Here is a 115343-nt window from a genome sequence, read left to right as displayed (position 1 = left end):
CTTGCTTGGTTTGGGTTTTCAAATCCAAGGTAGCTGCCAATGTTTGATTGAGAATGGCCACGATTTGAGAACGTGCTTCAGCTGGAATATCGATGCGAGAAGGATAGAGGCGGGATGTCTGCTTATTGTCGCTCATGGTTCCACGTTTTTTGATCGACACAATGAGTCTACAAAAAGTCGTTTAGTTTACGGAACTTCCTGAAGACAGATGGTTTTTCGCAGTTAATGGATTATTATCTTGATCATTCTTTAGTATTCTCCGTAATTTAACCTTACTCAGCAACACCAGTTACTACAATGCGGTTTACTCGCGCAATGCACTGGCCCCTCAGCACTCAGCACTTTCAACTCAGCACTCTTATTTGTGATGGTTATCAATTGTGTGGAATGTACCACCAAAAAGGCGATCGCGGATCATATCACTTTGCAAGAAGTCATGGGGAAAACCCAGTTCTATTTGGCTGACTTCATGCAGGCGTTGCAGATGTTCTGGTGATAAGGTGATATCTAAACAAGCCAAGTTATCTTGAAATTGGCTGAGTTTGCGTGCGCCAACGATAGGGATAATCACACCACTTTGGGCGCGTAACCAAGCTAATGCAACTTGAGAAGGTGAACGGCCAATTTCGGCAGCAACTTGACTCACTACCTCTGCGATCGCTAAACTCCGTTCTGATACTGTTCCAAACATGGGGTTTGACAGTCTGCCTTGTTCTTCTCCTGGTTGCAGAGGCTTATTATACTTACCTGTGAGTACACCAGCAGCCAGGGGTGACCAGGGGGTAATTGCTAAATCAAAGGCTTTGGCCATTGGGAGCAAATCTCTTTCTGGTGTGCGTTGAATCAAATTATACTCAATTTGTAAAGCGACAAACGGTGTCCAGCCTTGATAATGAGCAATAGTGTTAGCTTGAGATACAACCCAAGCTGGTGCATCAGAAATACCGATGTAAAGGACTTTACCTTGACGCACCACATCATCAAGCGATCGCATCACTTCCTCAATCGGAGTTGTATAGTCCCAGGCGTGTAACCAAAATAAATCTATGTAGTCTGTATTCAGCCGTTTGAGGCTACCTTCCAAAGATTGAATCAAATTCTTGCGATGGTTACCACTGCCATTTGGGTCGCCTTTTGGTTGACTCATTTGCAATGGAAAAGAATATTTAGTTGCAACTACAAAGCGTTCCCGGTCTTTGGCAATTAATTCACCGACGATTTTTTCACTACTACCATCGGTGTAGCCATTGGCGGTGTCGATAAAATTCCCGCCTGCTTCTGTGAAAGTATCAAAGATTTTACGACTTTCGTCAACAGAAGCACCCCAACCCCAGTCTTCACCAAAGGTCATTGTTCCCAAGCACAGTTCAGAAACTCTCAACCCACTTTTGCCTAAGAGTTTGTATCTCATATAACTCGCAGTTGGTAATTTGTAATTACCTTACCAATGAAAAATGATCACTAACAAATGACTAATGACAGATGACAAATAACGCTGGTTTAAAAAGGTGTTTTTGTCTGTAAATGAATAGTTTTATTTAACTGAGGATGGTAAAAAGTTATTTCCCTAGCGTGGAGATGTAAACGACTAGCCTCAGTAGAACACCCATAAAGGCGATCGCCTAAAATCACAACTTTTAATCCTACCGCAGCATGAACCCGCAACTGATGGGTGCGTCCTGTGAGCGGGATAAATTCTACACGGGTATATTCACCTTCTTTGGCAATTACCTGAAACTGCGTCACGCTGGGTTTACCATGTTGCCAATTCACTTGTTGATAAGGACGATTTTGGGGATTTCCCCAGAGTGGCAATTCAATTACACCTTGGTTTTCTGTGACTGTACCTGCAAGAATGGCTTCATAAACTTTATGCACTTGTCGCTGTTGAAATTGTTGACTGAGGTGACGATGAATATTGAGATCGCGTGCTATTAACAAAATACCAGAAGTCTCCTGATCCAATCGATGCACAGCCGCAAGATTCATACCATCAGGGAATAAATTACGCAAACGACTCACCACACTATCTTGGGTATCACGATAACGTCCGGGAACAGATAACAACCACGCAGGTTTATTCACAGCAATCAGCCATTCGTCTTGATAAAGAATGACCTCTCCCCAAACCCCTCCCCTCGTAGGGGAGGGGCTTAAAACTCCCCCTTCCCTCGTAGGGAAGGGGGCTGGGGGGTTAGGTCTAATACCCGACAACAAAAACCCCATCAAAGGCTGACAACGTTCTGCACAAGCTTCATAAAATTTCCCCGCAATTTTATCGCCAGAAGATTTCCCCCACCAAAATTCTGCCATTGCTAATGGTTTGAGGTGATGAGTTGCAGCGTAGTGTAAAAGTTTTGGGGCGCAACAGTCTCCTGTACCTGTGGGTAAACCATCCGGCATCAATTGCTGTAAAGTTAGAGATTTTCCAAAAAAATTCATCACCGAGTAAGCGGCGTGCATCTGTGCTTGGAGTTGGCGAGACAATGTTTTACGTTGTTGTTTTAATTCCCTGATTCTTGCATCTGCTGCTGCAATTAATTGCTGAAGCGGTTGTAAAACTGTATCCCGTTGACGTTTGAGTTGTCGTCGTTCAATTCCATCTCGACGGCTGGCTTCATCAAGTTCTGCAAGTGCTGAGGCGAGAACTTCACCTGTGAGTGTTGCGCATAGTAGTTGGCGTTTTGCTTGACGTTGATATCTGCATTCACGATGGCGATCGCTCATGAGTTGCAATTGCTGCTCAAATTCACCAGATAATATTTCATACTGCTGTCGTTCTGGTAATTGCTGCAAGGTAATAAGTTCTTGTTTAATCGCATCTAATGCGGCTAAAGTCTGGGCTTCTTGTAAAGCGACTGCTTCTCTGCCGGGAATTGGCTCAACCCAGCCCTCCACAACACTTTGACCATTCAGCAATCCTGAGAAAGCTTTGATTACTTGTTGTTCACCAGTAGGGGATTCTACCAACAATACACCATACATTTTCCCCTCGCTGGCATAACGCTCATCCGTTGCGAGATAGTTCATTAAATCACGGGCAATTTCTTCTATGAACGCTGTGCGGGGTAATCTCAGCAGTTCACCCGTTTGCGGACAATACCCTTGATAGTAATAGCTAGGAGATGCTTCTGCCATCAGCAAATCTCAACTCCCTTCGGGAGAGGGAACAGGGAACGGGCAACGGGCAACACTTCGGCAAAGCTCAGTTCCAGCAGTTCGTCCGTTCGTTTTCTCTCCCCACCAATGGGTATGAGTCTCTCACCTATAGGTGGCAAGTCTTGGCGGGGATTCAAATCAAGAGCCATAGACAGTCCCTGTTCCCTATTCCCTGTTCCCTGTTAACAATCAAATAATGATGCGATCGCTTGTTTGGTAGTTGAATGATACCAGCAAGCGATCGCAATTACTGTTTTTTTAACTTACAAATGACAAATGACTTCTTAGAGTTTGGCCCGAACTACCGGATACGGAAACAGCCGCTTAAATCCAGCCTGACGCTCAGCTACAGATTCTGGAGCTACGTCCCACAAACTTTCATAATAGAAAAAGGCTACACCTAAACCCCGTTCTTGGGCAGCCCTAACCTGGGACTTAATTTGTTGCATTGGTACTGGGTTATTGCGTAACCCTGCCATAATTCCGATTCCTGTAGGAATTTTTTGTTGGGCTTCTTGAATTTCGCTGCGGCCAATGTTAGCGATAAAACTTTGGAGATTGGGACGATACACTTGCACAATTAGCTCATCCACAATATTTTGCCGTATCCAAGTCAGCCAATCTTGCAGGTGAAACTTGTAAGCAAAGTCATAATAATTAGGAGAAACCGAGAAAATAGCATTGGTTTTTCTGGCTTTCACCGCTTGGTTGAGTTGTACCATGAAAGCGGTAATTTTATCTGCCCGCCATTTTACCCAGGCTGGATCTTGCGGATCTGAGGGGGGATTGTTTTTTGTTTCTTGGGTATATAAAGCTACCGTGTATTTGTCATAACCAAATTCATGAGGCAAACTCATGTGGTCGTCAAATTGAATCCCATCAGCATCGTATTGGGTGACGACTTCTAGCACGAGGTTGGTAATGAACTGTTGCACTTGAGGATGGAAAGGATTTAGCCAAACAACTTCACCAGCTGCACTGATGGAAGTTTCGCTACCATTGCGCTTTTGTGTCAACCACTCTGGATGATTTAATGCTAACTCAGATGTTGGCGGAGCCATGAAGCCAAACTCAAACCAGGGTATAACTAACAGTCCTTGACGATGGGCTTGATTAATTAAGTCTGCTAAGATATCTTGCCCATCTAAGCCACGAGAAACAAAAGGTTGAATACCAGCGCGTTGGGCGGTTGCACTGGGATACATAGCATAACCGGAGTTCCACACCACCGGATAGATGGTATTGAAATTCAGCTGTTGCAGGTTCTTCACAGCTGCCTGCACTTTGGCGCGATCGCGGAGAACATTAAAATCATTGTTGGTCATCCATACACCGCGAATTTCTTGGCGTGGTAGTTGAGCGATCGCAGGTTTTAGTCCATCCACTAACAAGACTGCCATGAACGAGACTAACACCAGCATCGGCAAAAGGCGCTTGAGCGTGCGCCGCCAACTTGGGAAAGAAATAGACTTCTTGCAGAAGTCGGGAACTCTTAACGGGGAACGAGGAATATCCCCAAGTTCTTCCTGTTCCCTGTTGCCTATTGCCTGTTCCCTACCTCTTGCAAAAGTTGCTTTTGCAAGAGGTCTAATGAGTTTCATCGGGTTGAATGATTTGTCACCTACCCACACACGCCATCGTCTGTTTTTGTGATGGAATTTATTAGCCATATAGCCTTGAAGTATTCATGTTTACTAGAGGAATGGTTAATTGGTAGTTGTTCATTCAATGCTGCACATCGAATTTTTTGCACCGGAGAAACTCAAAGAGAATTCATACCGTCTATCATGGATGACGTAACCAGTATCTATTAGTGTCCAATATACATTCTGCCGCAAAGGTGATTTATCAAGTCTTCAATTTGTATAGCATTACTTGACTGTCTACCATAATTTTGCTGATGTAAGTATGTATTTTTAATAACTTAAAATCCAAAAGCAGTGAAACGTTACTCTGTCTAAATAAAATTAACTACAGCAAAAATACTCAGGTTAGCCTTTCATTAGAAGAGTGCTGTGGCTAATTCTCAGTAACGTATGTTTATCTTCTCTCAACATGTCCAACAAAACAATCGTTTCTAGACCTTGGACTGTTTTTAATCAGCCAATTCTGTGACAATGATTAACAGTAAGCCGAAATACTGAATTTAAGCTACTCATGAGCCAAAGTTCTCAAAATAGCCCTTTGTCACGCAAACCTGTGTCATTTAATTGGTTATACGCTTTTTGGAAGTTCTCGCGTCCGCACACAATTATCGGCACCAGTCTGAGTGTTTTGGGTTTATATTTCATTGCCATTGCCATCAATCATCGTATTGATTCTCTATTGCCTATTCCCAATTCTCTACTGCCAATTTTAGGTGCATGGATTGCTTGTTTATGTGGCAATGTTTACATTGTGGGGCTAAATCAGCTAGAAGATGTAGAGATAGATAAGATTAACAAGCCGCATTTACCATTAGCATCAGGAGAGTTTTCTCGGCGCATAGGGCAATTAATAGTCATAACTACGGGAATTTTGGCACTAGTGATTTCCTGGTTGAACGGCCCGTTTTTGTTTGGGATGGTAGCTTTAAGTTTGGCAATTGGTACAGCTTATTCTTTACCACCAATTCGGTTGAAACAGTTTCCGTTTTGGGCTGCACTGTGCATTTTTTCGGTACGCGGGACGATTGTCAATTTGGGTTTATTTCTGCACTATAATTGGCTGCTGCAAAGCAAAGAATTAATTCCGCCAGCAGTCTGGGTACTGACGATATTTATTTTGGTGTTTACCTTTGCAATCGCAATTTTTAAAGATATCCCCGATATAGAAGGCGATCGCTTGTACAATATCTCTACTTTTACCATTCAACTGGGAGCGCCATCTGTATTTAATTTGGCGCTTTGGGTACTCACCCTCTGCTATTTGGGCATGGTTTTAGCAGGTGTGCTGCGTTTAGAGTCAGTGAACTCAGCGTTTTTGGTGATTACCCATTTAGTATTGCTATGTGGGATGTGGTTTCGCAGTTTAACAGTAGACTTACAAGATAAACGGGCGATCGCTCAATTCTATCAATTCATTTGGAAACTCTTTTTCTTAGAATATTTAATATTCCCGATCGCCTGTTTGTTGGCTTAACACAATGCAAGATACTCTTCCCGTAATTGATATACTGGCAATTTTGGTAGTTATTGCCAGTATTGTCCTACTCGTTTATTTTGCCGTCAAAACCTTAATCACCTCTAACTATTTTCAAAAAGGCATCAATCTTTATCAACAAAAAGACTATGCAGGTGCAGAAGCTGAATTTCGTAAAGTTATTGCAATTAACTCTACCAATGACGTAGTTCGCTTATTTTTGGGTGATGTTTTATATCAACAAGATAAAATTACTGAAGCCACAGAATTATTCCAGGAAGTTATTCACCGCAGCCCGAAAAATCCTGAAGCTTATTTGCGTCTAGCCAATGTTTTAATTCAGCAAAATCAACCAGAAGCTGCTAAAATCAACTTACAAACAGCACAAAAATTATTTCAAAAACGCCAGCCAGAAAAAGCGAAAAAAGTTGCTCAGTTATTAGAAAAAATGAACGCCAAGTCAACCTGAGATTGATTAATCGTTTTCAATTGATGATTTATGGTACAAACACCAAATAAAATATTGACCCTAGCAGAGTTTCTCGCATTACCAGAAACTCAGCCCAGCTTAGAATACATCGATGGTCAAGTAATTCAAAAACCAATGCCTCAAGGAAAACATAGCACTATTCAAGGAGAACTCTGTCCCAGAATTAATGCTGTTGTAAAAGCGCAAAAAATTGGTTGGGCTTTTCCAGAATTACGCTGCACATTTGAAGGAATTTCTATAGTTCCCGATGTTGCTGTCTTCTCTTGGGCAAGGCTTCCTGTTGATGAAAATGGTGATATTGCTAATACATTTACCATTGCACCAGATTGGATAATCGAAATTCTGTCTCCAGAACAAAGCCATACAAAAGTTACAAAAAAAATCTTACACGCTCTCAATCACGGCACACAAATGGGTTGGTTAATCGACCCTGATGAGCGATTTATTGCAGCTTATCCTGCGGGACAACAACCTTTACCTTTTGAAGCACTTGATAGTGTTCTGCCAGTGCCAGATTTCTGCCAAGGGTTACAGTTAACTGTAGGTGAAATTTTTGGCTGGTTAAAGGTGATTTAGCACAGTTATATATGATTCATCATGAATTTTGACTCCTGAATCAGGATGTCAAACTCCTGAACTCTATTTTGATAAATATTGAGTTCTTGTCGCACTTCATCAAGAGATTTTGTAAACAGCGAATGCCAATTTACGGATAATAGATTTTGAGCTAATCTACCTTGTTGATAAGCAAATACTACTAAATTCATCGTACTGGCAATTTCTTTTGGTTGCTTGGCAGCAATGTGAATCAAGATTGCACCTAACATTACTAAAGCCAGTGGAGATTGAACTTGAGCCAAAAGAAATGCTTGCAAAGCAGCCTCACCTTGAAGAGAGGTATCATAGCCACAAACTACATGCCAAATATCATGTGTTTCCCAGAGGATATTTTTGATATAACTCATTAAATTACGTTTTCTGATAGTTGGGTAATAATCAGGCTGCAAATTATGAGTAATTAAGAAGTTTGCATATTGATATCCCAGAGTCTCTTTAGGTAAATTGATAAAATAGTCGAAATCTAAATTACCTAAATTATAATTTTCTTGATAAAGCTTGATTAAGGTATGGTCTGATTCTAAAGGCTCAACCATTGTTTTCAGTAACGTTAGGTAACTAGATTTACAAGAATATTTAATTATTTCAAATAGCAAATGAGTTTGAGATGGATCTTCTATGAAATCTTGAAATGCACTGTAGTTAATTTCACAAGGCATAATTTTGACTACATTTGATGGTAATTGAACAAAAATTTAAAGCGTAGACACGAGAAATTTAGCCACTCAAAGAGTGGTAACCATACAGAAAACTATGTTGAGAACGATGGCTTGTGAGAATTTATTCGGCTTTCTTACAAAGAGTTTGTCAGTAGAATTACTAAAAGTAAAGAATTATTTGCTAAGTTAATCGGGAATTTACTTAAATGTGAATTTTGATAAAGATTAATCGGGTTAGTTTAGCATTAACCTTTGAAATGAAGAGTAACAAAAGGCAACGGTAACTATAGTAAGGTGATTTCTTAGAGGTTGAGGATTGTGCCTTGACTAAAGCAATTGATCTTGATAAAGATTATTCTACGCTCACTAACTCATCGACGATCATATTGCCTTTTGTGATGAAATTTTTCTGCGCGATCGCATTTATCTCAGATCATGACTAAACAACAAGGCAAAGTTTACCTCGTAGGCGCAGGGCCAGGAGATGTAGCATACCTGACGGTCAAGGCGTATCATCTCTTGGCGGTAGCTGAGGTATTGGTCTACGATGCTTTGGTAGATGAACAATTATTACAGTGTGTACCACCTAATTGTCTAAAGTTAGATGTCGGGAAACGTGGTGGTAAACCTAGTACACCGCAAGCGGAAATTAACAAATTATTAGTACAGCACTGCCAAACTGGTAAACAAGTTGTGCGGTTAAAATCAGGCGACCCGTTTATTTTTGGACGCTGTAATTCCGAAATCGAAGCTTTAAAAGCAGCTAATTGTGAATTTGAAGTAGTACCAGGAATTTCCTCGGCTTTAGCTGCGCCGTTGTTCGCTGGAATTCCTTTGACAGACCCAGTGATGAGTCGATGTTTTGCTGTATTTACCGCACACGAACCTGATGCTTTGGACTGGGAGGCGTTGTCACGGTTAGAGACACTAGTAATCTTGATGGGTGGGCAACATCTGCCAGAGATTTTACATCAATTGATGCGACGTGGGCGATCGCGCTTCACTCCCATTGCGATCATCCGCTGGGCGGGAACACCGAATCAACAAATTTGGACTGGTCAACTGGAAAATATTTTAGAAAAAACAACTGGGTTATCTCTCTCGCCAGTGGTAATTGTGATTGGTGAAGTGGTCAGGCTCCGGCAGTACTTGCAATCTGAGACAATATATTCTGAGGATTCGACTACAGCAATCATTCCCAGTTTCGCAACTATGTCCAAACACCTCCCCCTCGCTGGAAAAACTATCTTAGTCACTCGTTCTGTGGTACAGTCGAGCGAATTTAGCGATCGCCTCACCGCAGTTGGTGCTACAGTCATTGAAATGCCAGCTTTAGAAATTGGCCCGCCTTCTAGTTGGGCAGATTTGGATCATGCGATCGCTAGTTTATCTGACTTCGATTGGTTAATTCTCACTTCTACCAACGGTGTCGAATATTTTTTTGCCAGATTAACTGCACAAGGTCAAGATTCTCGTGCTTTAGCTAAGCTGAAAATTGCTGTTGTTGGCGAGAAAACAGCCCAATGTCTCAAACAACAAGGTCTGCAACCAGATTTTATTCCCCCTAATTTTGTGGCAGACTCTTTAGTAGAACATTTTCCCGAAGAATTATTAGGTAAAAAAATTTTATTCCCCAGAGTCGAAACTGGTGGTCGAGAAATTTTAGTTAAAGAATTAACAGCCAAAGGTGCAGAAGTCATCGAAGTTGCAGCGTATCAATCTTGCTGTCCTAGTAGTATCCCAGAACCAGCAAAGTTAGCTTTACAAAATCATCAGGTAGATATTATTACCTTTGCTAGTTCTAAAACTGTACAATTTTTCTGTCAAATTATAGACAACACATTTGCAAATAAATCTGCTGCCAATTTACAAAATGTTTGTATAGCTTCCATTGGCCCCCAAACTTCCAAAACTTGTCATGCTTTATTCGGACGGGTAGATGTCGAGGCTGAAGAATATACCTTAGAAGGACTCACTCAAGCGCTAATTAAAAAGTATGAAGTGTGAAGTCTGAAGTGTGAAGTATGAAGTCTGAAGTATGAAGTGCAGGGAAAGAATATACTACTACTCAGCACTCAGCACTTTTAACTATTGACCAATGACCAAACGCATTATCGGCTTAACAGGAGGAATTGCTACAGGTAAAACCACTGTTGCTAATTATTTAGCCAGTGCTTATAACCTGCTGATTTTTGATGCTGATACTTATGCTAGGGATGCAGTATCTATTGGTTCACCTATTTTAAGAGCGATCACTCAACGTTACGGTGAACAAATATTACTTTCTGATGGTAATCTCAACCGTCAACAACTAGGCGAAATTATCTTTCAAAATCAGCAAGAACGCCAATGGTTAGAAGATTTAATTCACCCTTATGTAAGGGACTGTTTTCTCCGAGTAATTGCTACATCCACCGCTGCAACTTTGGTATTAGTTATACCGCTATTATTTGAAGCACAAATGACACACTTAGTTACAGAAATCTGGGTAGTCACTTGTTCAGAAGCACAACAGTTGCAAAGATTAATACAGCGAAATCATCTTAATCACGAACAAGCACAAGCACGAATTAAAAGTCAATTACCTTTGGCAGAAAAAATAGCTCGTGCAGATGTTGTGTTAGATAACTCTTCTATACCAGAATCTCTGCTAATTCAGGTAGACGTTGCCTTCAAACAAGGTACACCTTGATAGCAACAAATTGTCTAGACAAATTCATATAAAAGACACTCAGATTTCATCCTAAATTTATATACTTCTAAAAAAGTTAAAGTCAGGGAAACAAAACTAATGCTTTAATAATTATCTACTAATATTTTAGTAAATTTACTGTGGACACTGCTGTTTATACTCCTGTAATTTATGTAGTAAATGCGTAATTTAGGAGTTTATCGCAAGAATCTTAATAATTTCAAGATAGTATGGCTGGCATAATCAGCAACACCGATATTATCTTTGGATAAAAATTAAACAATCAAAATTCAGAATTAAGTCTGCAAAAAATTTGTCTCGATTCGAGATACTGCTTATAAAATTATTCTTAGGTATATTCAAAAAATAGTTGGTAATTCTACCAATTTTATTTGGTCATCTACAGCAAGAGTTATTTGTCAGGAGATATTAGATTTTCTTCGGTAGATCAGGTGCAGCTAATTACTGACTAGATTTTTTCTTCTGATTTTTCTGGATTGGTTATTGATCAAGAGGCATATTTACATAGCCAAGTCATCTTTTGATAGACATGATTTTGGTATTTTAAATTTTGTATGAGAATAGTTATGAACTTAAGTTTCAATTTTTTTAATTGGTTGCCCCTAATGTTCATTTCAGCAAATGAGCAGAACCAAAAGCAAAAAACACATGATTATAGCCAATTGATTACAGGTAGAGATTACGTATTTGAATCGCTAAATCACGGTCTAGCAGGACAAATGACGGGGGTAGGCAAAGGCATTAAGCCTTGTGATTATATTATTTTGCGGCGTGGTTCTGAATTATCTCGATATCAAGTTGAAGATATAGATTACTATGCCGATCCGCCAGATATGTGGATGGCTTTACTAACAAAAGTTATAGATAATTAGTAATATCATGTCCGTTTGATTACTTATAAAAACCGAAGAACCCCACCCTGCCAAAACTGCGTTTTGTCTCCCCTCCCCGTGAACCTACGGTGAACGGGGAGGGGTGCAATGATTGCGGGAATCATCACTAATTAACCGGACATGATATAATTATTAGTCTATAATTTGTAATTTATAAATTACAGACTACGAATTACCTAGGTTTCTCCACCTACAACTACATCCCTAATTCGCAGACTGGGGCCGCCGCAACCTACAGGTAAACCATTTTGTCCACCTTTACCACAGCCTCCAGACTCATCCCAGTAGAAGTCATCACCAATTGCTTCAATATCAGCCAGAGTTTGGAAAACGTTCCCCGAAAGTGTCACATCCTTAACGGGTTCAGCAATTTTACCGTTTCTAATCATCCATGCTTCGCCGGCACTAAAGGTGAACATTTCTCCATTAGTCATCCCACCCAGCCAGTTACGGGCATAAACTCCTTCTTTGATATCTGTAAATAAATCTGCCACTTGGGTTTTACCTGGTTCTATCCAGGTATTGGTCATGCGGACAATCGGGCTAAAGTGATAATTGAGACAACGGGCATTACCAGTGGGTGCTTCGTCTAATTTACCTGCGGTTTCCCGTGAATGTAAGCGTCCTACCAAAATCCCATCTTGGATGAGTTGGGTAGTAGTGGCGGGTGTACCTTCATCATCATAAAAATAACTACCGCGATGTCCTTCTGGAGCAGCACCATCAAAAATTTGCAGTTCTTCTGGCCCAAACCGCCGTCCAATGGTCATTACTTCCAGTAAGTCGGGATTTTCGTAAGCCATATCTGCTTCGGAAAGGTGTCCAAAAGCTTCATGAACAAATAAACCCGTCAGGATGGGGTCAATAACTACAGTGTATGTATTACCTTTAACTGATGGTAGCGATAAAGCTGCAATTGCTCTTTGGGCAGCATTTTTAACTTGTTCATCTAAATTAATTAAATCTTCATAGGCTTTGCGCGAACCAGTAGTTTCCCTACCTGTTTGGACTGTTTCGCCATTTCTCGCAGTAGCGGCGAAGCGCATTTCCATGTCTACCCAAGATTGTTCAATCAGTGTACCTTCAGATGTAGCAATAATGATTCTTTGGGCGCTATCACCGTAGCGGACGGAAGTTGTGGTGATTTGCGGGTCAACACTTCTTAATAGTTGAGTGTAGCGATCGCACAATTCTTTTTTCTGCGATAGGCTAATTTTACGCGGATCTGTACCTGTAAGAGGTAATTGACAGACTGCTTGCACTGGAGCAATGGGAGCCAGTAAAGTTTCTTCATCACCCACCATCCGGGCAGCGGCGATCGCTTCTTCAATTCGTTCTTTAATAGTAGAAAGCTGGTTAAAACTGCTTAAACCCCAGCCACCTTTATAACAAGCACGAATATGTCCACCAATAGAAATACCTTCACTGAGGGTTTCTACCTTGTCGCCACGCAACAAGATATCAGTCCCTTCTGCTTCCTCTAAGCGAATCATCAAATAATCTACACGGGATGAGTAGCGGGAGATGAGGTCAGAAACTAAATTTTGTGCGTCAGCAAGTGTAGTTGGCATTTGTTGGTAGTCACCACAACGAACTACATTTATTTTGCAATATCTCGTAGGTGATAGGTAACAGGTTTGAACTTGTGTCAGTATACAGCTTTGTTTTGTAATAGAACTTACACAGTGGTAAGCTAAAACACATCAAAATTACATAACTAACACTAAAGTCTGTCCTTTGTGATTAGTCATTTGTATTTACAAAGGACAAGGGACAAATGACTAATTACAGGGTTGAACCAAAATTATTAACTTTGTAAAATTTTGGTCTTAACTGCCCTAACTGCTATTGCATTCTATTGATAAAGCTGAGAGCATCTATATGCTAAATAATTGCAAATAGTCAGCAAAGGTAAAAAGCATTGTTAAGCGAATATCATAGAAAAAAGTTACTACATCATTTTCAATGTCTAGATGCCGATAATTCAGGCTTCATTGGCAAAGAAGATGCTGAAATTTTTGCTGAGAGGTTCACCAAAATCCGTAGTGCAGAGCTTGGTTCAGAGATTCACAAAGATTTGTTGTCGAAGTGGCTTAATATTTGGGAGGACTTTTGGTCGAAAGCGGATTTGGATGGAGATGGTAAGGTCAGTGCTGAAGAATTTTGTCAGGGCATAGAGCAAGCGGTTTCAAATCCAGATTACAAAGACCCTTTGATAGAGACTGTGTTTGACATTGTTGATTTAGATAGTGATGGTCACATATCACAACCAGAACATCAACTCTTCTTCAGTGTGTTTAACCTTGATGCTGAAAAATCAGCTTTCGTATTCTCCAAACTGGATATCGATCAGGACGGCATTCTCTCTAAAGAAGAGTTTGTTTCTGCTAAGAGACAATTTCTCACTGAAAAGGAACCTGGTGCTGTAGGCAACTGCTTTTGGGGTTCTGTGGAGTAATGCAGGCTATACTTTTGATGGGCTAAGGGACTTCCAACTAAAAAAATATACTATCACTGTGTAGGCAGGGAGCAGGGAGCAGGGAGCAGGGAGCAAGGAGAAAGAAAGTTGTTTTGAAGAGGATAAATTGGATAGTTTATTTTCTGGAAGTCCCTAAAACATTTTGCTGTCGTAACTGATGGTGAAAAGGTTTCTCAAACGGAAGCCCAACCCTCTGCTGAAGCCAAGATTGGGTAGGGTAGTTCACAAGTAGTTTCTGCTAAGAATACGCCATTGTATATTTTCCTCACAAGTTCCTCAAGTTTTTACTCTAATTTCGAGTTAGAAACAACAAAGTCTAGAACAAAGAGAGGCTAGAGAATAGAGATTGTATCATGTCCCGTGAAAGACGGATGATTAAGGCCGCAGTTCTTGACAGGGAGCAGGGGAGAGGGTTTGAAGATTTCTGCATAGATGCACGGAATCACAACTGATCACCCAGACATGATATTAGAGGCTAGTATTTTTACGCAGTACTTTTCAGTTGCCTACTTATGGAAAAAACCTATAACTAAAAATGAAAAATTTCTTCTCTAGTTCCTAGCCTCTCTTTTCAACTCAGGGGAACGGAGGAAAATGAATAAAAGAACCTTTGCAACCATAGATGGTAATGAGGCTGTCGCCCAAGTTGTCTATCGACTGAATGAAGTCATAGCAATTTATCCAATTACTCCTTCTTCACCGATGGCTGAATGGGCGGATGCTTGGGCGAGTGAAAATCAACCTAATATTTGGGGAACTGTGCCAACGGTAGTCGAGATGCAGAGTGAAGGCGGTGTTGCGGGTGCAGTGCATGGTGCTTTGCAAACGGGATCTTTAACAACCACATTCACCGCATCCCAGGGATTATTGTTGATGATCCCAAATATGTACAAAATTGCGGGAGAACTTACACCTACAGTATTTCATATTGCCGCGCGATCGCTCGCTGCTCAAGCCCTCTCCATTTTTGGGGATCATAGTGATGTCATGGCGGCGCGTAGCACTGGTTTTGCGATTTTATGCGCCGCTTCTGTCCAAGAAGCCCATGATTTTGCTTTAATTTCAACCAGAGCAACTTTAGAATCACGCATACCTTTTGTACATTTTTTTGATGGTTTTCGGACTTCTCACGAAGTTAATAAATTAGAACTGTTAAATGAAGATGACTTACGTGCATTCATACCTAATGAATTAGTTTTCGCCCATCGTTCCCGCGCCTTGACTCCCGATAAACCTGTGTTACGGGGTACAGCCCAAAACCCTGATGTCTATTTCCAAGCGCGGGAAACGGTTAATTCTTACTATGATGCTTGTCCAGAAATCACCCAAAAAGTGATGGACGAATTCGCCCAAATGACAGGGCGAAAATACCAATTATTTGAATATTACGGTGACCCAACCGCAGAAAGAATCATTGTTCTTATGGGTTCTGGTTGCGAAGCCGTCCAGGAAACAGTAGATTATCTTAATGCTCGTGGTGAAAAAGTCGGCGTAGTCAAAGTGCGGCTTTATCGTCCTTTTGATAGCCAGAGATTTGTCGCCGCTTTACCCCCAACCACGCGCAGTATAGCCGTTTTAGACAGAACCAAAGAACCAGGCGCATCGGGTGAACCCTTGTATTTAGATGTCGTCACCGCCTTAACTGAAAACCCACTCAGCACTCTCAAAGTTGTTGGCGGAAGATATGGTTTATCTTCCAAAGAATTCACACCAGCGATGATTAAAGCTGTGTTTGATAATTTGGCAGCCGCTACACCTAAAAATCATTTCACCATTGGCATTAACGATGATGTCACCCACACCAGCTTAAATTATGACCCCGAATTCAATATCGAACCAGATAATGTAGTCCGCGCAATTTTTTACGGCTTGGGTTCCGATGGGACTGTCGGCGCAAATAAAAACTCAATCAAAATTATCGGGGAAGAAACCGACAATTACGCCCAAGGTTATTTCGTCTACGACTCGAAAAAATCTGGTTCCGTCACGGTTTCCCATCTCCGTTTCGGCCCTCAACCTATCTACTCAAGTTATTTAATTAGCAAAGCCAACTTTGTCGCCTGTCATCAATGGGGATTTTTAGACCAGTTCGATATGCTGACTCATATTATCCCTGGTGGTACTTTCTTGTTAAACAGTCCTTACAGCTTAGAGGATGTTTGGCAGAAATTACCGAGATTGGTACAAACACAAATTATTGATAAACAACTCAAATTTTATGTAATTAACGCTTATAAAGTTGCCCGTGAAGCTGGGATGGGTGGCAGAATTAATACGGTAATGCAAGTATGCTTTTTTGCTTTGTCGGGAGTACTACCACGAGCAGAAGCGATCGCGCAAATCAAGCAATCCATCACTAAATCTTACGGTAAAAAGGGCAATGAAATCGTTCAAATGAACCTGAACGCCGTAGACCACACTTTAGATAACCTCCACGTAGTTCAATTCAATGTAAGTATAGATAGTAACATTGAACTGCGCCCACCTGTACCTGATACTGCACCCACCTTTGTCAGGGAAGTGCTAGGTAAAATGATTGCCAAGTGTGGTGACGAATTGCCTGTGAGTGCTTTACCTAATGACGGCACTTATCCCACTGGCACAGCAAAGTGGGAAAAACGCAACATCGCCCAAGAAATCCCCGTGTGGGATACAGATGTCTGCGTTCAGTGTGGCAAGTGTGTGATGGTTTGTCCGCACAGCGTGATTCGCAGCAAGGTTTACGAACCCCAAGAACTAGAAAACGCACCCCCAACTTTTAAGAGTGCCAATGCTAAAGACCACGATTGGCATGGGTTAAAATACACCATCCAAGTAGTAGCAGAAGATTGTACAGGTTGTGGTATTTGTGTTGATGTCTGTCCGGCGAAGAACAAAGCCGAACCGCGCAAAAAAGCCATAAATATGGAACCGCAACGCCCATTGCGGGAAGCAGAACGCCAAAATTGGGATTTCTTCTTGAATATTCCCAACCCTGATAGACGCAACCTGAAGCTGAATCACATTAACCAGCAGCAGATGCAAGAACCGCTATTTGAATTTTCTGGCGCTTGCGGCGGTTGTGGCGAAACACCATATATTAAATTAGCAACACAACTGTTTGGCGATCGCATGGTAGTTGCTAACGCCACTGGTTGTTCTTCGATTTACGGCGGTAACTTACCTACGACACCTTGGACGCATAACGCCGAAGGCCGCGGCCCGGCTTGGTCTAATAGTTTATTTGAAGATAACGCCGAATTTGGTTTAGGTTTTCGCATCTCCATTGATAAGCAAGCCCAATTCGCCGCCGAATTGCTTACTCAATTAGCACCAGCTGTCGGTGAAGAACTGGCAGATAGTATTCTCAACGCCGTGCAGAAAGATGAAGCTGATATTTGGGAACAACGCGATCGCATCGCCATTCTCAAGCAGCGGTTAGCAGCGATTGATCATCCAGAACTGACCAGCACTGCCAAGCAACTGCTGAGTATTGCCGACTACCTTGTGAAAAAGAGTGTCTGGATTATTGGTGGTGATGGTTGGGGTTATGATATCGGCTTTGGGGGCTTAGATCACGTTTTAGCAAGTGGTCACAACGTCAATATTTTGCTTCTCGATACAGAAGTGTATTCCAACACTGGCGGGCAAATGTCTAAATCAACACCAAAGGGAGCAGTTGCTAAATTCGCTGCTGGCGGTAAAGCTGCACCTAAAAAAGACTTAGGCTTAATGGCCATGACTTACGGTAACGTCTACGTTGCGAGTGTGGCGATGGGTGCAAAAGATGAACATACACTCAAAGCATTCTTAGAAGCCGAGGCTTATCCTGGGCCATCGCTGATTATCGCCTACAGTCATTGCATTGCCCACGGCATCGACTTGAGTAAAGCCATGCAAAATCAAAAAGCCGCAGTTGACTCAGGCAGATGGATACTTTATCGCTATAACCCCGAACTCCGCAACTTGGGCGAAAATCCCCTACAACTCGACTCGCGTACACCAAAACTACCTTTAGAACAATCAATGTATTTAGAAAACCGCTTCAAAATGTTGACCAAAATTAACCCAGCAGCGGCGAAGCAATTACTCCAAGAAGCACAAGCCGATGTTAATACCAGATGGCAAATGTATCAATATCTAGCAAAAAAGTCTGAAGTGTGAAGTATGAAGTATGAAGTATGAAAGTTCGTTCATCTTTTAACCTTTTGCCTTTTGCCTTTTGCCTTCTGCCTCCTGCCCCCTGCCTTCTGTTGATAGACCACTAAGAGAGATATGTATGCTAAATCAACTCGACCTCAACACTATCACTGGGCTTTCAGAACAGGAAGCAACTTATAGGTTGAAGCGAGAAGGATTTAATGAACTACCTTCTAGTAAACAGCGTAATATTTTAGCGATCGCGGCGGAGGTATTACAAGAACCAATCTTTTTGTTACTCGTTGGTTGTGGTGCGATTTATATCTTTTTGGGCGAGTTGCAAGATGCGCTAATTTTGCTTGGTTTTGTCTTTTTTATCATGGGCATCACTCTCTATCAAGAGCAGAAAACAGAACACACCTTAGAAGCATTGCGAGATTTATCTAGTCCGCGTGCTTCGGTCATTCGAGACGGTCAACAAAAACGCATTGCAGGGCGAGAAGTCGTGCGCGGAGACATGATCATTTTAGCTGAAGGCGATCGCGTCCCGGCTGATGCCACCCTGTTATCTTCCACCCACTTAACAGTTGATGAATCTCTCCTTACAGGTGAATCAGTCCCAGTCTGCAAAGTTGTCCAACATGGCAATACTTTTATACAACGTCCTGGTGGTGATGATTTGCCTTTTGTCTACTCTGGAACCTTAATAGTTGCAGGACAAGGTGTAGCTGAAGTCACCGCCACTGGTATTCATACAGAAATCGGCAAAATTGGTAAAGCTTTGCAAACAGTCACACCAGAAGAAACCTTATTACAACAAGAAACGGGACAACTGGTAAAAAAATTGGCAATCGTGGCGATCGCAATTTGTGTGGCAATTGTCGTTATCTACGGTCTTACCAGAGGCAATTGGCTGAACGGGTTTTTGGCTGGTTTAGCTTTAGCAATGGCGATTCTACCCAATGAATTTCCCGTTGTTGTGACCATTTTTCTAGCATTAGGGGCGTGGCGGATTTCCCAAAAACGAGTTTTAGCAAGACGAATGCCTGCTGTAGAAACCCTCGGTTCGGCAACAGTATTGTGTGTTGATAAAACAGGGACACTCACCTTTAATCAAATGTCTGTCAATCAGATGTTTGCCCAAGGTGAAGTTTATCACCTGAACCAACATGAACGAGAACCATTACCAGAAACATTCCATCAACTGGTAGAGTTCAGCATCCTTGCCAGTCAAAAAGACCCTTTTGACCCAATGGAAAAAGCTTTCAAAAACTTGGGAAATGATTATTTAGCTAATACCGAACATCTGCACAACGACTGGAACTTAATCCGCGAATATCCCCTATCGCCGCATTTGCTGGCCATGTCCCATGTTTGGCAATCACCAACAGGTGCAGATTACATTATTGCTGCCAAAGGCGCACCAGAAGCGATCGCAGATTTATGCCATTTCGATTCTGTCCAGATGCAGCAACTAGCTCAACAAATCAGCCAAATGGCGAATGCAGGCTTACGTATCTTAGGTGTAGCTAAAGCTTACTTTCAGCACACTGCCTTGCCTGGTGAACAACACGACTTTAATTTTGAGTTCCTGGGATTGGTCGGATTAGCTGACCCAGTTCGCCCTACTGTCAAAGCTGCCATCCAGGAATGTTACACCGCAGGTATCCAAGTAGTCATGATTACTGGTGACTATCCTGGTACTGCCCAAAATATTGCCCGCCAAATCGGTTTAGAACCATCTGATCAAGTCATTACGGGGTCAGAATTAGAACAGATGGATGATGCTGAATTATCGCGCCGCATCAAAACTGTGAATATTTTTGCGCGGGTTGTACCCGAACAAAAACTACGTCTAGTCAACGCCCTGAAAAATAATGGTGAAATTGTCGCCATGACCGGAGATGGTGTCAATGATGCCCCCGCCTTAAAATCAGCCCACATCGGCATTGCAATGGGTGGACGAGGAACTGATGTCGCCCGTGAAGCTGCCGACTTGGTATTACTGGATGATGATTTTTCCTCCATTGTTGAGGCTGTTAAATTAGGTCGCCGCATCTTCGACAACCTCAAAAAAGCAATGGCTTATACCTTAGCCGTTCACGTACCTATTGCGGGAATGTCGTTGATTCCAGTGTTATTCAAGTGGCCGCTAGTATTATTACCGATTCACATCGCCTTTTTACACTTAATCATTGACCCGGCTTGTTCAGTAGTTTTTGAGGCAGAACCACCCGAAATTAATATCATGCGCCGTCCACCCCGCAATCCAAAAGAGCCATTATTCAGTCAGAGAACATTGGGTTTGGCTGTGCTGCAAGGTGTAGGAATTTTACTGGTGTTGTTAATAGTTTTTGCAACTGCATTGTATCGGGGTCAAGGAGAACTCGATGCACGCGCCCTCACCTTTACAACTCTAATTATTGCTAACCTCAGCCTGATATTAACTAATCGTTCATGGTCACGCACGATTTGGGAAATGTTGCGTTCCCGTTCTCGCTCCATTTCTCCAGAACAGTCAAACAACGTAGCTTTATGGTGGGTGTTAGGAGGGGCGCTAGTTTTCCTCGCTTTTGTACTTTACTTACCTTTGTTACGTCAACTTTTTCGCTTTTCTATATTGCATCCGATTGATTTAGCAATCTGTTTCACAGCAGGTATTCTGAGTATTTTGTGGTTTGAGCTAATGAAGATTTTATACAGAAATAAACGAGCTTCTATTTAATAACTTTTAAGGAGAAAAATTATGGATTTAACTACAAATTATCTGGGGATGAAATTGCGATCGCCTCTTGTCCCCTCATCGTCTCCTTTGACAGAAGATATTGATAATATTCAACGTATGGAAGATGCTGGTGCAGGTGCAGTAGTCATGCATTCACTGTTTGAAGAACAGTTAAGCATGGAAAACTACGAACTGCACCATCACTTAACTTATGGCACAGAAAGTTTTGCAGAAGCACTAACTTATTTTCCTGAACCAGGCAGATTTCGCGTCGGTTCAGAAGAATATTTAGAACTGATTCGTAGAGCTAAGGAAAGGGTAAATATCCCAATTATTGCCAGCTTAAATGGTTCTTCTTTGGGTGGATGGACTGACTATGCCAGACTGTTAGAACAAGCAGGTGTATCAGCAATCGAATTAAATACTTATTACGTCCAGACTGACACGGAACTGACAGGAGAAGAAATAGAGCAGAGTTACGTAAACATGGTACGTACCGTCAAAGCCTCCGTCAAAATTCCCATTGCAGTCAAGCTGAGTCCATATTTCACCAATATGGCAAATATGGCCAAGCGGTTAGATCATGCTGGGGCTGATGCTTTGGTTTTGTTCAACCGATTTTATCAACCAGATATCAACCTCGAAACCTTAGAAGTGCAACCAAATGTCCTATTAAGCACTCCTCAAGATATCCGCTTACCTATGCGCTGGATTGCTATTCTCTACGATCGCATCCATGCCGACTTAGCTGCAACTAGTGGCATTCACAACGCCCACGATGTCTTAAAAATGCTGATGGTTGGAGCAAATATTACCATGTTGTGTTCTGTACTGCTGCGTCATGGCATTGATCACATCCGCTGTATCGAAGAGGAAATGCGCCAATGGATGGAAAAACACGAATACCAATCTGTGCAACAGTTGCAAGGAAGCATGAGCCAGAAAAATTGTCCTGATCCTAGCGCCTTTGAACGCGCTCAATATATGCGGGCTTTGCGCACTTACAAACCCGAATGGGGACGAATTTATGAGCCATCTTATTATCACGGATGAAGTATGAAATTGTTCATAGCTTCTGCCTCCTACCTTTTAACCATTAACCATTGAATATATGAAAAAACGTATTGGCATTCTTACTAGTGGCGGTGACTGTCCGGGACTGAACTGTGTCATTCGAGCAGTTGTGAGCCATGCTACGCTTACCTATGATTGGGAAGTTGTGGGTATTCCTTATGCCACTCAAGGTTTGCTGGAGCGAAGTGCGATCGCACTTAGCGTTCACGGCTGGGATTTGCGCGGTATCGACCCCCTGCTGAATATGGGTGGCACTATTTTAGGCACAATCAATAAAGGAGATACCTTAGCCCGTGCTAGTGAGATGATTGCTAGTTATGCAGCTTTACAGTTAGATGCGTTAATTGCCATTGGTGGGGATGGCAGCATGAATATTATTCATCAGTTGGCTAGTCTTGGCAATTGGAATTTAGTAGCCATCCCGAAAACTATAGATAATGATGTCGCCCTCACAGAACGAGCGATCGGATTTGATACTGCTGTAAATACGATTGTGGATGCTCTCAATCGTCTTACATTTACCGCCGCTAGTCACGATCGCGTCATGATTGTAGAAGTGATGGGACGCACGTCTGGACATTTAGCATTACACGCAGGGATTGCCGGCGGTGCAGATGTAATTTTGATACCCGAATTAGCATACACAATTCCCGGTTTATGTCAACATCTCGGTGAACTGCGAAATACTTGGGGGCGGAAATTTGCCATTGTTGTGGTTGCTGAAGGCATTTCCACCTGTGCCACAGATTTTGGTAATAGTTGCAGTTTAGAAACAACAACTAAATCCCCATCATTAAAATGTGGCATGGGACAATATATTGCCGAGCAAATTGCTCAATGTACTAGCCATCAAGTTGATACCAGAGTTTCTGTTTTAGGACACATTCAGCGTGGTGGAATTCCTTCCGCTTTAGACCGCTTAACAGCTACAGTCTTTGGCAAAGCGGCTGTCGATTTAATCGCTCAAGAAAAATATGGACAGATGGTAGCTTGGCAAAATGGCCAAGTTGTGGCTGTTCCCATTGCAGATGTGGTAGCTAAAAGTCCATCACCTGTAGACCCTGGTGGTTATTTGGTACAAAGCGCTCGTTGTTTAGGCACTTATATTGGGGAATGAAACCATAGCAGGGAACAGGGAACAGGCTTTAAAGTCGCTCAGTGTCCATGTTCGATAATTCGTCTTTGTCATTATTTCTGCTTTGACTGCTACATATCAATTTTTCGTGTTGACTGTTAACATTCAACGGTCAATAGTTAACGCTCAACATCTGCTTTATAGAAACTAAATGTCTGAGTTGGCAAATTCCAACTACCAAACACACCAGTACCTAAAGGTAAGCCATGAGGATTGAACCTGAGAGCGTGTCCTGGCGCATTGGGATTTTCCACCACAGCCAAAGAAGTTTTGCCCTGTCCTGTCCAGTAGATTTTCCCGTCAGGAGCTAACCTTGGCCCAGAATAGCCAGTCACATCACCAATTGCCAATGTATCAATTATGGTCTCCTTCTCTGTCACTAAGTCCATTTGGTGCGGAATGGCATTCCAACCTTCTAAAGTATGTTTGCTCCATTGTCCAAACTCCCAATCACCTTTAGCGTAATACAACTTTGTCGCGTCAGGAGAAAAGGCGCAGGAGTATCCTGCCGAACCGCGAATTAAAAAATCGCTGTGGCTGACTTTTCCGGTAGTGCGGTCAAATTTGGCGATCGCAATTCCCAATCCTGCTACACCCAAGGCAACTTTGTTCCAATTGGGACTGAAAATAATTGAACCTTTATGAACTCGTTTACCAACTAAGGAGTTCAGGCGATTTTCGGGGAAATCAATTGCTGAGGAAACATATTTGCTATTGATGCCGCTTTTGTCTACTGAGTAAGCACGCACCTCGGTTCTGCCGTTAAAAATCAGTATCCAAAATGACTTACCATCGCTATGAGGCGCAACACCCAAAGCTTCCCCAGGATTATCCATTTTTCCTGTGAGTTTTCGGTTTAAAACAATTACTGCACCGTTCATACCTCGCGATAAATCGGCAATTGAGTAAAATATCGCCTGGTTGTTGTTTGTCAAGATGTAGAATCGCTCTGGATTACCAGGAGCAGGTACAATTGCTACTGCCTGTGTTGCCGACCAACTTTTTGCACCCCAAACTCCATCTTCTAATATTTGATGAGTTTGTCCATTGAAGATTAGCTGTCCATCACTATATAACCGGAGTTTACCTGTCTGAGGATCTGTGTAGCTGGCAGTTGCCTCAAAACCTGAACTCTGTCCTGCTTTGGTAATAATTTGTGGGCGATAGTCACCAAAGTCTATCAGGACTTTTTTGTCAACTCCTGTATACCAAAATCGATCTGGAACAGCAAGCTTCGTAATAGATAGTGTATTCATAGTGAGTTTTCTCGATCAGCCAATTTGGTAATTTAATTGTCAAAACTTTTTAGAAGTAGGACTTGCTAACATCTGTAGTTTGCAGTTTTCTCAAATTAGAACGTTCTAATTACGTAGTAATTGTTGTGATTTTTGTACGGAATACTTTATGCTTACACGAGTATGCATAAAAATTAATTTTTGGCAATCATCTTAAGATGTATATAATTGTACTTAATTGAACTTTTACTTATTAAAACATAATATAATATGTGGTTATAAACCATGTTTTTGCTTGATTATGCTTAAACTTAACATACAGAATCGTGAATTTTTGTAATTTTATACACAAACCTTTTGATTCCCTAGTGTTATCTTTTAATGTCTTTGTAATTGACAATTTATATTTATCAATCGACTTCAAGCTATAAGCTAAAATGTTACTTTATTGCAGATTACTATCAAAATACATCTATCAATGTATTAATTGCAGCTAATACTTTAGATACATGACATAAGCTGGATAAAGAAGTCATAGATAAAACGAATACAGCGATCGCAACTATTGAAGCGTTGGGAGATGTTGCTAATAGTTGATTTGTGTGGCGATTTAGCAGATTTAAATCAGGAAAATCTCTTGCTAAATTTTAAGAGTTAACGGAGATGTTCAATGAAACTTTACTACATCACATTGAATAATACAGATGAAGCTCGGCAGATTGGTCGAGCATTACTCGAACAAAAGTTAGTAGTATGTGTTAACTGGTTTCCTATTACTTGTGCTTATAGTTGGGAAGGAGAAATAACAGAAGAACCAGAAGTAGTGCTAATAGTAAAAACTCAAGATGGTTACGGTGCAGAGATTGAAAAGTTAATCCGCCAGCATATCAGCTACACTAACTTTATTGCAGAGATTTCGCCTACAGCGATCAATTCAGGATTTCTCAGTTGGTTGAATGCCGAAGTTCCCATGAGAAATTTTCAAACTAACCCATAGGAGAATTGTGACTCAATGCAATTACTCAAAACTAGTGAGTCTAGTGACTACATTGCTTTGGCTAAATCTTTAGCACAAGAATTTGCTCAGACTGCTGTAGAACGAGATGTTCAAGGAGGAACACCAAAACAAGAACGCGATCGCCTCCGCCAAAGTTATCTACTGCACCTGATTATTCCCAAAGAATACGGTGGCTTGGGTGAAAGTTGGATTACAACATTTAAAGTTACCCGCGAGTTTGCTAAAGTCGATAGTTCTCTAGCCCATGTTTTTTCATATCATCATCTCGGCGTGGTGATTCCCCACATCTTTGGTAACGCCGAGCAGAAAGAACGATATTACACTGAAACTGTCCGTAATAACTGGTTTTGGTGTAATGCACTCAATCCTTTAGATAAACGAACCATTCTCACACCAGAGGAGAATGATTTCCGACTCAATGGCATAAAAAGTTTCTGTTCTGGTTCTTTTGATTCAGATATACTACCGATTACAGCCACTAATCAACAAACTGGTGAATTAATGATTCTGGCAATTCCCACACAGCAAGCAGGTGTTACCATTCATGCTGATTGGGATAACATGGGGCAACGCCAAACAGATAGCGGTAGTATTACTTTTGACAATGTATTAGTTCACCCACAGGAAATTCTTGGCATTAGAAATAAGCCCAGCGCTCCTTTCGGTACAATCCGCGCTTGTTTGACGCAATTGAATCTGGCAAATATCTACTTAGGAATTGCTGAAGGTGCATTTACTGCTGCTAAAGAATATACCAGCACAACCACTAGACCTTGGCTAACATCAGGTGTGGAAAGTGCAACTCAAGATCCATATATTTTGCAACACTATGGCAATATGTGGGTAGACTTGCAAGCAGTAAAAGTATTAGTAGAACAAGCCGGAGAATTACTGCAAACAACCTGGGATCAGCAATGGGATTTGACCGCCCAACAACGGGGAGAATGTGCAGTTGCGATCGCCACAGCCAAAGTCGCTGCTACTAAAGTTGGTTTAGAAGTTACTAACCGCATCTTTGAAGTGATGGGCGCACGTGCTACTAACAGTAAATATGGCTTTGATCGTTATTGGCGCAACCTCCGCACCTTTACCCTACACGACCCAGTAGATTACAAAGTGCGAGATATTGGTAACTGGGCGCTGAATGATCAGTTACCACAGCCAAACTTTTATTCATAGACTCGAATAAATACACTAAGTCCATAGAGTTAACGTAAAATTATATTTGAGCAAAAACCAGCAATGCACACTAACAATAGATTAGTGTTTATCTAAGCGGCGTTTTTTGGGAGGGAAGCTATGGCAATTTTAAAACTAGAAGATGGCAAAATTATCACAGATATAAATCAGATTGCCCAAGAACTCGCACCCTTGAACATTCAACTTAATCGCTGGCCTGTAAGAGAGGATGCAGAGTTAAATTGTTTGCTGAAGCAAGATAGCCTCAACGAAGACCAAAAAGCCCAAGTCCTTCAGTCTTTAGAACATTATTTTGCGCAACTACAACAAACAGCAGGCTATCAATCTCGTGATTTGATTGTGTTGCATCCAGAAATTCCTAACCTGGATGGATTCTTGGCAAAATTTACCCAAATTCATACTCACGCAGATGATGAGGTACGCTACATCATCGATGGGGAAGCAATTTTTGGCTTTGTGCGTCCTGACGATAGCCAAGTAGAATTAACAGTGCAGCCAGAAGAATATATCAACGTTCCAGCCGGAACCGAACACTGGTTTTATCTCACCCCAGCACGGCGAGTCAAAGCAGTCCGCTATTTCATAGATACAGCAGGTTGGGTTCCGCAGTATACAGGTAAAGAGATTCGCACCCGTCAAACTGTAGCGTCACAAGTGTAAGTTTGCTGCAAAAATCAGGATATCAACTTACTCTAACAGGATGAACTGTGAAGCGGATTGTATTTTGCGATTTTGATGGGACAATCACAGTTGAAGAAACCTTTGTCGCGGTGCTAAAAAAGTTTGCGCCGGAAGTTGCTGCACAATTTCTCCCAGAAATGTATGCACAGCGGGTAACACTGCGGGAGGGAGTCAAGAAAATTTTAGAATCAATTCCATCTTCACAGTATCAAGAAATTTTAGAATTTACGCGATCGCAACTTATACGTCCAGGATTTACCGAACTGCTAGATTTTCTTGATTCCCAAGGTATCCCCTTGGTTGTGGTATCTGGTGGACTGCGGGGAATGGTAGAAGTTGTGTTAGGTGAGATAGCCCAAAGAGTAGCAGCTATTCACGCCGTTGATATAGATACTAGTGGTGCTTACTTTCAGGTTAATTCTAATTATGAAGGTGGTACAGAATTAGTCGCCAAAGTGCAAGTGATGGCAGAGTATCCCGCTGATGAGACAATTGCCATTGGTGACTCCCTCACAGATTTAAATATGGGATTGCAAGCTTCTATTGTATTTGCCCGCGATCGCCTAGCGCACTATTTAGACCAACATCAAAAACCCTACATTCCCTGGAATAATTTCTGGGATGTTCAGGAGTATCTACAGCAATTGTAAAAATGACGAATCAAACTGTGATTGACCTTCGTGAACAACTGATTGCAACAGCCCGTCACGATATTATTAGGCGATCGCAGTTTTTGGATTACCGTTGGGGGAAGGTGAAAGGGTGTAGGTGTTCAAAACCCTTACACCACCTATCAGCCATCTCTCCCCTGCTATCCGAACCGAATAAATAGGTGTATAACAGTTTATCTACGCACATTCACACCAGCAACTGAATTAGCCCTCTGTTCTAATTTTTCTGGGTTTGTAGCTTCCAGATACTTAGCCGCCATTTCTGGGGTGAGGAGTTCTAACATCAAACGATTTTCAATCCAAAATTCTACAACATCGAAAGCACCATCACGGCTGCAAGGAAGCACCCGCCATCCTTCCCGTGCGCCAATTTGTTCAATTTCCTCTACACTCAGAGGGACAGAAATTGCTGCATGAACCGATGTGTAGTTTGCAGGATGCTCATTCATCTGAAATCCTGCTTGTCCTTGCCATGCGTCTGGGATAAGCTCACTACCTAATGGATAAAACTCAATTCCTGTGCCAAATTCATCTCCCACCATCATCATATAACCACCAGGATTAGGTGAAAACGGTACTACTCTACCGTGCATAATCTCTGCCATAACATTAGCTACGTGCTGAGGATTTTTTACAGAAATAGAAATGTGATGGAGCATAATAACCTCTTAAAACATTATGAAAACATCAAGCTATGAAAACGTTCTAACCTGATCTATAGCTTTTTTAAAAATTATGAAATCTATCTTGAGATGTTCAGTAACTTTTCACTGTATATAAAAAGTCATTGGACAGGGAAAATAAATATTAACAAAAAAAACTATAGTCTGTCCTTTTGACTTCAAGCTGTGTTATTGACTTTCTGTAGAATTTCAAGATAATTCAAAGATTCAGAAACAAATCTTTACTTAGCAAAAATTATTTGAATTTTTATAAATTAGTAAAGGTGCGATCGCCACAGCAAAACGCACCCTACAGTAGTAACAAGTTAGTATTGAATTAAACGCAAATAAATCGGTAACTAAGCGAAGTTATTAAATGATGCTGACTTACCAAGAGTGTCTGATCCACTCGTAAATCTTTAAATACTCTGCTCCAGGAATATTCCAAGAGTAGTCATATTTCATCCCCTGAATCGCTAGTTGACGGAACTCATCAGGAGACTGATACCACAAATCTATTGCCCGATTCATGGCAGACTCAAGAGCATAATTATCTGTCTCATAAAATACGTAGCCATTGCGCTTTTCTGGTGGCAAATTCTGGTCGTAATCTCTATCAAATACTGTATTTACCAATCCACCGACACCGCGAACAATAGGAACTGTGCCGTATTTTAAACCAATCATCTGAGTTAACCCACAGGGTTCATAATTGCTGGGAACAACAATCATATCTGCCCCTGCATAAATGAGGTGGGATAATTCTTCATTAAATCCCAATTCTAAATGTACATCTGGGTTATTATTTAAAAATGCTTTTTCATGCTGAAAATGAGCATTTATTGCGGCTTCTGTAGCTGAACCAAGTAATACAAACTGTGCGCCTTTGTTGAGTGCATGATAAATCGCATGATGTACTAAATGCACACCTTTTTGATTATCTAACCGACCGATGTAAGCAACAATTGGTTTATCAGCAGCACGCAGCATCAGCTGCTCTCGCAAAGCTTTTTTATTATATAGTTTTTGTTCAAAATCCTCGTGGGTGAAATTATAGGGAATGTAGCGGTCAACTTCAGGATTCCAAAAATCGTAATCGATACCGTTGAGAACCCCGGTGAATTTATCTTGATGCAAATGCAATGTATGGCCTAAACCACACCCAACTTCTGTATAACGCGCTTCCCAAGCGTGGTTTGGTGAAACTGTTGTGACTGCATTGGCGTAAACAATACCCCCTTTCATGTAGTTCAAGGCAAAGGGGTTAAAGTTATCGCGCAGCTTATCGTATTGGAAGTAATAAGCTTCTCGATTTAATCCTGTCGCCCAGAGAGTCTGCGCACCGCCTATTCCTTGATGCTTGAAGTTGTGGATGGTGTAGCAAACTCGCTGATATTCCATGCCATTGTATTTGTAAATCTCAGCCAGCAAGACGGGAATTAACCCGGTTTGCCAGTCGTGACAATGGATAATATCGGGGCGCTTGTTGCTTTGATTGAGAAATTCTAAAGCAGCTTTGCTGAAGAAGGCAAAGCGCATATTGTCGTCATCGCAACCATAATAGCAGCCGCGATTAAAGAAATTATCTTGCGAGTGGGGTTGAATAAAGAAGCACAGCCTGCCATGTACCCAGCCACAGTACACAGAACAGTGAATTGCTGCACCGTACCAAGGTACCCACAAATCCCTATAGGCATCATGCAGTCCCCAAATATGGTCGTAGCGCATACAATCATACATGGGCAAAATAATCTCGACGCAATGCCCTCTACCTTCTAATTCTCTACTCAGTCCGTAAACAACATCCCCTAAACCGCCTGCTTTAATTACAGGAGCGCATTCCGAGGCAATCTGTACTATGTACATTCCTAGTCCTCGCTATACAAAACTTTATATTTACTATACTGATCAATATATGAAATATGTACTTATTGACAAGTAAGTATTTGAATGTTAATCAGGAAAGCTTAATACAAACGGTAGAGAGGGAGGTTGTTTCATCCGCTGCAAGACTTATACTGAGGAGATTTGAGGAGTATTTAATATAGTCACATATCTTACACCAAGCGATTGAAGTCGGGGCTAGGTGCAAGATGTGAATAGTGGAGTCCATATTGCAAACTATCAATAAGTTTGCTAATGTATATACTATGTATATACATTAGCAATTCTCGTATTTGTTAAAGTTGTTTTACTCAATTTAGTAGTGTCTTATGATTGCAACTATTACAAAGTGGGGAAACAGCCTTGCTATTCGTATTCCCCATAATTTAGCTAAAGAAATTCAAATAGCTGAAGGCTCCGAAGTGGAAATTGGTGTGGTCGATGGAAATTTAGTAGTGAAGCCGAAAACTCGCAAGAGCTACTCACTGGAAGAACTGCTACAAGGAATCACCCCAGATAATCTTCATACTGAAATTGATACTGGAATTAATGTAGGGAATGAAATCTGGTAACACAAGTGAACTCTTACATTCCTAATCGGGGAGATATTGTTTATTTAGACTTTGAACCCACAAGAGGGCATGAGCAAAAAGAGCTAAGACCTGCTTTTGTAATATCACCCTATACATATAATGAGAAAACCTCCTTAGCTTTGTTTATGCCAATCACGAAGCAGCAGAAAGGTTATCCTTTTGAGGTTGTTATCCCATCTGGTTTCAAGACTTACGGAGTTATTCTTACAGATCAAATTAAGTGTTTAGACTGGAAAGCTCGGAATGTTCAGTTTGTTGAGTCTTTAGCAGAGACAGTGATTGAAGAAGTACAGGCAAAGATAACAGCATTGTTATTGTAAATATCTAGTGGATTATTCATTAAGACTTATTGACGTTTTTGGGCCAGTCTTAATAATCAACAAAAATGCTCTAGCTTAATAATTATCCGATCGCACCAAATAAAAACCTGAGGGGTGACGCTGCTAAAATACCAAATGACTACCAGCGACTCACCAGCACATCTCACAAGCCATGACTACAACGATTGACTTTCTCAGTCACCTTAACCCCAGCCAACGTCAAGCCGTAGAACACTATTGTGGCCCGTTGTTAGTTGTGGCTGGCGCTGGTTCGGGTAAAACACGCGCACTAACTTATCGCATCGCGAACTTAATTCTCAAACACCGTGTCAACCCTGAAAATATTCTGGCGGTGACTTTCACCAACAAAGCCGCGCGGGAGATGAAAGAACGGATACAAAAGCTATTCGCCGAACAATTGGCGATGACGCAACACGGTACAAGATTTGAGTTGTTACCAGAACACGAACAAACAAAGTTGCGATCGCAAGTTTACCGCACAACTATCAAAGATTTGTGGTGTGGCACATTCCACAGTTTATTTTCGCGGATTCTGCGCTTTGATATCGAAAAATATCAAGATGAAAAAGGCCGCAAATGGAATCGTAATTTTTCTATTTTCGATGAATCTGATGCCCAAGCTTTAGTGAAAGAAATCGTCACCAAACAATTAAACCTCGACGATAAAAAGTTTGAACCGCGTTCTGTGCGCTACGCTATCAGTAACGCCAAAAACCAAGGCTTATCACCGCAAGACTTTGAAAGAGAGCAACCAAATTATCGCGGACGAGTCATTGCTCAAGTTTACAGTTCCTATCAAGATAAATTAGCAGAAAATAATGCCCTCGACTTTGATGATTTAATTCTTGTCCCGACAAAATTATTTCAACAAAACGAGCAAGTTTTAGGTTACTGGCATCGCAAGTTTTGTCATATTTTGGTAGATGAATATCAAGATACAAACCGCACTCAATATGATTTGATTCGGTTGTTAGTGACAAACGGCGAAGACAGAAAGAGTGAATGGGATTGGCACAATCGCTCAGTATTTGTGGTAGGTGATGCTGACCAATCAATTTATAGCTTTCGCATGGCAGACTTTACCATTCTGCTGGAATTTCAGAACGATTTCGGTGATGGTTTGCCTGACGAAGATACGCGCACAATGGTGAAGTTAGAAGAAAACTATCGCTCTTGTGAAAATATTTTACAAGCTGCAAATGAATTAATTGAAAAGAACACGCAACGAATTGATAAAGTTCTTAAGCCAACGCGGGGAAGCGGCGAACAAATTTATTGCCACAAAGCTGATGATGAACTTGCTGAAGCAGATTTTGTGATTCGGCAAATTCGGAATTTAGAACATCAACATCCCGAATTAAATTGGGGTAGTTTTGCAATTTTGTACCGCACTAACGCCCAATCTCGCCCTTTTGAAGAATTGTTGGTGAGAAATCAAATCCCTTACACAGTTGTGGGTGGGATGAAATTTTATGACCGCAAAGAAATTAAAGATGTTATAGCTTATTTAAGAGCGATCGCTAACCCGGCTGATACAGTTAGTTTATTGCGTGTAATCAATACACCTAGACGAGGAATTGGCAAAGCCACCATTGATAACTTAATTAACGCCTCTCAACAATTAGGTGTTAATTTATGGGAAATTCTCAGCGATGAAACATCTGTAAATACGTTAGCTGGACGTTCGGCAAAATCGGTGAATAATTTTGCCCAAATGATTAGCCGCTATCAAGAACAAGTCGCAACGGTTCCTGTTTCCGAGATTGTTATGGGTTTGTTAGATGAATCTGGTTACGTGCAAGACTTGCAAAGTCAAGGTACAGATGAAGCAGAAGACAGAATTCAAAACGTCCAGGAACTTTATAACGCCGTCCTGCAATTTCAAGAAGAAAATGAGGATGTTTCCTTAACAGCCTTTTTGCAAAGTACAGCCCTGAGTTCTGATTTAGATAATTTAAAAGAAGGACAAACAGCAGTTTCTTTGATGACTTTGCACGCTTCTAAAGGATTGGAATTTCCTGTAGTCTTCTTGGTGGGTTTAGAACAAGGATTATTCCCGAATTACCGTTCAATGAATGACCCCGCAGCCTTAGAAGAAGAACGGCGCTTGTGTTATGTGGGAATTACCCGCGCCCAAGAACGCTTGCATTTATCCTTCGCCCGCGAACGCCGTTTGTATGGTTCAAGAGAACCTGCGTTGCGATCGCAATTTCTCGACGAATTACCCCCAGAATTATTAACTAGCCACAGTAAAATGCACCAAACTTATACCAAAATTGCTGCAACAAATCGCGGACAGCAAGAGGTATCTCACAATTGGCAAGTCGGTGATAAAGTGCTACACAAAACCTTTGGGATTGGTGAAATAACTCACGTTTTTGGTGCAGGAAATAAAATCTCAGTAGCGATTAAATTTGCTAGTTTAGGACAAAAAATTATTGACCCTAGAGTAGCCCAGTTGCAAAAAGTAGATTGAACAAAAAACAAGCGAACGAGGACTCAATGAAAAATTCAGTCCACTTGATGGGATTTTTGGTATCAGCCCAGAATTAAAGTTCTGGGCGGGACTTCGTTAACATACCCTACACAGATGCGTTAGTATTGGTAAGTGTCTTCAAAAAGTAAGAAAATTCAAGTATTTTTACTTACTTTAATTTAAAGCCACAAAAAAATCCCCGGAAAAATGCTATTCATCAGTTTGATACCCATCGAACCGATGTGCTATACAAGTAAATTTTTAACAATTAACAATGGTAGAACGCCCAATTAAGAAATCGGAACGTCAGGCTCAAGCAAATACTGACAATAACTCAGGAAATTCTGATTCTGCGCCTTCTATTGAATCTAATCCTAAACGCTCTCATTCTGGCTCTAATCGCTCGTCTGGTAAAAGAAAAAAAGAGTCTTCTAAGGGTGAAGTTAAACAGCAGATTAATCCTGCACTAGCGCGTGGGCCGAAACCTGTTAAAACTCCAGTCATTGTCAAATCGGAACCAGAAGCTGAGTCAGAACAAGTCTCTGAAAATTCTTCAGAGGAATCATCAAACGCTGATTCTTAATTTATACCAAAGTGCTGAGTGCTGAGTAATCTTTTTGTTACTCAGCACTCAGCACTTTCAACTCAGCACTCTTCATAGTTTGTCCGTTGGTGGTTTCTCGCTGTCGCTAAGTTTAACCAAACTCTCCAAGCCATACCAAAGCAGAAGATACAAAGTGGTTGTCTTCCATTTTGCTAACGGGGGAAGTAGTCTTTTCAGAACGATCGCAAATACAGTAAAAGGTATAATTACTCGCAAATCTACACTTTCTTTGGTTATTTGTTGAACTTGCTGGTTCAGGTTAGATAAAGTTTGAGTGAAATTTTTTGGCTGGGATTTTGCTTCTGGGGTCTCAATGATGATTATGCCTTGAGCCTGTAATTTATCTAGGATTTCTGTAAAATTACTTTTTTCAGCAGCAGAGTATATTGTAATACTGCCTGTTTGAGAATTCACCTTCACCTGATCAACTTGCGGAAAAAAAACTTTGAAGGAATTAGCGATTAGCTGAATTTCTTGTTGTTCCTGGTGCTGAGGGGAAATTCTTAGCCGTAGCCTTCCCGGAGTCTGACTGACAATTTGGAGATATATTGGTGTGGATAAATTCTCTAAAGGTAATTCTGGCATACAACCTCACGGGAATATGTATGTACTTGCCTGTGAGCAGTCATACAATTAGCTGATGAATTTACCATCTATACTAGATGAATCCGATTTGATTACTGAAAATCCTTGTGTAGGTAGGGAACTCTTAACAGGGAACAGATAAGAGGAAAGTCAGATGTGTACTGATTTTTTTCACTAATCAAATATGAGTCATAATATTACCCCAGAGCGATCGCAAAATTTTTGAGTTTACCGAACATCAATAATTGATTCTTGGGAACTTAATTTTAGAACATTATCTACTGTTGATGTACGTTTGGCGATCGCATCCATAAATAGTCCTTCATACCGGGCAATTGCCTGTTCACAAGCATAATGCTCGACGGCAAACTGTCTACCTTTTTTACCTAAATGCTCTCTTTGCTGGGGATTATGGTACAACTCTAAGACGGCCTTTGCTAGGGCATCGGCTGATTCTGGTTCGACAATTACACCTCCGCCACTGTCTCGAATTGCTTTAGCCGCCGTACCTGTTGCTGGTACTGAACCAATAATGGGACGGCCACTAGCTAACAACAAGGGAATTTTAGAAGGCATATTAAAGGAGATTACATTTCGCTTCTGTACAATCAACCCGACATCAGCCGCAGCTAACATTTGCGGAAGTTGTTCGCGCGGCTGTAACGGTAAGAGTAAAACATTATCTGCCCCACAGGATAAACAATATTGTTGTAATCTTCGCAAAGCGATCGCTTCTCCTGCAATCACAAAGGTAATATCTGGAATATGACGCAAATTAGCAGCAGCAGCGACTACTGTCTCTAATCCTTGGGTCAAGGCAATGTTACCAGAATACATCACCACAAATTTTCCATCTAATTGATGGGTAATTTTCCAAGGATTATTCTCTTTTGGTAAAGGATGAATGAAATTAATATTGACCCAGTTAGGAATACAAATAATTTTTTTGGCAGATACACCTTTACTCACTAAATTTTCTAAAAAACCATCAGCAATCACGCTAATGGTTTGGGCATTTCGATAAGCAAATTTCTCTAATAATTCACAGAAGCGGATCATCCATTTATTTGTCATTAACCCGACACGCACTGCTGCTTCTGGTAGAATATCTTGCACATTCAACACCACTGGACAATTATATAGTTTCCCTAACAAAGCCGCTGGTAATGTTACTAATAACGGTGGTACCGTCAGCAAAATTACATCTGGTCGTTTGCCTCTAATAGCTTGTGGCAAACTAGTAATAATAAAACTTAACTCTAGTAGCAATCTGTCGAGCAGATTGGGTTTTGACTTGATGCGCAAGTAACTGCGTTGAATAGTTACACCATTAATTTTTTCTGTAATGTACCACTTACCCTGATAGCCTTGATAAATTTCTCGTTGTGGATAGTTGGGCATTCCTGTTATTACCCGCACTTCATGACCTTGTTCTACTAGTCCTTCTGCTAGTTCGGTCATTAAAGGTGCAATTCCAATCGGTTCTGGATGATAGTTATAGGAATAAATCAAAATACGCATGAGTTATTTATAAAATTTGTGCAATTATCATTAATTCAGTTAAATTAATCTTTTCTAAAAAAGTTACATTTTTCTCCCATACTTTTGTTAAAAAAAGATAAAAATATATGTATATTAAGTCCACATTATGGCTTTATTTGACATTAAAAATTATACCAACTCACATGAAATTAAAATATACTGCTCTACACATTAAACCCAAAAAACTTGAATTTTAATTATTGTTTTACGTAATCAAGATGTAAAAAAGTTTATTCGTGCAGGAATATTACACAGAAGCAAACCAAGTTTACCACTGAGTTAGTCGTATATAGCAATCCGTATAGGAGTTGCAAACAAATTTGTTACCTGTTCCCTGCCTTAACGAGTAGTTTCTAAATTAAAGAGAATTACTATATGAAAAATTATGTAAACAAGTAAGTATTGCTGCTCATATATTTTTCCATTACAAATAGCGGTATCTTACTTTAGCAGCAACAGTATATATGCGGAAACTTTTTTTTAGCTATCTAATAGCTTGATTAATATTAGGTAAAAAATATCGATACAGGCAATTAAACGTTCAGGTAATTTCTGATTTGCTGAACGATCGCACCTAAATCTTGCGAGATATCAATATAAATTGCTTCAGCTGGGGTAGGCACTTCTAAGGTATCGAACTGGCTTTGTAAAAGATTAACTTTCATGAAATGACCAAGGCGATCGCGCAATCTTTGCTCAATCAACTCATAATTGCCTTGGAGATACACTAGCTTTACTCGTGGATCATCAACGCAGAGAATCTGACGATAACTGGCTTTTAGTGCTGAACAAGCCAAGATGACATTTTTGTCTGCTTGCAACCATTGTGCGATCGCTGTTTGCAGCGTTTGTAACCAAGGTAGGCGATCGGCATCAGTTAGTGGTTCCCCTCTGCTCATTTTTTCTGTAGCGGCGGTTGAGTGAAACCAGTCTGCATCGCTAAATTCCCATCCCGTCGCGGCTGCAAGTGCTTGACCAATGGTGGTTTTACCAGAACCAGCGACTCCCATGACCAAAATAATCATTTGTAGTTAGAAATACTACAGGCTGAAGAAGTTTAGGGGTGTAAGGGTGTAAGTGTTCAAAATTCTTACCCCTTTACACCCAGTCTCAACAAACTATCTTTGTGCGTAAGTACTCCTTTACGCCAATCCAACTAGCTTTTCGCTTAAATCCCACAGGCGTTCAGCTTTGGCGTCATCCCGCGCTTGGGGAGAAACTCTTTGCACAAAAGACTTACCCTCTTTCTTCTGGCGATTTCCCCAACTCCAATAAGCACCAGATTGCTTGTACTCAGGCTCGATGACCACTGCTGCAACCCTTTCTCCGGCCAAGTCCTGAGATACATATCCCCCAGTAATGTACTTCTGGAACAAGGGGAAGAGTTTCTGGAACAAAGGATAGTGGTTGCGGAATAAGGGTGTTTCTGCCACACATCCGGGATAAAGAGAAGTGAAAGTAATACCAGTTGATTCGTGATAGCGCCGATCCAGTTCGCGCATGGTCAGCACGTTGCAAACTTTACTGTCTTTGTAAGCTTTGACTGGTTCAAATTTCTTACCGTCAATCATCGAAATTGGTGCTTTAAAGCCTGCAACAAAGCCTTCCAATTCACCCAAGTCAGGACGCGGCGGAATCTTACCACCCAATTCGTCTGGGTTGTGGGTGACGGTTCCCAAAATTACCAACCGCTTATCCGCAGCCGGGGAACTTTTCAAATCATCAAGCATGAGGTTGCACAGCAGAAAATGACCAAGGTGATTGGTGGTCATGGTTAACTCGTAGCCTTCGGGACTGCGTAACGGCTCTTTGATTAATGGCATATAAATAGCCGCGTTACACACCAAAGCTTCTAAGGACTTGCCACTGGCTCTAAAGTTATTGACAAACTGGCGCACGCTATCTAAAGAACCCAGGTCAATATGCATGATGGTATAGCTGTCCTTGGGTATTCCCACTTCTTGGGCAGCTTTTTCAGCCTTCGCCAAATCTCGGCAGGCCATAACAACGTGCCATCCTCTGCGAGCAAATGCTTTTGCAGCGTACAAACCCACCCCAGAGGATGCGCCTGTGATTACAACCGTTGACTTCCGATCCTGTGCCATTGCTATTTCAGACTCTGTTATCGCCTTTTACTATCTCCTGGATCTTACATCACTGCGTTATACAGATAATCTATCAATTTGTGCTTAATACTTGTTAACAAACGTTCAGATTACATCTCGGTTTACAGTTATTAATTATTGCGAAATATGAAGGTGATATCTATATTGAATGCTGAGTATAGATAATCTTCAGGCGATCGCTTTCCAGGTCGTCTCAGATGCGATCGCCTTTTCATTGCTGAGAATAGTTAATTTTAACCTGTGGCTCTACAAACAACTTTGTAAAATCAATAGACCTCTTGCAAAAGCAACTTTTGCAAGATATCAGTTTACAGTCACTCTTGTAACAGGGAACAGGAAGAACTTGGGGCTATTCCCCGTTCCCCGTTCCCTGTTCCCGACTTCTGCAAGAAGTCTAATGTCTGTTTTTTTACTTTAAATTAAAACAATAATGGTGGGCGTGACCCACCAAAAAAGTCTATAGCAGTCCTAAATGAGTGACAAATAAATCTGTTCCCTGTTAAGCGTTCCCCGTTCCCTCTCTTGACGAATAAGTTTGTAAATCAAATAGTATTGCTATATTTGTTTTTTTATTATAGTAAATATTCTCTAGTTTGCTGATGATTGATGAACATTTCCATGTCGTATTCAATATTGTCTAAAATAATTGAAAAATTAGTTCTGTCATATTCCCCCTCACAGAAAGTTTCCATATATAGGTTGCTGCCTGAATTATCAATATATGCCTTCGTAAACATAAACAATAAATTCAATTCATTCACATACTCTAAGAGATGACTTCTACTTATATTGAGGTTACACGAGTAAAGAATTCTAATTAATACTCCTCGGTTTGGTACATGTTTAACAATCAAACCATGCTTTCTGGGATGACGACATAAAAGCAAATCATTTTCTTCATCAACGTGATATCCGTTGAATTCTAAATGGTTACGATATCTTACTAAAGGGTGAGCTAAATAATCACCTATATTAATTTCGGACATTGATATAAACCTCACAAATGCTTTAACCAACCTAATTGGTTAAAATTAGTATTCCCACTTAGATAGCATTGATCAACTGAATCGTGAGACAACCATAGCATTTCTTATTTTCTCAAACCAAAATCTCAACATCATCTCGCCTCTACGAGCCGCTATGAGAGAGCGTATAGCCTCAAATAAGCAGTATGCTCTGGGTTAGAGCATACTGCCATGACAGAAAGTTTAATGAAATTGTACAAACAACTTACTTGCCTTCTGCCGTATTCTGAATTCTAAATTCAAAATGCTGCTGTGAGTCTCAGCCTGTATACCAAGCAGCACCAAGTCTGTCTTTAGTAGCTACAGCAGATTCTGTTGCTTTTGTGCCATTCATTGTCCAAATCTTGTCTACACCTGTTGCTTGATCGCGCCAGTATACATCGGTTTTGCCATCACCATTATAATCGCCAAAGGATGGTGTCAAGGATGCGCTATTGCTGGGGAGGAACGCTTCGGATTTAACTGCTGTACCATTCATTAACCAAGCGGTGTTCTCACCAGTCTTCTGATTGTGCCAGAAGATATCTGTTTTGCCATCACCGTCGAAATCACCAATGTTTGCTTGCCAATTGGAATCGAGGGTTTTAGCAGCGCCTTCTGTGACGATGATACCGTTCATAGTCCAAATTTTGTTTTGACCGGTGGAAGTATTTCTCCACAGAATATCAGTCTTCAAGTCGCCGTTGAAATCACCAAGGATAGGAGTTAAAGCAGAAGATTGAGATTGGAGATTAAACTTACTGACTTGTGTACCATTCATAAACCAAGCACTGTTAGCACCAGTGTTGGGATTGCGCCAGAAGATATCACTCTTACCATTACCGTCAAAATCAACAACAGTTGGAGTCAAGCCTACTGCTGTTGTTTCTAGAACATTTGCACTCGAAACTTTTGTGCCATCCATCAACCAAAGGGCATTTTGGCCAGTTTGAGCATTATTCCAGAAGATATCTGTTTTGCGATCGCCATTGAAATCACCAATTAAAGGATTCCAGTTGGCATCTACTTTCTCTAAAGCTGCTGTACTGGCAACTTTAGTGCCATCCATCAAAGCAACTCTATTTTCGCCTGTTTGTTTATTCCGCAATAAAAAGTCGGTTTTGCCATCATTATTAAAATCGGCAATTTTGTAAGTCCAAGTGTTGATGTCAAACTTACCCACAGAACCTTGTGAGAGAACTTGTCCACCATCCATGAGGCGCAGGACAATCTCACCAGTTTGAGCATTAACCCACATTTTGTCTACTTTGCCATCACCGTTAAAATCGGGAGCAATGGCTGCACTTCTTAAGTAAGGGTTGGGATTCGCGCTTGCTGTTACTTTGGATGCTGAAATTTGCTGTGTTTCTAAAGAATTTGTTCCTAATGTTGAAGATGTACTACGTCCTAGAAATGTACCTAACCCTTGCTGATCATTCAGGTCTGAGACTAATTCATTTGATATATCCAAAGATTGATAAAACGAGCTTTTATTGTTTGCAAATGGTGAGGAATTTTGAATTAGAGACATAGTGCGTTCTTATCACTGGTTGTCATTAAAGTTTTAACTTGGAAATTACATCAATTTCTGTAATTTAATAACAGTTATTGTTTTTTGTATTTTTTTTAATAAACATTTTTTAAATCTAAATATCAAGGTTTATATACACAAATTATTTGCCATAAATCATTTTCATGACTTTTGCAAGTGCTGCATAATCAATTAGCTATTTTGTCAGTGTATTTTATTAATGTCAGGCTTTAAATATATAAAATAAGTTTGTTATCTACTTATCAGCAATAAAAAATTAAAATGCCCAACAAATACAAAACTTCCTTACCAAAAAAAAGTGCTGATTTGAAAGTGCTTCCTCTCTGAGTTAAAAGACCGCCTACAAAGGGCGGGGCATTTACCAAAGTGCCGAGTACTTTTTTCTTACTCAGCACTCAGCACTCAGCACTCAGCACTGAGAATGGTAAATTTAGTTAAAATAACTGAAACAAGCAACTACAAAGAGGCTCTATGTGTATAGCCACTGGTTGCCAAATGTGTAAACTAACACAATAATTTTACAAATTGAACAGCTATGCAATTAGAATATCGGCAGCGTCGGGAGCAGTTAATGGCAAAAATTGGTAATGGTACTGCGATTTTTCGGAGTGCGCCAATGGCAGTAATGCACAACGATGTCGAATACGCTTATCGTCAAGATAGTGATTTTTATTACTTGACAGGCTTTAATGAAGCGCAAGCAGTAGCAGTGTTAGCACCACATCATCCAGAACATCGCTTTGTGTTGTTTGTCGAACCCAAAGATCGAGAAAAAGAAGTGTGGTCTGGTTATCGCTGTGGCGTAGATGCAGCCAAAGAAATTTATGGTGCTGATGCAGCTTACCCCATCAATGAATTAGATGAAAAGTTGCCTCAATATTTGGAAAAAGCCGATCGCATTTATTATCATTTGGGACGCGATCGCTCTTTTAACGAAAAAATCTTACAATATTACCAAAGTCTACTGCGGACTTATCCCAAGCGGGGTACAGGGCCAATTGCGATTGAAGATACCTGTACAGTGCTGCACAGTATGCGGCTGATTAAAACAGCAGCCGAATTAGAAATGATGCGCCAAGCAGCTGCGATCGCTATTGAAGCACACAATCAAGCAATGGCGATCGCTAAACCTGGACGTTATGAATATGAAATTCAAGCCGAAATAGAACGAATTTTTCGCTTGCGCGGGGCGATGGGGCCTGCTTATCCTTCAATTGTGGCTTCGGGTGTGAATGCTTGCGTTCTCCACTACATAGAAAATAACCGCCAGATGCAAGATGGGGAATTACTGTTAATAGATGCGGGTTGTGCATACAGTTATTACAACTCAGATATTACCCGGACATTTCCCGTCGGTGGTAAGTTTACGCCAGAACAAAAGGCATTGTATGAAATTGTACTAGAAGCACAAAAGCAAGCGATCGCCCAAGTACAACCAGGTAACACCTTTAAATCAGTTCACGATACCGCCGTGCGCGTCCTCACCGAAGGTTTAGTTGACCTTGGCATTCTCAAAGGCGAAATTGACAAAATCATCGAAGAAGAAAAATATAAACCATATTATATGCACCGCACCAGCCATTGGTTAGGCTTGGATGTGCATGATGTTGGCGTGTATCAACACGGAGATGACAAACCCCAGATTTTACAACCTGGTCAAGTGCTAACAGTGGAGCCTGGACTCTACATCGTACCGGATACAAAACTAGCCGAAGACCAACCAGAAACAGATTCACGTTGGATAGGTATTGGCATTCGCATTGAAGATGATGTATTAGTCACACCCACAGGCCATGAAGTATTAACCACTGGAGTTCCCAAAGAAGTAGATGAAGTAGAACGAGTAATTTAAAAAAGGCAGAGGTATAAGGGTGCAGGGGTGTAGGGGTGTAGGGGGAGAGTATTTTACTCAAAACTCAGCACTCAGCACTCAGCACTTTCCAGGGAACTTCAGCAGTTACACGGAAGCTATAAAAAGCCAGATCAGTTATTCAGTGGAGGAGAGTCAGTACATCTAGCTAGAAAACAATGGTTAGTAATAGTTCGGTGCAGGCAGAAAAAACCCAGCGCTTGGTAATGCGCCTGCCACGCACCTTGAGTTATCTAGAAACCTGGGGTTTTGGGCTGACGGGTCATGTAGGATGGATTGGCACTGCACCGGTTATCCATGCAGCACTGGGATCTAAAGCTATTTTAGTTTGGTTGTTTGGGGCGATCGTCTCCTGCATTTTGAACTTACAAATTCAAAGTTTAGGTAAACATTGGTTAGATGTAACAGGAGGAACACCTAATTATACGGCTCGGCTACTCCAGAAATTTCCTGGTTTGGGTCTTTACGTCGCCTTGGGATATTATTTTAGCTGGGCAGCAGCACCAGCATTATATGCAATTATCCTCACAGACCTAGTTAAGGTTAATTTCCAACCTTTAGGCATTTCTTGTCCAGAAACTTTATTAAAAATTGTCTTTACGGCGATTCCGTTTATTGTTGCATTCAGTGGTACTCGTGCTGTAGCACTGCTGCACTTATTTTTTGTGATCCCAGCAATTTCATTAGTACTGTTGTTTTGTACTCAAGGCGTAGCCTGGTTAGCTTTCTCAAATGGTACTAATCTTTTTCCACCTAGCACACATAGCCTCAGCTTTGCAGAATGGGCAAAGTGGTTTTTTTTGGGCAGTTATTCAGTTTATGCTTGTGAAACCACATCTGCTTTTGTAGCTGATAGCCGTTCTCCCCATAAAACGTTAAAGTTTTTAACTATAGCAGCTTGGCTAATTCCGCCAGTATTTATCGGTGGTTCTTGGGTATTAATGTGTGGTGCTACCAGCCCAGAAATCGGTGAAGATACATTCTTGAATTTACTAGCAGCATCGCAGCCTTTTTGGGGGAAATTTGCCCCTTTTTTAGTGACATTGCTGATAGCTTTCTCATGTCTTCTCAGTTGTGCTACGGCAGTTACCAACTCTCCACGCATTCTCTATCAACTTGCCTTAGATAATCAGTTGTCTCCCGTATTCACAGTAGTTTCCCGCCAAGGTGTCTTGGGGCCTGCTATATTTATTACTTTTTTACTCAGTCTGCTTTGTTTGAATTTCAGCAATGTATCTCAAATCGTCACAGTAGCAGGCACATGTTATTTAGTATCGATTATGGGACTGCATTTAGGATTGTGGCTATGTCGGGGTAAGCCAGAGGTGTTATGGCCTTGGTGGTCATTGGGTTTTTTTTTAGTAGAAGCAATAGTTTTAGTAGTTGGAGGTTTAGCTTGGAGTTGGCAAGAGTTATTGATTGGGATAGTTTTACCCCTAGTGCTGATGATAGGAGATGCAGCGCTACGTCGCTGTAGATTTGCACCATTTCAATCTCAATGGTGGACACAGCGTTACGCAGCGAAGTCTAGTAGTCACAACCCAGATTTTGTTGTACTTCAAGTAATTGTTCTCGTTTCACTCATCTGTAGTTCTGCTATCGGCAGTTGGTTTCTGCGTGACTTATTAGATGGAGTTCATGATACCTCGCGCAATTCTTTACTAGCTGTGGCACTAGTAATGCTGTCGTTTATTGGAGTAGCGATCGCTTGCTGGACTACCCTACCACAAATTGCGGCTATTGATGAAGCACGCCAACAAGCGAAAAATCTATTTATCACCACCCTTAATACAGTTCCAGATACAGTTTTAATTGTTGATGAACAAGGTACAATTCTTCAGACAAATGTCGCGGCTGAAGAACTATTTCAAATTAGTACCCAGCAGTTAGTTGGACAGAACTTGAATCAATTCCTCGTTAACCATGATGGCAAACCAGAGCAATGGTCTATGCGGAGTGAACAAACCCTCAACACTAATCAAGGTTTATACATTGTTGAATCTACTGTGTCGCAGCCATCTAATCTGCAAATGCGACAATATGTTGTAATCCTCCGAGATATCACTCAGCGGAAACTGGCAGAAGAAGAATTACAACAATACCGTTGTCAACTTGAGCAGTTGGTAGAAGAACGTACCATTGAACTTATGAAAGTTAATCAACAACTGCAACAAGATATTTTTGAACGACAACGCGCCCAAGATTTATTACTGCACAACAGTCTGCATGATGCGCTGACTGGACTACCCAACCAATCTTTATTCATGGAGCGGGTAAAGCAAGCTCTAGAACGCACTAAACAACAAAAAAATTATGTATTTGCTGTTATCTTCTTAGATTTAGACCGCTTTAAGGTAGTGAATGACAGCCTAGGACATTTACTCGGTAATCAACTTTTAATTGCCATTGCTCATCGAATTCAATCAGTTCTACGCGCTGGAGATATGGTGGCTCGTTTTGGCGGCGATGAGTTCACCATTTTACTTGACGAAATTGATGGTATCAATGGTGCTACACAAGTAGCTGGTCGAATTCAAAAGTTACTTGCTTTACCTTTTCAATTAAATGAACATAAGGTGTTTACCAACGCAAGTATGGGTATTGCCTTGAGTACAAAGAATTATGAGCAAGCTGCACATATCCTCCGAGATGCTGATGTGGCAATGTATTCTGCTAAATCTCTTGGTAAGGCTCGCTATGAAGTATTTCATCCCAAAATGCATGAAAGTGCATCTCTGCTATTGCAATTAGAAACTGCTATGCGCCATGCACTCATCCAGCAAGAAGAATTTCGCCTTCACTACCAGCCTATTGTGTCACTGATGACGGGCAAACTTACCGGATTTGAAGCATTAATCAGGTGGCATCATCCAGAAAGAGGAATTATTTCTCCAGAAGATTTTATTCCCCTAGCGGAAGAAACTGGCATGATTGCTTCTATTGGCAAATGGGTGCTTTATGAAGCCTGTCGTCAATTGCAAGCATGGCATCAACAATTTCCCACTTGCTCACCCCTAACAATTAGCGTCAATTTTTCTGGCAAACAAATTATGCAACCTGATATCGTCAAACAGGTTCAACAAGTTTTGCAAGATACTGGCTTGGAAGCAGGTAGTTTGAAGTTAGAAATTACTGAAAGCTTGCTTATGGATAATTTTGAATTAGCAACTGCTATGCTTTCACAGCTAACAACCTTAAATGTCGATTTGCATATGGATGATTTTGGTACAGGTTATTCCTCCTTAAGTTATTTGCACCGCTTACCACTCAAAACTATTAAGATTGATCGGTCGTTTATTAGTAATATCGGTAGTCGAGGAGAAAATTTAGAAATTGTCCGAGCAATTGTCACATTGGCTCACAACTTAAATATGTCAGTAACCGCCGAAGGGATAGAAACAGTAGAACAGTTAGCCCAACTCAAAGCCTTACAATGCGATCAAGGACAAGGATATCTCTTTTTCCCCGCATTGGAAGGTGCTGCGGTAGAAGTACTACTTGCTAGTAATGTGTCTGACGCGAACTTTTTAGAGGTGTAAAAATACCTTTATTCTGTTTTTATACACTCTCTAAAAAGTTCGGACAATAAGTTAAATTCTTCTCTAGATTAAGATAGTGCTGGTTGTAGCAGTAGATAGTCTGCTTCCGGCAATAGTCCCTCTTGTAAGACAAGCTCATTCACAAAAGTATCAATTTTCTGCCGATCTATATTTTGCATAACTATAAGGTGTGCAAAATTATCGAGTGTGGCTAATTGCCATTTTTTGATCAGCATTTGTCCCGGCTTTTGAAACACAACTGTATTAGAGAATTTATTGAGCATACAAGGATATTCTCTTAATTTAAGTTGCTGGAATAAATATTGAGCATTCTGAATACATGTCTTTGCCTCTTTAGCAAAACCTTCATACCCTCTGGTTTTCAGAGCATACCAAATAATTAAGGGAGTATGACCGTTTCGTGACCCTAGAATTGTGGTATCTTTTGAACCGATATATTCAATCATTGTTGAAACTTTTTCTACCCATTTCTTCTTTGTCAAAACTACACCACAAGGTAGCGGTGAACCAATAAACTTACCAGAAATAGCCACACTATCTATGGGTTTTTGAAAGTTTACTTGAGGCGCATCATCTAGAAATGGTAAAATCATCCCTGAAAGTGCAGCATCACAGTGAATGTAGTAATCTTTGATTTGATGACGTTGTAAAATTTCTAAAACTTTGTCTAGGTCATCAATTGCACCTTTGACTGTAGTGCCAATATTCAGGTTGATAATAACTGGCTGCTGAGAATTTTGCTGAATTACTTGAGACAAATGTTCATAATTTATCTCGCCATTACTTTGGGAATTAATTACCTGATGTTGAATGCTAAATAGTCTAGCTGCTTTGGCAATTGAGTAATGAGAGTCTTGAGATGAGTAGAGAATTCCATGAGGATAAATTTCTCTGGCTAATAATATGCCATATAAATTACCCTCAGTTCCGCCAGCAGTAACATAGCCCCAAAACTCATTTTCTGTAATTTTATATAGTTGCGCAAAAAAAGATAAAACTTCTTGTTCAAACTTGCGAGAATGGAGACCAAAATCTGGCTCAACATAAGGGTCGCCAGCATTATTTAATAAAAAATTAAAGAACTTGGTTATATGAGTGAAGTCACAACTTAAATTATATGGATAACCTGCGTGGTACTGCGATCGCTCTTCTATGTGCTGCCAAAACAGTGACAACTCCTCACTCACATTGTTGAACATGTTTTGCTATCTCTGATGTTTTCATTTCAGGGAAGTTTTACACTATATCTTGCGTATCAATTCAATATTTCAGTATTTCTTAATCCCCATAATATTACAATTAAAGTTTTAATAAAGCAGTAAAAATACTGATGATTTTTAGTGAAAGTTTCTCGCTTAAACAAGCTTGTCTTAATTTCTATAGTTGAATTGTGTGGTAAAAGCAAAAATTCTAGTATCGCTAATAAATACTAAAAATATATGACAATATCAACCTAGTAGATTTCACTGAATTACTAATCTTTACACTCTGGAAATTCAGTGTAATTACAGAAAATTATTAATCAATACTTAAAAGAAATTACTATGTTGTTAAATATACTTTAAACACGGGCTTAGGCAGATTACTTAAAGTTCTCATAAAGTTGTTTGAGTTTAGCGATCGCGCCTAGTTAAATATATTGAATGTGAGTTCGACAGATTATAAATAATACCAATTTGAACAATAATTGCGACAGATGGAGTGCTGAAAAGCTTACCCACAAACCCTTTCACAGCCCAAAACCTAAAATCCAAAATGGTATAACCTCTCCCCGCTTCGGGGAGAGACTTATACCGGATAGAGAAAGGAAGATTATTCCCGACTGTTCAAGAGACAAGACACGCAGCTAAATCTTGTTCTGGAGTAGTAATCAGTTTGAGATTGTATGTTTCTGAGAGTAACTTCACAATATTTGGTGTGAAGAAAGCCGGAAGTGTCGGGCCAATACGGATATTTTGGATACCGAGGTGAAGCAGTGTCAGGAGAACGGCGATCGCTTTTTGTTCATACCAGGACAATACTAGAGATAATGGCAATTGGTTAACACTCACACCAAAAGCATCTGCTAAAGCTACCGCAATCTTAATTGCTGAGTAAGCATCATTACATTGTCCTAAATCTAGCAGTCGGGGAATACCAGCGATTTCACCCAAATTTTTGTCAAAGAAGCGGAATTTACCACAACCTAAAGTTAAAACAATACAATCGCTGGGCATTTTTTCTACTAACTCGCTGTAGTAATTGCGTCCCGGTTTTGCACCGTCACAACCACCAACCAAGAAGAAGTGCCGAATTTGACCTTGTTTTACACTTTCAATTACAGTATCAGCCACACTTAACACCGCATTCCGAGCAAAACCTGTAGTTACCGTACCGCCATCTTTCTCATCAGCAAATCCCGGTAGTTCTAACGCTTTCTGAATAATCGGTGATACGTCACGAATACTGATATTTGGCAATCCAGGATAACCAACTGGCCCCAGTGTGAATACTTTATCTTTGTAAGCTTCATGGGGAGGCATGAGGCAGTTTGTTGTCATGGCGATCGCACCAGGAAAATGTTCAAACTCATGTGTTTGGTTTTGCCATGCTGTACCGTAATGACCGTAGAGGTGCGGATAAGTCTGTTTTAGTTTGGGATAGCCATGTGCAGGCAGAAGTTCACCGTGAGTATAAACTTGAATACCAGTGTTAACGGTTTGCTCTAGGATAGCTTTCAAGGCTAGTAAATCGTGTCCTGATACTAGAATTGCCTTACCTGCGGTATGTCCGAGGGGAACCACTGTAGGTATAGGATGTCCGAAAGTTTCTGTATTACCAGCATCCAGTAATTCCATTGCTTTCAGGTTCATTTGCCCAACTTTCAAGGCTAAATCTAACCAATCTTGTAAACTTTTATCTTGGTCATCAAGATGTGCCAAAACTTCATGGAAAAATCTGTACAAATCTTCGTCGTGCTGATTTAGTTCTAAAGCATGGAAGGCATAGGCCGCTACACCCTTGATTCCATATAAAACTGTAAGCTTAAGAGAAAAAATATCTACATTCTTCGCAGATTGACTGATAAACTCAAATTCTAGGTCTTTTCCTTGCTGAACTTGTTGTTTTGGGTCACTTGCAGGTTGAAAATTCGCGATTGCCGATTCTACAACAGTGTTACCTGTGGCTTGAATTTTCAACTTGAGACTTTCACGTAAAGCGATCGCCCGATTGACGAAAGCCACAAAGTCATCCGGCGCAAAGTTCACGTTTGTTAGTGTAGAAAATAGCATCTCGCAGGTGAATTCATCAGTATCACGGCTGGTGATTCCGAGAGACTTTGCTTGTAGCGCTACCTGAGATAATCCCCGCAAACAATGCACCAACAAATCTTGCAAAGCATCAACTTCTGGACTTTTACCACACGCGCCCCACTGATGACAGACATCGCCACGAGTCGTTTGTTCACACTGGTTGCAGAACATAGTTTTTTTCTCCAATCTTCATGCTTCCAGCGTATTGTTTACGCTTGAGTAAAACCTTGATCTAAGTCAAGAGTCTGTGCAAAGTTTGGTTAATTATGGTTTACATCGTGAGTGGGTGGTTGATTAGGAATAACTTATGAGTTTTACAGAACGTGTCTTAGAAGTGAAACAGTTTTTGCACAAGACACCGATTTTTCAAAATCTCTTAGATGAACAGTTGCAAGCATTAGCTAATATTGCTATCCCCCAAACTTATAAAAAAGGCGAAACTTTATTTTGGGAGGGAGATGAAGGTACAGGGTTTTTTATCATCAAATCCGGCAGAATTAAGGTGTTTAAACTAGCAAATGCTGGTAAAGAACAAATTTTGCACATCTTTGGCGCAGAAGAACATTTTGCCGAAGTACCCGCCTTTGATGGAGGAAATTTTCCCGCGTCAGCAGCTGCGATTGAAAATTCCGAGGTTGTGTTTATTCCCAGAACAGCATTTTTGATGGTTTTGCAACAACATCCCACACTAGCGATCGCTATGCTATCAACTTTTGCCCGACATTTACGCCGGTTAACCTTTTTAGTTGATAGCCTGTCGTTTCAGGAAGTCCCTGAACGCTTGAAAAATTATTTATTCAAGTTAAGCGATCGCAATGGCAATGCTGATATAGTTGAACTCGATTTACCGAAAGCCCAACTAGCTGCACTTTTAGGCACAATTCCCGAAACACTCTCCCGCGCCTTTTATAAACTGTCTCAAGAAGGGATCATTGAGATGAACGGGACAAACATTCGTTTAAATAGGGGTTAGCTGGGATCTTCCTCATCCATTTCTGTCAGCTTCTCTACTTTTTGTTGATCTGCGATCGCACCTTGAGTATTTCCTACACTCCGGCGGATTTCACTACGCAACATATAAGCGCCCAAATTGCTGCAAATGATTGTAGAGGCGTATGTTTTAAACTCTTGGTTATACAACAGCAGTTCCCAGTTAGTTTGTTGATGGACTTTTATAACTGGTTGATATTGTATGTAGCTACATGGTTTGAAACCAATTGCTTCTAGTTCTTTAATTGGTGTTTGAAATAATTTTTTTAGGTAGATAGGAACTGTATCAGATTTTGTAATTTGGTATTTAGGATATTGGAACTTAATCTTAGAAACCTGTAAAAAAGTCAGGACATATTGAATAACAATAAACAAAAGGTAGATAGCAGCTGGGTAAAGTATGTATTGCATAGCAGTGGCGAAACTTCACTATGCTTAGTATTCCCTAACACTCAGCAAAAATATGCTTATTTGCTAAACCTCAAAATAAAAATGGGCGTAGCAGTTAATCTACACCCATTTTAAGAATTAATGATTAGCAATTACAGTTGCGGTACGTACTGAGCTTTTTCAGGAACATCAGTATATTCAGCAACGATTTGGCGGAATTCTTCGCCATCAATGGTTTCTTTTTCAATCAGCAAATCAACGATGCGATCGGTTACGGTGCGATGTTCACGCATGATTTTCTTAGCGTGTTCATAGCATTCTTCCACAATCGTCCGCACTTGAGAGTCAATTCGAGATGCGATCGCTTCAGAATAATCAGATCTGGTCATCCAGTCACGACCGAGGAATACTTCTCCTTGTTGGCTTTCTAAGGAAAGTGGGCCTAAATCAGACATCCCGAACCGAGTTACCATTTGTCGCGCCATTCCGGTTACTTGCTGCAAATCACCGCCTGCACCAGTGGTAACTTCGGCAGAACCAAAAATTACATCTTCGGCTGCACGTCCACCCAAAGCACCAGTAATTCTGGCTTTCAATTGAGAACGGGAAATTAAACCTTGTTCTTCGTTAGGAGTAAACCAAGTTAAACCTTGTGCTTGTCCGCGAGGAATCAAAGTTACTTTTTGTACTGGGTCATGGTCTTTGAGCAAAGTACCTACCAAAGCGTGTCCAACTTCGTGGTAAGCAATTAAGCGTTTGCTCTTGCTGTCTACTAAGGGAGTACCTTCCATCCCTGCGACTACGCGGTCAACTGCATCGTCGATTTCGCGGAGGGTGATGGCTTCCTTACGTCTTCTGGCGGTGAGAATTGCAGCTTCGTTAAGTAAGTTGGCTAAATCTGCACCAGTAAACCCAGGAGTACGACGCGCGATCGCTTCTAATGATACGCTGGGGTCTAATTTCTTGTTGCGTGCATGAACGTGCAGAATTTCCAAACGTCCTTTGATGTCTGGTGCATCGACAGTTACTTGTCTGTCAAAACGACCAGGACGTAACAAAGCTGCGTCTAATACGTCGGGACGGTTGGTAGCAGCGATGATAATGATGCCTGTGTTGCCTTCAAAACCATCCATTTCGGTAAGCAACTGGTTGAGGGTTTGTTCCCGTTCATCGTTACCGCCACCGATACCCGCACCCCGTTGTCTACCTACAGCGTCGATTTCATCGATGAAGATGATACAGGGAGCGTTATCTTTTGCTTTCTTAAACAAGTCGCGGACGCGAGAAGCACCCACACCGACGAACATTTCCACGAATTCGGAACCGGAAATGGAGAAGAAAGGAACGCCTGCTTCCCCTGCGATCGCTTTTGCTAGTAAAGTTTTACCTGTTCCTGGAGGGCCTACTAACAGAACACCTTTGGGAATGCGTGCGCCGACAGCGGTAAATCTTTCTGGCTGCTTCAGGAAGGTGACAACTTCTTGTAATTCTTCTTTAGCTTCTTCAATACCAGCCACGTCGTCAAATTTCACACCAGTTTTGGCTTCCATTTGAAACCGCGCTCTGGATTTACCAAAGCTCATAGCTTGTCCGGGGCCACCAGGGAGATTGCTGGAACGACGGAACAAAAAGAACAATCCAGTTATCAATAAAATTGGGAAAACAAGATTGCCTAATAAACCCCAAATTGCGCCATCATTACGCATTGGGTGAGCATCAAAACTAATTTGTTTTTCTTTAAGCTTGCTAATTAACTCAGGAGCGCTAATTGGCAGATCTACCCGCCACCGCTGAATGCGATTTTCGATATCTGGATCGATAGCTTCGACAATTGCTGTTCTGCCACCTTCATACAAATCTACGCTAGTAACGCGATCGGCATCCAAGTATTCTAGAAAACGGCCGTATGTCATGCGGGTATTGGCGGCATTCTTACCCATATCCGCAGGAGCGTTAGCAAATGCTCCTTGCCAGAAGAAAAAGCCAATTACCAAAGCAGGCAACGTCCAGAGTACTAGGACTCTCCAGGAGAATTTCATCTTAATTTGCCTCTGCCAATACAATTAATCATTGCTAGTAACTCCTAGCTTGGCATTCACCTCAAAAAGAGATGTTGCCTCACTTTGTTACTAGATTTAGTTTGCAACGGATGTTTATTAATCCATTTTGTTTAATCTGATGTCCAATCACCCATCACCATCCAGCTTTTGTGGCTTGATGGTAATTGTATGACGCTGACAAGAATCTTAACTAAATTTAACTTAATTTTAATACAACATCGCAAGATTAAAGAAAGTAAAACAGGATAAAAATACCCAGAGAACTTTAAAATCAAAGCTTTCTGGCTCAAAAAGTACTGAGTTATTAATTTCTCATCAACGGCAACTTGGTCATTATCCAGAGTAAACTTTCTGAAACAGACACTTTTTCATCAGACTTGGTAGATACAGCCTGTGAGGATTATTTGACTTCGGTAATTTTCAGTGTGTAGGGGTAATACTGGCCTTTATCGTATGAACCTACCCAAATTTGATAATTTCCTGGTAGCCATTCCCCACTTATGCCAGGATTTTTGCCATCGAAATCGTCGTTGCACCATGTGCCACCAGGGCCTTTGACAATCATAGTTACATCCTGGGGACTTTGCACTTGCAGCTTGAGATAATCGAATCTGGTTGTGAGTTCTAAGGTATGGTCTGGTGCTTCATCCACAAATCCATCACATGGCCCAGTGACTGTTTCTCTTCTCCCAGCAACCTTGCTTCCAGAGATGGAACCACCACTCATTCCCCGAACATTCAGAGGATCTGGGGAAAATGGATGATTGAGAGTCACATCTCCAAATATCGGTGGTGCTTCTTCAGCATTAGTGATTGTGTTGGTTGTTGATGTGACGCAGAAAGCCAATATCGTCAATGATAATCTTATCCCTCTATTTAAAGATGTTTTCGACATTGTAATTATATAAGTTTCTCAGTGCTTTGGAAGACATGATTTTTACACACTAAGTTCCCAATATGAGAGGAATTGACTATTTGATTTGGAGGCAGAAGAATTTTAGATTTTAGATTTTGGATTTTGGATTGGTTGATTAAAAATCTAAATTTTCCTGAAATTCAGGCTATGAAAATTTCCTACTTCACATACCTTGGCTATATTTTAGTTTTGGCATTCAAAGTCAGTCATGAGTATGGAGCGAGAATTTCTTGGTGACTTGTGCTGCTTGAACTCAGGACAAATATCAATTCGTAATTCGTAATTGAATCTTTACGAATTACGAATTACCCTTCGGGTTCGGATGTTCAGACTCGACGGAAACCGCCAAGACTCTGACTTCCTCACGAATTACGCATTACGAATTAATTGCTTGATTCAACCTTGCCTTGTCTAAACCAAGATGATTCAACAGCAACCAAGATTGAATCAAGTCGGGGCCATGTACATCTCCGGTTAAAGCGGCTCGGAGCGATCGCATCACTAAGCCTTTCTTCACGTTCTGTTCTTTGACCACTTGTTTAATAATGTCTTGAGCAGCAGTTTCCGTCAGTTGGGGTTGATTTTCTAAGGCTGCAAGTATGGCACTCAACACAGCACTAGAACCTTCCTGTTGCAGTTGTTTACTGCCCTCGTCGCTCAATTCTACGGTTTCGCTGAAAAAGATTTTGCTCATTTCTACAGCATCTACCAAACGAGTCATGCTAGGGCCAATTAACGCTACTAACTGCTCTAACCAAGCACGTTCTCGCCCACCTTCTAGTTGATAGCCAGCTTCCTGCCAATAAGGGATAATTAAATCCGTCAGTTTATCCACTGGCATATTGTGGATGTATTGACTGTTTAACCAATCTAGTTTCGCCCAGTCAAACTTAGCACCTGCCTTATTCACCCGCTCAAAGCTAAATTCCTTGGCGGCTGCTTCTAAGGTGAAAATTTCTTGAGTGGAATCTGGCGGCGACCAACCCAATAAAGTCATGTAGTTGACTAAGGCTTCCGCTGTAAAGCCCATTTTCTGAAAGTCAGAAATAGAAGTCACGCCATCACGCTTAGATAGCTTGCGCCCATCCATGTTCAAAATCAGCGGTGCATGAGCAAATTCTGGGATTTTTGCACCTAAGGCTTCATATAACAGAATTTGTTTGGCGGTGTTGGCTATGTGGTCTTCTCCCCGGATGATATGGGTGATTTGCATATCAATGTCATCAACCACAACAACAAAGTTGTACAGTGGTTGACCAACGCCGTCTTCGGAAGCACGGGCGATTACCATATCACCGCCAAGGTCACTACCTCGCCAAACCATTTTGTCGCGTACTAAGTCATTCCAGACAATTTCGCGGTCATCGTCGATTTTGAATCGGATGACAAAGCTACGTCCTTCGGCTTTGAAAGCGGCTTCTTGTTCTGGCGTGAGGTGACGATGACGGTTGTCGTAACGGGGGGCTTCGCCTCTAGCTTTTTGGGCTTCTCGCAACGCTTCTAATTCTTCAGGAGTAGTGTAGCAGCGATAAGCTAAACCTTGATCTAAGAGTTTTTGTACCGCTGTTTTGTACAGGTCTAGGCGTTGGGATTGAAAAAACGGGCCTTCGTCCCAGTTGAGTCCCAGCCAGCGCAAACCAGTCAGGATATTGTCTGTGTATTCGGGGCGCGATCGCTCTAAATCTGTGTCTTCGATGCGCAGGATAAATTTACCACCGTGGTGGTGGGCAAATAGCCAGTTAAATACAGCAGTTCTGGCTGTACCAATATGTAAATTTCCGGTTGGACTTGGAGCAATACGGACTCTAACAGTCACAGTTAATTCTCTCTTTCACAAAGCATGATTAATATAGCAAGTGCTGAGTCACCGAGGTTCAAATGCCTGTAGCCAGCCACACCCTAGAAGTGTATGGCGGCAACTCTGGCTTTGACTTCTCTCTCAGCGCTGAGTTTTAAGCCTTGGCTTAAAAAACAAAAGCGAGTTCTGATTACGGAAAACTCTTTCATCAGGACTCAGCTTTAATTACTTTCGTTTTTTACGGGACTGACGGGGCTCGAACCCGCAACTTCCGCCGTGACAGGGCGGTGCTCTAACCAATTGAACTACAGTCCCTTAATTCGCAACTTTATTATTATTGCTTTTTTTTTTGGGTTTGTCAAGTATTTTTTTGTTTGCTTTGGCTTTTGTAGCTGCGGCTTTCACTTGACGATTAATAATCATAACACTTAAACGAATTTTTGCAAGTGGCCTTCAATGTAATTTTCTAGATTGACCTGGTAGCCACAACCTGCGCTTTGGTGGACAAATGTTCTAGTATCTGAGATTGGATTTGTTTATACTGCTGCTTTAACAAATTCTTACTCATCAAAGCTTGATCAGAGTTTGGCAGGCTTTTACTTTGCTCTACCCAGAGTTTTAACCTTTGTCGCAGGGTATTAGCGATGTGACTGCTAAGAACATGGATACAGCTATGAGGTGCTTCCAAAGTAAAGCAAATCAAGGGATAGCGGCCATGTTCTGTTAAGGAATAAACCAGTTTTTGGTTGTGAGGGTTCTGCATATCTAAGTAGCAGGGTAGCCATTTCGGGCCGAGTTCTGGGTCATAGAGGAGGGTTATCCACAGCAGCATCGGGTGTGGTGCTGTGATGAAAACAAAATGATTGTAACGTTGGCACAGAACTCGTTTTTTGATTTCTTGTTTCGGCAACATTAGCCACAAAGCTGCTAAATTGCCTTGGGGTGTATCTAAAAGTTGGGGGAAAACGATTTCTTGAATGGGTTTATTTTGTGGCCATGACAGTTTGGCAAAGTTTGCTTTGGGTAGGGGAGTTATTTCAGCATTGATATTAAATTTAGGATTATATTTTGATGCTAAAGGTGTAGGTAAACTCTGGCAACTAGACTTTTCTAGACTGTCTAGCACTCGCAGAATTTCAGCCATATTTTGGGGGCGATCGCTTGGTTTTTTTGCCAAGCAAGCCATAATTAAATTATTAAGTTGTTGGGGTATTTTCAGTTGCGGACTGACGGTGGTGATCGCTCGTGGTGATTCAAAGTGATGTGCTTTATACCAAGCACCAAATAAATCAGTTTCTGGCTGCCAAGGTTTAGCACCTGTCAGCATTTCAAACATCATTACACCCAAGCTATAAATATCGGAGCGGCTATCAATTTCTGAACCTTCTAGTTGTTCAGGAGAACAATATGGCAACGTGCCGTTAAAGCCTCTGTTAGTACTAACTGTATTGGCATAATTAATAAATTTAGCAATCCCAAAATCAAGGATTTTAATTAACTTGCCTAAAATCGGATCTGGCAAAACTAATATGTTAGCTGGTTTAATATCTCTATGAACTAAGGGATATATTTTTCCATCAATATTAATGCCTTGGTGGGCGCATTGTAAGCCTAAACAAATCTGACGTGTTAAAGTCAAAAACTTGGGCAATGGCATAGGTATTAAATCTTTGAGACTTTGACCATTCAGATATTCCATCACATAAAATGGCTTGCCTTCTGCACTTACACCATAATCGTAGGCTCGCACAATATGTAGACTTTTTTGACTTAAAGCAGCACTCAACATTGCTTCACGCGCAAAGTCTTGTTGCATTTTTTCGTTAATAAAAGTTTGAGTTAAAAATTTGACGGCAACTGGTGTTCCACCTAATAAAATATCATCGGCTAAAAAAACTTCACCCATGCCACCACTACCAATCAACTGTTTAAGTTGATAGCGATTGGCCAGCAATCCTGTAATGTGTGGAGAGATGAATGCACTTTGATTCACTTTTACAACCTCTGCTATTGCCGCAATTAAATAATTAAAAATTTATTGCATCTCAAACTCATTTTTCAGAACGTGATAAAATTTGGAGTAACTTATCAAATAAATGAGACAACCAAGCTTTAAAACCAACTTTGGCAATTTGTTGTTTTTCTACTAATTTTTGCAAAATTTCTGCTTTTAATTTTTGGTATTCTGCTCTCAAAATAGATTTCGCTTGTTCAGAGGCGATCGCTTCATTTGATTTTTGCTCTAGTTCCAACCAATCTGTCAGTTGTTGTCTTTGTTTAGCTGTGAGTGTCAACGTCATAACATTGGCACATTGAGTCGGTTCTTCCAAAGCAAAAAATAGCAGATGATAGTAACCTCTATCTGCTAACAGTTTGGCAATTCTTTGACCCCTATTATCTTTTAAATCTAAAAAATAAGATAGCCATTTAGTCAGAGAAAATTGAGCATTATATAGAACTGTAACCCACAATAACATTGGGTATATATTCATTTTATCAATAAATTCAGTACTGTGATATTTATCAGAAAAATTAGTGATTTCCTGCTTAGGTAACATAGCCCAAAAAGTTGGGATAACTCCTTGAGTAGTATGTAATAAATGAGGAAAACCAATAGATGCGATCGGTTTATTTTTTGGCCATGTTTTTTGTAAGCACTCTTTTTCTGAAATCGAAGTGACTGGTACTAATGTAGCCGGAGATGAAAATTTTTCGCTATCAATTTCAATTGCTGTATCTCTGCTAATTTGCCGTTTAATTTTTTCTAGAACTACTAAAACTTGACTAACAGTTTGCGGGCGTTCTGTGACTTCTTTAGCTAGACAAGTTAGTAATAATTTTTTTAATGCTTGAGGGATTTTTACTTCAGGATTTACCTGCTCTGGCGTTGGTGGAGTTTGAAAACGATGAGCTTGATACCAACTACCAAAAGAGTTACTTTCTGTTTGAAATGGATGTTTTCCTGTCAGCATTTCAAACATTAATACACCCAAACTATATATATCAGAGCGTACATCTAAAAGTTTACGTCCTTCCATGTGTTCTGGAGAACAGTAAGGTAAACTCCCGATAAAAGAATCAGTCAGGGTCATTCCGCTACGCTCTGTTAAAAATTTAGCAATGCCAAAATCAAGAATTTTGACGACCTCACCTTGTTGACCATCATCAATAATAAAAATATTTTCTGGCTTAATATCTCGATGAACAATCGGATATATTTCTCCTTTGAGGCTGATACCTTGATGAGCGCACTGTAAACCTAAACAAATTTGCTGACAAATATCGATAAATTTTATAAGTGTTAATGGTTGTACTTTCAGAATCTGCTTCAAGTTTTTACCTTGAAGATATTCCATAACATAAAATGGTGTTTTATCATCAGTCATGCCATAGCTTAATACCCGAACGATATTTTTACTTTTACGACCTAATTGAGCGCCAATAAAAATTTCTCTGGCAAAACGCTGTGATATTTGCTGGTTTCCTAGACTGAGCATTAAAATTTTGACAGCTACTAAAATTCCACCTTTAGCTGCATCTTCTGCTAGGTAAACCCTACCCATACCGCCTTTGCCAATTAAATCTTTTATCAAATAGCGATTATTTAAAAACTTTCCAATATAAATATCTATTTCGGTTTTGGGCATTACCATATTTGGAAATGTTACGCTATAAAATTATTTGATAAATATTGATGCAAGCTTTAATTGTAACCATGAATAATTTCACTTATTTTAGAGAATTAATTATAAAAGATAAAACTCACTCTAAGAGCAAATAAAGCTTTAATAAAATAATGAAGGATTTTTCTGCAAAATTGCTTAAACATTATGTAACATATTGATTAAGCAAAATGAATGAGAAAATCCACTGAAACCAGGGATAATCTGAAGGTGACTGCTCCCTAATAACAGTAAATGTACGGGAAAATAGTTCTAAGCGCGATCGCCTGAAATTAAATTAAAATCTACAGATAATCTAGCTATTAGAAAAAATTCAGCAGCCGACGAAACCACCTGATAACGGGTGGTTCAATTTTGAGTTGAAAAGCTAAAAACTGATTACGCTGTAGAGAATTAAAATTATTATCACTGACAAGAATTAATGAGCGCTGTCCATTAGGTAGCCAAGGGCCAAGTGTTAACCCTTCAATATTATCTAGCGCCACGTCTAGAGTACGTAAATCTAACAAGAGTTTTTTCGTAACTGGTCGAATATTTTTGGAGTTTGTCAAAAGGCTGTCGATATTGTGAATATCATCAGTATCAGCTAAGGAAACTTGAAATAGAAAAATCGCAAATCCCAACCCAGTAAAAGACCTTTCTAGACTTAGGAAATGTCCTTGATTATCTAAAGCGAGTAAATCTGGTAATCCACTAGCAAATTTGCCAGTTATATCTAATAACGGTGCAACTGGTTCAGTTTGGTACAAAAATTCGCTTCCAGGCTGCTGGGTGAGCAAATTATATTGCAAAATTCGACAAGGAGTCCTGACATTGGGTTTTGCCACTGAACCGTCTTGGATAAGGGCATTTTCTGTTGCTGTGAATAAATATTGGTGATTGGGTGTAATAGTCAGGCTTTCAAAGGCTAAATTGTTGCGGATACCACGTTTATTACTTTTGTCTGGCAAAAACTTTTTCGGTATAGGTAGTGTTGTAATTTCTCTCCCAGAAGATAAGGAAAACTCTTTAATAAAAGGATTAATTAATTTGTCAACATCACCTTCCGACGAGATGAAGACAGTATCTTTACTAGTTAAAGCAATTCCTTCTGTATCGGTTGTTCTAGGAGGAAAGTTTTGACTATCTTTATTTAACAGCATGGTAACGCCAACAGGCACAACACCACTGCTTTCTAGCAAACCCTTACTCAAGTCTATTTTTAAAGTGTAGAATCGTGCCGGAGCTTTTTGTCCTCGGTCATCGGATATAGCATAGTAAAGGTCATTTTTAGCATCATAAGTAATGCCTGATAATCCCCCAACCTCTGTTTTTTGGAAAGATAATCCTTTGGATAATGTTGCTTCTCCGATGAAGTCTATACTGCTGATTTCAACAGAATTAGTGGGAAAATTGATAATTAAAATTATGACAATTAAAATAGCAATTCCTAAATAAATAATTTTGGGGAATTTTCCAGGTTTTTTAACTATTTTCATGTGAATGACTTTACAATATCAGGCGATCGCACTACAGCAGCACAAGCTTGATCACCCGTTTCACTAAGGTTTTGGGTATTTTCATCTCCAAGATTTTATGAAACTGGAGCTGTTTCTTGTACAGATTGAAGGAAATGAATTATTTCTTGAATCACCTGAGTTTTGCGTAAAGTTTCAATATCCTCATGAGTTAATTGTTGTAAAAGTGGAGATTGCCTATAGTCTCTCTGAGACTGAGAAAGCAGTTCTCGTAAAGCCTTGTGGGGTTGAGAAGTTGCCAAACTTAGCATTTCTTGAGATGGTTCATAACCTAGCAAACGAGAAAGTAGGCTGCTATCTTGAAAAAAGATAATTTCTATTGAGGGAACAGCCAGAATAACTTTAACTGGTGTATCAATAGCTACGCTTTTAACTAGTTCTTCAATACTGTTGAGACGTTCTTGAACCAAATCTGGAGCTACTGAGTCTGCATCAGCAATAATGGCAATCGGTACTTGTCTGCGAACAAGTAAAGAACGAGAAAGTGATTTAATGGCAGATAATCCACCAGCAGCAACAATTTCAACGTCGTTCAGTAGTTCTTTTGGAAGAACAGTTTGAAGTAATTCAACGTCGGAAACTCCTTCGCAAACAATGTAAGCGATCATGGAATATCTCTCTCCCTAACGTCATAATCAGGCAATCCATCTTCTACACATACACGATATTTGAGGGTTAATAATTCACAGATTGCTTCTTTCTCTAATGCATATTTTACTTCTTCTCCATTCCACAAGAGTATTGTCTGTGGCAAGGAGAAATAAGAAAGATGGCGAGCGGGATCAGTAAAGCCTGTTCGACTGAATACTAATCCAAGCGTACCTGCGGGACGACGTAACAGTTGATTGCGGAGTTTAGCTATAGGAGCAATATCAACGTTTACTTTGTCTGCGAAGTCCTTACTTTCAACTAAACAACATAAGCCAGAAGAATAAACAACACCATCAACTTGCTCAACTTCTTCACCAAATAGTTTTACTCTATATGGCCACTTTACTTCGGCTCCGTCAAGCTCAAATGTTCTCAAAACAAGATATTCAAAGGCTCTTCCTGCATCCCATTCTGGTGTATTTCTAGCCTCAATGTTATTCCACAGATATCGCAACCCATCCCATTGCAGCGATTTAATTAAATTTTCATATTTTGCTGCCGTAGTCAATCCTAATCCTCCAAGTATTTATTTTAAGCTGCTTGCCGAAGCTTACCAAGTTCAAAATTAGCTTTTTATTTATGGAGAATATCAATAAATTTTCTGGATTTTGTCAATGTTCAACTTTTATACAGAATTTTTCCATATAGCTATCTGATCTGGGTCAAATATCTAGAATTTTTCTGTTTATTACCCAAATAAGCATAATAGACCGAATTTTTTCGTAGATAAATCTAATGTTTTACAAAGTCGTGTGACATACCAGAAAGTATTGTTAAAGAATTAAAAATTCATTTTCAAAATGTAACCTGCTACATCAATAAGATTTACAAACAGGATTCTGACTCCTGAATTATGCTGCATTCATTTTGAAAAAAATTGGCCAGCCATTCTTTGACGCTGCGAGTTGCATAGCAGTCATCTTCGTTGTAGCGTTGGATGATATCTAAGAAAGAGCGATCGCCTGTTCCTAACCATTGATCATACCAGTAAATACACTTGGCACCGCTGGCTTCTTTATCACGCCATTCAAAGCCTAACCATCGTGCAATTGCTTTGAGTGCATAACTTTCTACAGGTAAAGCAACACTTTGAATTAATTGTTCGTATACATCCACAAATCTATTTAAAACAGGATTTACTAAGGATTTAGGAGTGCGATATAACTTGGCTAGTCGTTTGACTGTATCAAATTCGTAAACACAAAAATGATAAATTGGCGCATCGGGATATTGCCAAACTAAATCGAGAAATTGTCCCCAAACTAATTCTTCATCTGCTGGTGTTTCAGCTAAAAAAGAATAAAACTTTTCTGTATTATTTTGCCTATCAACAACTAAAACACCTAAAAGATAATCTAAATCTAAGTCTGGCTGGGCTTCAATATCAAAATACAGTTCTACAGGCGCAGTAAATGTGAGTTCTGTTTGTGGTAAAGAAGTTGGTAAAATTAACGGACGTTTTTCGATCACAGCTTGGGCTTGGATGACTAACTTGGTTGCTACTACACTGTCAAAACCAGGTAAATCTTCTAAAGTCGTAGGATTTGTATTCGCTAGAGATTCGAGTGTTGTTAAAGAAAGTTCTTGGAGTTGGGCATAGCGAACTGGTGTAACTCCTGGTAATAATGAGAGATGGTTTTGTGATTGCGCGATCGCGTAACATTGACTATGCCAGTGACAAAGATTGCACTTTTGCCGAGAAATAAACATCTCTGGTGCATCTGATAACTGTAGCGTTTGTACGAACTCCTCCAGAATTTGTAGCATCTGAGGTGTCCATTTCGCTAAATCTACTGGATAACCACTGTCTTTGGTACGCAAAATTAACCAAGCTTTGTCGGGGCTGATTCCCTGCACTTTTGCTAAGGCTTGGGCGTGAAATGCAGCAACAACTTGATATTCCTGTTTGGGACGCTTACCTAGTTCCATATTCCCTGGAACATACATCCAATCCCCAAAACATGAGTATCCTGGCTGTTTAATGAGTAAATCTGGACGGCTGAGGAGTGTGTACTTTTCGTTGGCTGTTTCTACCCAATCTTGATAATTGCTTAACAGCACTCCCTGATAAATATACTCAACTCCACGTTGCATTAATTCTAAAGTCGCTGCTTGTGCTGCTTCCCTATTTCCTGGTGAATATTTGGGTTGTTCATAGTCAAACCCTGCCAAAATACCTCGATGATAAGCAATTTTGTCTTGTTGCAGTTTGGCTAACAAGTCATTAGGCGCATCTCGCTGGCTTTTGTCAGCATTAATATCTAAAATAGGTCGGCGTTTGCAGCGTTGGTATTGCAGTAAGTGTTCAGCATTAATCAACATTCATTTAAACTAACAATAATTATGGCTTTTTGGGACTGGGAACAAGGGAACAGGTTACAGGTTACAGGTTATAGGTTACAGAAATTATTCTATTCACTTGTCACTGTTCCCTGCCCCAAGGATTTAGATTAAAAATATTGAGATTCGGCACATGACTAGTGTTTCTGCTATACAAACTCAGTTGCATCGCCATCGAGAGCAATTTCCAGCTTTAGCTAATAAAATTTATTTTAACTATGGCGGACAAGGGCCGTTACCTAAAAAATCAATCGATGCCATCATCCAAACTGAAACTCATATTCAGCAGCTAGGCCCCTTTGGAAATGAGGTTGGACGTTGGATAGGTTCACATACTCAAACTATTAAACAAGCGATCGCCACAGAATTAAACACAACGCCAGAAACTATTACTCTCACTGAGAATGTGACTGTGGGTTGTAATATTCCTTTATGGGGGATTGATTGGCAACCTGGCGACCATCTGCTGCTGTCTGACTGCGAACACCAAGGGGTAATTGCCGCAGCTAAAGAAATTGGGCGGCGATTTCATGTGGAAGTTACCACTTGTCCTTTGATGGCAACTTTAAATGCAGGCGACCCTGTGGTGGTTGTTGCGCAAAATTTACGCCCCAATACTCGCTTAGTTATTCTCAGTCACGTCCTTTGGAATACTGGTCAAGTTTTGCCGCTTGACAAGATTATAGAAGTATGCAGAGATAATAATTCTTTAATCTTGGTAGATGCTGCCCAATCTGTGGGTTTATTGCCTTTAAACTTAACTGAATTAGGGGCAGATTTTTATGCTTTTACCGGACACAAATGGTGGTGTGGCCCGGCTGGTGTCGGTGGTTTATATGTACGACCAGAAGCATTAGAAAAACTTGCACCAACATTTGTTGGTTGGCGCGGCGTGATTAAAGATAGTCAAGGTCAACCGATAGATTTGTTCCGCGATGGCCGCAGATATGAAGTGGGGACATCCGCTTATTCATTTTATGCGGGATTGGTGGAGGCGATCGCACTTCATCAAAAATGGGGTACAGCTGAGGAACGTTATCAGCAAATTTGCCGTAACAGTGAATATCTCTGGCGCAAACTATCAGCCTTACCCCAAATCAAATGTTTACGAATTTCCCCACCCGAAAGCGGTTTAATCTCATTTCAATTTGTCGAACATCATCCTCAAGCGAGTGCTAGATTAGTGCAATTTTTAGAGACAAATAAGATATTCACCCGCACAATTGCAAATCCTGACTGCATCCGCGCTACTGTTCACTACTTTAGTGTAGAGTCAGAAATTGACCAGTTAGTAGAACAAATAGAGAAGTTTGAAAATTAGGGATATCTAAAGAATAAATTAGGGAGCATCCCAGTTTTTATTTTGCATCAAAAAAATAATATTGTCATTGCGAGGAGGAACGACGAAGCAATCCCACAATCTTCAATATTAACGATTTGATGGGATTGCCACGCTCCACTTTGTTACATTCGCAATGACAAGCAAAAAAGTGGGATACTCCCAATAAATTATTCTCAGAAAATAAACTACACTAATTTGTCAATAATGATTATCATTCTTGTTTAAGAAATTTATTTTCTGTCCAGGTTATCTCAATTTTCTGAAGTTTGACCTTTTTGCTACGACTCATTTCGTTTAGCAGTGATTGGTCTTGGTAAGTAGAAATACAGCTAATATATTAATTATTCTATTAACTTTGAAAAGTATTTTATTATTCTTTAGTCAGATATTTAAAATTTAATACTAAGTTTACTGAAAATTATAAATATTTCATGAATAAGCTCAGTAAATTTGCTTACCTCTATCAAAAGTATGATAAATAATTTTTAGTAAAAGTACTGTTATTTAGCAATTTCCAGAATCAAATCATACAGCAAATACAGTAACTCATTAATAAATGTCAAGGTTAAGTTAAAAACTTTCCGAAGGATGCTTGAAGAAAAATTCTTGCTATCAGTTGGATGGTAAACCAGTGTGTTTTTGAGATTGATAAGTAATGAAAGAACCTTATATCCGAAGGCAATAAAAGCATGAGCTATAGCCTCCTCGGCAAATTTTCCCTCGACAATCCTCACCCATTAATCTGAAAAAGACTTATAGACATGAGTAAAACTCGCATCCTCAACAACAGCCTACTTTTAGAATCAACTTTAACCCTCAAACCAGAAATTTTTGGGACTATAGAACAAGCATTCCTCCTATTGCAAGATCAGTTGCGAGTCTTTGCCAATGATACGAAATTTACCCAGAACATGGCACTGGCGTTTGGAGAAGGTATAGCAAAAGAACCTTTGCAGAGAGCTTGGCTAGGTGTAGATATGTGCTTACAAAATATATGCCTCAAAAAAATGCACTTTTAAGGGGTATTACAAGCTTATTGTTTCTTCTAATATTCTTGTCGTGCCAAATGTCATCTCATTCAAGTCAATATGATAACTGTAACAAACGAGATAGGGATGCCTTTTCTTCTTGCATAAAGAAGAACTTTCCAGTTGGTTCTAGTTATTCGGATTTAAAGCTTTATCTGGCAGAGCAGGGTTTCACGCAATCAAAACACCCTGACCATCTTAAAGGCAATAGATTCTATTTTTTTTGGCAGGCTAATGATTTAAGCAACTATAAAGTTGTTGTAACGGGGCGTTATAACAATGAAATAAAAATCTTAGAGATTGATATTCCATAAACTTTAGTTCTCTGTATGAAGTTATATGGATCAAACTTCTTGTCCAATATACATTTTTAAAACCCTTCATTTAAAGGATGTTTTAAAAGTGGGGAGCTATCACAGAAGCTACACAGAATTTTTGGAGAAATCATAAATGGGCAGAATCTTAATTGAGGGAACACCAGTCGCTTTATTTAGTGGTTCTGGATCGGGCGATTCTGGAACAGGTGGAATTTCCATAAGCGGACATTTACTACTTATTTTTCAGGATGATGCTGGAAATGAGTTTGTGGTTCGCGGCGGGCCTACACGCGGGGGAGATCCAGATTATGGCCCATTAACTATTGAGCAAAACGTCCCGATTATAGACTCGATTGATGCCAGAATTGATAATGAGGGCAATCCTGTTACTGCTGCTTCGCGTGGTAGTAGAGAGATACCTTTGGGTGGACGTGATGCAGAGGATGTTTGGAATCTTATTGTTCAACATGCCAGGAATATAAACAACGAGTTTTTTCCTTATAGTCCAACGGGTAATAATAGTAATGGTACAGTTGGTAATCTTCTCGATTTAATCGGGGTTGATGTTAACGAGGTGCTACCAGATCCAGATGGGATAATGTTAATTCCTTTCTCAGGTAGAAATGAAAGATTTGAATTTGACTACACGATTATAGGCACAGATAGCAATGACATAATTGTTGGTCGTGGAGGAAATCAAACTTTCACAGGAGGTCAGGGAGATGACACTTTCACAGGAGGTCAGGGAGATGACACTCTTGATGGAGGAGAAGGCGAGGATGTATCGATTTATTCCGACGCGGTGGAAAACTACGACTTTTCCATTTCAGATGATGGTGAAACAGTTACCATCAGTCATGTTAGAGGAACTCAGGCAGATGGAACAGACACTTTAACTAATGTTGAATTCGGACAGTTCTCCGATCAACGAGTACAACTTTTAGGCAATACACTCAGTTTTGTTAATGATTTTGTTGTTGGGACAACGCAAGATACTCAAGTAGTTTTTGAACTAACCAGAGAAGGTGATACCTCTTTTCCTGTAAGAGTATTTGTAGATGGTCGAGTAACAACAGGAAATGCAGTTTTTAATGATTTTCCCGTTACGTTGGCAGAAGGTTCAAATCCTAATTTAATTATTACGGCAAGTGTATCAGAAGTCTTTGGTGATGTAGCGTTTTCTCTCGAAATCTCGGTTCAAGACGACAATCCTCTATCTGGACTTATTCTCATAGAAGATAATGATGCTTCAGGACTTTTAATTGGCGATCAAGTAGATGACCGAGGTGGGCGAACCTTTGGTGATCCACACTTAATCACATTTGATAATCTTGCTTATGATTTTCAAGCTTCAGGAGATTTTATCCTCGCACGAGCAACAGATGGTGCAGAGTATGAGGTTCAAGCGCGATTTGTACAACTCTCATCTGCTGTTTCCGTCACACAAGCTATGGCAACTTCTGTTGATGGAATTGTTATATCTTTAGAAGCTAATGGTAGTGAAGGAAGACTTCTTATTAATGGAGAAGTAATAACCATTGCAGATGGCGATTCCGTCAGAGTAGGCACAGGGTCTATTTTACGCACAGGTCGGCGTTACGATATTGATCATGGCAACGGGGATTCAACTTCTGTTGATGTATTTGGTAGCTTTATAAATGTCAGCCCTTCACCTTCAATCGCTAGAACTAGGGGAGAGATTGAAGGTTTGCTTGGCAATGCTAATGGAAATCCCATTGATGATTTTCAACTTGCCGATGGAACTATCCTCTCAACTCCTTTATCTTCTGAAACCTTATATGGTGACTATGCAGCAAGTTGGCTGGTTGATGAAAATACATCAATCCTTCCAGGTCTCCCCGAACAGTATATTGCACCTACACGCATCCTGACGGTTGATAGTCTTCCAGAAACTTTAAGACTTATTGCAGAAGCAGCAGTTGATGCAGTTGGGATTACTAATCCAGTATTACGTGAGGCAGCAATTTTAGACTTTGCGCTTACGGGCAATCAGGAGTTTATTGAGGCTGCAAAACTGACAGATAACACCTTCAATCCTATTGTGGGTACAGTTGCCGTAGATCCTGTGATTAATCCTGCTGTTGTTCTCATAAGTAACCGTTTAGAACTTAATGAAGAGGATTCGTCGGCCCGTTCTGCAACACTCACTGTAGCGCGAGGCTCATTTGAAGGCGATTTAACTGTAAGGTACAGCATTCAGGGAATAGGAACAGCGCCAACAGAAGCAAATGACTTTGTAGATGGTATTCTTGCTGGAGAGGTTGTTATTAGAGATGGTACTGATTCAGCAACATTTGATATTGAAATAGTAGACGATTTACTTGTAGAGGGGACAGAAACTTTTGATGTGAGTATTGCATTAGAAGATGGGCAAGCATCTTCTTTTGAACTCCTAGTTTCTTCATTACGTTTCAGCATTATTAACAATGATGAGGATATACCACCAGTTTCTATTTCGGGTACGTCTGGTAGAGATAACTTAGTTGGATCTGCTGTTAATGAAATAATTACTGGTTTTCAAGGCGCAGATTCGCTCACTGGCGGAGGTGGTAATGACCAATTTGTCTATACCAGTATCCGCGATCGCGGTGACACAATTACTGATTTTGAGATTGGCAAAGATAGTATTGTCCTGACTCAACTGCTCGATAGCTTAGTTACAGGAGGCTACAACGGTACTAACGCTATCGCTGATGGCTATGTGAAAGTTGTTCAGGGTTCTAGAGCCAGCAATTTCAGCGTACAAATTGATAGTGATGGACTTGCTACTGGCGATATCTTCAGACCTTTTATCACAGTGAACTTAGCAAATTCAGGCACTTTCAATAGCCCTAGCAACTTCGTATTTTAAGACCTTGCTTTACTCTCCAAACTAAAACTTGGAGGGTAATAGAAAGGCTTGTACCTACACATAGATTTACATACAACCTGTTTTAATTTAACTTTAGGAGCTTAATATGTTGGCAACAAATTTAATCAAACAAAAAATTCAAAAGGCTATAGTTTATAGCTTTTTCAGCTTGAGCAGTTTCACCCTTATCTCTCCATCTTTCGCTGCCAACATTGATTTGAGTAGTTGGGAAAGATCAGGTGATGTTTTTGCAGTTCCAGACCAAGCGACGCTAACAAATGCTTTCTCAGATGGCAGTGATGATGTTGACAACTACAACGTCTCAGGTAATGACCCGACCTATATTAACTCTCTAGAAACTTTTTTAGGTCTCAATCCAGGAGACTTGGGTATTGATGCTACAGAAGGTTCTGCCATTAAGAGAACTTTTAATGTTTTGGCTGGTGATGTTATCAGTTTTGATTATTCCTTTTTAACTTATGATACTGTCTCCAGCGATCGCGCCTTTGTGACTATTAGCAACTCAGTTATTCCTCTAACTGGAAGCTCTGCTTTTAGCTATACCTTTACAACATCTGGTAGCTATAATGTTGGCATTGGTGTTTTCGATGTAGATGATACTTTTGGCTCATCAATATTATCAGTAAGTAGAGCTAATTATCAATCTAATGCGGTTCCCGAACCTTCTATTATCCTTGGTTCTCTTTTGGCTGGTAGCTTTGGAGTTATTTTAAAAAGAAAAGGTATAAAAAAAGCTTAACCAAATTAGCAAATACAAGACACTTGTTGCTAATTTAACAGTTGCACTTATTTTAGAATATTTGTAGTGCATACTGCTCAGGGTTATATCTGTTTAGTTATCTCCTTTTCAAGAATCCCGTCGTCTTTAAGCGGCGGGATTGTGAATCATAAATTCTAGTTCAAACCCTGTACTTGCAAAATCTCATTCGCCCATATTTCATCATCTGGGGCTAAGGGTGGGATAGGTGGTTGCTGATAATCTATTGCCAAGTCATAACGCGCTTGGTTGTAAATTTGCCATAGCAAGTTTTGCAAATCAACCATTAGTTCTGTTTCTCCCGGTTTTAAAGGAACTGGGAAAGTAGGAATTGCTTGTTGCAGATTAAAGGCGTAAAGTTGCGCTTTGGGACGTTGCTGGGCGCGACTAATCAAAATTCGGTAATGGGAAGTAGGGATGTTGCCTAACATTGTCATTGGCATTCCCTCCCGCAACAAGTCGATTTCTACTAAATGGGTAGCGCTTTCTAGAACCTGATTCCGTTTGTCAAGATAAGCATCTCGCCCTTTACCCAGACGCTTATTTGTCGGTGATAGTACTTCAATTGCCGTAATTACTAATCCTGTTGTCATATCCCGAATTTCTAGATAACCTTCCCGAATTTCCTGGGGTACTGGTAACGTGACAGTAATAGATGAGTCAGGTGCTAAGGTTGTCTGCGTGGTAGAAGGTTGATAATTGCTGCTTCGAGAAACTACTGAGGCATCAGGAACACCCACCAATATAGAATCCTCTGGCACAGTAGTATAAACTCGCTTTTCAATGGCTACTCGGTAGTTTTGGTGAAGATTTGATTCAATTGCATTAGCGATCGCTGTAATTAACCGATGATGTACTTCCGGCCATAGCTGGGGATTTTCAAGGTAAGGGTTCATTCCCGGAAATGGAGACGGCATACAACAGCTTTAGTGCTAAGAATTTTTTCTACTTTCATCATACAAAAAAAGCTCTGATTAATGTCTCATCAACTAAATCTAAAAAATCTATACTTATCAGAGAATAACCCTACTTACTACTCCCCACTCCCCTATTTATATGAAACGCCCCATCTTATATGTAGCTATAACTAATCACGGTTTTGGTCATGCTACTCGCACCGCATCTGTGGCTGCAACTATTCAAAAGTTGTGTCCAGACATATTGTTGATTATGGTGACAACTGCGCCGCGCTGGTTGCTAGAGTCATATATCGAAGGTGATTTTATCCATCGTCCCCGCGCTTTTGATTTGGGGGTGGTGCAGGCTGATAGTTTGACAATGGATAAAGCCGCAACTTTAGAAAAATTGTTAGCTATTAAAAAGCAGCAAAATTCTTTAATTGCTTCCGAAGTAAATTTTATTCGCCAAAATAGTGTTGATTTAATATTAGCTGATATTCCTTTTATTGCACCTTTATTTGCTAAAGCCGTAGACATTCCTTGCTGGATGATGAGTAACTTTGGTTGGGATTTTATCTATAGAGATTGGGGCGGGGAATTTATGGCGATCGCAGATTGGATTAGTGAGTGTTATTCTAAGTGTGATCGCTTGTTTCGTCTCCCATTTCACGAACCAATGCCAGCTTTTCAAAATATTACAGATGTTGGTTTAACTGGTGGTTCACCGCGTTATTCTGCTGATGAATTACGTGCTAATTGGGGTATAAATACACCGCAAGATAAAACTATTTTACTTACTTTTGGTGGTTTAGGTTTACAGCAAATTCCTTACGAAAACTTGCAACATTTTTCAGATTGGCAATTTATTACCTTTGATAAATCTGCGCCTGATTTAGCTAATTTAGTCAAAATTCAAGATAACAAATACCGTCCTGTAGATTTTATGCCAATTTGTGGACGCGTAGTGTCCAAACCTGGTTACGGCACTTTTTCAGAAGCGACGCGCTTGGAAATCCCTATGGTGACAATTCCCCGCGATGATTTTGCAGAAGCAGCTTTTCTCTTAGAAGGAATTGCAAATTACAACCATCATCAAATTGTCACACCCGCTGAATTTTTTGCAGGTGATTGGAATTTCCTCCATGAACTACCCCAACCACCAAAGCAACCCCAAAAAATTGCTAAGGATGGAAATGAGGCGATCGCTCAAGCTATTATCAATGAAATAGGGAGTAGGGGAGAATAACTATTAACGATAAGGATAGACATGGCGCGTCTCAAAACGACAATGTTCCCACAGAGGTAACAAAGCTTGTTTCGCAGCATTTAATTGCCCTTGAGAATAGTTAATTTTACCATTTTCAATTATCCAAATAAATATGCGTGTAATTAAATCTGCTTTCAAGCTAGTTTCGGATTTATAATTATTTATATCTATAAATTGTCTATCTAAGTAATAGATAACATCTTTAAAAGTCAAAATTTCCTCTTTAAATATCTCTGCTGAAGGATTTTCCCACACTATTCTCTGCAAATTCATTGTGATATAGTCTAAGCCTGCGATCGCAGCATCAGTATTTCGCAATAAATCTGTGAACACTTGGTAATATTGTTTCAATCTTGAAGCTGCAATATTGTCAATATATATTTGTAGCCATGCTTGTATATCTCGCAGATAAGGCAATAACTCTTTAATTTCATTAATTCCTTTAAGTGCTGTATGTTGACTTTGATAATTTAAGATATTTTTATCTAAATCAAATTCTAGTAATTGAGATTGCTGAGAATAATAATTAATAGCTTTGGGAATATATTTTTCTATTAGCCAAGTTTTAGTATACTTTGCTGTCCATGTTCCTCGTATACCAATATCTTCTTGCCAGGAATTGAGGTGACTTCTTTCTAAAGTTGCAATGTGTATATCATTTATTTCGTATAATATATCAACTTGATTATTAGATAATGCAGAGTAAGAATTACTGAGTCGTGGCACAATAAAGGCATGATCACGAATTCCCCGACTCACGCGAATAGAGATATTTCCTTGGTCAAATAAATGCCATTCTGACTTACCTTGAACATAATTAAATTTTTTAATAAAATTATGCATGATTTTCCATAGTTTTACATCTACAGAAAATAGATGAAACCCTCTGACATCAGGAAATTCTATAAATTTAAAATCCCAAGTTTCTAGATAATTTTCAAATTCGATAATTTTATTTTTATATTCTTGGCAAATAGCATCTACACATAAACATAAGTCGGCAGCTTCTAACTCAGATAAAATTACTGTTGTTTGTCCTAAAGAAGCCTCAAAAGTATCTGCATCTATTTGTTTGAGAAAACGACGACAACCCCATTCAGGCTTAGTATGTAGCCCTGTCATTAGTTGACCTAAAATTTGTTGATGGTTTAGGGCAATTTTCAAACCTCTTAAAATAACACTGCTAAATTGAATGGTACAGTCGCCTTTGCCAAAGGCTTGCGGTAAATTACACTCAATTAATACCTTTGGTTTAACAACAATTAAGCGATGACATTCTTTAAGTAAACAAGGCTCGAACTCAGCATTTTCTAAAATCTTGCCAAATTCTGTATGTCGCCTTAAATATTTTTCTATACTACTAAATTTAGTATGTTTAAAGTTATTTAGTATAAGTTTGTTTATTTTTTTAATTAAATTGAAATTAAGCTGATTATAAATATTTTCAGCTATTTGACTATTTTTTAATGTATCAATTATCGAATCAAATATTAATTCTTCTCGATGGTAAAGAAAACATTTGAATATTTTTGTACTATATCCATTGGTAACTATAAAAAATAAAGGTTTTAAATAATTAATATAAAATTTTGCTTGTGCAATAGCTTCTTGAAAATAATGTGTATCTGGTGATAAATAAATAACAAGTATCAATGACGTGTCTGAATTTTGTCGAATAACATCATCGGTTGCAAAATAAATTTGAACATTTTTTAGTTGCTTTGCGGAATTATCTAAATCATTACTTTTTAAAGCGTACTTACTCTGCCGACATGAATCTGGATATCCCAAATACTGAAACATCGGCAAAATAAAATGTTTTTCTACATCTTCTTCTGTTTGTAAAATCCGAATATCAAAAGCTTGTATCCACTTAATAAATAATTGCAGCGAGTCAGGATTATACATTAGAGAATCCACTGCTTATATAAATTTGCTTTAGTTGAGTTTGTGCATTAAATAGCAATTTATCAAGTCAGTGTTTAAAAGATAGTAATGGCGAATACTCTGCTAATTAACAAGAATTTGATGAACCTCTCCCCAACCCCTCTGTCTTGAAAAGTTCTGATGCCTGCGGCAAGCCGCAAAGCGTCTACGGAGGAAGCCTCCGCTCAGACTTTTCGCTCCGACGCGGAGAGGGGCTTAAAATCATTAGTTATTTATGCAAAATTAAGCTTTCAAAGCCTCTCTCCTTTCAGGGGAGAGGTTTGGAGAGGGGTTTTTAAAATTCATTGAAATCACGTTAATTACAGCAGAGATTTTAAATTTTGGCAGAAATATTTAATAAATTCTATGCGCGTTGATACAAAAAACTAGGACATAAAAAATAAGGGAACATAAATGCTCCCCTGCTGTTACTTGCTAAAATTATTGGAAAATTCAACTCTAAACTACAGCAGCGACTTTCTCTAACAATCCTTGAAATAGACTTAACCCATCACTATTACCTAGCATTGCATCTGATGCCCTTTCTGGGTGGGGCATCATCCCCAAGACATTGCCTTGGCGATTGCAAATCCCCGCGATTTGGTTGAGTGAACCGTTGGGGTTCTCGCCTGCATAGCGGAAAACTACTTGGCCGTTGTCTTCTATTGCTGAGAGAGTGGCTTTATCAGCATAAAAGCGACCTTCTCCGTGGGCAATAGGTAAAGTGATGACTTCACCAGTGTTGTAAGCTTTTGTCCAAGGAATATTTGCATTTTCGACTTTTAGGGGGACGCGATCGCAAATAAAATGCAAGTTGCGATTTCTTGTTAATGCCCCAGGCAAAAGCCTTGCTTCAGTTAATACCTGAAACCCGTTGCAAATACCGAGAACAAACTTACCTTTTTGGGCGTGTTCAATCACCTGCTGCATCACAGGCGAAAATCGGGCGATCGCACCACAACGCAGGTAATCCCCATAACTAAAGCCACCAGGGATGATAATTACATCCAAATCATCAATGTCAGTGTCTTGATGCCAAACCATGCGTGTTGGTTGACCCAACAAGTCTCTGGTGACATAGGCAACATCGCGATCGCAATTAGAACCCGGAAAAACAATAACGCCGAATTTTGTCATTTGTTATTGGTCATTTGGATATGAACAAGTAAAAATTAAAAAGGCAAAAGTAAAAAGACAGAAGATTTAGTTCTTTTTACTTTTACCTTTTACCTTTTAACTTCTAAAACACTCCCGTCTGTGTTTCGACCTCAATTAAATCAAAACGATAGTTCTCAATTACGGGATTTGCTAACATCTGGTCACAAATGTTGTTCAAGTCTCGACGCGCTTTAGTGTCATCAGTAGAGATGATGGTGAGTTCTATGTACTTACCAATCCGCACTTGGTCAACAGTTTCGTATCCCATTTGCTTGAGACCAGATTGTACAGCCACACCAGCAGGGTCTAGGACTGAAGGACGAAGCGTTACATGAATTTTGGCTAGATACTTCCGTTGCACAGTTATTTTGCTGAATGCTGCGATCGCTATACTATAACTTTCTGTTCCAACTGAGTGAAAATAAGATTGTGGAAAAGTTAAAGTTAATTTATTAGATAGCCAGTATAACAGCTTCCACTACAGTGGTGAATATCCACAATTGCTTATGAGAGCCACACGCACCCGCAGTCAAGAGCGGATTTTGAACCTACTGAAAAGCATAAAACAAGGCATTTCCGCCCAAGATATTTACATTGAATTGCGTAATCGCAATCAAAATCTGGGTTTAGCCACAGTTTACCGCTCCTTGGAAGCTTTAAAACTCGAAGGCTTGGTGCAAGTGCGGACTTTAGCTAACGGTGAAGCCCTCTACAGCCTGGCGCAACAGGACAAACACCATCTAACTTGTCTGCAATGTGGTACTTCAATTCCCATTAATCAATGTCCAGTTCATGACCTGGAAGACCAGCTACAAAGCAGTCATAAATTTAAAATTTTTTACCACACTCTGGAGTTTTTTGGTTTATGCGGTGAATGTCAGGTTAATGAATAGTCCAGAGTCAAGAGTCCAAAGTCAAACCATTGACCCTTGACACTTGACCATTGACCATTGACTACTGCCCATTCACATCGCTCATTTGCCTTGCAAACAGCGAGTTAGAGTCTGTTTGAGTATCAGCAACTATTGAGCGAATGCCCTCGAAGGTAGCTGGAATAGTGCGAGGATCCATGAACATAACTTTGCTGCTATCGCTTTTACCAATAGTCGCGCCCATATCCAGATAACCCAAAGCAAACAGAACTTCTAAGGCTTTACTAGCATTAGCGTTAGTGTTGATTTTTTCGGCGATAATTTCTGCTGACTCAGCAATAGCTTGGGCTTTGAGAACTTGTTGCTGACGTTCAGCTTGGGCTTTGAGGACGATCGCTTTTTGTTCAGCTTCAGCCTGTAAAATTACTGATTTTTGCCGGGCTTCTGCATCGAGGATTTGCGCTTCTGCTTTACCTCTAGCACTATTAACTGCTGCTTCTCGTTCACCCTCAGAATTTAAAATTGCTGCCCGTCTGCGCCGTTCTGCGGACATTTGCATTTCCATCGATTCTCTTACAGCTTGGGAGGGGATAATATCTCGCAGTTCTACCCGCGTTACCTTGACACCCCAAGGATCGGTGGCGATGTCTAAATCTCGTAACAAAAGCTCATTGATTTGGGAACGGGCGGTAAATGTTTCATCTAACTCCAGTTGTCCCATTTCAGAACGAATTTGAGTTAGTACTAAGTTTGTCATTGCCGACTGGAGATTTTCTACTTTGTACCAGGCTTTCTCCATATCGACAATCCGCCAGTACACGACTGCATCCACTTCAATCCCAACATTGTCACGGGTGATGCATTTTTGTGGTGGAATGTCTAAGACTTTTTCGCGGATGGTTTGTTGATAGACGATTTTGTCTAAAAAAGGAATAACAAAATTCAGTCCTGGTTCTAACTTTTTGTTATAGCTACCTAATCTTTCCACCAAAGCTTCATTGCCTTGATTGACAACTTTCACAGAACCTGCAACCGCAGAACCACCAAGGGCTAAAAAGATTAGTAAGAAAATCTGTTCCACTTTCAATCTCCTGATTATTAAATATTTTTAGATGTCAACTTTCATTCTTCATACTTCACAGTTCACACTTCATACTTCCTATGAATGCAATATATTTTCTGGCATCACAATTAACGTAGTTCCTTCTCTTCTAACTACATAAACTCGTTGGTACGGAGCAACATCAAGTTTTTCATCATCACATTTCGCACGCCAAGAATTGCCTTCGTAAAGCACTCGCCCCGTTTTCCCGGCGGGAATTTCTGTTAAAGTTTCCGCTATAACTGCATCCTGAATTTTTGACTTACTTCGTCGTGGTTGTAAATACCGCCGGGATAGTAACACCAACATTGTGGAAAGCAATAGCCAAATCGCTACTTGCAGCCATAAACTCAACCCAACCTGAGAAAGTAGCGCCACCACAAAAGCACTAATTCCCATCATGAAGGCTACAAAAGCTGACGGTAAGAACAGTTCCGATAAACACAAAACCGATCCAGCTAGGAGCCAAAGTAAAGTAGAACTTGGCATAGCGCCATCCTAGACACTACATTTACGAAAAGAATTTCTGAGATTAGATTCACTCAGAAATAGATGTTTTACAGAAAGCCCACCTTTGTCTTTTGTGAATTAATTTTGATTAATTTCAGTGACAAGATGTAGCCAGAGGTACTCGAAACCAGTCTATTCTAGCCAGCAAGTCTTTGACATCTGAATGTAATCGAAATTCACGAGTTAATTTTTTTGAGAATATATACCTTATATGATTTCTACTGAACGCATAATTTATTGTATAAATCCTAGCTGCGATCGCCCGGCTAACTCTATAGGCGATGTCTCACGACAAGCCGCTTCGCGTCTACGCATCTGTAATAATTGTCAAACTCCGTTGGTTCACCGTTATCTCTGGGCTACTGGTACTTTAGCCGCTAACATCTCTCCCGGAACGCAAGTCGCTGAGCGATATGAAGTTATTAACCAGCAGATATGGCTGGATACTCAACCAGGACTACCACCAGAAGCTTCACAAGATTTACTAAAAACAGTTATTCCTTACTTAAAACTATATCAACAGCATTTACATCTTCCCCAAGCCTATGGGTTTGCTCTCTCTTTAGATGCAGATGGAGACAATATTCTCTTATTAGAAAATGTACCAATAGATGAAACAGGCAACCTTTACCCCTCCATAGCCAATGCTTGGGAACAAGCTACAGCAGTCAGACAAGTTTACTGGCTATGGCAAATTCTTCAACTTTGGCAACCGTTAGCAGAACTGGGAGTTGAGCAAAGTTTACTCATTCCAGATAACTTACGAGTTCAAGGTTGGTGTGTGCGTCTTGTAGAACTTCATCCAACGCCAACCGATAACAAACTCAGCCTACGTGATTTAGGGCAATCTTGGCAGCCTTTAATAGCATTAGCACAACCACAGATAGCTCAATCATTACAGAACATAGTTGAGCAAATGTGCGGCACAGTAGATTTAGAAAATATTACCACTCAACTTAATACTCTGTTACTCTCAGCCGCAGCAGAATTACCCCTCACGCTTCAGGTTGCAGGCGCAACAGACATCGGCACAGAACTCAGCCAAAACGAAGATACTTGCTACCCAGATAAAGATGAACCCTACGACCCACTCATGCCACGCTTATCGATGGTTTGTGATGGCATTGGTGGACACCAAGGCGGTGAAGTTGCCAGCCAAATGGCAGTACAATCATTAAAATTGCAAATCCGTGCCTTATTAGCAGAAGTTGCCGAACAAACTGAGCCTGTAGCACCAAAATTGTTACAAGAACAGCTAGAAGCCAGTTTGCGGGTAGTCAATAATTTAATTTCCTCACGCAATGACGAACAAAAACGCCAAGGTAGAGAACGTATGGCGACAACTTTGGTGATGGCGTTGCAATTACCTCAACAAATTGCAACAATCTCTGGATGGCGATCGAATAATGCCCATGAACTTTATTTAGCCAACATTGGAGATAGCCGCGCTTACTGGATAACTCGTAATTACTACCAGTTACTTACAGTGGATGATGATGTAGCTTGGCGAGAAGTTCGTTATGGCAAAAGTTTGTATCGACAAGCACTCCAGCGAGTAGATGCAACGGCTTTAACTCAAGCATTAGGCACAAAAGATGCAGAATCTCTACGAGTGACAATTCAAAGATTGATCATCGATGAAGAAGGATTATTACTGCTGTGTTCTGATGGTTTAAGTGATAACGATTGGGTAGAACATTCTTGGCAAGATTTTGCCATACCTGTGTTATCTGGCGAACTGCCAATTGAAGAAGCTGTTCAAAATTTGATTAATCTTGCCAACCAAAAAAATGGTCATGACAATACATCGGTCGTTTTAACTCTTTGTCGGCTTTCTAAAGAATACTTAGTGCCAGTCACTTCATCATCTCCACCAGTAGAGATTGTCGAAACAGAAACACCAGAAGTAGAAGAACCTGCTTTGACAGAAAGCGCTCAAGCTTTATTAGATTTGGATTTAAATTTGGATGTGACAGAGGAACCGATTATTCCTCCGCAGCCTATGCCAAAGCCAATTAAAAAACTGAATCAACGTAAGCAGCCTTTAGTATTGGTTGCACGACTATTAGCTTTACTAGTTGGCGGTACAACTCTGGGATTATTAGCTTGGTGGCAACTAAATCCTCAAACTTTCCAACAAATGTGTCGAAAATTACCTCAAACAGTACAGTCAGTCTGTCCACAGGGTAAATAATCACAACCCTTACACCCAAGCGTAAGTTCTATTGCTGTCATACCATTTCACGAAAATCCTGATAAAAATTCATTGGTTGTTTACTCTTTCCCCCTGCGCCCTGCTCCCCTGCGGTCTATTTGTATCAAACTTAAAGTGAAATAGTATCAGGCACAGCATATAGGAACGGAAGATCCATTTGATGTAGAATTAAATCTGTCGTTAAAGCGCACAGCAAAAGTAAAACAGGTCTTTATTAGCCTGTTAGCTGACAAATCCTCAAAAAAGCGCTTCTGAGACACCCGTAAGCGTGGACAAGTGCAATGAGGAGAAAAAAGCGGTGAGACATTTGTCGCTGATGAACTATGAACAAAGCCTGCACGGTCAGGCTTTGTTTGTATAAAAGTTACAAACGCATACAAGAAGGCGTTTGTCTAGATTAGATGTGAAAAATAACTGCCTTAAACAGTCTGTTTTTCAACCAGCAAGTTCGATGAGGGATGGCTGTGGAGATTCTTGTGGAAACGCAAAAGCTAGGTGTAAATGTTCTTATGAAAGTTGGCGATCGCATCCGTGTTAATAAATCGGTAGTAGTCTACCATCATCCTGAACATCGCGGTAAAGCTTTTGACCTCAAAGGCTCAGAAGGCGAAGTTGTGGATATTGTTACTCAATGGCAAGGTAGACCTGTAAGCGCTAATTTGCCGATACTAGTCCAGTTTAATAAAAAATTTAAAGCTCACTTGCGCGAAAATGAATTAGAAATCATCTAAATCCCTCAAAAGCGGCGAAGAAACCACTGAAAAATGTTGAGTTCGCCGCGCATTTTTTTGAGTTCTTGACGATGATGTTCTGCTGTTGTGTAATACCATTCACAATAACGCTGAAACTCTAAGCGCTGCTGGACTTCGTAATAAAATTCATGGGTAGTTTGATAACCACTAAAAGTTTCTGCAACTTCAGGTTGAGGAGATGGAAGAATATGAGGTAATTCTTGACGCATAACTGAGAAAAAATTAACTTTCGTTGATAATTACGGTATGAAAGTATACTGATGCCAATTTAATATATGAGTCGGGATGCTTGATTAATTGGAATTAACACTTATTATGACGCACAAATGAATTTGACAGCACCCGCCCAAGATGCAGAGTCGCTTGCACAAGTTATCGATAGAATGATGAAGCTTGGCTGCAAAGTTTGATGCTTCTATGAATGAGTCACATCAACACTTTCATTCAATCGGCGAATTAGCCGTGATAATTCTCGGATGATATTTACCGCTATTTCTGGAGTTTCTTCAATCGCGTCATAAAGTTGTTCTTGTGTTAGTTCCAAGCATTCACAAGGTTCGAGAGTAGTGGCGGTAGCAGAACGGGGTTGTGTATCAAATACTGCCATTTCACCAAAGTATTTCCCCTGTTCTACTTCTGCGAGGAATTTATTACCTATGTGGACTTTAACTCTACCAGATACCACAATATAAAGCGATCGCCCTTCTTCACCTTGCCGAAAAATGGTGTAATTCGCCGGAAATGACAACTCGTGCATCACTGAAGTCAGGCGCACAATAAAATCATCCCGCAATTCCTTAAAAATCGGGACTCTTCGCACAAATAACAATCGGTCAACACTGCTGAGCATAATTAAGAGTTAAGACTCACACCTTAAAAATATCAGGTAATTTCGGGATTCTTGAGTATGCGATCGCAATATTAACCGATAAAAATCACAACTAAGGGCTAATTCACCAAGTAAATCTTCAGCAGCCCATCTCCTGACCAACGGAATTTAGCCGAAAATCCACTCAAGCAAACCCCCAAGACCGTTGACTGTCAACAGTCAACGGTCAACGACTCCATAAAGTGATTATGCAATGAATATATGCTTTAGCTTATTTGTTTTTATCCAAGAGACTTTCAAATTCAGCTTGCAAAGCCGTAATATCTGCCAGTCTGGCGACAATTAAATTATTCTGTCCAGCATCCCTCAAACGTGCTTTCCAATATTGAATACTCTCTGAATGACTCACCCAAAACTGAATTACTGTGTCTACTACTTGATCTAAATCCCATCCCCATTTTGCTGGTACAGGTTCCACAGTTTTGATAAATGCATCTAGTGTACATGTGTGTGTGCCAAGATATTCCACCCCTAGATACTGTGGTTTTTGCACATTCTGCTGTTGATGATTAAAAAACTGCAAAACTGGAGATACCCCGACAATATCAAAAGTGTATTTCATTTAGTTCCTCTCAATACGTTACTACTTGCAAGGAGATTTTTCTTGTGATGATTATGGCTTGAGAATCTCTAAATAATCTCTGTAAAAAAGTGTATTTATTGCTTATATCTTAGGAAATAAACTTCCTTATTTATTAGCACTCATTAGTTGAGAGTGCTAATTTTAATCATATTTAATTGCTTTGTTATTAAAGAGTTTCTGGTATTTTTTTGAAAAAGTATATTACTTTTAATATTTTTTTAATTTTCTATTTTTGAGTTTAGGTGGTAAAGTAGCAGATTAATTAGCTGTTTGTAACATCCCACAAAGCTGATTCACCGCAAAACAGCTATTTAGAGGAAGCGACTGCGTTAACGGTAAAGTAAGCTGTTCAACATTTAATTTGCACATTTAGACCGCAGGAGGGCAGCGAGCAGGGAGCAAGGGAGAGGGTTTGCAGCTTTTATTACCATGAAAATAGTGCTATTTAAATGACGATTAGCTTAGTCTTACCCGAAGGACAAAAGTTAGAAAATCTTGATATTTGATGTTAAATTTGATATTTTGTACCTCACTTGCTGGGCAAGTGCTGATATCTCAAATCAGACGTAAATAAATGCTATGAGAAATCGCGGTCAAATAATTTATCAGCCGCGATATGCTAATTATCTATGGATAATATGTTTCAGGCTCTGTTTAAATAACTACATCTTTGACTTTACGCTTTTTTAAGAAACTAGACATAAATGGCCGCTCAAAGAACAAGTAAAACCAATAAGCAATGATGAGTGACATTGCTGTGCCTAGTAAATAGGATGCAGCAGCAAACATATCTGGTGAGATTGGTAGATAAAACAAAAAGTAACGCACAAAGACTAATACTGGCCCATGAGTGAGATATAGGCTATAGGAAAATGTCCCAAGTGCGATCGCCAAAGGATGTTCTAATATCCTTAGTGCTAATGGTGGGTGTTTTCCATCAATTATTGACTTGGTTAAGCCAATAAATAGACAAGCAAATGCAAGACCAGCAAAACTCTGGTTAATCCATATATGCAATCCTAGCCGTCGCCACTCAGTGATAAAAGCAATACAGGTAAAGATAATAGCCAGTCTTCCCCAAGGTAGAGAATTTCTCATAGCTACTAGCCGAGGTTTTTGAGAAAATCCAATATCTGCGGCTACCATTCCTAAGCAGAATATACCTAATAGCCAAGGATTCGCTTGTTCAAGAAATCCATTGAACAAGTATATAGGTGTTAGTCCAATGACAAAAGCGATAATGACAAGCATCAACCATCCAAAACGCCGCCATATAGGCAACAATAACAGCGGAAACAAAAAGTACATTTGCCATTCTGTGGCAATACTCCACATGGGAGAGTTAATGGTTATGTATGTATGCTCACTAAAATTGTGGACTAATAACAGATGAGATACGACATCAATCCAGTTAAATTTAGGAGAAAATGAGCCGAGACCTGCTATTTCATTCCATTGAAAACTAGTGAATTGCTCGAAAATGAAGACAACTGCTCCTATGAGAATGCAGATAAATAAACATATATAGTAAGGTGGTAAAATTCGCTGCGATCGCCTCTTAATATAATTGATTAAAGTGCCTGGCAATTTACCATCTTCAGAACGAGCTATAGGCAGCATCAAAACATAGCCAGAAAGTACAATAAAACTAATGACACTAAAAGCCCCATATTTCATAACTCTTACAAACACGAACCAGTGAAAAGGCAATTGCTCTGTGATTCCTGGTTCAACATGAACAAGTACAACATATAGAGATGCTAATCCACGTAAGCCATCTAAGTAAGGAAGATGAAGTCTCTTCTGGGTAGATTTTTCTGTGATTTTACTCATGCAGTTAATCTCCTACAAAGTTCTAGATGGTAGATACCCAGATTTCTGATTAGTCGTGAAAATTCTATTTAATGAAACAGCCTCTTTTCATGTATGTTCTTTGACCAGTTGCAACGGGTGTGGTAAGAGGCAACAGCTTTGAGAAACTGCCCTCATATTGGGTTTACTGCCCCCAACTGTGTTATGAAAAGAGGTAAGAACATTTTTTTCGAGACAAGTAGTGCAAGAAAAAATACGCCTGTTATTAACAAATCCCCTAATTTTAATTATGGGTATTTTCCTGTTCCCTTTTAAAAATTAATTGCATTTAGGAATTAGCTAACAGACATTTTTATGTAGATAGAACGACCTGTAGTTAATTACCTAAAAACTTAATTTGAAGATGACAGGGGTAATTCTTTGGACATGAAAATTTCTTTACCATCACGGCTTTTAATGACTCGTGCAGGTATACCCACAGCTACTGAAAATGGCGGAATATCTTTAGTAACAACAGCGCCAGCACCAATTACACTACCTCTACCAATGGTTACGCCATCTAATACTTTCACCCCATGACCTAGCCAACAGTCATCTTCAATAACAATTCCCTTACAAGTAATACCTTGGTATTTGATTGGCTTTTTCGGATCTGTAAAGTTGTGATTATTGGCATAGATTCCAGTATGAGCTGCAATAAGACAGTTTTTGCCAATTTTGATGTCTCCAGGGCCAGCAATACAAACACTAGGGCCAATAAAAGTATCTTGACCGATGTGAATATAAGTGTTATTCAATGCTCCTATCACAACATTACGCTCAAGAATAACTCCATTTTCTAGGTGAATTCTATTATTTTCATGTCCTTTTCCATCTATACGAACACCTTTGAAAATATATGCTCCATTCCCAATTTCAATAGCATCAGTACTGATAAATTCAACCCCATCTTGAATATAAACTGAACGACCTATCCGGCTAAATATAACGCGATATAGCAAATTACGTAATTTTACACCACCAAAAATTGTAGGAATATCGCCTAAAATAGTAGTAACTAATAGTTCTTGAAATCGCTTCAATTTTGAAAAAATGTGCAAGTTAGACATAGCTCTAGTGTTAGCAAGTTTTTATCTTTAATATTAGTGAAATCATGAGATAGCTAAGTAAAAATATCTTGTATTTCAGTCTTGCTAAGTACCATCTATATTTTTATATCTGCATTTTAGGATTGCAGATGAATAAAAAAATGCGATGGTTAATCTCAAGTTTTTCAAGTATTGAAAAACTTAAGTTTAGCTATACGATTAGAAGCTGTTAAACACAAGGATAATTTAATTGTTAGACATAGCTATACAAGAAATGCTGTATATATTTATTTACCAGCAAATTATATAATTACTATTTATTAGCTGTACTGCTGAAAAATCCAAAAAACACTTTTTTATATTTGAGATAGTCGAATACTGAACCCTAATGCTTTACCACATCAAATACCTAACTTTTAATATAAATTAATTAGTTACTTGACAAACTATTAGAATTCAGTTGTCAGATATCAATCAAAGAAAAAAGTATTGATTACCATTACATCTGTTTATTCTGTGCCAAAATGGGAAGACAATTTCTTCACCATCTTCAAGATGTAATTGTTGAATTATTGATCAAATTTCCCAGCAAGTACAAGCACATTATTAAGGGGGAGTGTCTCCAACTTCAGCCATTACATTGAAGTTAACCATTGGAGCGAACAAATAAATACTTCCCCGATTACTATAACGGCTTACTTGCAGCCAGTTTTTTATGTCTGCTGCTATTATCATCATTACGTACACAGAGAATTTACATATTCACTAAAGCGCCTTTATAGTGACACAAGTAGTGTGCTTACACCATCCTAAAAGAGACTGACAAAAGTATTGTCAAGCAAAAGTAAAGTTTTCACAAAAAATATAAAGTTTTTAAAAACCAAGTAAGTTTATAATCAGTAGTTTTTTAATTTAAGAATTTAATTATACTACACCAACACTTTTAATCATTAATATATATAATCGCTAGAAAACAGCGTAAATACGATTATGAAAATTTATCATTACTTATTTTTTCTGCTTCATTAGACAATAAATTTTACTTTTGATTGCAGAATTGGCATAAGTATTCTCAGAGGATGTTTGGAAAGTCGTGAAAGATACTAAAAATCCCTCTCCAAACCTCTCCGCCAGTTGCTACAACGGGGAGGCAGTCCGTCTGACAGGTGTAGGTTTTTAAGATTTTGATGTTAATAATAATACTTTTAAAACATCATCTCAGTAAAATGCCATGTTCATCTTGAATCTTTTTTTGTCAGCCTTAATACCAAATTTGCTAACTTTTTAGAACTTTTCTGTAGTGCCTAACATCTGCAAAATTTTCTCAGCGTTGTCTAAATCGCCAACAATGCGCCGAATTGGTTGCGGCCAAACTTTTACGAGAGTGGGAGTTGCAGATACTTGATCAATTTCTGCTTGTTCTGGATGAGTTAAAACATCAATAACTTTTAAAGTGTAGGGATATTTTAGCGATCGCTCTAATAGTTCGTGTAGATTTTGCAGAATACGTTCTGTATTCGCACTATGTCCAGCAATAAATAAACGCAAAACGTAACATTGGTTTTGTTGCTGTGCCGGTTGTGTGGCTTTAGTAGATGGATGGTATTTGGGAGCTTTTTCTGACAAGTCTAAGTTAACAATTAAGTCGTGGTCTTCCCAAAGTTGCGGAAATGTAGAACGATAAGTTGCCAACACCATGCGATCGCACAAACCATCTTGCCAAGGTGCGGCTTGCCATACTAAATCACCCGTGTCAAAAATTGCATTTAGTAAAGCTTGATGTTGCAGAACTGCTGGATAAGCTTCGGCAAAAGTCCGAATTTGGTGAGTATGCGGATCTAACCAATGATCAACGGTTGCTGTGTAACAAGGAACTAAAAAGTGAGGCGGTTCTGGTAAATCGAGGATTTCTTGTAAAGCCGCACACAAATGCAAATGCCATCGACCCTGCTTATTAGGGTCGATGCAATAAATTAAATCGCCTCCAGGTGTAAATAAGGCAATACCTTTGAAAACTTTAGGTAAAAAGAGTTTTGGTGTAGTCAAGCTAGTTACAGGGGTTGGGAAAATTTGAGGTAAAAAGTAGAGACTGATTACTTTTTACCTTGACTGTAATTAAACTCGTCCTCTGAGAAACTGAGCCATTTCGTTAGGAGTTGGTGACATTTCTAAAGCTGTCTCTTCAGTAATGCGACCTTCTTGATAAAGATTGAGCAGCGACTGATTCATTGTAATCATACCGTCGAAACTGGCTTGCTTCATCAATTCCGTAATTTCATCATACTTACCGTCTTTGACCCATTCTTTAACTGCCTCAGTGTTAATTAAGATATCGTGGAACGCAGCTCGTTTACCATCGGTCGTCCGACATAATCCTTGGGCGATGACCGCTACCAAAGATTCCGCCAGGGCTACCCGCATCGCATCCTGTTCTTCACCAGAGTATAAATTGAGAATCCGTTCGATAGTTTTTACGGCACTGTTGGTGTGCAATGTTCCCATTACCAAGTGACCTGTTTGAGCAGCTTTTAGGGCGGTGTTGACTGTTTCTTTATCCCGCATTTCCCCCACCAGAATTAAATCTGGATCTTCCCGCAAAGCTGCTTTTAAAGCGTTATCAAATTTGCGGGTGTGCATTCCTACTTCCCGTTGTTTCACCAAAGACTTGCGGCTTTGATGGACAAATTCCACAGGATCTTCAATGGTGATGATGTGCTTTGCCATCTCTCGATTAATATAGTCAATCATCGCTGCCATTGTTGTTGATTTACCAGAACCAGTTGGCCCAGTGACTAATATTAAGCCTTTGTGGTAGTGGCAAATGTCGCGGAACACTGGCGGTAATCTCAACTGTTCCATCGAGAGAATTTTCAGTGGGATTAACCGTAGCACCATTGCATGGCCTTTCATTGAGCCAAAAACATTGATCCGTACACGAGCGAATTCATACTGAGTTGCACCATCAAATTCTAAGTGTTCCTCAAATCGCTGAATCTCCGCTTCCGTCATCACTTCTCGCAACCAACTCATGAAAGTTTCATGATCTGTTTCTGGATGTTCTGTTGGTTGAATTTCACCCCGGTTACGAAAGCGCGGAATTTCACCTACGCCCAAGTGAATATCTGAATAACCGTTATCAAAAGCTTCTTTGATGATTTTCGCCAAGGTTAATCCTGAAGGATTGCTGTTTGCTGTTGCTGGGGGAGTTCCAGGACGATGGGTAGCCGCAGGTGGTGGTGCAGGTTGAGTTGTATTCCGATGAATGGACATATCCAACGTTTGCGTGTGCTGCCGCTGCGTCATTAATGATGGTGGAGGCGGCGGCATTGGTGGCACATTCCGAGAAGCAACAGGATTGGAATTGGCAGGATGCGGTGTTTCTGTCATATATCTTCAAAATTGGCCAGTTATCAACTTGAATCTGCAAAAAATCTGTTTTGGTGGTTCTAAGGACGGCAGGCAGCAGGTTTGTTGCTGTTCCTTAGCGAAGAACTTTCAAGCAATATTTCGTTACATTTGGCAGGTTTGCTAGTATATTTTTTTATAAAGCTTGCAAATTTTGCCATTGTTTTAGAAAAATCTAAAGTCCATATACACTTGTTTAGCACACTATATCCTGAGATAAGCTTCAGTAATAACTTGCATAAATTTATGTGCTAAAAAATACTTTTGCTAAAGCTTAAAAATTTTCTGCTGTTAGATGAGAAGTTTTTACCCAAAAATCAAGACAATTTATTAGCAAACAACAGCCAAATCATCAGCAGGTATTTTTTTCAGACACATTTGTGAATTATGAGAGACATGGCTGGTTTTTATAAGAAATGTTAAGGGGATCAATTTAAGAAGTTGAAAATAGCCTGGGCAAGCTCATCTTATATGGCTTCTACTCCTTGAGATAGATGGCAGAAAGAGGTTATATAGCAAGAAATACACTGAACTTTACATTCATAATTAGAAAAACTTAACTGTAAAGTTAAGTTACTAAATGCTCATTTTTCATATTCCCTTTTATATACTGGAATTCACTGAAACAATCAGTTGATTCGCCAACAGCGGTATCTAACTGAAATTAATTTTATTGCTGTGTACCTTTAGGAGGAAAAGTCATGGTTTCGGCTCAAAGCTCTAATCTCGGAAAGACCTACTCCTTGATGATGATTAAAAGCTTTTTGATATGGACTTTCACGTTGGCAGTATGTTTGTTGGTTGTCGGTTTTCCATTAGTTGTGTTGATGGCTACGGTCGGATGTCTGTTGTCGATTGTTTTACAATCTGTCATGCCTGTTAGTGCGGTTTTACTAGTAGGAGGCGGGTTAATTTTGTTCAACATTTTGGCAGTTGCGATCGCTGCTGCTGTCCTCACTCTCAAAGGTGTACATCCAAGTCAAATCAAGTGGTTAAGTTGGCTGCATGGAGAATCTGAAGAAGTGCAGCAGACTTCTGTATATGCCGCTTGTCCTTTAACCTGTGAAATCAAACTATAACTATTTTGTTAAACACGACAAACAGTACATCTGCCCGGTTCAGCCGGGTTTTTTCATGTTTATTTGTCAATTGTCAATGGTCAATAGTCGATTTTCCGAGAAGTTATGCTTTGTTATTTTTGAGGATTCAGCAATTACTATTAACTAATGGTCAATAGTCTTTTAAATTTTGACTTTTGACTTTTGACTCTTGACTCTTGACTCTTGACTCATGACTAATCAAAAACGAGTTGCCATTATCCTAGGTACGCGTCCAGAAGCGATTAAACTAGCGCCAGTAATTCAAGTTTTCCAAAAATCCCCCAGCTTTGAGTTACAAGTGATTTTAACTGGACAGCATCGTGAGATGGTTGAACAGGTAATGCAACTGTTTAATCTCAAAGCAGATGATGACTTAGAGATTATGCAGCCTAAACAATCTTTAAGTGATATTACCTGCCGCAGTTTGCGCGGACTAGAAGAGTTATTTCAAATAAATAAGCCAGATTTAGTAATAGTCCAAGGTGATACGACCACAGCTTTTGCCGCAGCTTTGGCAGCTTTTTATCAAAAAATCCCTGTAGGTCATGTGGAAGCGGGGTTAAGAACTGATAATATTTACAATCCTTATCCAGAAGAAGCGAATCGAAGGTTAATTTCGCAACTTACTCAATTGCATTTTGCGCCAACAACTTTGGCGGTGGAAAATTTACAACGTTCTGGGGTGTTGGGTGAAATTCACTTGACGGGGAATACAGTGATTGATGCACTGTTGAATGTGGCGGCGACTGAACCAGCGTGTAATGTTCCTGGTTTGAATTGGAATGAATATCGCGTGTTGTTGTCTACAGTTCACCGCCGCGAAAATTGGGGAGAACCATTACAAGCGATCGCTCATGGTTTTCTGCAAATATTAGATAAGTTTCCTGATACTGCTTTAGTGTTACCACTGCATCGCAACCCGACAGTTAGGGAACCATTGCAAGCATTATTAAGGCAACATCCGCGAGTATTTTTGACCGAACCTTTAGATTATTCCGAATTAGTGGCTGCAATTGGGCGATCGCATTTTTTATTAACTGATTCTGGTGGTTTGCAAGAAGAAGCACCAAGTTTAGGTAAACCAGTGTTAGTTTTGCGAGAAACCACAGAACGTCCTGAAGCCGTAACGGCGGGTACAGCTAAATTAGTGGGAACTGAAAGTGAGAGTATTTTGGCGGCGGCGGCTGAGTTATTAAGTAATCCTGCGGCGTATGATGCAATGGCTAATGCTATCAATCCTTTCGGTGATGGTCATGCAGCGGAACGAATTTTGCAGATTGCAGAGAATTATTTGGGAGTTAGGTAAATATTTTTAGGTTTTGCATTATCCAGGGAGAGGTATTTTACCTTTCCCAAAAAATTAATTTTGCCTGTAAAAATTATGGGTACTGATATCAGAATATTGGCAGAACACCTACAAGATGGACAATGGATACCAGCGTTCAAACCAAAACTTCGAGGTTTAAGAAAGTCCACGGTAGAGTTATCGCCTGTAGAAACAATAGACCTCCTGCACGAATCAAGAAGTATGTGCCAGTTCGTAGTTAAGCAACCCAGCAATTAGATTTATGCGTAAACCAAACCGCTTTCTACGGTTGCGATAACGCCCTGAGAAAATGCGAAATATTTTGAAGCGACGAATTGTATGTTCCACGCGCACCCGCAGTCGGGCTAAAGCTTGATTATGCTGCTTTTCCTCCTTTGGCAAGGGCTGCACTCGTGGCTTTTTGGTGGGAGTACAAGCGGCAGTATGATATTTAGCAAATCCTTGATAGCCTCGGTCAGCCAAACACAATTGCGAAGAGACGAACGGCAAGCGACTGCGTTTGAGTAGCTTAAAATCATGGGTTTTGCCCGTGTCCATAGCAGTACAGATAATTTGTCCGGTTTCAAACTCGACTAACAGTTGTGCTTTTAGCGTGTGACGCTTTTGCTTGCCACTATAGTAGCGTTTCTGTTTTTTTTAGGGCGCTCAATGGCTATCTCCCCCACATCGACCATCATAACTTTCCACTCCCACCCAGGTTGATACAATTGCCTCTGGCTAGGTAGTCGGAACTTACCGCACTTAACCAGCAGGTCTTCCACTTTTCGTACAATCCGTCCCACTGTTGTCTCATGCAACCCCCATCTCACGCCAATGTGAAACTGAGTGCGATACTCTCGCCAATACTCCAATGCCACCAACAACTGATCTTCCACGCTCAGTTTAGCCTGTCCACCCCGTTGTCCCTGACGGTTCAAATGTGGGTTTAATACCTCCACCATTTCCGCAAAGGTACTCCGACTAACCCCACACAAGCGTTTGAACTTACCATCCGAAAGCGGTTGTAGCTCGCTATAAGCCATCTTTTCTCCTCCACGCAGATGCTCCCACTATCTTCATTGTCCTATCTGCGATCGCCAACTGGCACACCGTCTCACTATTCATGCAGGAGGTCTAATAGATATAGGCAGACATTATGAGTTTTTTGCTGTTCTAGCAGGTGTCCGCCGAGAAAGATTTTTGCAGTATGGTGCAGATATCAGACCTATATCTCGACCACGAGGTCTTCCACAAGACCTTTCACCTTTTTTGAAAACTTATATTGAAGATGATGATTGTTGGAATGCGTCTTGGCTTTTGGTTCAAGAACTGATCAATTTTAATTGGGAACAACCTATTACATTCTACGGATTGGTTGAACCACAGTACACGAATTTGTTTTCTAGTAATCAACCATTTCCTTACGAACAATGGCCAGAAAACGCGCACTGCTATTCTCTAAACTCGAATTATCTTCCTGACTCGGATATTGTACAAGTCAGTTGGGTAGAAAGTTATAGAGAATTTGTTGGTTCTGAGTTTCTTGATTATCTTTTTGGAGAATTATTACTTTTAGGTTCGCCAAAAGAAGTGAGGATTATTTTTTACTTTTATTAGTTACAAAACTTAAACTATACTGTTTGATTTGCTTGTAACCAGTGGAGTAAATCAGCGATCGCACTAAAATCTAGTAAAGCCTCACCCAGTGCTTCCAACTGTTCTAGCGAAAGACTTTGAATCCGTTGGCGAACTTCTTGGGGTAAATCTCCCAACCGTTTTTGCAGTTGTCTTAAAACAAGTGCTTGTGCTTGTTCCAGTTGTCCCTCCAGTTTCCCTTCCAATTTTCCTTCTTCCTTACCGCGCTCGTAGCCAATGCGCTCTCCCGTGGTAATGTAACTCATGCTACGCTCCTGCTCGAATTGTTTAAACTCTTGCCAAAACTCTGCTTCTAAGGCTTTTGGTAAAATCATAACCCAATCGATAAAACGATAGAGGTTACGAATATCCCTTTCTTGTAGTCCTTGCTCATATAAACGTCGAATTAAGCTGAATTTCCAATTTTTACGTTCTCCTGGCTGTTTGCTAGTTTGCTGTGTCTTTAAATGTGCCATTACCACCGTCGCAAAAGGATTATCGCTGGTTTCTAATTCTGACCAGCGATTTTGATAATCCAGCAGTTTGACAGTGCCAAATCGAAAATGCAGTCCACAATCAGGATAGTTGTAACTGTATTGATTTGGTCGCCAAGAGAAGTCAGCATCGCACAAAATTGCTAGGCTAATGGCTGGTTTAGCAAATTTATCAAAAATTCGCAGGTTATAAGTAAACATTCTTTCGGCAAAAGTATCTTCTGCTTTGGCTTGGATTTCGACGTGAATCAACAGCCAAATTTCCTCACCCTCAAGAAGCCAGACTTTAACTAACTTATCTGCGTATCTTCTCCCAACTTCGGCTTCGCGGGTAATTTGCTGAAATTCCTTATCAAGAAACTCGTGGGGACGTTGCCAATTAATCAGTGCTGCTGTTTGTGGGAAGAAAAACTGCATCGCTTGGGGAAAGTATGCTTCTAAAATTTCCTTCCAAGGCGAATCATTATCGGCTCTTTCTCGTTCCTCGGTCATTTCATGTCTAAAAATCTAGAGAATAATTAACCGCTGATGAAGATAGATGAACGCAGATGAACAACAAAAACTCTCTGCGTTCCTCTGCGTTTAACTCTGCGCCACTTTGCGTTTAAAAATCTTACTGATTCAAAACCAATTCTGCTTGTGATGCTTGTTCTTCCTCTGGGTCTGGTAAGCCATACATTGAGCGATACAGCTTATCGTACTGCTTAGCAGAGCGATACCAGCTAAAGTCTTGATTCATGCCGCGTTTTTGCAGTTCCTTCCACTGGGGTTTGTAACGAAAACCTTCCCAAGCGCGGATCATGCAGGTAAACAAGTCCAATGGTTCGTAGCGGTCGAAGCAATAACCTGTCCCAGCTTCGTTGATTGGGTCGTGGTGCGATACAGTGTCAACTAATCCTCCGGTACGGCGGACGATGGGAACTGAACCGTAACGCATAGCCATCATTTGGCTGATACCGCAAGGTTCAAAACGGCTGGGCATTAAGAAAGCATCAGAACCCGCATAGATACGGCGAGATAAAGCATCGTTATACAACAGATAAGTTGCCATACGTCCGGGATAGCGCGATGCTAATTGCCACATTTGACTTTCATAATAGCGATCGCCTGTCCCTAACAACACAAATTGAGCATCTGTATATGCCATGAAGCGGTCTAAAATTTGAATGACCAAATCTAAGCCTTTTTGCTCGACTAATCGAGTTACCATCCCAATCAAAAAGGCGCTGGAGTTGACTTCTAACCCCATTTCTTCTTGTAAAGAAACTTTGTTCTTCCTACGTTGTTCTAGGGTGTCAGTAGTGAAGGGTTGAGTAATATATTTATCGTCGGCTGGATTGTAAACGTCTGTATCTATACCATTAACAATCCCTGATAACTTACCACTGATGAATGACAGCAAACCTTCGATTTTTTCACCGTAAGCAGGTGTCTTAATTTGTTCGGCATAAGTTGGGGAAACGGTATTCACCCTGTCTGCAAATTGCACCGCAGCTGCCATTGTGTTGTGTCCTTGCATATACCAAGGACACCAAGTAATTTTCTCCAGATACCAACGCCACGGCCCTTGATAAGCCAGGTTATGAATAGTGAACACAGTGGTGATATCTGGAGATTGATGCATCCATACGGGAATCATCCCTGTATGCCAATCATGACAGTGGATGATATCTGGCTTCCAGTAATTCCAGCAGAACTCAGCCGCACCATTCGCAAAAAAGGTGAATCGCCAATCTTCGTCTTCTCCCCCATAGATGCGGCGGGGGTCGAAAGCAGGATGTCCAAATAAATACAAGGGAACATCAGTACCAGGCAGTACACTTTCGTAAACTGCAAAGTCCTGAAACATGGCATATCCCCACCAAATCGGGTCTTTAGGGATTTCCATTTTGTCTGCTAAAAACCCGTAGTAAGGCAGGAATATCCGGACATCATGCCCCATTTCTCTTAAGACTTTAGGTAATGCTCCCACAACATCACCCATTCCTCCTACTTTCGCAACGGGAGCTGCTTCTGCTGCAACGAATAGAATCCGCATGGTCTTTGTTGTTTCCCCGGTTCTGCCTATATTTTCACAAGTCTGAAGTATGAAGTCTGAAGTATAAAGGTACTCTTAATCAAAGAATGGTAGAAATCTCGGAAAAAATTTGCCGATTTTTTTATCCTTTACACTTCATCCTTTGGACTCACCGAATTTTAGATTTTAAATTTTGGATTAGAAGGAATTTTAAATTAATGCTCCATTTTCTTGTAGGTGGAACAAATCTAAAATCGTTTTTTCTCCAATTTTCAAGCTGCTTCCCAAAGGTGGGCTGAGTCAATCTAAAATCTAAAATCCAAAATCTAAAATTGATTGACTCACTTCTTATCTAACCACATCTGTTTGCCAGTATTTCTAAGAACCCCGTTGGATTTCGGCGAAGATTTCCTCCAGAATTTCTTGTGCGCCTTGTTGCCGCAGGCGGTTGGCTAATTCTGTACCTAATGCTTCGGCGTTGCTGGCTGCGCCTGTTACGGTATCTTTGACCAATTTTTGACCATCTACACTGGCGACTATACCTGTGAGGGTTAAATTGCCATCATTAATTTCTGTATTTACACCGATAGGTACTTGACAACCACCTTCGAGGTCACGTAAAAATGCTCTTTCTGCTAAACAGCGATCGCGTGTTTCAGGATGTTCAATGGCTTTGAGTAAGGATATCAAATCTGTATCATCAGCGCGACATTCTATCCCTAATGCACCTTGTCCCACAGCATGGAGTGAAACTTCTTTGGGGAGAATTTGATGCACGCGATCGCCCATGCCTAAGCGTTGCAAACCTGCTGCTGCTAAAATTAGGGCATCGTATTCACCAGCATCTAATTTTGCCAAGCGGGTATTCAAGTTGCCGCGCACATCTTTAAAGGTAAAGTGGGGAAAACGATTGCGTAACTGTGCTAGTCTTCGCAGTGAAGATGTCCCAATTACTGCACCTTCAGGCAGTGTTTCAATTTGCTTGTCCTTGTAATTTTCATGTACAACTAAGGCATCGGCGGGATTTTCCCGTTCGGTGATTGCCGCTAGTGTTAAGCCTTCTGGTAAATTAGTCGGCAGGTCTTTGAGAGAATGAACCGCAAAGTCAATTTCCTGGTTGATCATTCCCAGTTCCAGTTCTTTTGTAAATAGCCCTTTATCACCAATTTTCGCCAATGCTACATCCAGGATTTTGTCGCCTTGGGTAGACATGGTGTGGACTTCAAAATTGATATCTGGGAAGCTTTTTTGTAATTGCTCTCTTACCCAGTATGTCTGAACTAGAGCAAGTTGACTTTTACGAGAACCAATACGAATAGTGCGGGTTGCACTGGAAACAACTGAAGTCATAATAACGTTATGTCAAACCAGGCGATATATTCACTCTCATCTAGACTACCGCAGTGAGTGACTTCGCGGATTGCGATCGCTTCATTAAAAGCAATTTTATTTTTAATTCACTTTACATTTTTTTACAAAAAACAAGTAATTTAGGTAGAGTGTCAGCCCAAAAAAACTGCTTCAGAAAATACTTTTCCCTTCTACATCCTGTCTTCTAGTTATTAATTATCATGTTGAAGATATTTGCGTAATTGTTGAGTGCGCTGTTTTGTTATTTCTTCCAAGCAGGCAGAATAAATAGCGGGAGCAATACTTCCTCCTTCGTATGCACTTCTCTCAAACTCGCAACTAGTATCACGAAACTTAATCCATGCTGACTGTGCAGCAATTAATTTTTGTTGCCTAGACTTTGATAACTTTGGTAGCAGTTGTTTATAAACTTGGTTCAATTTTTTATCAGCATTTTGATATGCCAACTGAGAGCAGATATTAATTTCTAATTGAGTTTGAGGATCATTGCAGTTGAATTTTTGCGCTAGATGTGTTTTTGCAAGCTGGGTTGGTGTATTAGCCAGCGTTACAGTACTGGCGTTCAAACTGCTTACGGTTAATATACTGACAAAATAAAGTGATAAATGACGCATAGTATTTTTTTTCTTAAGTATTACTAACCGTAGATAGAATAAACAACCTCTGATTATAGATATTTTATGGTATACCCGAAGTAGGCTTCAATAATAAGATTTGTAAAATATAATACTAATTGCTATATACTCAAACAGAGCAATTAATGTTTGGATTACAAGAACACAAATTCAATCTACAAGCCTCAAATAAAACATCAAAAATTTGTCAGATTTCTCTGAGTGAAAAATCCTAACTTCTAGTCTCTAGCCTCTAGCCCCTAGTCTCTATTCAATTCAATAAACAGCGTTCAATTGTGGCTAAGACAGACTGAGAAAGCGTAGAAAAATCATAACCGCCTTCTAAGCCAAAGAGAATTTTACGAGTTACACCTAAACAATACTCTGTAAATAAACCATAATCTTCTGGGAGTAAATTCATGCTTGCCAAAGGATCTGCGGCATTAGCATCGTAACCAGCGCTAACAATTAATAAATCAGCTTGAAAGTTTTGTAAGAATGGGAGTATCTTGTTTTCCCAAATTGGGCGATAGACGGCGATATCACTACCGGGTGGCAGTGGCACATTTAGGACGTTATGATGATGACCACGTTCAGAAGCTTTACCAGTGCCGGGATAGCAAGGATACTGATGTAGAGAACAGTAGGCAATTTGTGGGTGAGATTCTACGATCGCCTGAGTTCCGTTACCATGATGTACATCCCAATCAAGAATAGCAACACGGTTAATTTCTGCTTGTTCTAAAGCATAAAAAGCTGCGATCGCTGCATTAGAAAATAAACAAAAACCCATCCCTGCATTACTTTCAGCATGATGCCCTGGTGGACGCGCCAGCACAAACGCCGGATTTTCTGTAGTTAGTACAATATCAACACCATCTAACCAAGCACTCACCGCCAACAACGCCACATCATAGCTATGGGGTGAAACTGGTGTATCACCATCGAGATAGCCTCCGCCAGTAGCAGAAATTTCTCCAAGCTTTTTTACGTAAGCTGGACTGTGGGCTTGTAATAACAAAGACATCAGTGATGGTTTGTCGGAGACTGGAGTAGGCGATCGCCAAGCAATCTTTTCGGCAAACTCAGCTTCTTTTAAAGCTTGAACAATCGCCGTCAGACGTTCTGGTTTTTCTGGATGATAATTTCCCGTCTTGTGATTCAAAAACTCATCAGAATAGATGACTGGTAGCATAGGTGGCAATCATCAAGTTACTGAATGCCATTGTAGCTTCCAGTAGCATTGCTACTCTTGTGTAAAGCCAATAATTTCATCAGTTGGTTCATCCAACATTTCAGGAACTAAAGCCGGGTTGCTTCTGCGTTCTTCTGCTGATTGTTCTCGAATGACATCATCCATTTTCGCTGGATGTTTGATTTTGTCTAGTGTTTCTGGACTTAATTGCGATTCGTCGCCTTCAGGATTCATTTTTTGGGCTTGGCTGGGAACTGTTCGCTTATCCATGAATTTTGTCTCCACATTTCTAAACTCAGCTTAAGTAATGCAGTTGCCAAGCACACACTGTCTTGAGGCTTAAATTGCCATTTGACTGAGATTGAATCCCACCAATCAGAAATAATAAGGTATTCAATATTTACCCATTTCGGTAAGTAACCGCCGAATCACAGCTGCATCTTCAGCATCAGGAACCTTAGAAAGGTAATTTTGCAAGTCTTCAGCAGCCTGGGGGTGATGCCCAAGTTGATAGTAAAGCAGACCGCGATCGCGAATTTCTAACATCGCAGTCGGAAATAGCAATAAAATTCGTTCTACCGCAGCCAGAGTTTTTCCCAAATCTTGCTGTTTAAGATATATGTATTTTAAATTCGTCAGCATCCGGGCTAAAAATTGCCGATTGCTAACAGTTGCTAAATATTCGGGTTTAAGACTGACAGGTTGCTGAAACATTTGAGTCAGTTTTTCCTGGCAGTCTTCTGCAAACATCACCTCACCACGATTAAAAGCATCAACAAAAATTTCCATATCTGGAATATCTGGACGGATCAAAAAATGTCCTGGCAAACCTATACCCACCATTGGGAAGTCAATCCTCTGGGCAATCTCTAGGTAAACCAATGCTAAAGTAATTGGAATTCCCGTTCGACGGTCAATCACATCATTTAAAAAGCTGTTGCGGGGGTCATAATAGTTGGTCTGATTGCCAGTAAATCCCAAGTCATCATAAAGATACTGATTCAAGCTTTGAATCAACCGCAGCGGATAACGTGAAGCAGGTAAACGTTCTTGAACCTCTTGTGCCATTGTATCGAGGGCATTGAGATATTCTTCCGGGTCAAGATTGGGATATTCTTCTTGGGCAATGTACAACCCTGCCTTGGCCAAGTTAATATACTCGTCAGGTTGCTGAATCTCTTGGTAAAAATATTGTCTTGCTGACGAGAAATTCATAAGCAAATTCTGCTGTAAATATTATGAAGCTAGAGCAAATAGGGACTAAGCGATTTTTGCACTTACTTCTATCTTAAGTGAAGAGCATTCAAGTAAAGACGCAGAATTAAGTAGGTAGATTTCAATATTTAACATCAGGATAAGGCTTTTCTGTAAAAATACGGAGCAGGGCGCAGGGGGAAAGAGTAAACAACCCATGAATTTGTATCAGGATTTTCGTGAAATTGTGTAAACGTCAGAAACTGAAAACTAAAGCATAAATAAATTTTCCCTCGAATTTGTAGCTACCGTGTCAGAATACAGGTGAAGCGGTGTTTTTTGTTTCTAGCTTCATATCCAAAACAAAACACTGGTCTTAAGGAATTACTAACGGAGTTATGTCCCCTTCCGGTGCTACAGTGAAAGATGACATTGCTTAATCTTTTGTCATCAACGACCTCATCTGAAATATAGCTTCAATCATTAGGCTCAGCATGGTCACCACCGCAGAAAAAACAAACATAGGCTACATTACCCAAATCATTGGTCCAGTTGTAGACGTTAAATTCCCTAGCGGCAAATTACCGCAAATCTACAACGCTTTGACCATCAAAGGCACTAACGAAGCTGGACAAGAAATCAACCTCACCATCGAAGTACAGCAACTGCTGGGCGACAACCAAGTTCGCGCCGTTGCGATGAGTTCCACCGATGGTCTGGTACGCGGCTTGGAAGTTGTCGATACAGGCGCTCCCATCAGCGTACCAGTGGGTAAAGCTACCCTGGGTCGGATTTTTAACGTCCTTGGCGAACCTGTGGATAACAGAGGGCCAGTCAACACGGAGGAAACCTTACCTATCCACCGTGACGCTCCTAAACTAACTGACCTGGAAACCAAACCTTCCGTTTTCGAGACTGGAATTAAGGTTGTTGACCTGCTAACTCCCTATCGACGTGGCGGTAAGATTGGTCTGTTCGGCGGTGCAGGTGTCGGCAAGACCGTGATCATGATGGAGTTGATTAACAACATCGCTACCCAGCACGGCGGTGTATCCGTATTTGCTGGTGTAGGTGAGCGTACCCGTGAAGGGAACGACCTCTACAACGAAATGATTGAATCTGGGGTTATCAACAAAGACAACCTCAACGAATCAAAAATCGCGCTGGTTTACGGTCAAATGAACGAACCACCCGGAGCGAGAATGCGGGTTGGTTTGTCTGGTTTGACAATGGCTGAGTACTTCCGTGATGTGAACAAGCAAGACGTACTACTGTTTGTTGACAACATCTTCCGCTTTGTACAAGCTGGTTCGGAGGTATCCGCGCTGTTAGGTCGGATGCCCTCTGCGGTAGGATATCAACCTACACTGGGTACTGACGTAGGTGCGCTGCAAGAACGGATTACTTCAACAACAGAAGGTTCTATCACCTCTATTCAAGCGGTGTATGTACCTGCGGACGACTTGACAGACCCCGCACCTGCAACCACTTTCGCTCACTTGGATGGTACAACAGTACTGTCTCGTGGTTTGGCTGCTAAAGGTATTTATCCTGCGGTTGATCCACTGGGTTCTACTTCTACAATGTTGCAGCCCAACATTGTAGGTGACGAACACTACAACACTGCTCGCGCTGTGCAAGCAACCTTACAACGCTACAAAGAATTACAAGACATCATCGCAATTCTCGGTCTAGATGAATTGTCTGAAGATGACCGTCTGACTGTAGCACGCGCTCGGAAGATTGAGCGTTTCTTGTCTCAGCCCTTCTTCGTAGCAGAAGTATTCACCGGTTCTCCTGGTAAATACGTGAAATTGGAAGACACCATCAAAGGCTTCCAGAAGATTCTGTCTGGTGAATTAGATGATCTGCCAGAACAAGCCTTCTACTTGGTAGGCGATATCAACGAAGCGATCGCCAAAGCCCAAAAGCTCAAAGGCTAGAAATTAGTCAAAAGTCCAAAGTCAATAGTCCAAAGCAATTTGACTATTGACTCCTAACTATTGACCCTTGACTATTGACTATTGACAAGCTTATGACATTAACCGTTCGTGTAATTTCCCCAGACAAAACAATCTGGGATGCTGAAGCTGAAGAAGTAGTTTTACCCAGTACAACTGGTCAGCTAGGTATCCTTAGTGGACACGCACCACTGTTAACCGCCCTGGATACAGGGGTAATGCGTGTTCGTGCCGGCAAAAATACCAACTGGCAAGCGATCGCACTTTTGGGTGGTTTCGCAGAAGTAGAAGCAAATGAAGTGACAATTCTAGTAAATGGCGCGGAACGTGGCGACGCTATTGACCTAGAAAGCGCACGCACAGCTTACAACGAAGCTCAAACCCGCCTGGCTCAAGTTCCAGCAGGCGATCGGCAAGCTCAAATCCAAGCAAACCAAGCCTTCAAACGCGCCCGCGCTCGTTTTCAAGCTGCTGGCGGTTTGATATAAACATTGCTCGTAATTTTCAATTTTGTAGAGTAGGCTATCTGCTTGCTCTACAAATTTTTTTTAGGAAGTATGGTTATGAATATTCCATTATTAGAGCAGCCGACAGCAGAAAAATTAGTATTGGATTTTGAAAAAAAAATTACACCAAGTTTAAGAAAATTAGACCTCGCCAAGTGAAGTGCTAACTTAGATGATTAGTTGCCCAAAAGGGCGCATAATATGAAAAGTTTTTCATCTTCCCTTGGTAAGAGTAAACAAAATAAATTAGTTCGTTTGGGATTGTCGGCATTAGCAGCCTTAGCTGTCACGGGCGGTATAAATTCAGTCAATGCGGCTTCCATAAAAACACAAAATTCAGTAGAAATCGCTTCAGGATCAGTCAACCTCAGCCAAAAACAAACCGTTACTACCAACACAGCAACAACTCAGCCTTCCTATCAAGCAATGCAGATAGCACCATTGATTCCCATAGTGGTGCTTGGTGGCATTGTTGTATTTGTGCCGTTGTTTTTTGGCGGATTAGTAGTGATTGGCGAACGAGAAGTTGGCATTGTCGTGAAAAAATTTGCCCTTTCTGGACGGGGACTACCAGCCGGACGATTGATAGCTCTTAACGGTGAGGCTGGTTTGCAAGCTGATACCCTTGCACCTGGTTGGCACTGGGGTTACTGGCCTTGGCAATATTCAGTTCGTAAAGAATCAGTAGTGGTTGTTCCCCAAGGTGAAATCGCTCTGATTGTAGCCGCAGATGGCGCATCCAACCCACCAGAACGGATTTTGGGGAAAATTGTTGATTGTGACAATTTTCAAGATGCGCGAAAATTCCTAACTCACGGCGGAGAAAAAGGCCGTCAAATGGGTTTTCTCACCGCTGGTACTTACCGAATTAACACCGCGCTGTTTCGAGTAATCATGGCAGCTAATGCCAAAAACAATGATATGCACGCCGAACAGTTGCGGGTGTATAGCGTCGCATCAGATAAAGTTGGCATTGTCACCACTTTAGATGGTTTACCAATTCCGGCTGGTGAAATTGCTGGGCCAATGATTCCCGGACACGACAATTTCCAGAATGGTCAAAAATTTCTCGATGCTGGCGGACGCAGAGGTTTACAAGAGCAAATACTTTTATCTGGTTCTTGGAACCTTAACCCCTGGTTTGTTCAGGTTGAGCAAGTACCAATGTCCGAAATTCCTATTGGCTATGTAGGCGTGGTCATTTCTTTCGTCGGTCAATCTCAAGAAGATGTGAGTGGCGCAACCTTCACTCACGGTAACTTAGTTAATCCTGGACACAAAGGTGTGTGGATAGAACCGTTATATCCGGGCAAACATCCAATCAACTCTCGAATTATGAAAATTGAGTTGGTTCCTACGACTAACATCGTGTTGAACTGGTCAAGCCGTACTGAACGCCACAGCTATGATGCTCATTTAGCTTCCTTGACAGTGCGATCGCGTGATGGTTTTGCTTTCGATTTGGAAGTAGCCCAAATTATTCATGTGGGTGCTTTGGATGCACCAAAGGTAATTTCTCGTGTAGGTTCTATGCAAAATCTAGTAGACCATGTATTAGAACCGACAATTGGTAACTATTTCCGCAACTCAGCCCAAGACTATACTGTACTCGACTTTCTCACCGCCCGGAGCGATCGCCAAGCGGAAGCGGCTGAATATATTAGAGCTGCATTACGCGCTTATGATGTGCAAGCGATCGACACCTTAATTGGTGATATTCAACCACCAGCATCCTTAATGCAAACCCAAACTGACCGCAAAATTGCCGAAGAACAACGCAAAACCTACGAAGTGCAGCAAGTAGCCCAAACCCAACGCCAACAACTTGTGCGGGAAACAGCACTGGCTGATATCCAACAAGAAATGGTGAAATCGGAAAAAAGCGTACAAATTGCAGAACTCAAAGCCCAAGCCCAAATTCAACAAGCAACTGGGGAAGCAGAAGGTATAAAATTACGTGCCATAGCCGAAGCCGAAGGGATTCGCGCCACAGGTAACGCCAAAGCCGAAACCTACCGCGCAGGTGTAGAAGCCTTGGGGCCACAGGGTTATACAGCAATGCAACTGATGCAAATTATAGGCGATCGCAACGTCCGTTTAATTCCCGAAGTTTTGGTCAGTGGTAACGGTAGTAACAATGGCTTAGTCGATGGTTTATTATCGATGATTTTATGGAATCAAACCGCCAAGCAGGGTGAAGTGACACCAACACCTCTGCATCCACAGCCAATTGTTGTGAATAATCCACCAGTTTCTAACAATAATCACTCGCCCATAGTTGCGGAGTTACCGACAGATAAGTAATCCCAATTCGGAATTCATGAGCGATAATATCCCCGACTTCTTTGAGAAGTCGGGGATCTGGAAACCCAGGTAGATATAAAATTTAATCATTTGTCCCTCCTCCAGTGTAAATACAAATGACTAACAAAAAATGACAAAGAACAACATTTACGAATGGTTATGTAATTTAAATGTTTTTTAGCTTATTAAGCATTCTTTTTCATGATTTGCCAAGATTGTTGTGCGATCGCCCAATCTTCTTGTGTATGTATAACTAACACTCGCACTGTAGAATCAGGGGTGGCGATATCTTGATCAACTGGCTTATTTTGATTTTTTTCTGGGTCAATTTTCAAGCCCAAAAACCCAAAGCCTTCGCAGACTGCTTGACGAATCCCGGCTGATTTTTCTCCTACGCCTGCGGTAAATAACAATACATCCAATCCGCCCAGACTAGCCAGCATCGCCCCAATTTCAGACCGCAAACGATGAACGTAGATATCCCAAGCGAGTTTGGCGCGGTAGTTCCCTTGGGCGATCGCATCAATAACTTGAGGTAAATCGCTAGAAATTCCCGAAATTCCTCTTAAGCCGGATGCTTTATTTAACACATAATCTAAACTTTCCGCTGAGTAATTAGATTGACGCATTAGGTAAATTAAAATTCCTGGGTCGATGGAACCGCAACGACTCCCCATCATCAATCCATCCAGGGGTGTGAAACCCATTGTTGTATCAACACTGCGACCATCTTTAATTGCTGCTAACGAACAGCCATTACCCAAGTGACAACTAATAATGCGCAACGATGCTAAATCCTTACCGAGAATTTGCGCCGCCCGCCCAGCACAATATTGATGGCTGATACCGTGAAACCCATAGCGGCGGATACCTTGTTCTACCCATTCATAAGGGACGGGATAGATCGCAGCTGCATCTGGCAAAGTGGAATGAAACCCAGTATCAAATACTGCTACTTGAGTAACATCGCCTAAACTTTTCTTGATGGCTTCGATACCTTCTAAAGCTGCTGGGTTGTGTGCTGGGGCAAGATTAGAAAGACGTGCGATCGCACCTTTAACTTCCTCAGTAATCACCACACTATGGCGGTAATCTTGTCCACCATGAACTACACGATGTCCCACCACATCAATTTCTGAGAGTTGGCTGACTACTTTAGTCGCACCACGACTGAGGGTATAAAGCATATAAGCAACATGTGCTTGCCGTGAATCCCCATAAATAGACTCATGAAAAGTAGCACCAGAAGCTGTTTTCACCTCAATTTCTGCCACACCCCGGTCTTGAGTCCAGTTGACTTTGCCTTCCCACAGCGGTTGGGGTGCTGACTGCGGCAAAGTATCATCTGCGATTTCATACAGACAGCTTTTTTGACTGCTAGAACCAGCATTTAGTACTAGGATTTTCATAACTTTTACCCTTTGTTACTTACACAGAGTGTTTATGTATGTTTTCTAGATTTAGTAACCATTGGTTAAAATGCAGGCATTGCTGGCGGATTGTATCTAGTCCAATCTCAATAGCCAGCAACGAACCATGCAGTACTTTGTCGTATTCTTGGCAACACCTAAGAATTCGTTTTGAGGGAGCGGTTAACGGATTATCATTAATATGTTCTGGTGAAAGAAATTTATTGCGATCGCCTTGTAAAATACTAACTACACTGGCATCAAACCACTCAGCAAATACTTGTGGCTGACTATATAGCAGCGCTTCAAATTCGTGAACCAACAAATTGGGGATGAAATTTGTGTGACCGATATCCTTACCCATCTCCTGTTCTAGATATTCAACTTTTTGGAACGGGTCACTAGTTTTTGGCAGGGAATCCCTTCCGGGAAAGTCATTGGGCAAGCCGTAAAAATCAAACATTGTGGTAACGAATGCTGTTTTATCTTCACGGCACTTGCGGTCTAATTGTGGCTTGATTTTGGCGTAACTTACCACACCTCCCTTGCCTATAGAACTTGTTTTGACCAAAATCGGGTTGAGGTAGATGTCTTTTTCTTGAAAATACTCGTAGAGTAGTTCCCTGACGAATGTTTCCTCAGTTTGACCTTCAACGAAAACATGGACTCGTATCATCGTGAAGGTCTCCCACCCAGGAGGTTTTTCTTCCACAACTCGCCTAAACTATATTCTTCTAGCCATTCCTCTAACTCCTCCTCATCCAACCTGCGTAGTAATGATTTCCCCTGCAAGCGGTCAACAACAATTACATCTGCAACATCAAATTCGTTGAGTAATTCTACAGACTGGGTAGAAACAATCACTTGTTTAGAAATAGTCTTTATCAAAGATGCCAAAATTTTGATTGCATAAGGATGAAGACCAAGTTCCGGCTCATCAACTAAAATTGTTTCTGGCTGAAGTTCTTCCGGTTGTAAAAAAACCGTTGCTAAACAGATAAAACGCAACGTTCCATCAGAAAGTAAATGTGCTTTGAAGGGAATATCCTGTTCTTTCTCGAACCATTCCAGTTCAATCAATTCTTTGTTTTGTGGAGAAGGACGCAGGAGAAAGTCACCAAAGAAAGGCGCAACCAGCCGAATAGTTTTAACGATTTGCTGATAAGATTTCTGATAATTCTCACGCAACAGATACAAAAAAGCTGCCAGGTTACGAGCATCAGGACGCAAGTAAACATTGTCATTGATACCGTGCGCTTGTTTTATGTAGGCACTGTCGCTGGTGTCATGAAAATGATAAACTCGCCACTGCTGCATCACGGGCAAAACGTACTGATCAATTCTAGTTCTTGTGCCGATAAAGGCTTGTGTCTCGAAATGACCTTTCCCTATTTGACGTTCACCACTAAGATCCCACCAGAAAGACTCAGAAGTGAACATTAGGCGATTATCCTGAGTTGGTTCTAAAGTAGCAAAGTAGCCGTTATTGCCAAAATATAATTGAAATTCTAGTTGTTCTGTGGTTTTACGACCAAAGTACAATAAAGCATCAGGGCCACCTTGACGGCTGACGAAAACTTGTAGGTTCTGTTCTAGTATCTGCTGAACCATGCGGAAAAAGCCGATAAAATTAGATTTACCCGCCCCATTAGCCCCAATTAAAATATTCACCCTGGAGAGTTCAACGTCACACTCAGCAATAGACTTAAAGCCTTTTAAAACTATTCTCGACAGTTGTTTGTCACTGTGCGCCTCCGTCATGAACAGTCTCCTGAACCACAGGCTTAGTCTATACAGGTTTTATTTTACAGCAGGAGCCAGAAGGCAGAAGGTGAAAAGGTAAACAGTAAATGCAATTGATTAAAAAAAAGACGTTGGTGAGTGAAAGTATTAATGTGTCTCACGCTCCAGACGCAGAGACTCAGAGACTAAGACTTTGAGAGATAAAATTTTTAACATTCATATCTCAATTTTGCAACGCCAAAAAAAGAATTCTGAATTGAATATCCAGAATTCTTGTTGTTAAGTTATTCCTTCTTATCGGAAAAAAATGAGTCTAATGGCTAGACGGCTACTTCTAAACTAGATAGTCTTTCTGCCAATAGTTTTTCTAGGTCTTCCAAAGCTTTGGTAAATCCTTTGATACCTTCGTCTAATTTGTCGTAAGCCATTTGGTCTTCGGCGTGCATTTTGTCGAAGGTGGCTTTGTCGATGGAGATTTTGGCAATGTCCATGCTGGCTGCTTTGGAAGGGTCGAGTTTGCGAGGTAGTTCGCCGATGGTGGCTTGCAATTCTCCTAACAAAGAGGGAGAGATGGTGAGTAAGTCGCAACCTGCCAACTCTGTGATTTCGCCAACATTGCGGAAGCTTGCGCCCATGACTTCGGTTTTATAACCGAACTTTTTATAGTAGTTATAGATTGTTGTTACAGATACTACACCGGGATCTTCAGCGGAGGGATAGCTGTCGCGTCCGGTTGACTTTTTATACCAATCAAGAATGCGGCCTACGAAGGGGGAAATTAAGGTAACACCTGCTTCTGCACAAGCGATCGCTTGATGCAAACCAAACAATAGAGTTAAGTTACAGTGAATACCTTCTTTTTCTAGAATTTCTGCTGCTTTAATTCCTTCCCAGGTGCTGGCAATTTTAATTAGGACGCGTTCGGGGCCAATGCCAGCTGCTTTATACTGAGCAATTATTTCTCGACCTTTGGTAACTGTCGCTTCTGTGTCGTAAGACAAGCGGGCATCAACTTCTGTAGAAACGCGACCAGGGATGATTTGCAAAATCTTCAAACCAAAGGAAACTGCCAAACGTTCAAAGGCTAAGGAAACAATTTGGGCTTGAGTGGCACCTGCGTCGGCATCTTTTTTAGCTTGCAGCAAAGTTTGATCAACAATCTCCTGATACTCTGGCATTTGTGCCGCAGCAGTAATCAGTGAAGGGTTTGTGGTCGCGTCTTGGGGTTTAAATTTTTCAATGGCTTTAATATCGCCAGTATCAGCAACTACTACGGTTAACTCACGCAATTGTTCTAGTAAATTTTTAGACATAATCAACTCCGCGATGGTGATTTGTGTAGGATTTACCTAATTCCCCTATGTATTTACACTCTCTACGGTCGCTAAAATTCTGATTTTGGCAATCTTTCTTAACGCTTGCTTGTTTCACTGAGCGAAGCCTCAGCCTTATTCTAGGTGCATCATGCCAGAATTGGCTGTCCAATAGAATGCACTTTGATTAAACTAGTTGTGCCTGATTTACCAATTGGAACGCCGGAAGTAATCACCACTTTATCGCCTTCATTCACCAAACCCGTGTCTGCCACTGTGTTGACGACATTGACAAACATTTCCTCGGCGTTGTGAACTGGGGGAATGAGTATAGGTTCTACTCCCCAAGAAAGTGCTAGTTGGCGATAGGCATTTTCATCAGGGGTGAGGGCAATAATCGGCGCGGAAGGACGGTATTTTGACACTAATTTGGCTGTACTGCCAGATGTAGTATTACAAAGAATTGCCTTTGCGCCTGTTTCATAAGCGATGCGACATACTGCTTCTGCCACCGATTCGGTAACGCTGAGACTACCTGCTTCGTGACACCAGGAATGCTTACCACCTTCTTGCAAAGCTTGTTCTGTCCGTACAGCGATGTTGTGCATGGTTTGCACTGCCGCAATCGGATATTGCCCGACAGCCGTTTCTCCAGACAGCATGACAGCATCAGTACCATCCAAAATGGAGTTAGCAACGTCGGTGGCTTCGGCGCGGGTGGGGTCTGGTGAACTAATCATTGACTCCAGCATTTGGGTAGCCGTAATCACTGGTTTGCCAGCCTGATTACAACGGTGAATAATATCTTTTTGAATCAGGGGGACTTCGTGAATTGGAACTTCTACCCCCAAATCGCCACGAGCAATCATAATGCCGTCAGCGACTTGTAAGATGGAGTCAAAACGCTCAACTGCCTCTGGTCTTTCGATTTTGGCAATTAAGCGGATGGCAGCCCCAGCGGCTTCGATCATGCGTTGGGCCGGTTCTAAATCTTGGGGCGATCGCACAAAGGAAACCGCCGCAAAATCCACACCCAACTGAATGCCAAAGCGTAAATCCATCAAGTCTTTTTCGGTGATCGAACTTACGGGTAGTGGTGTTTCTGGCAGATTTACTCCCTTGTGGGTGGAAATTAAACCGCCAATTTTCACCAACGCCCGAATTTTATCGGCATCGCGATCGGTGACTATTAATTTGACGCGTCCATCATTAATTAAAATCGGTTCCCCAGGTCTAACCATTGCGAACAAAGTGGGCAAGGGTAAAGGCAGTTCGTCGATACTATTGCCTTTTTCCTGCAAGACAAAGGTGACTTCTTCACCAGCTTCGACATTGAGTCCTTCTGGTGGTAAAACTCCTAAACGAATTTTCGGGCCACAAAGGTCTTGCATAATTGCCACTGGCTTTTGGCGATCGGCACTAATTTGCCGTAAATACTTAGCCGTTTGTCCGTGAAATTCATGAGCGCCGTGTGAAAAATTTAACCTAGCTACATTCATTCCAGCTTCGACAAGGGCTTGTAGTTTTTCTGGTGCAGAACTAGCAGGGCCAACAGTGCAAATAATTTTGGTTCGACGCATAGGGATTAGGATTCAGGTATATATTGCGATATAAATGCTTTGAGCAAGCGCTGGCTGCATCCATATCACTTGTGCTTCATATCTCTCCTTATGTATGTAAAAACGCTTTTTTATGAAGTCTGAAGTATGAAGTATGAAGTATGAAATTTATACTTCAGCTTTCACACTTCAGACTTTTTAAGCTGCTACAGCCAACAGTTGTTCTTTCTGTGCCATAGACAATAACAGGTCTACCACTCGATTCGAGTAGCCCCATTCGTTGTCATACCAAGAAACAACTTTGAAGAAGTTGGAGTTTAACTCAATTCCTGCACCTGCATCGAAAATACTGGAATGAGTATCACCCTGAAAATCTGTAGATACGACTTCTTCGTCTGTATAGCCCAAAATACCTGCTAATTCACCTTCTGCCGCCTGCTTCATTGCCGCACAGATTTCTTTGTAACTGGTAGCTTTCGCAGTCTTGAAGGTGAGGTCAACTACCGAAACATCAGGGGTAGGAACGCGGAATGCCATCCCTGTTAATTTACCCTTTAACTCTGGCAATACCAAAGCCACAGCTTTAGCTGCACCAGTGGATGAGGGAATAATATTTTGGGCTGCGCCTCGACCACCCCGCCAGTCTTTTTTGCTGGGGCCGTCTACGGTGGGTTGAGTAGCAGTCATAGCATGAACTGTAGTCATCAACCCTTCGGTTAAACCGAAGTTATCATTGATGACTTTAGCAATGGGAGCGAGACAATTTGTAGTGCAACTAGCATTGGAAACGACTAAATCTTTGCTGGGGTTGAATAGGTCATGATTTACACCCATCAGCAAAGTCGGAACTCTCTCTGGGTCTTTTGTCGGGGCAGAGATGATAACTCGCTTTGCACCTGCTTTTAAGTGTTTGCTTGCACCTTCATAATCAGTGAAGAGTCCGGTAGATTCCACTACATAGTCTGCGCCTAGTTTACCCCAAGGCAATTCTTCCGGATTTCTGACAGATACGCAAGGAACAAAATGTCCGTCAATGACAATGCCGTCTTCCTTGGCTTCCACCTTGCCTTTAAACTTACCGTGAGTGGAATCATATTTCAACAGGTAAGCTAGGTTATCTGGTGGTACTAAGTCGTTAATCCCGACAAACTCAATGTTGGGATTATAAATGCCAGCACGCAACACCAGCCGACCAATACGACCAAATCCATTAATACCAACTTTTAACTTCGTCAAAATTCAACCTCCTAGTTGAGAACAACCCAGGTCTGTTCTCCGTTTCAGCGCGGCATTTAGCTGGGTTAATTTTACGTGAATTCGACAGACCTCTCCCTCCCAACCTCCCTCGCCTTTTAGGAGAGGGAGGAGTCAAGAAAAATCAGGGTTTTACTCCCCTCTCCTCGTAGGAGAGGGGTTGGGGGTGAGGTCAAAACAGTACTCATCGAACTCACGTTAATTTTGGTCTGACTGAGCTGATCGTGACAGTCTTAGACACCTAAACGCATTTTGCTAGATATCTTTTAAGGTTTCTGTAAAGTATGAAGTGTGAATGAAGTAGGAAGTGTAAAGTATGAAGTATGAAATTTTATTTTTCAGACTTCACACTTCACACCTCAGAATTTAATAAGGCCACTTCCAGTTGCGAACTTCGGGCATATCTTCGCCGTACTGAGAAATGTAGTGCTTGTGTTCGATCAGCTTATCTTGCAGATGTTGTTTGATGTATGCTGCTTTGTAGCCTAGCTTTGGCACACGATCAATTACATCCATAACTAGATGATAGCGATCGAGGTCGTTGAGAACCACCATGTCAAAAGGTGTTGTGGTTGTTCCTTCTTCTTTGTAACCACGCACATGGAGGTTGTGATGATTGGTATGGCGATAAGTTAACCGATGAATTAACCAAGGATAGCCATGAAAGGCGAAAATAATTGGTTTGTCGGTTGTGAAAATTGTATCGAAGTCTTTTGCACTTAAACCGTGAGGATGCTCACTTTTTGGCTGTAATGTCATCAAATCGACAACGTTCACAACTCTGACTTTTAAGTCGGGGAAGAATTGGCGTAGCATATCCACAGCTGCCAAGGTTTCTAAGGTCGGCACATCACCCGCACAAGCCATGACTACATCTGGTTCACTACCTTGGTCGTTACTTGCCCATTCCCAAATACCAATGCCTTTGGTGCAGTGTTTAATGGCTGCGTCCATGTCGAGATATTGCAGTGCTGGTTGCTTCCCGGCAATGATGACGTTGATATAATTACAACTTCTTAAGCAGTGGTCTGTGACGGAAAGTAAAGTGTTGGCATCAGGGGGAAGATAAACGCGAATAACTTCTGATTTTTTGTTGACTACATGGTCAATAAAACCTGGGTCTTGGTGGGAAAAACCATTGTGGTCTTGCCGCCAAACGTGAGAGGTGAGTAAATAATTTAGAGAAGCGATCGGTCTACGCCAGGAAATATGACGAGTAGTTTTCAACCATTTGGCGTGCTGGTTGAACATGGAGTCAATGATGTGGATAAATGCTTCGTAGCACGAGAAGAACCCGTGACGACCTGTAAGAAGATAGCCTTCTAACCAACCTTGACAACAAGTTTCGCTGAGAATTTCCATCACCCGACCGTTGGGCGATAAATGTTCGTCTTCAGGTAAGATTTTGGACACCCAAGTTCTATCTGTGACTTCCAACACGGCATCTAAGCGATTTGATGCTGTTTCATCAGGGCCAAAAACGCGGAAGTTTCGGCTTTCCATGTTGAGTTTCATCACATCCCGCAGAAATTGCCCCATGACTCTGGTGGCTTCCGCTTCAACTTTGCCGGGTTGGGTGACATTTACAGCATAGTCTTGGAAATTAGGCATCCTCAGGTCACGCAACAAGATACCGCCGTTGGCGTGGGGATTGTCGCCCATGCGACGCAGACCTGTGGGGGCTAATTCTGCCAGTTCTGGTAAGAGTTTGCCGTTAGCGTCGAAGAGTTCTTCGGGTTTGTAACTCTTCATCCAGTCTTCTAGTAATTTTAAATGTTCTGGTTGTTGAGCGATCGCGCCAAAGGGAACTTGATGCGATCGCCAAAAATTTTCGGTTTTCTTACCATCAACTTCTTTTGGCCCTGTCCAGCCTTTGGGGGTGCGTAACACAATCATCGGCCAGCGTGGACGTTCTTGAAAACCATGTACGCGGGCTTCTCTTTGGATGTTTTGAATTTCTGAAATAACTGTATCTAATGTAGCTGCCATCTGCTGATGGACTTGGGCGGGTTCGGAACCTTCAACAAAGTAAGGTTTGTAGCCATAGCCTACAAATAAACTTTCTAATTCTTCATCACTTAACCGTGATAACACTGTCGGATTAGCAATTTTATACCCGTTAAGATGCAGAATCGGCAAAACTGCCCCATCATTAACTGGGTTGAGAAACTTGTTCGAGTGCCAACTTGCTGCTAAAGCCCCAGTTTCGGCTTCGCCATCACCGACAACCGCCGCCACAATCAAATCAGGATTGTCAAAAGCTGCACCGTAAGCGTGAACTAAGGCATATCCCAACTCCCCACCTTCGTGAATTGAACCAGGGGTTTCTGGGGCGACGTGGCTAGGAATCCCACCAGGGAAAGAGAACTGTTTGAATAGCTGCTTCATCCCCTCAACGTCTTGGGAAATGTTGGGGTAGTATTCGCTATAAGTTCCTTCTAGGTAAGTGTTCGCTACTAAGCCAGGGCCGCCATGACCAGGCCCGGCAATGTAGATCATGTCTAAATCTAATTTTTTAATGATGCGGTTGAGATGAACATAGATAAAATTCAACCCTGGCGTGGTTCCCCAGTGTCCTAAAAGCCTGGGTTTAACGTGTTCTATTTTGAGTGGTTCTCTCAGCAGGGGATTGTCGAGTAAATATATTTGCCCTACTGACAAATAATTCGCTGCCCGCCAGTAGGCGTTGATTTTTTGCAATTCTGCGTCTGTTAAAGGCTTTGTTTGTGGAGAGATTGCTAAAGTCATATCAAATTTCCGTATACAACAGGACTTTGACTTTGTTCAGTAAGCTAGTGTAGTGGTCTATGTAGTCATGGCCATCTTACCCATGACAAATTTTTCCCAGCGTAAATCTGGAAAAATATGTACTATTTTTTATGGCGATCGCTGGTGGGAAAATTTAATAATGATGAATAATTTTTGTCTATGTTCTCTCTGAGAGATTAACAGATACAGTAGAATCCAAAGCTGGTTTTAAGATTTTTTTAAACCAAATTATTTATTACATAAGAAGAAAATTAACTAAACCAGGCGAGTTGTGCGAGCTTAATTATCTGAGATATATTTAACTTAGGATAGATAAATAAATTAAAGTTATAATTATCAGCTTGCTTAATTATGCAAC

At 40.7% G+C, this 115343-nt stretch carries 94 protein-coding genes and 1 tRNA gene (1 of these 95 only partly in view); 38 read left to right on the top strand and 57 right to left on the bottom strand.

What is annotated here, in order from left to right; genetic code table 11:
- The 4 genes from dps to ACMX3D_RS10230 form a co-directional block, all read right to left on the bottom strand.
- A protein-coding gene (gene dps / locus ACMX3D_RS10245) for a DNA starvation/stationary phase protection protein Dps (protein ID WP_482751317.1) crosses the window boundary here: on the bottom strand, positions 1–136 show its 5' portion. Its footprint begins 431 nt before the window's first position; 136 of the gene's 567 nt are visible here — the first part of the coding sequence; its start codon is at positions 134–136; its stop codon lies beyond the left edge, outside the window.
- Between the two features lie 222 nt (positions 137–358).
- The gene (locus ACMX3D_RS10240) at positions 359–1411 is read right to left on the bottom strand and encodes an aldo/keto reductase (RefSeq protein WP_482751316.1); all 1053 of its coding nucleotides are present in this window, start codon (positions 1409–1411) and stop codon (positions 359–361) included.
- Between the two features lie 89 nt (positions 1412–1500).
- On the bottom strand, positions 1501–3138 hold the full coding sequence (locus ACMX3D_RS10235) for an RluA family pseudouridine synthase (protein ID WP_482751315.1): 1638 nt from the start codon (positions 3136–3138) through the stop codon (positions 1501–1503).
- Positions 3139–3443: 305 nt separating this feature from the next.
- Positions 3444–4829: a glycoside hydrolase family 10-like protein gene (locus ACMX3D_RS10230; protein WP_482751314.1), complete on the bottom strand. Its 1386-nt coding sequence runs from the start codon at positions 4827–4829 to the stop codon at positions 3444–3446.
- A gap of 487 nt (positions 4830–5316) precedes the next feature.
- On the opposite strand from ACMX3D_RS10230, the gene ACMX3D_RS10225 reads away from it, so the two are divergent.
- The 3 genes from ACMX3D_RS10225 to ACMX3D_RS10215 are packed head-to-tail and all read left to right on the top strand — an operon-like array spanning position 5317 to position 7345.
- Complete coding sequence (locus ACMX3D_RS10225; RefSeq protein WP_482751313.1) at positions 5317–6279, top strand: homogentisate phytyltransferase; 963 nt, start codon at positions 5317–5319, stop codon at positions 6277–6279.
- A gap of 4 nt (positions 6280–6283) precedes the next feature.
- Positions 6284–6748, top strand: a complete 465-nt coding sequence (locus ACMX3D_RS10220) for a tetratricopeptide repeat protein (RefSeq protein ID WP_482751312.1) — start codon at positions 6284–6286, stop codon at positions 6746–6748.
- A gap of 30 nt (positions 6749–6778) precedes the next feature.
- Positions 6779–7345, top strand: coding sequence for a Uma2 family endonuclease (locus ACMX3D_RS10215; RefSeq protein WP_482751311.1), 567 nt, complete (start codon positions 6779–6781; stop codon positions 7343–7345).
- 5 nt (positions 7346–7350) lie between these two features.
- Here the strand turns inward: ACMX3D_RS10215 and ACMX3D_RS10210 are convergent, their stop codons facing one another.
- Entirely contained in the window at positions 7351–8046 is a 696-nt protein-coding gene (locus ACMX3D_RS10210) for a Coq4 family protein (protein WP_482751310.1), read from the bottom strand.
- A 435-nt stretch (positions 8047–8481) separates the two neighbouring features.
- Here ACMX3D_RS10210 and cobA point away from each other — a divergent pair, with 435 nt between their 5' ends.
- The 3 genes from cobA to ACMX3D_RS10195 all read left to right on the top strand — a co-directional run bounded on the left by cobA (position 8482) and on the right by ACMX3D_RS10195 (position 11631).
- Entirely contained in the window at positions 8482–10053 is a 1572-nt protein-coding gene (gene cobA / locus ACMX3D_RS10205; RefSeq protein WP_482751309.1) for a uroporphyrinogen-III C-methyltransferase, read from the top strand.
- A 91-nt stretch (positions 10054–10144) separates the two neighbouring features.
- A complete protein-coding gene (gene coaE, locus ACMX3D_RS10200) occupies positions 10145–10738 on the top strand; it encodes a dephospho-CoA kinase (RefSeq protein ID WP_482751308.1) in 594 nt (197 codons plus the stop codon).
- Positions 10739–11364: 626 nt separating this feature from the next.
- Complete coding sequence (locus tag ACMX3D_RS10195; protein ID WP_482751307.1) at positions 11365–11631, top strand: hypothetical protein; 267 nt, start codon at positions 11365–11367, stop codon at positions 11629–11631.
- Between the two features lie 197 nt (positions 11632–11828).
- Here the strand turns inward: ACMX3D_RS10195 and ACMX3D_RS10190 are convergent, their stop codons facing one another.
- On the bottom strand, positions 11829–13223 hold the full coding sequence (locus tag ACMX3D_RS10190; RefSeq protein ID WP_482751306.1) for a TldD/PmbA family protein: 1395 nt from the start codon (positions 13221–13223) through the stop codon (positions 11829–11831).
- A 350-nt stretch (positions 13224–13573) separates the two neighbouring features.
- Here ACMX3D_RS10190 and ACMX3D_RS10185 point away from each other — a divergent pair, with 350 nt between their 5' ends.
- From ACMX3D_RS10185 to ACMX3D_RS10165, 5 genes are all read left to right on the top strand, one after another.
- Complete coding sequence (locus tag ACMX3D_RS10185) at positions 13574–14110, top strand: EF-hand domain-containing protein (RefSeq protein ID WP_482751305.1); 537 nt, start codon at positions 13574–13576, stop codon at positions 14108–14110.
- A gap of 615 nt (positions 14111–14725) precedes the next feature.
- The gene (gene nifJ / locus ACMX3D_RS10180) at positions 14726–18274 is read left to right on the top strand and encodes a pyruvate:ferredoxin (flavodoxin) oxidoreductase (RefSeq protein ID WP_482751304.1); all 3549 of its coding nucleotides are present in this window, start codon (positions 14726–14728) and stop codon (positions 18272–18274) included.
- Positions 18275–18389: 115 nt separating this feature from the next.
- A complete protein-coding gene (locus ACMX3D_RS10175; RefSeq protein ID WP_482751303.1) occupies positions 18390–20975 on the top strand; it encodes a cation-translocating P-type ATPase in 2586 nt (861 codons plus the stop codon).
- Positions 20976–20996: 21 nt separating this feature from the next.
- Positions 20997–22028, top strand: coding sequence for a dihydroorotate dehydrogenase-like protein (locus tag ACMX3D_RS10170; RefSeq protein ID WP_482751302.1), 1032 nt, complete (start codon positions 20997–20999; stop codon positions 22026–22028).
- Positions 22029–22086: 58 nt separating this feature from the next.
- Entirely contained in the window at positions 22087–23166 is a 1080-nt protein-coding gene (locus tag ACMX3D_RS10165) for an ATP-dependent 6-phosphofructokinase (RefSeq protein WP_482751301.1), read from the top strand.
- 137 nt (positions 23167–23303) lie between these two features.
- Here the strand turns inward: ACMX3D_RS10165 and ACMX3D_RS10160 are convergent, their stop codons facing one another.
- Positions 23304–24440, bottom strand: a complete 1137-nt coding sequence (locus ACMX3D_RS10160; RefSeq protein WP_482751300.1) for a hypothetical protein — start codon at positions 24438–24440, stop codon at positions 23304–23306.
- 649 nt (positions 24441–25089) lie between these two features.
- Between ACMX3D_RS10160 and cutA the strand changes: the two genes are divergently transcribed.
- From cutA to ACMX3D_RS10135, 5 genes are all read left to right on the top strand, one after another.
- Positions 25090–25416 carry a divalent-cation tolerance protein CutA gene (gene cutA / locus ACMX3D_RS10155; protein ID WP_482751299.1) on the top strand — a complete coding sequence of 109 codons (327 nt, stop codon included), beginning with the start codon at positions 25090–25092 and terminating at the stop codon, positions 25414–25416.
- Between the two features lie 15 nt (positions 25417–25431).
- Entirely contained in the window at positions 25432–26616 is a 1185-nt protein-coding gene (locus tag ACMX3D_RS10150; protein ID WP_482751298.1) for an acyl-CoA dehydrogenase family protein, read from the top strand.
- Positions 26617–26736: 120 nt separating this feature from the next.
- The gene (locus tag ACMX3D_RS10145; RefSeq protein WP_482751297.1) at positions 26737–27297 is read left to right on the top strand and encodes a 1,2-dihydroxy-3-keto-5-methylthiopentene dioxygenase; all 561 of its coding nucleotides are present in this window, start codon (positions 26737–26739) and stop codon (positions 27295–27297) included.
- 47 nt (positions 27298–27344) lie between these two features.
- Positions 27345–27968, top strand: a complete 624-nt coding sequence (locus tag ACMX3D_RS10140) for an HAD-IB family phosphatase (protein WP_482751296.1) — start codon at positions 27345–27347, stop codon at positions 27966–27968.
- Positions 27969–27970: 2 nt separating this feature from the next.
- Positions 27971–28150 carry a hypothetical protein gene (locus ACMX3D_RS10135; RefSeq protein ID WP_482751295.1) on the top strand — a complete coding sequence of 60 codons (180 nt, stop codon included), beginning with the start codon at positions 27971–27973 and terminating at the stop codon, positions 28148–28150.
- Positions 28151–28162: 12 nt separating this feature from the next.
- On the opposite strand, the gene ACMX3D_RS10130 is transcribed toward ACMX3D_RS10135, so the two are convergent.
- Complete coding sequence (locus ACMX3D_RS10130) at positions 28163–28648, bottom strand: hypothetical protein (RefSeq protein WP_482751294.1); 486 nt, start codon at positions 28646–28648, stop codon at positions 28163–28165.
- A gap of 390 nt (positions 28649–29038) precedes the next feature.
- The gene (gene glgA / locus ACMX3D_RS10125) at positions 29039–30517 is read right to left on the bottom strand and encodes a glycogen synthase GlgA (RefSeq protein WP_482751293.1); all 1479 of its coding nucleotides are present in this window, start codon (positions 30515–30517) and stop codon (positions 29039–29041) included.
- Between the two features lie 347 nt (positions 30518–30864).
- Here glgA (ACMX3D_RS10125) and ACMX3D_RS10120 point away from each other — a divergent pair, with 347 nt between their 5' ends.
- From ACMX3D_RS10120 to ACMX3D_RS10105, 4 genes are all read left to right on the top strand, one after another.
- The gene (locus ACMX3D_RS10120) at positions 30865–31107 is read left to right on the top strand and encodes an AbrB/MazE/SpoVT family DNA-binding domain-containing protein (protein WP_482751292.1); all 243 of its coding nucleotides are present in this window, start codon (positions 30865–30867) and stop codon (positions 31105–31107) included.
- 5 nt (positions 31108–31112) lie between these two features.
- Positions 31113–31448: an endoribonuclease MazF gene (mazF, locus tag ACMX3D_RS10115; RefSeq protein ID WP_482751291.1), complete on the top strand. Its 336-nt coding sequence runs from the start codon at positions 31113–31115 to the stop codon at positions 31446–31448.
- Positions 31449–31620: 172 nt separating this feature from the next.
- The gene (gene pcrA / locus ACMX3D_RS10110) at positions 31621–33945 is read left to right on the top strand and encodes a DNA helicase PcrA (RefSeq protein ID WP_482751290.1); all 2325 of its coding nucleotides are present in this window, start codon (positions 31621–31623) and stop codon (positions 33943–33945) included.
- Between the two features lie 274 nt (positions 33946–34219).
- Positions 34220–34528: a hypothetical protein gene (locus tag ACMX3D_RS10105; RefSeq protein WP_482751289.1), complete on the top strand. Its 309-nt coding sequence runs from the start codon at positions 34220–34222 to the stop codon at positions 34526–34528.
- Positions 34529–34600: 72 nt separating this feature from the next.
- Here the strand turns inward: ACMX3D_RS10105 and ACMX3D_RS10100 are convergent, their stop codons facing one another.
- From ACMX3D_RS10100 to ACMX3D_RS10075, 6 genes are all read right to left on the bottom strand, one after another.
- A complete protein-coding gene (locus ACMX3D_RS10100; RefSeq protein WP_482751288.1) occupies positions 34601–35134 on the bottom strand; it encodes an HMA2 domain-containing protein in 534 nt (177 codons plus the stop codon).
- Positions 35135–35362: 228 nt separating this feature from the next.
- Positions 35363–36655 carry a glycosyltransferase family 4 protein gene (locus ACMX3D_RS10095; RefSeq protein WP_482751287.1) on the bottom strand — a complete coding sequence of 431 codons (1293 nt, stop codon included), beginning with the start codon at positions 36653–36655 and terminating at the stop codon, positions 35363–35365.
- A gap of 554 nt (positions 36656–37209) precedes the next feature.
- The gene (locus tag ACMX3D_RS10090; protein WP_482751286.1) at positions 37210–37701 is read right to left on the bottom strand and encodes a gluconokinase; all 492 of its coding nucleotides are present in this window, start codon (positions 37699–37701) and stop codon (positions 37210–37212) included.
- A 117-nt stretch (positions 37702–37818) separates the two neighbouring features.
- On the bottom strand, positions 37819–38781 hold the full coding sequence (locus tag ACMX3D_RS10085; protein WP_482751285.1) for a protochlorophyllide reductase: 963 nt from the start codon (positions 38779–38781) through the stop codon (positions 37819–37821).
- A gap of 593 nt (positions 38782–39374) precedes the next feature.
- A complete protein-coding gene (locus tag ACMX3D_RS10080; RefSeq protein WP_482751284.1) occupies positions 39375–39788 on the bottom strand; it encodes a DNA mismatch repair protein in 414 nt (137 codons plus the stop codon).
- Between the two features lie 298 nt (positions 39789–40086).
- Positions 40087–41337 carry an FG-GAP repeat domain-containing protein gene (locus ACMX3D_RS10075; RefSeq protein WP_482751283.1) on the bottom strand — a complete coding sequence of 417 codons (1251 nt, stop codon included), beginning with the start codon at positions 41335–41337 and terminating at the stop codon, positions 40087–40089.
- Between the two features lie 556 nt (positions 41338–41893).
- Here ACMX3D_RS10075 and ACMX3D_RS10070 point away from each other — a divergent pair.
- Both ACMX3D_RS10070 and ACMX3D_RS10065 read left to right on the top strand, forming a co-directional pair.
- On the top strand, positions 41894–43210 hold the full coding sequence (locus tag ACMX3D_RS10070) for an aminopeptidase P N-terminal domain-containing protein (protein WP_482751282.1): 1317 nt from the start codon (positions 41894–41896) through the stop codon (positions 43208–43210).
- Positions 43211–43386: 176 nt separating this feature from the next.
- Entirely contained in the window at positions 43387–46767 is a 3381-nt protein-coding gene (locus ACMX3D_RS10065) for an EAL domain-containing protein (protein WP_482751281.1), read from the top strand.
- A gap of 68 nt (positions 46768–46835) precedes the next feature.
- Here the strand turns inward: ACMX3D_RS10065 and ACMX3D_RS10060 are convergent, their stop codons facing one another.
- Positions 46836–47987 carry a histidine decarboxylase gene (locus tag ACMX3D_RS10060; protein WP_482751280.1) on the bottom strand — a complete coding sequence of 384 codons (1152 nt, stop codon included), beginning with the start codon at positions 47985–47987 and terminating at the stop codon, positions 46836–46838.
- A gap of 627 nt (positions 47988–48614) precedes the next feature.
- Complete coding sequence (hcp, locus tag ACMX3D_RS10055; RefSeq protein ID WP_482751279.1) at positions 48615–50252, bottom strand: hydroxylamine reductase; 1638 nt, start codon at positions 50250–50252, stop codon at positions 48615–48617.
- 136 nt (positions 50253–50388) lie between these two features.
- On the opposite strand from hcp, the gene ACMX3D_RS10050 reads away from it, so the two are divergent.
- A complete protein-coding gene (locus ACMX3D_RS10050) occupies positions 50389–51054 on the top strand; it encodes a Crp/Fnr family transcriptional regulator (protein WP_482751278.1) in 666 nt (221 codons plus the stop codon).
- Here ACMX3D_RS10050 and ACMX3D_RS10045 read toward each other — a convergent pair.
- The 11 genes from ACMX3D_RS10045 to ACMX3D_RS09995 form a co-directional block, all read right to left on the bottom strand.
- Positions 51051–51482 carry a hypothetical protein gene (locus tag ACMX3D_RS10045; RefSeq protein WP_482751277.1) on the bottom strand — a complete coding sequence of 144 codons (432 nt, stop codon included), beginning with the start codon at positions 51480–51482 and terminating at the stop codon, positions 51051–51053. The two genes, ACMX3D_RS10050 and ACMX3D_RS10045, sit on opposite strands and share 4 nt — an antisense overlap.
- 131 nt (positions 51483–51613) lie before the next feature.
- The gene (gene ftsH2 / locus ACMX3D_RS10040; RefSeq protein ID WP_482751276.1) at positions 51614–53500 is read right to left on the bottom strand and encodes an ATP-dependent zinc metalloprotease FtsH2; all 1887 of its coding nucleotides are present in this window, start codon (positions 53498–53500) and stop codon (positions 51614–51616) included.
- A 421-nt stretch (positions 53501–53921) separates the two neighbouring features.
- Entirely contained in the window at positions 53922–54416 is a 495-nt protein-coding gene (locus ACMX3D_RS10035) for a hypothetical protein (RefSeq protein WP_482751275.1), read from the bottom strand.
- Positions 54417–54813: 397 nt separating this feature from the next.
- On the bottom strand, positions 54814–56253 hold the full coding sequence (gltX, locus tag ACMX3D_RS10030) for a glutamate--tRNA ligase (RefSeq protein WP_482751274.1): 1440 nt from the start codon (positions 56251–56253) through the stop codon (positions 54814–54816).
- 223 nt (positions 56254–56476) lie between these two features.
- Positions 56477–56550, bottom strand: a tRNA-Asp gene (locus ACMX3D_RS10025).
- 151 nt (positions 56551–56701) lie between these two features.
- A complete protein-coding gene (locus ACMX3D_RS10020) occupies positions 56702–58228 on the bottom strand; it encodes a serine/threonine protein kinase (RefSeq protein ID WP_482751273.1) in 1527 nt (508 codons plus the stop codon).
- Between the two features lie 58 nt (positions 58229–58286).
- Positions 58287–59888, bottom strand: coding sequence for a serine/threonine protein kinase (locus ACMX3D_RS10015; protein ID WP_482751272.1), 1602 nt, complete (start codon positions 59886–59888; stop codon positions 58287–58289).
- A gap of 332 nt (positions 59889–60220) precedes the next feature.
- Positions 60221–61396, bottom strand: coding sequence for an esterase-like activity of phytase family protein (locus ACMX3D_RS10010; RefSeq protein WP_482751271.1), 1176 nt, complete (start codon positions 61394–61396; stop codon positions 60221–60223).
- 95 nt (positions 61397–61491) lie between these two features.
- The gene (locus ACMX3D_RS10005; protein WP_482751270.1) at positions 61492–62043 is read right to left on the bottom strand and encodes a hypothetical protein; all 552 of its coding nucleotides are present in this window, start codon (positions 62041–62043) and stop codon (positions 61492–61494) included.
- Entirely contained in the window at positions 62040–62594 is a 555-nt protein-coding gene (locus ACMX3D_RS10000; protein ID WP_482751269.1) for a restriction endonuclease, read from the bottom strand. Before ACMX3D_RS10000 ends, ACMX3D_RS10005 begins: the two co-directional genes overlap by 4 nt.
- 317 nt (positions 62595–62911) lie before the next feature.
- The gene (locus ACMX3D_RS09995; RefSeq protein WP_482751268.1) at positions 62912–64408 is read right to left on the bottom strand and encodes a TM0106 family RecB-like putative nuclease; all 1497 of its coding nucleotides are present in this window, start codon (positions 64406–64408) and stop codon (positions 62912–62914) included.
- Positions 64409–64559: 151 nt separating this feature from the next.
- Here ACMX3D_RS09995 and ACMX3D_RS09990 point away from each other — a divergent pair, with 151 nt between their 5' ends.
- From ACMX3D_RS09990 to ACMX3D_RS09970, 5 genes are all read left to right on the top strand, one after another.
- Positions 64560–65747, top strand: coding sequence for an aminotransferase class V-fold PLP-dependent enzyme (locus tag ACMX3D_RS09990; RefSeq protein ID WP_482751267.1), 1188 nt, complete (start codon positions 64560–64562; stop codon positions 65745–65747).
- Between the two features lie 782 nt (positions 65748–66529).
- Complete coding sequence (locus ACMX3D_RS09985) at positions 66530–66787, top strand: hypothetical protein (protein WP_482751266.1); 258 nt, start codon at positions 66530–66532, stop codon at positions 66785–66787.
- Positions 66763–67110 carry a hypothetical protein gene (locus ACMX3D_RS09980; RefSeq protein ID WP_482751265.1) on the top strand — a complete coding sequence of 116 codons (348 nt, stop codon included), beginning with the start codon at positions 66763–66765 and terminating at the stop codon, positions 67108–67110. Before ACMX3D_RS09985 ends, ACMX3D_RS09980 begins: the two co-directional genes overlap by 25 nt.
- Positions 67111–67246: 136 nt before the next feature.
- Positions 67247–69985 carry a VWD domain-containing protein gene (locus ACMX3D_RS09975; protein WP_482751264.1) on the top strand — a complete coding sequence of 913 codons (2739 nt, stop codon included), beginning with the start codon at positions 67247–67249 and terminating at the stop codon, positions 69983–69985.
- A 106-nt stretch (positions 69986–70091) separates the two neighbouring features.
- A complete protein-coding gene (locus ACMX3D_RS09970; RefSeq protein WP_482751263.1) occupies positions 70092–70745 on the top strand; it encodes a PEP-CTERM sorting domain-containing protein in 654 nt (217 codons plus the stop codon).
- Between the two features lie 155 nt (positions 70746–70900).
- Here ACMX3D_RS09970 and ACMX3D_RS09965 read toward each other — a convergent pair whose 3' ends face one another.
- Positions 70901–71680 carry a DUF4058 family protein gene (locus tag ACMX3D_RS09965; protein WP_482751262.1) on the bottom strand — a complete coding sequence of 260 codons (780 nt, stop codon included), beginning with the start codon at positions 71678–71680 and terminating at the stop codon, positions 70901–70903.
- A gap of 139 nt (positions 71681–71819) precedes the next feature.
- On the opposite strand from ACMX3D_RS09965, the gene ACMX3D_RS09960 reads away from it, so the two are divergent.
- On the top strand, positions 71820–72908 hold the full coding sequence (locus ACMX3D_RS09960) for a glycosyl transferase (protein WP_482751261.1): 1089 nt from the start codon (positions 71820–71822) through the stop codon (positions 72906–72908).
- Between the two features lie 3 nt (positions 72909–72911).
- On the opposite strand, the gene ACMX3D_RS09955 is transcribed toward ACMX3D_RS09960, so the two are convergent.
- The 3 genes from ACMX3D_RS09955 to purS all read right to left on the bottom strand — a co-directional run bounded on the left by ACMX3D_RS09955 (position 72912) and on the right by purS (position 76374).
- Positions 72912–74837, bottom strand: a complete 1926-nt coding sequence (locus ACMX3D_RS09955; protein WP_482751260.1) for a type I restriction enzyme HsdR N-terminal domain-containing protein — start codon at positions 74835–74837, stop codon at positions 72912–72914.
- A gap of 477 nt (positions 74838–75314) precedes the next feature.
- Positions 75315–75992 carry a phosphoribosylformylglycinamidine synthase subunit PurQ gene (gene purQ, locus ACMX3D_RS09950; protein WP_482751259.1) on the bottom strand — a complete coding sequence of 226 codons (678 nt, stop codon included), beginning with the start codon at positions 75990–75992 and terminating at the stop codon, positions 75315–75317.
- A gap of 103 nt (positions 75993–76095) precedes the next feature.
- A complete protein-coding gene (gene purS, locus ACMX3D_RS09945) occupies positions 76096–76374 on the bottom strand; it encodes a phosphoribosylformylglycinamidine synthase subunit PurS (RefSeq protein WP_482751258.1) in 279 nt (92 codons plus the stop codon).
- Between the two features lie 145 nt (positions 76375–76519).
- Between purS and ACMX3D_RS09940 the strand changes: the two genes are divergently transcribed.
- Positions 76520–76906, top strand: a complete 387-nt coding sequence (locus tag ACMX3D_RS09940; protein WP_482751257.1) for a Fur family transcriptional regulator — start codon at positions 76520–76522, stop codon at positions 76904–76906.
- A gap of 61 nt (positions 76907–76967) precedes the next feature.
- Here ACMX3D_RS09940 and ACMX3D_RS09935 read toward each other — a convergent pair whose 3' ends face one another.
- Together ACMX3D_RS09935 and ACMX3D_RS09930 are read right to left on the bottom strand one after the other, a co-directional pair.
- A complete protein-coding gene (locus ACMX3D_RS09935) occupies positions 76968–77966 on the bottom strand; it encodes an SPFH domain-containing protein (protein ID WP_482751256.1) in 999 nt (332 codons plus the stop codon).
- Between the two features lie 78 nt (positions 77967–78044).
- On the bottom strand, positions 78045–78476 hold the full coding sequence (locus tag ACMX3D_RS09930; protein WP_482751255.1) for an NfeD family protein: 432 nt from the start codon (positions 78474–78476) through the stop codon (positions 78045–78047).
- A gap of 232 nt (positions 78477–78708) precedes the next feature.
- Here ACMX3D_RS09930 and ACMX3D_RS09925 point away from each other — a divergent pair, with 232 nt between their 5' ends.
- Together ACMX3D_RS09925 and ACMX3D_RS09920 are read left to right on the top strand one after the other, a co-directional pair.
- Complete coding sequence (locus ACMX3D_RS09925; RefSeq protein ID WP_482751254.1) at positions 78709–80691, top strand: PP2C family protein-serine/threonine phosphatase; 1983 nt, start codon at positions 78709–78711, stop codon at positions 80689–80691.
- A gap of 479 nt (positions 80692–81170) precedes the next feature.
- Positions 81171–81443 carry a ferredoxin-thioredoxin reductase variable chain gene (locus ACMX3D_RS09920; protein ID WP_482751253.1) on the top strand — a complete coding sequence of 91 codons (273 nt, stop codon included), beginning with the start codon at positions 81171–81173 and terminating at the stop codon, positions 81441–81443.
- Positions 81444–81448: 5 nt separating this feature from the next.
- Here the strand turns inward: ACMX3D_RS09920 and ACMX3D_RS09915 are convergent, their stop codons facing one another.
- From ACMX3D_RS09915 to ACMX3D_RS09885, 7 genes are all read right to left on the bottom strand, one after another.
- Positions 81449–81673, bottom strand: a complete 225-nt coding sequence (locus tag ACMX3D_RS09915) for a hypothetical protein (protein ID WP_482751252.1) — start codon at positions 81671–81673, stop codon at positions 81449–81451.
- 206 nt (positions 81674–81879) lie between these two features.
- Positions 81880–82314: a cyclic nucleotide-binding domain-containing protein gene (locus ACMX3D_RS09910; RefSeq protein ID WP_482751251.1), complete on the bottom strand. Its 435-nt coding sequence runs from the start codon at positions 82312–82314 to the stop codon at positions 81880–81882.
- 250 nt (positions 82315–82564) lie between these two features.
- Positions 82565–82915, bottom strand: coding sequence for a hypothetical protein (locus ACMX3D_RS09905; protein ID WP_482751250.1), 351 nt, complete (start codon positions 82913–82915; stop codon positions 82565–82567).
- 675 nt (positions 82916–83590) lie between these two features.
- The gene (locus ACMX3D_RS09900) at positions 83591–84769 is read right to left on the bottom strand and encodes an acyltransferase family protein (protein WP_482751249.1); all 1179 of its coding nucleotides are present in this window, start codon (positions 84767–84769) and stop codon (positions 83591–83593) included.
- 371 nt (positions 84770–85140) lie between these two features.
- On the bottom strand, positions 85141–85857 hold the full coding sequence (locus tag ACMX3D_RS09895) for an acyltransferase (protein ID WP_482751248.1): 717 nt from the start codon (positions 85855–85857) through the stop codon (positions 85141–85143).
- A 1263-nt stretch (positions 85858–87120) separates the two neighbouring features.
- Positions 87121–87882 carry a circadian clock KaiB family protein gene (locus ACMX3D_RS09890; RefSeq protein ID WP_482751247.1) on the bottom strand — a complete coding sequence of 254 codons (762 nt, stop codon included), beginning with the start codon at positions 87880–87882 and terminating at the stop codon, positions 87121–87123.
- 69 nt (positions 87883–87951) lie between these two features.
- Complete coding sequence (locus tag ACMX3D_RS09885) at positions 87952–89223, bottom strand: type IV pilus twitching motility protein PilT (RefSeq protein WP_482751246.1); 1272 nt, start codon at positions 89221–89223, stop codon at positions 87952–87954.
- Positions 89224–89942: 719 nt separating this feature from the next.
- Between ACMX3D_RS09885 and ACMX3D_RS09880 the strand changes: the two genes are divergently transcribed.
- The gene (locus ACMX3D_RS09880; protein ID WP_482751245.1) at positions 89943–90320 is read left to right on the top strand and encodes a hypothetical protein; all 378 of its coding nucleotides are present in this window, start codon (positions 89943–89945) and stop codon (positions 90318–90320) included.
- 211 nt (positions 90321–90531) lie between these two features.
- Entirely contained in the window at positions 90532–91647 is a 1116-nt protein-coding gene (gene wecB, locus ACMX3D_RS09875) for a non-hydrolyzing UDP-N-acetylglucosamine 2-epimerase (RefSeq protein WP_482751244.1), read from the top strand.
- Positions 91648–91860: 213 nt separating this feature from the next.
- On the opposite strand, the gene ACMX3D_RS09870 is transcribed toward wecB, so the two are convergent.
- Together ACMX3D_RS09870 and ACMX3D_RS09865 are read right to left on the bottom strand one after the other, a co-directional pair.
- Complete coding sequence (locus ACMX3D_RS09870) at positions 91861–92247, bottom strand: transposase (protein WP_482752311.1); 387 nt, start codon at positions 92245–92247, stop codon at positions 91861–91863.
- Between the two features lie 8 nt (positions 92248–92255).
- Positions 92256–92690 carry a transposase family protein gene (locus ACMX3D_RS09865; protein ID WP_482751243.1) on the bottom strand — a complete coding sequence of 145 codons (435 nt, stop codon included), beginning with the start codon at positions 92688–92690 and terminating at the stop codon, positions 92256–92258.
- Positions 92691–92847: 157 nt separating this feature from the next.
- Here ACMX3D_RS09865 and ACMX3D_RS09860 point away from each other — a divergent pair, with 157 nt between their 5' ends.
- The gene (locus ACMX3D_RS09860; RefSeq protein WP_482751242.1) at positions 92848–93264 is read left to right on the top strand and encodes a hypothetical protein; all 417 of its coding nucleotides are present in this window, start codon (positions 92848–92850) and stop codon (positions 93262–93264) included.
- A gap of 14 nt (positions 93265–93278) precedes the next feature.
- Here ACMX3D_RS09860 and ACMX3D_RS09855 read toward each other — a convergent pair whose 3' ends face one another.
- The 7 genes from ACMX3D_RS09855 to ACMX3D_RS09825 all read right to left on the bottom strand — a co-directional run bounded on the left by ACMX3D_RS09855 (position 93279) and on the right by ACMX3D_RS09825 (position 100188).
- Entirely contained in the window at positions 93279–94268 is a 990-nt protein-coding gene (locus tag ACMX3D_RS09855) for an Rpn family recombination-promoting nuclease/putative transposase (RefSeq protein WP_482751241.1), read from the bottom strand.
- A gap of 121 nt (positions 94269–94389) precedes the next feature.
- Positions 94390–95814 carry a glycogen synthase GlgA gene (gene glgA, locus ACMX3D_RS09850; RefSeq protein WP_482751240.1) on the bottom strand — a complete coding sequence of 475 codons (1425 nt, stop codon included), beginning with the start codon at positions 95812–95814 and terminating at the stop codon, positions 94390–94392.
- A gap of 357 nt (positions 95815–96171) precedes the next feature.
- Positions 96172–97143, bottom strand: a complete 972-nt coding sequence (gene hemC / locus ACMX3D_RS09845) for a hydroxymethylbilane synthase (RefSeq protein WP_482751239.1) — start codon at positions 97141–97143, stop codon at positions 96172–96174.
- A gap of 212 nt (positions 97144–97355) precedes the next feature.
- The gene (locus ACMX3D_RS09840) at positions 97356–97778 is read right to left on the bottom strand and encodes a lysozyme inhibitor LprI family protein (RefSeq protein WP_482751238.1); all 423 of its coding nucleotides are present in this window, start codon (positions 97776–97778) and stop codon (positions 97356–97358) included.
- 271 nt (positions 97779–98049) lie between these two features.
- Positions 98050–98973, bottom strand: a complete 924-nt coding sequence (locus ACMX3D_RS09835) for a histone deacetylase family protein (RefSeq protein WP_482751237.1) — start codon at positions 98971–98973, stop codon at positions 98050–98052.
- A gap of 51 nt (positions 98974–99024) precedes the next feature.
- A complete protein-coding gene (locus ACMX3D_RS09830; protein WP_482751236.1) occupies positions 99025–99243 on the bottom strand; it encodes a hypothetical protein in 219 nt (72 codons plus the stop codon).
- A 123-nt stretch (positions 99244–99366) separates the two neighbouring features.
- Positions 99367–100188, bottom strand: a complete 822-nt coding sequence (locus tag ACMX3D_RS09825; RefSeq protein WP_482751235.1) for a SirB1 family protein — start codon at positions 100186–100188, stop codon at positions 99367–99369.
- A 473-nt stretch (positions 100189–100661) separates the two neighbouring features.
- Here ACMX3D_RS09825 and atpD point away from each other — a divergent pair, with 473 nt between their 5' ends.
- The 3 genes from atpD (at position 100662) to ACMX3D_RS09810 (ending at position 104938) form a co-directional block, all read left to right on the top strand.
- A complete protein-coding gene (gene atpD, locus ACMX3D_RS09820) occupies positions 100662–102110 on the top strand; it encodes a F0F1 ATP synthase subunit beta (protein WP_482751234.1) in 1449 nt (482 codons plus the stop codon).
- Positions 102111–102202: 92 nt separating this feature from the next.
- The gene (gene atpC, locus ACMX3D_RS09815) at positions 102203–102616 is read left to right on the top strand and encodes an ATP synthase F1 subunit epsilon (RefSeq protein WP_482751233.1); all 414 of its coding nucleotides are present in this window, start codon (positions 102203–102205) and stop codon (positions 102614–102616) included.
- A 219-nt stretch (positions 102617–102835) separates the two neighbouring features.
- Positions 102836–104938, top strand: coding sequence for an SPFH domain-containing protein (locus ACMX3D_RS09810; protein ID WP_482751232.1), 2103 nt, complete (start codon positions 102836–102838; stop codon positions 104936–104938).
- Between the two features lie 185 nt (positions 104939–105123).
- Here ACMX3D_RS09810 and ACMX3D_RS09805 read toward each other — a convergent pair whose 3' ends face one another.
- From ACMX3D_RS09805 to ACMX3D_RS09775, 7 genes are all read right to left on the bottom strand, one after another.
- Positions 105124–106347, bottom strand: coding sequence for an acetate kinase (locus ACMX3D_RS09805; protein WP_482751231.1), 1224 nt, complete (start codon positions 106345–106347; stop codon positions 105124–105126).
- Positions 106348–106366: 19 nt separating this feature from the next.
- Complete coding sequence (locus ACMX3D_RS09800; RefSeq protein ID WP_482751230.1) at positions 106367–107023, bottom strand: DUF4276 family protein; 657 nt, start codon at positions 107021–107023, stop codon at positions 106367–106369.
- Positions 107020–108108 (bottom strand): AAA family ATPase, encoded by a 1089-nt coding sequence (locus tag ACMX3D_RS09795; RefSeq protein ID WP_482751229.1) that lies wholly within the window; start codon positions 108106–108108, stop codon positions 107020–107022. Before ACMX3D_RS09795 ends, ACMX3D_RS09800 begins: the two co-directional genes overlap by 4 nt.
- Positions 108109–108410: 302 nt before the next feature.
- On the bottom strand, positions 108411–109403 hold the full coding sequence (locus ACMX3D_RS09790) for a transaldolase (protein ID WP_482751228.1): 993 nt from the start codon (positions 109401–109403) through the stop codon (positions 108411–108413).
- A 149-nt stretch (positions 109404–109552) separates the two neighbouring features.
- Positions 109553–110983, bottom strand: a complete 1431-nt coding sequence (gene pyk, locus ACMX3D_RS09785; protein WP_482751227.1) for a pyruvate kinase — start codon at positions 110981–110983, stop codon at positions 109553–109555.
- Positions 110984–111160: 177 nt separating this feature from the next.
- A complete protein-coding gene (gap, locus tag ACMX3D_RS09780) occupies positions 111161–112198 on the bottom strand; it encodes a type I glyceraldehyde-3-phosphate dehydrogenase (protein WP_482751226.1) in 1038 nt (345 codons plus the stop codon).
- Positions 112199–112582: 384 nt separating this feature from the next.
- Complete coding sequence (locus tag ACMX3D_RS09775; RefSeq protein ID WP_482751225.1) at positions 112583–114964, bottom strand: phosphoketolase family protein; 2382 nt, start codon at positions 114962–114964, stop codon at positions 112583–112585.
- Positions 114965–115343: the final 379 nt, after the last annotated feature.

It is taken from the genome of Anabaena sp. TISTR 8404 (genome assembly GCF_056847745.1).
The sequence above is the reverse complement of the archived record's forward strand: the minus strand, read 5'-3'. Positions and strand labels throughout refer to the sequence as shown.

Excerpts from the sequence above, each read along its gene's own strand:
- ACMX3D_RS10240 (WP_482751316.1), bottom strand. The coding sequence starts at position 1,411 with ATGAGATACAAACTCTTAGGCAAAAGTGGGTTGAGAGTTTCTGAACTG.
- ACMX3D_RS10235 (WP_482751315.1), bottom strand. The coding sequence starts at position 3,138 with ATGGCAGAAGCATCTCCTAGCTATTACTATCAAGGGTATTGTCCGCAA.
- ACMX3D_RS10230 (WP_482751314.1), bottom strand. The coding sequence starts at position 4,829 with ATGGCTAATAAATTCCATCACAAAAACAGACGATGGCGTGTGTGGGTA.
- ACMX3D_RS10225 (WP_482751313.1), top strand. The coding sequence starts at position 5,317 with ATGAGCCAAAGTTCTCAAAATAGCCCTTTGTCACGCAAACCTGTGTCA.
- ACMX3D_RS10220 (WP_482751312.1), top strand. The coding sequence starts at position 6,284 with ATGCAAGATACTCTTCCCGTAATTGATATACTGGCAATTTTGGTAGTT.
- ACMX3D_RS10215 (WP_482751311.1), top strand. The coding sequence starts at position 6,779 with ATGGTACAAACACCAAATAAAATATTGACCCTAGCAGAGTTTCTCGCA.
- ACMX3D_RS10210 (WP_482751310.1), bottom strand. The coding sequence starts at position 8,046 with ATGCCTTGTGAAATTAACTACAGTGCATTTCAAGATTTCATAGAAGAT.
- cobA (WP_482751309.1), top strand. The coding sequence starts at position 8,482 with ATGACTAAACAACAAGGCAAAGTTTACCTCGTAGGCGCAGGGCCAGGA.
- coaE (WP_482751308.1), top strand. The coding sequence starts at position 10,145 with ATGACCAAACGCATTATCGGCTTAACAGGAGGAATTGCTACAGGTAAA.
- ACMX3D_RS10195 (WP_482751307.1), top strand. The coding sequence starts at position 11,365 with ATGTTCATTTCAGCAAATGAGCAGAACCAAAAGCAAAAAACACATGAT.
- ACMX3D_RS10190 (WP_482751306.1), bottom strand. The coding sequence starts at position 13,223 with ATGCCAACTACACTTGCTGACGCACAAAATTTAGTTTCTGACCTCATC.
- nifJ (WP_482751304.1), top strand. The coding sequence starts at position 14,726 with ATGAATAAAAGAACCTTTGCAACCATAGATGGTAATGAGGCTGTCGCC.
- ACMX3D_RS10175 (WP_482751303.1), top strand. The coding sequence starts at position 18,390 with ATGCTAAATCAACTCGACCTCAACACTATCACTGGGCTTTCAGAACAG.
- ACMX3D_RS10170 (WP_482751302.1), top strand. The coding sequence starts at position 20,997 with ATGGATTTAACTACAAATTATCTGGGGATGAAATTGCGATCGCCTCTT.
- ACMX3D_RS10165 (WP_482751301.1), top strand. The coding sequence starts at position 22,087 with ATGAAAAAACGTATTGGCATTCTTACTAGTGGCGGTGACTGTCCGGGA.
- ACMX3D_RS10160 (WP_482751300.1), bottom strand. The coding sequence starts at position 24,440 with ATGAATACACTATCTATTACGAAGCTTGCTGTTCCAGATCGATTTTGG.
- cutA (WP_482751299.1), top strand. The coding sequence starts at position 25,090 with ATGAAACTTTACTACATCACATTGAATAATACAGATGAAGCTCGGCAG.
- ACMX3D_RS10150 (WP_482751298.1), top strand. The coding sequence starts at position 25,432 with ATGCAATTACTCAAAACTAGTGAGTCTAGTGACTACATTGCTTTGGCT.
- ACMX3D_RS10145 (WP_482751297.1), top strand. The coding sequence starts at position 26,737 with ATGGCAATTTTAAAACTAGAAGATGGCAAAATTATCACAGATATAAAT.
- ACMX3D_RS10135 (WP_482751295.1), top strand. The coding sequence starts at position 27,971 with ATGACGAATCAAACTGTGATTGACCTTCGTGAACAACTGATTGCAACA.
- ACMX3D_RS10130 (WP_482751294.1), bottom strand. The coding sequence starts at position 28,648 with ATGCTCCATCACATTTCTATTTCTGTAAAAAATCCTCAGCACGTAGCT.
- glgA (WP_482751293.1), bottom strand. The coding sequence starts at position 30,517 with ATGTACATAGTACAGATTGCCTCGGAATGCGCTCCTGTAATTAAAGCA.
- ACMX3D_RS10120 (WP_482751292.1), top strand. The coding sequence starts at position 30,865 with ATGATTGCAACTATTACAAAGTGGGGAAACAGCCTTGCTATTCGTATT.
- pcrA (WP_482751290.1), top strand. The coding sequence starts at position 31,621 with ATGACTACAACGATTGACTTTCTCAGTCACCTTAACCCCAGCCAACGT.
- ACMX3D_RS10105 (WP_482751289.1), top strand. The coding sequence starts at position 34,220 with ATGGTAGAACGCCCAATTAAGAAATCGGAACGTCAGGCTCAAGCAAAT.
- ACMX3D_RS10100 (WP_482751288.1), bottom strand. The coding sequence starts at position 35,134 with ATGCCAGAATTACCTTTAGAGAATTTATCCACACCAATATATCTCCAA.
- ACMX3D_RS10095 (WP_482751287.1), bottom strand. The coding sequence starts at position 36,655 with ATGCGTATTTTGATTTATTCCTATAACTATCATCCAGAACCGATTGGA.
- ACMX3D_RS10090 (WP_482751286.1), bottom strand. The coding sequence starts at position 37,701 with ATGATTATTTTGGTCATGGGAGTCGCTGGTTCTGGTAAAACCACCATT.
- ACMX3D_RS10085 (WP_482751285.1), bottom strand. The coding sequence starts at position 38,781 with ATGGCACAGGATCGGAAGTCAACGGTTGTAATCACAGGCGCATCCTCT.
- ACMX3D_RS10080 (WP_482751284.1), bottom strand. The coding sequence starts at position 39,788 with ATGTCCGAAATTAATATAGGTGATTATTTAGCTCACCCTTTAGTAAGA.
- ACMX3D_RS10075 (WP_482751283.1), bottom strand. The coding sequence starts at position 41,337 with ATGTCTCTAATTCAAAATTCCTCACCATTTGCAAACAATAAAAGCTCG.
- ACMX3D_RS10070 (WP_482751282.1), top strand. The coding sequence starts at position 41,894 with ATGCAATTAGAATATCGGCAGCGTCGGGAGCAGTTAATGGCAAAAATT.
- ACMX3D_RS10065 (WP_482751281.1), top strand. The coding sequence starts at position 43,387 with ATGGTTAGTAATAGTTCGGTGCAGGCAGAAAAAACCCAGCGCTTGGTA.
- ACMX3D_RS10060 (WP_482751280.1), bottom strand. The coding sequence starts at position 47,987 with ATGTTCAACAATGTGAGTGAGGAGTTGTCACTGTTTTGGCAGCACATA.
- hcp (WP_482751279.1), bottom strand. The coding sequence starts at position 50,252 with ATGTTCTGCAACCAGTGTGAACAAACGACTCGTGGCGATGTCTGTCAT.
- ACMX3D_RS10050 (WP_482751278.1), top strand. The coding sequence starts at position 50,389 with ATGAGTTTTACAGAACGTGTCTTAGAAGTGAAACAGTTTTTGCACAAG.
- ACMX3D_RS10045 (WP_482751277.1), bottom strand. The coding sequence starts at position 51,482 with ATGCAATACATACTTTACCCAGCTGCTATCTACCTTTTGTTTATTGTT.
- ftsH2 (WP_482751276.1), bottom strand. The coding sequence starts at position 53,500 with ATGAAATTCTCCTGGAGAGTCCTAGTACTCTGGACGTTGCCTGCTTTG.
- ACMX3D_RS10035 (WP_482751275.1), bottom strand. The coding sequence starts at position 54,416 with ATGTCGAAAACATCTTTAAATAGAGGGATAAGATTATCATTGACGATA.
- ACMX3D_RS10015 (WP_482751272.1), bottom strand. The coding sequence starts at position 59,888 with ATGGTAATGCCCAAAACCGAAATAGATATTTATATTGGAAAGTTTTTA.
- ACMX3D_RS10010 (WP_482751271.1), bottom strand. The coding sequence starts at position 61,396 with ATGAAAATAGTTAAAAAACCTGGAAAATTCCCCAAAATTATTTATTTA.
- ACMX3D_RS10005 (WP_482751270.1), bottom strand. The coding sequence starts at position 62,043 with ATGATCGCTTACATTGTTTGCGAAGGAGTTTCCGACGTTGAATTACTT.
- ACMX3D_RS09995 (WP_482751268.1), bottom strand. The coding sequence starts at position 64,408 with ATGTTGATTAATGCTGAACACTTACTGCAATACCAACGCTGCAAACGC.
- ACMX3D_RS09990 (WP_482751267.1), top strand. The coding sequence starts at position 64,560 with ATGACTAGTGTTTCTGCTATACAAACTCAGTTGCATCGCCATCGAGAG.
- ACMX3D_RS09985 (WP_482751266.1), top strand. The coding sequence starts at position 66,530 with ATGAGTAAAACTCGCATCCTCAACAACAGCCTACTTTTAGAATCAACT.
- ACMX3D_RS09980 (WP_482751265.1), top strand. The coding sequence starts at position 66,763 with ATGCCTCAAAAAAATGCACTTTTAAGGGGTATTACAAGCTTATTGTTT.
- ACMX3D_RS09975 (WP_482751264.1), top strand. The coding sequence starts at position 67,247 with ATGGGCAGAATCTTAATTGAGGGAACACCAGTCGCTTTATTTAGTGGT.
- ACMX3D_RS09970 (WP_482751263.1), top strand. The coding sequence starts at position 70,092 with ATGTTGGCAACAAATTTAATCAAACAAAAAATTCAAAAGGCTATAGTT.
- ACMX3D_RS09965 (WP_482751262.1), bottom strand. The coding sequence starts at position 71,680 with ATGCCGTCTCCATTTCCGGGAATGAACCCTTACCTTGAAAATCCCCAG.
- ACMX3D_RS09960 (WP_482751261.1), top strand. The coding sequence starts at position 71,820 with ATGAAACGCCCCATCTTATATGTAGCTATAACTAATCACGGTTTTGGT.
- ACMX3D_RS09955 (WP_482751260.1), bottom strand. The coding sequence starts at position 74,837 with ATGTATAATCCTGACTCGCTGCAATTATTTATTAAGTGGATACAAGCT.
- purQ (WP_482751259.1), bottom strand. The coding sequence starts at position 75,992 with ATGACAAAATTCGGCGTTATTGTTTTTCCGGGTTCTAATTGCGATCGC.
- ACMX3D_RS09940 (WP_482751257.1), top strand. The coding sequence starts at position 76,520 with ATGAGAGCCACACGCACCCGCAGTCAAGAGCGGATTTTGAACCTACTG.
- ACMX3D_RS09930 (WP_482751255.1), bottom strand. The coding sequence starts at position 78,476 with ATGCCAAGTTCTACTTTACTTTGGCTCCTAGCTGGATCGGTTTTGTGT.
- ACMX3D_RS09925 (WP_482751254.1), top strand. The coding sequence starts at position 78,709 with ATGATTTCTACTGAACGCATAATTTATTGTATAAATCCTAGCTGCGAT.
- ACMX3D_RS09920 (WP_482751253.1), top strand. The coding sequence starts at position 81,171 with ATGGCTGTGGAGATTCTTGTGGAAACGCAAAAGCTAGGTGTAAATGTT.
- ACMX3D_RS09915 (WP_482751252.1), bottom strand. The coding sequence starts at position 81,673 with ATGCGTCAAGAATTACCTCATATTCTTCCATCTCCTCAACCTGAAGTT.
- ACMX3D_RS09910 (WP_482751251.1), bottom strand. The coding sequence starts at position 82,314 with ATGCTCAGCAGTGTTGACCGATTGTTATTTGTGCGAAGAGTCCCGATT.
- ACMX3D_RS09905 (WP_482751250.1), bottom strand. The coding sequence starts at position 82,915 with ATGAAATACACTTTTGATATTGTCGGGGTATCTCCAGTTTTGCAGTTT.
- ACMX3D_RS09900 (WP_482751249.1), bottom strand. The coding sequence starts at position 84,769 with ATGAGTAAAATCACAGAAAAATCTACCCAGAAGAGACTTCATCTTCCT.
- ACMX3D_RS09895 (WP_482751248.1), bottom strand. The coding sequence starts at position 85,857 with ATGTCTAACTTGCACATTTTTTCAAAATTGAAGCGATTTCAAGAACTA.
- ACMX3D_RS09885 (WP_482751246.1), bottom strand. The coding sequence starts at position 89,223 with ATGACAGAAACACCGCATCCTGCCAATTCCAATCCTGTTGCTTCTCGG.
- ACMX3D_RS09880 (WP_482751245.1), top strand. The coding sequence starts at position 89,943 with ATGGTTTCGGCTCAAAGCTCTAATCTCGGAAAGACCTACTCCTTGATG.
- wecB (WP_482751244.1), top strand. The coding sequence starts at position 90,532 with ATGACTAATCAAAAACGAGTTGCCATTATCCTAGGTACGCGTCCAGAA.
- ACMX3D_RS09865 (WP_482751243.1), bottom strand. The coding sequence starts at position 92,690 with ATGGCTTATAGCGAGCTACAACCGCTTTCGGATGGTAAGTTCAAACGC.
- ACMX3D_RS09855 (WP_482751241.1), bottom strand. The coding sequence starts at position 94,268 with ATGACCGAGGAACGAGAAAGAGCCGATAATGATTCGCCTTGGAAGGAA.
- glgA (WP_482751240.1), bottom strand. The coding sequence starts at position 95,814 with ATGCGGATTCTATTCGTTGCAGCAGAAGCAGCTCCCGTTGCGAAAGTA.
- hemC (WP_482751239.1), bottom strand. The coding sequence starts at position 97,143 with ATGACTTCAGTTGTTTCCAGTGCAACCCGCACTATTCGTATTGGTTCT.
- ACMX3D_RS09840 (WP_482751238.1), bottom strand. The coding sequence starts at position 97,778 with ATGCGTCATTTATCACTTTATTTTGTCAGTATATTAACCGTAAGCAGT.
- ACMX3D_RS09835 (WP_482751237.1), bottom strand. The coding sequence starts at position 98,973 with ATGCTACCAGTCATCTATTCTGATGAGTTTTTGAATCACAAGACGGGA.
- ACMX3D_RS09830 (WP_482751236.1), bottom strand. The coding sequence starts at position 99,243 with ATGGATAAGCGAACAGTTCCCAGCCAAGCCCAAAAAATGAATCCTGAA.
- ACMX3D_RS09825 (WP_482751235.1), bottom strand. The coding sequence starts at position 100,188 with ATGAATTTCTCGTCAGCAAGACAATATTTTTACCAAGAGATTCAGCAA.
- atpD (WP_482751234.1), top strand. The coding sequence starts at position 100,662 with ATGGTCACCACCGCAGAAAAAACAAACATAGGCTACATTACCCAAATC.
- atpC (WP_482751233.1), top strand. The coding sequence starts at position 102,203 with ATGACATTAACCGTTCGTGTAATTTCCCCAGACAAAACAATCTGGGAT.
- ACMX3D_RS09810 (WP_482751232.1), top strand. The coding sequence starts at position 102,836 with ATGAAAAGTTTTTCATCTTCCCTTGGTAAGAGTAAACAAAATAAATTA.
- ACMX3D_RS09805 (WP_482751231.1), bottom strand. The coding sequence starts at position 106,347 with ATGAAAATCCTAGTACTAAATGCTGGTTCTAGCAGTCAAAAAAGCTGT.
- ACMX3D_RS09800 (WP_482751230.1), bottom strand. The coding sequence starts at position 107,023 with ATGATACGAGTCCATGTTTTCGTTGAAGGTCAAACTGAGGAAACATTC.
- ACMX3D_RS09795 (WP_482751229.1), bottom strand. The coding sequence starts at position 108,108 with ATGACGGAGGCGCACAGTGACAAACAACTGTCGAGAATAGTTTTAAAA.
- ACMX3D_RS09790 (WP_482751228.1), bottom strand. The coding sequence starts at position 109,403 with ATGTCTAAAAATTTACTAGAACAATTGCGTGAGTTAACCGTAGTAGTT.
- pyk (WP_482751227.1), bottom strand. The coding sequence starts at position 110,983 with ATGCGTCGAACCAAAATTATTTGCACTGTTGGCCCTGCTAGTTCTGCA.
- ACMX3D_RS09775 (WP_482751225.1), bottom strand. The coding sequence starts at position 114,964 with ATGACTTTAGCAATCTCTCCACAAACAAAGCCTTTAACAGACGCAGAA.